The following is a 115,343-nucleotide window of genomic DNA, read 5'->3' as shown; positions in this document are numbered from 1 at the left end:
TTTGGCGGCGGGTACTACCGATTTCTTTCTCCCTTTGGTAGGCTCATTATTGTAAAGAGGCACCATCTGATCTCCAGCCAAACTCTGAATATAATCTAGATTCCATTTTTTATAGGCTGGCCAATCCTTGCTTAAGTCTTCAATTAACACCGGCAATTGAGGTTCGTAGAAATTTTTTATAAAATCCTCTTTCGTAATACTTTTTACGCGTGTTACTGGTACTGTTTTAATCGTTCCCATAAAATTTATTCCTCTTTGTTAAGCCCCTTAAAAATAAGAAAATGATACAACAAGGGCTGAATTGTAAACGTAATTAACATTGCTGTAAAAATTCCGATGATAGAAACTGCTGCCACCGACTGTAGGGCTGGATGCTTTGCAAAAAGTAAGACTCCTACTCCACAGAGGGTCGTTATAACAGACAAGAGAATCGAAGTCTTGTGTATTTTTAAGGTTTGAGTTGGGTTTTCTTTATGTATCAACCCATTGGTCATAAATATGCTGTAATCCACACCTAATCCAAAAATAAAAGTGGTGACAATGACATTAAAAATATTAAATTCTAAGCTCAAAACTCCCATAAGACCCACCGTAAGAAGCCACGTGAGTGCAATAGGTATGATGGTAATTAATGTATGTTTACTATTTCTATAAAAAAACAATAACAATAGTACCACGATACCAAAGCAATAAAATATCAATGCATTAAAATCCTCTTTTAAATTTCCCAATAGAGATTCGTTCATAGCAACTCTGTCAATAACAAGTACATTCTCTTTATCATTAAACACCTTTTTAACCGCCTCAATATTTTCTTCACTTACTTTCACTACAGAAGTAATGGTGGTAAAATCTGAAGTTGAGCTAATAAAATCATCAATCGCAAAAGCATCTAACTCTTTATATTCTGAAAGTGTCATGGGTTGAAAATTAGTTTCCAATAGACGATAAAACTCATCATGTGTGGTAGGCTTAAAACCGAAAGTTGCACCGTTATCAATCAGGTTTTCCTTTACCCTTATTTTTCGCTCTAGCGTCCAGAATGTATCCCATCTCTTTATTTTTCGGTGCTGAAGCTCTTTTGAATGAACTAATGCCCCAATTGAATTATAGCTTAAAATTGAGTTGCTGCTTTGAAGTGAGTCCAATTGTTTAAAAACGAGATCATTTGCCTGCAGTGCGGCTTCCAAAGTATCACTATATGTTGTCACATATAATGACTTTGAACTTGTATTGATAAGCTTGTCAAGATCCGCTTCTGCCTGCTTTAATTTGGAGGTTTGATAATTTAATTGCGAAAGGTCTTTAGTAAATACTACTTTTTGATATGTAAAAACACTAATAAGGATCGCCAAAGTAAGCCCTCCTATAATCCATTTGTTGCTATGAAACTTATAGGCAGAAAACTTCTCCAACGTAGTTGTTTTTTTAGTTGAAACATGTGTTCCTTTGTATAGTTGCGGTATAAAAATTAATGCAAAACAGGAGGCACTCAACACACTCACTGCAGCAAAAACTCCCAGGTCTTGGAGTGCCTGAGAGTCAATAAACAGCAGACATAAAAACGCTAAGGCCGTAGTGAGGCTGCTCATTAAAATGGGTTTGGTAATTGCTGTAAAAAGTGATTCTATCGATTCTCCATTTCGAATATGTGTTAGGATATGAAGCGAATAATCGAGCGTAACTCCTAGTAAAACAGAGCCTATTCCTAATGAAATTGCCGAAATATCATCTCGTATAACGTATAAAACTGCAATGGCTACCAAGGCTCCAAAAAGAGTAGGAACACATAAAATAACAGGTAGTAATAAGTTGCGGTAAAAACCAATAAATAAAACCAGTAAAACTACAAGCGCGATACCAAGCGTTAGCTGAATATCTTTTTTAATTTGTTGTGCATTTGCCACAGCGATTAAAGTTCCCCCATAAAGTTGAGAACTTGCCTCATCTTTAAATTGGGAATTTAACTGGGATTGTAGGTTGTATAAAGTTTCTGAAAACTTTTCATTTTTTGAGGACTCTGAAGATTCAACAGAAGGCGAAATAAAAAGTAATAGATTTTGTTCGTCTTCAGTTATTAAAAAACCATCCTGAAGCTTAAAACCATTTCCAATACCTATTTTTTTTAATTGCTGAACGCCCAGCAATGATACCCCAAGCGGATCCTTACTAATAATTTTTTTGGCAATAATTCCCGTTGGCGAGACAATCGTATTGTAATTGTTCTTAGTGATCTTCTGAATGCTGTCAGGTGCTAGTTTTTGTTCTAGTAGTTGATAATCTCCTTCTGAAAGAAATAATGGTAAATTAGTATAAACGAAATCAAGTGTTTCAAGTGCGGTATCCTCATCTACCTGACCTTGAATATCCTTTATATAATTTGCTGCCGTACGCGAAATACTATCCAAAAAAATTGTAGCGTATTGGGTTAAAGCTTCAGTAAATCCATTGTCTTCTTTGGAAATATTGACAATGATCTTATCACTAAAATTTGCCGTATTTAATACTTTTTGAAGTTGTTCATTTTCAGAAGTCGTAGGAATTAATTTTGAGATATCTTCTTCAAAAACGATTTTTGACGCAATGAAAACGAGTCCTGCAAAAAGTAGTACTCCTACCACACCGAAAAGAAATAGTCTCGCCTTAAAAAACCGATAGATTTTCAGAAAAAAACTACCCATGTGCCACTATATTTTTAGGTTGTGCGATTTTTAAGAGAAGATAGCCCAACAATCCAAAGATGACTGCGCAAGAGACTGAAAGTACAATGCTTCCAACAAAATACGATTCTAACTGTTGGATGGCATTAAAATCTTTTAATTCTTCCATTGATAAAGAAGAGTTCTTTCCTAAAACCAAATCTCCAGTTCGAATACTCATCAATAGAACAAAGGGTATAAAGGGAGGCAGACTTATATTAGAAAAAGCAAAAGCAATGACCTTATTTAATTTCAATAAGATTGCCAGAAAAATTACGATAACGGTATGAAAGCCCCACAATGGAGACAGCCCAAGAAAAACACCTAGCGCTATAGAAAGTGCTTTCTTTTTTGGGGAGTCGCCGTTTTTTAAAAAGTCCTCTACAAAAAAGCGCTTAAATCCTTTTTTTTTTAGGTTGCGTAAAAAGTCACGCGGAATGATATACAAACCTCTTACAATTAAAAACCAGATGATAAGCACCACGATTCTGGCAATATCCATAAAAGGGCGAAAGTGGGATACGCGATCTTTCGGATATAAAATCTGAATAGGAATATTGACAATTTTAATTCCTCTCCAATGTGATTTTACAATAGCTTCGGTTTCAAACTCAAACTTTCGCGTACTCCAAAAGAATACAATTTTCTGCATGGCTTTAATAGGATACAGTCGAAAGCCAGATTGAGTATCATTTAAAGTAAGTCCTGTCACAGAACGCACCCAATAACCCGAAACACGATTACCTTTTGCACTTCTTGCCAAGACATCTGCTGTATTCATGTTTCGGTCACCAATGATAAGTACTTCTGGAGTTTCGGAAGCTTCTAATGCGGCTACAAACAAAGGAATGTCCTCTGGGAAATGCTGTCCATCTGTATCCAGAGTAATAGCATATGCAAAGCCTAAGGAAACTGCTTTCTTAAACCCTTTTTTAAGCGCATATCCTTTTCCTTTATTTCTGGGAAGTTGGATTTGAGTGATTTGCGGATAATGCTGTAGTATTTCTGAAGTCCCATCCTGAGACCCATCATTTACTAGAATAACAGCATTCGTATACACTAAAATTCCGTCAAGAACTTGGGCAAGTGTCTTCTCATTATTATAGGTAGCCACCACCACGCAGCATTGCAACTGTTGCATTTTTGATGTGACCAAAGACAAATCCATAGACGTAAACGGTGGTTTTTTTAGTGAACTACCAGTTGCATATTGCAATTAAAAACGGTAGCTCCGTCGACAAAAGTAATGCTATTTTTAACGTTGAAAGAATTCTTTTCCTTCTGAAAGGTTTGAGATACAATCAAATCTTTTTTTTCTGAAGGATCAACCAAAGCGAGAAATTTTACGCGAGAAGTTTCAGCGATAAAAAAATGCATCTCCAGATGCTTCTCCAACAACTCTTTACACAACTGAAGCATTACAACTCCCGGCAAAACAGGTTGCGAAGGAAAATGGCCTTTAAAAATCTTATGCTTCTTATTAAGCGAAATACGGTATTGAATCTGAGAATTTTCAGTAATATTCTTTTTAGAAATAGTATATAAATCTTTAAACAACATATCAATCAATGGTAAAACTTGCGTCTGAAACCGGGATGTTATCTTTCCTGTTTTTAAAAACAACTAAAGTATAATCTCCTCCTGGCTCTATCATTTTCACCTCTGTTACCTGCTTCGTTTTACTATCAAACTGAAGCACAAAAGAGTGTATGAACTTTTTAAGGCGTTTGTCTTTAGGCGAAAAAGTTGCACTATAATCATTCTCTAATAAATAATATTGAATCTCAAACTGTTCTTCATCAAACATGTTTCCCTTAACACTATTAACAATAAGGGTATTAAAACTTTTAAAGATTCTGTTTGAAGCCAAGTTGATCTCATCTCTCTTCCCTTGATTATTTACAAAAAGCTTATCATCTTTAAAGATGACTTTATAGTGTATCGGGCTGGTATATTCCCATCTAATATGTTTTGGGGCTTTATAAAATAGTTTCCCATGTGAAACTACCTCATTATCCAACACCTCAATATGTTTCGTCTGTTTAAAATCGCTGGTGATTGTGTTGGTTTTTTTTGCAACAGCTTCTACGTCTTTCTTGAAAGTTTCCTGTTCGGGTTTAGTTAACACTTTTTGCGCATGTAGCATCCATGAAGACCCTACCAAGAATAATATAACTAAAAAAGAGTTTTTATTTTTCATCTAATAATTGATTAACTGAAACTGTTTTATATCCCAGCTTTCGTAAAAATACCAACAAATGTTCCAAAATGTACGGCGCATTGATATGAGTATCGTGTAGTAGGATAATACCACCAGGTTTTAGTTGCTTTTTTATTCTTTTTAAAATTACTTCAGGATCACTTATTCCTTTGTCAAAGGAACGTATATTCCAACCTATCACTTTATGTCTTGTATATTCAATTGCTTTTGCCAAATGCGGTGTAGTTACTCCATATGGTGGACGAAACAAACTCACTTCTTCACCAATAATTTTTTGAATCACTTGATTGGTTTGTTTAATTTCTTCGATCCAGGATTGCGTACTATTAAAATCTATTCCTATGCTATGAGAATAGGTATGATTTCCAATCGTATGTCCAGCAATTTTGATTTCGTTTACAATTTCTGGGTACTTTTCTACTTGTCTCCCAATACAAAAGAAGGTAGCTGTTGCTTTATGGTTTTTCAATAATTGCAAAACAAAGGGGGTATACTCTGGGTGTGGACCATCATCAAAAGTTAGGGCTACCACCTTCTCTTTTGTAGACTTATTTGCTGTAAAAGCTTTCAGAAAAAAATTACTACTCATGGTAAAACTACCATATCCTACAAACAATAAATAGGCAGTAATAAGCGCAAAATACCACAAATACGTGAATGTAACGAACATCCCTAATACTGCAGAACCTACAAATAAGAGGATAAAGAAAATCGTAATATGTTTAAATGTCAGCACTTTGAAATTAAAATTAAGCTGTGCTCTGCCCCTTGAGACTGATTGTATAATAGCACATTTTTAAATTCTTTACCTGCATTTATTGAGCCAAACGCTTCAGGCAGTGTTTGTTTTTTTACCAATTGAAATCCTAACCAGCAGCTAAAAGCACTTGCTGTAAAATAAGTTCCCACGATAGGCTTATACTTTAAAGAAGTAGCTTTAGGGAGTAACGAAATAGCCGTATCAAAATAAGTGTCACTACAAGCTCCATCATTTCCTGTAATAAGTGCATCAATATCCTTTTTTTGAAGTTGCTGTTGCTTCAGAAATTGTTCTAGACGTACTATTAGCTGTGCTTCGGAAACACTTTGAATGGTATTCATGCCTTTTAGTTCGACCGAACCTTCTTTCTTTTCCGAAGAAACCACAAAAAAACTAGCGCCTTCTCCTATAGGAACAGTAGATCCATCTGATTTTTCTTCTTCCAATTGCTGAAGGTAATTTGCAAACTCATTTCCTAACTCATCTACACCGCCAACGAGTATAGCTCCTTGCTGCCCTTCTTCAATCAGCAACTGGGCGTCTAGTAGTGCACTTTCAAAAGATAAGTTTCCGTGAACATAAGTGTTATTATAATTTTTACAGCCCAGACCCAAAGCTATTTGGGCACCTACGGTATTATGCGTAGACTGTATAAAAGCTGTAGGAGTCATAAACGCTTCGTCATTATCAATCAATGAATTTAAAAACTTTTCGGTATCTTCCATACAGCCCAGTCCGCTGCCCACCAAAATCGCTTCAGGCATTCCAACTTCTGCTTCCTGTAACGCTTTTGTTGCTGCTGCAACTCCCATTTTAACTACGGGTGCCATACGTCTGGAAGCTGCAGGAGGAATATAATCTCGATAGGATGGGTGAATCGCTTTTAACTTCCCATCAATCGCTTTGTTGACTTCGGAAAGTTCTCCCGAAAATTCAAATGTATTCTGGGCACTTATGGCTACGGCGCTATGAATGTATAGTGATTTCATACGGCACTAAAAATTAAGGAGGAGCAATTACCTCCAAATCCGAAGCTATTCGAAACCACATGTTTTATTTTTTTGGACTGAAGCGTTGTTACTGGAAGCAAACCTGTTTCTGGCATGGCTTCAGCAAAATTAAGATTTGGAAAAATCTTTTGTTGCTGTAAAGCGAGGATTGAAAAAACAGCTTCAATCGCACCAGCTGCTGCCAGTGTGTGTCCTGTAAATGCCTTGGTCGAACTAAACAACGGAATGTTTTTTCCAAATATGCGTTGAATGGCGACACTTTCAGACAGATCATTGTTAGGTGTTGCCGTGCCATGCGCATTGATGTAATCAATATCTTGAGGTTGTAAACTAGCAGCTTTTAACGCCTGTTGCATTGCCAGAAACGCACCCTCACCATCTGGTGAAGAAGCTGTCTGGTGGTGGGCATCATTGGCATTCGCATAGCCGGAAAGATACGCTAGCGGCTCCTTATTTTCTTCCTTTACAACAGAATCAGCTTCTAACACCAAATAGGCAGCCGCTTCCCCCAAGTTTAATCCGTTTCGATTGGCATCAAATGGTTTACAGGCTTCTTCACTTAAAAGTAATAAGGATTTAAATCCGTTGATCGTAAATTTTGAAAGAGGATCCGTTCCACCTACAATAATTCTATCTAACTTTCCTGCTTTTATCAATCGGGCACCTAACATAATAGCATTTGCTGCCGACGAGCAAGCGGTACTAATAGTCGTTGTAAATTCAGTGATTCCTAATTGAGACGCGATCTTGGAAGTACTGTCACCACAGTGATGGCTGTCAATATATTGCAGGGCTTCAGGATTTGAAGCAAACTGATCCCAATAGATTTCGGTCATGTCCATTCCGCCTACGGTGGTGGCGGATATTAACCCCGTCTTATATTGCTGAATATCGGAGATTTTTGCAGATGCTATAGCCTCTTTTGCAGCGATGCTTCCTAATAAAGACGTTCTGGTGTAGGTATGTTTTAATGGAAGTTGTAATGCTTCAGCAAGGGAATTGTTTGTAATTTTCACTTCTCCAACTTTGATATTTGTAGCATGTTTACTGTCAACAAATTCAAGGGAAGTGATTCCACTTTCCGAAGCAAGTAACGATTCCAGATTTGAAGAAATAGTAGTTCCAATTGCCGAAATTATTCCCATTCCTGTCACTGCAACACCTCTTTCCATACGTTTTGAACCGATTCCTATTTCGTTCTATGTTCTTCGATATATGCTGCCAACACATTGATGGATTGAAATATCGCTTTGCTTTTTTCGGGATCGGTTAATTTGATCCCATAATCTTTATCCAGTAAAACGATAAGTTCGAGTGCGTCGATGGAGTCAAGTCCTAGACCGTCACCAAATAGAGCTTCATCATCTGCGATATCTGCAACTGTAAATTCTTCGAGGTGTAACGCCTCAATAATACTTTCTTTTAATTCGGTTTTTAAGCTACTCATTTATGTAGTATAAAGTTCTTTTATCATTGGGGGTGTATGCGCTATGGTTCCATTTTTTGAAACTAAATAGAAAAATCCGTGGTAGGAATTTTCAAAGACCTCAACCCATGCACACAACACCTGTTTGCAATTTTCTGTTTCCAGCAGACTTTCTGCATATTCATGCAATAGGTCTTCCTGAAGTTGCGAAGATACAAAGAATGCATTTTCTGTATGCAGTTTATGCCGAATAGAAACTTCGCCCATGCCAATGTTGGGTAATGTGTAGACAAATATTGACGGACTAGCAAACATAGTTGTAGGATCTTCAATACTTTTCTGGTGTTTAATGTCGGTATCCAGACTGGCACTTTTGTTTGAAAAAACCAGAGCGGTGGATTCTTTCCCTTCAGCAAGTTGTTCTAATATAATTTCTGAACCTGTAAAAGCCAGCTTGCTTAATCTGTCCATTTTAAAAAACTTGGGGTAAGATAATTGTTTAGATGTATAGTAGTGCTTTAAAAACCTTGTAAGGTCTTTTGAATCTTCAGAAAACACACAAGTTCCATTAAGTTGAATCTCGCTGTTTTTGATGGAGCAATAGTTTGATATGTAGTAGTTTGTTTTTAGCATTTATTTTTTAAAGCAGACCAACATAGTATGAAATTCTCCCAGTTTTATATCTCTGTCAATTTTTAAACCTGCTTTATCAATTAATGTTTCAAATACGGTGGATGGGTACATTTTACTATTCCCATTCGCCATCACAGTAAAGTATAAAGAAGTTGCTTCCAATACAAATTTTGCATTATCAAACTTCTGGCGATCGGTAAAGGTTTCTGTAATTAAAACGGGGGTTTTATTGTCTATGGATGCCACACAGGATTTTAAAATTTTAATGATTTCTTCTTCAGAAAAACAATCCAAAAACTGACTCATCCAAACCAGATCTGCTCCTTTTGGCAACGAAGGGTTTGCAGCCAACCAATCCATTTCGTATCCACTTACTCTTTGCTTAAAACCAGCATCTGCAATATTACTTAACGCTTTATGCAATTGCCCCGGAAGATCGACGATTGTGATTTGTGTATCTTCAGATTGTTTTAAACACTGTAAAGCAAACTTTCCTGTATTGCCCCCAATATCAAAAATATGGTTTGGTTTGTACTCAAAAACTATTTGCAAAGCTTCATTAAAGATAGGATCGCTATAATGGTGGTCAAATTCGAACCATGATTTCTGGATATGCTTTGGCAGCTGAGACAATCCCTCATACACCGTCTCCCACTTGCCCAGTTCTTTTAAGCCAGAAGGCTTTCCAGTTGTAATTGCTTCTTCCAGATGAAAAAGTCCTTTATAATTGACATCCTGGGTAAAGTTGATATTGACATTTACGGTAGGATCATACGTTAGAAAATACCCTGTTTTGGTTAAACTAAACCCGCCTGACTCATTTTTTACAACCAATTCTGAACTTTCTGCCATTTCCAGTAAAACACCCAATCCGTATTCTGAAAGTGAAAGTACTTCAGCCATGGATTGAAGCGTAACTTTACCTGAATTCTGGTGTTTAAAAATGTATTCAAAAACTCCCAAGTTCCGAAGAGAAACGGCGGTTTGAAACACAAACGGAGCAAATGCTATCTTTTGTGCTTCTTGAAGTGCCTCTATGGCTCGTATTGGTTTTTTAGTCATTGTTTTTACTGTGTAGTTAGGTGTTTAAATAGTACCGCAGTATTGGTGCCTCCAAATCCTGAAGCTGTTTTTAATGCTGTCATTATTTTTTTTTGGGTTGTTTTTGTAATAATGTTGAGGGGTTTGGAAACTCCCAAGGATGTAAACCCTAGTGAAGTATACAGTGTGTTTGTTTTCATACATTCTAGACACACCGCGGTTTCCAGTAATCCCGAGGCTCCAAAGGTATGTCCAAAATATCCTTTTAAACTGTTTAAGGGGATTTTTTGTAAGCCTGCTCTGTTCAATGCGATTGCTTCCATTTCGTCATTGAATAGAGTAGCTGTTCCATGAGCTGAAATAAAATCGATCTCGGTTGCTGAAACATTTGCTTTGTGTAGGGTATTCGAAATACTTTTAAATAATCCTTCTCCCGTTCGTGACGGTCCCGAAATATGATTCGCATCATTACAAGAACTTCCGCTTAAAATTTCAATGGTGTCTGTCAAAGGTCTCTTTTTTGAAACTACTACCGAAGTTGCGGCCTCTCCAATCGTGATTCCGTTACGAGCGGTATCGTAAGGTTGACAAGGCTTGTCGCTCATTGCTTGAAACGACTGAAAACCACTCACCGTAAATTTACTTACAATGTCCCCCGCCACAATAAAAGCAGTATCATAGGACTGGTTTTGCAGCATTCTTTGCGCTACCGAAATTGCCAGAATTCCAGAAACACAGGCATTGGAAACAATTATAGGCTCGTTTTTAAATCCAAAAAAATCTTTTATAACGGTTCCTAAAACAGAAAGCTGGGCTCTCGTATTATCGAACGGACTTGAAATTTCCAGCGCATCAATATTTCCTTTTGTAGTCGCAATAAGTAATAGTGAGTTTTCTGTGATTTTTTCTTCGGAATGTTTTAGCGTTTCAGAAAGGGCCAAAAGCATCATTTTCTCAAGCTTGGTATATTTTGAAATAGCACCTAAAGAAGTAAAGGCTTTATCAATTTGTTCTGAAGAAATCAAGGAACCATAAAAGCTTTCCGAAGAAATAGAAGGGATTTTATGTTTTTGAATGCCAGTATGTCCTTTTTGAATTGCCAAAATATTCTCTTCTGTAGTAAAACCAAGCGGTGTCACCATCGCTGAAGCAGCTATGTAGGTTTTATGCTTCATTGGTCTCAGGTTTTAAAATGGTGGTCATGGTCGCACGAGCAATCCGTTTTTTTTCTAAAAAAACAGCAACATCCACCCTTGTCATGTCCAGCGCATTATATGTAATGATTGCTTCCGTTGTAATGTCGTCTCCAACAGATGGTAATCGCTCAAAAGTTGCCTTTTTTATTGCGCCAATGTATCCTATGCGTGGTGTTGCTTCAGAAAACATTGCTTTATAACCTGTGTGTAAAGCGACCGTCTGCGCCATATTTTCGAGAAGTCCAGCTTCCTGAAACTGATTATTTTGAACAAAAATATTGGAAGCACTAATAGTTAGTTGAGAGACAATCGAACTTTCAGAATAAGAGATCAATGAATCCACAAATAGCATAGGCTCCCTGTGGGGGAGCATTTGTTTAATTACAGCAAGATCTGTAATAGGTAGCTTTTGTTTCAATGTGGTCACGTCTTATTGTCTTCCCAAAAATCGTAAAAATTAAACCATTGCAACGGATATTTCTTTAAAACCCGTTCTACATGATTGGTATATTTATGAAGTAGTTCTGCTGCATCTTTATATTCTACCTGTACTCGCCTTGCATATAAATGATATTTTTTTTGGGGTTCACGCATCACATAGACAAACAATATAGGCACTTTAAATCGGGCGCCCATATGAAAAGGACCTAATGGAAATTTAGCTTTTTTTCCTAACAGTTCTGCTTCCATAGTTTTACTGTATTGCATATATCGATCGCCGGTTATCACAATTATTTCGTTACGGGAAAGGGCTGCATTGATCTCAAAAATGTGAGACAGATCCTCTTTAATAATGATAAATCGCTTTTCGTCCCTGTTAAGGTATTGACCCAGATAATCTTTTATCGCTTCATGATCTTGGTCTGTAATAACAATACGAATGGAAGTGTTAAATCCGCGCTCTTTAAAAAAGTATTGTGCCAGTTCAAAATTTCCAACGTGAGCACTAATAAGAATACCGCCTTTATTTTCTGAAAGTGCGTCTTCGATTTTTTCTTCTCCGTCAAATTCGAATGAATAATTTTTCCGAAGTCCAGAAGAAATTGCAATTTTATCTACCAGTGTTTGTCCAAAGACATAATATGTTTTATAAATGCTTATGCTACTTTTAAACCAAGAATACCCTAATCTTTTCCTAAAATAGTGAGATAAGCCCCTTACGTTTTTTCGTGAAAAAAGACAGAAATAGGGAATGGGAAGATGCATCAATGCATAAGCAGCACGTATTCCAAAATTCTTGATAAAAAAGATAAATACTTTAAAACCAAAAACAGTCCCTCTGGATTTTCCGTCCCATTCTGCTGCCATAAATTTTTTCTGTAGATTTTGAATTCGGTTTCAAAATTACAGGAATTTTACCTTAAAAATGGGGTGGTTAAGAATAAATTCCGCCATTAATATTGATCACTTCACCAGTAATGTAAGAAGCTTTTTGTGAAGTAAGAAAAGAAACGACATGTGCTATTTCCTGGGGAGTTCCAAAACGATTTACCGGTATTAATTTTTTAAGGGAAGCCACATCCAGTTCTGAAGTCATATCACTTTCGATAAACCCTGGTGCCACTGCATTGACAGTTACATTCCGTTTTGCCACTTCATGCGCAAGAGATTTTGTTGCAGCGATAAGCGCTCCTTTTGCAGCCGCGTAATTGGTTTGTCCTGGAGTTCCTTTTAATCCAGAAAGAGAAACGATATTGATGATTCTTCCGAAGCGATTTAAAAGCATAGGTTGCAACAAGGGCTGAGTAACGTTATAAAATCCGTTGAGGGACGTATCGATAACAGTTTTCCAATCTTCAGGTTTCATCCACATAAATAACCCATCTTTGGTTATTCCTGCATTATTTACAATCACTTCTATGATTGCTTCTGGCGTGCTTTTTTGCCAAGTTGCCAACGCATTTGAAGTATCTGAAGCATTGGCCACATTAAATTGGAGTAGTTCTCCCGAACCATCATTTTTTTCAATTAAGCGTAATGTTTCTTGAGCTGCTTCTTGATTACTCTGATAGTTAATTAACACATGATAGCCATGATCCAAAGCAAGTTGTACACAAATGGCACGGCCAATCCCTCTTGAACCTCCGGTGACTAATGCGTATTTCATTTTTTTATTTTTGAGGTCAGTAAATATTCTTTTACTTTTTTAAGATACGGGTATAGTACTTCATCCTCCTTTAATGGTGGAACGATGGCTCTACTATCGTCATATAATTTTTTGGTTTTTGAAGATACCTTATCCTGTACTTTAAGATACTCAATCGCCTGTATGATGGTCATTAGCTCAATAGCCACTACTTCATAAGCATTTTCGATCACCTTTTTTGTAATAAGTGCCGCATTGGCACCCATACTCACAATATCTTGATTGTCGTTATTATTTGGAATACTATGGACATACATCGGGTTTGATAGCATCTGATTTTCGGCTGTCGTTGAGGTTGCTGTAAATTGTGTTCCCTGCATTCCAAAATTAAGACCTAAGGTGCCAAGGTTGACAAAGGGAGGCAGTATATCATTGAGTTTGCTATTTAATAGATAATTAAGTTGCCTTTCGGCTAGCATACTTACTTTTGTCGTCACTATTTTAAGCTTATCCATTTCTAAGGACACATAATCTCCGTGAAAGTTTCCGCCGTGATATACCTGCTTTGTGGCAACATCTATAATTGGATTGTCATTGGCAGAGTTGACTTCTTCAAAAAGAATTCGCTCTACATTGTTTAAGGTATCCAGCACTGGCCCCAGAATTTGTGGTACACAGCGAATAGAATAATATTCTTGTACTTTTTCTTCAAAAACAGCCCCTTCCTTGATACCATTATATAAATGATGTTCCCTTTTTCTAGTTAGCTTGCTATCAGCCAGGTGCTTTCTCATACGAGAGGCAATTTCTCTTTGTCCTATATGTTTTTTAGATTGATTGAGTTCATAAGAAAGGTGATCATCATATGCTTCAACGATTTCGTTAATAGCAGAAGAGCATTGTACCATCCAGTCTAGTAGACGTCTGGCATGAATAGCATTTAATATTCCGATGCCACTCATAACCGAAGTTCCATTCATCAACGCTAGACCTTCACGTAGCTCTATTGAAATGGGTTCTAATTTTTCAGCTTCAAAAACTGTCTGAGTTGCTGTAATCTTCCCTTTGTAATACACCTCTCCTTCTCCAATAAGCACCAAAGCGAGATGTGCCAACTGTACTAGATCACCACTTGCTCCCACACCTCCGTGCTCATAAATTACGGGGATGATATTTAAGTTTAACAACGAAGTCATTAAATGAATCACACTAGGATGTACGGCGCTTTTTCCTAGCAATAAGGTATTTAAGCGTGCCAGCATTGCTGCTCTCACGTAGGTCGGGTCAATTGGACTTCCGCTTCCGGCAGCGTGACTTCGAATTAAATTATATTGAAGCTGAATACGCTGCGAATCATTTACTTTATATTGTGCCATGGGTCCGAAGCCCGTATTAACACCATAAATAATTTTATTCTGTGAGAAAACTTTCAGAAAATCAAAACTTTCTTGAACTGTTTCCAGTACCGATTCGTCTATAGAAACTTGAGCAGCACCATATACAATGTTATAAAAATCTTCTACTCGTAACTCTCCTTTTAATATAATCATAGATGCGATTGCAAATATTTTAAGTATTATCTATCATAACTCAACCTAAAGTAGTTATTTTGATGTACAAAGAAACAACAAATAAAAAACTCTCACCACAAAAAATGACTCCTACCCAAGTAGATGTATTAGTTATAGGTGCTGGACCTTCTGGCAGTGTTGCTGCTGCATATTTACACAATCAAAATATAAAAGTCAAGGTCGTGGAAAAAAACATCTTCCCTAGATTTGTGATTGGAGAAAGTCTGTTGCCTCGATGCATGGAGCATTTTGAAGAGACCGGATTACTCGATTGTTTAAAACAGCAGGATTTTGAAATTAAGAGAGGAGCTCGTTTTCTAAGAAATGGAAATGCTTATAGCTTTGATTTTGCTGAAAAATCTACGGAAGGCTGGAACTGGACCTGGCAGGTCCCACGTGCAGATTTTGACAAAACACTTACAGACGAGCTTGAGAAAAAAGGGGTTGATATTGAGTTTAACACTGAAGTTATTGAAGTTACATTTAATGAGGACGGAAGCTCTTGCACAACTGTAAAAACTCCAGAAGGCACTACGGAAACTATCTTGGCAAAATTTATTATCGATTCCAGTGGGTTTGGACGTGTACTTCCTAGACTGCTTGATCTGGATGCACCTGCTCAAATACCGAAGCATGCTTCCATTTTCACCCATGTGGTAGATTCAAAACGACCTGCGGGAGAAGAAGGCACTCTTATTACCTTTGATGTAGTTAAAGACGAATCATGGTTGTGGGTCATTCCGTTTTCAAATGGAATAACCAGTCTGGGATATGTAGGACCAACAGAAGACCTGGAAGCATTTAAGGGAACCCCTTCTGAAAGACTACAACAGATGCTTGCACTTTCATCTCATTATCATGACAGGTTCATTGATTGTGAGTTTATTTTTGAACCCATTATTATAAAGAATATCTCTAAAGCTGTTACGCAGCTCTATGGAAAGGGGTTTGCTCTTACAGGAAATAGTGCCGAGTTTTTGGATCCAGTGTTTTCTTCGGGAGTAACCTTTGCTACCGAGAGCGGCTTGCTTGCAGCGAAATTAGCCACACGACAGTTAAGAGGAGAAAGGATAAACTGGCAAATAGAATATGCAGACTATATTAAAAATGGCGTTGATGTTTTTGCTACCTATGTAAGGGAGTGGTATACGGGGAACTTTCAGAAGATATTTTTTAGAGAGCAGGACAACGTTCAGATAAAAAAACAGATCACATCGGTCTTGGCTGGATATGTATGGGACACTTCAAATCCATTTGTAAAAAAACACCACCGTATTATTAAGACATTGGCAAAAGTAGTGGATATTGAGAGTGATCCACATACTTCATAAAAAAAGTGCTACCTCTGCAGCACTTGATTTGGCTAATTCAATTATTAAACGTTAATAATTAAATATACTTGTTTACCTGTTTTGTCATTGGCACAATGGCAATACAAAACGTGTTTTAAATCATACGTGGCCCTCCCTAAAATTTAAAAGTTACATATTATAGTTATCCAAGATTCATTTTACAAAAATTATTCCACGACTAACTGAGAAATAACTGTTTCCGATTAAAATAGAATAGTTTTCAACTAATTTTCAATTCAGAAAAGTTGTTTTGTATCTTTATATATAAAGAATACCTATATATAAGGAATATGTCAAAAAAATTACGAGAAATAATACACGCCAAGCAAACCAACCCAGATAGGTTTTATACAAATGCTTCTCATGAGGTCATAGAACGTGATACGAAGGGGTCAGAAATGGCAACTGGTATTTATCAAAATGAAGCTGGTACTTATTTTACGAAAAAGGCATGGAAAAAAGAACAAACTAGATTAGAGAAATTACGCTTACAAAAGGAAAAAGCTGCAAAGAAGGCTAGAGTAAAAACCATACCTTTAGCTGAAATAAAAAATGAAGACGGTGTTGCCACTACCAACACTAAGAAAAAGGGAATTTATCTTCTTGGTGCGGTGATGCTATTAGTAGGAATTATCATCACTGGTTTTTTTCTCTATTCTGAAAACAAAGAACCTATAGAAATAGAACCCACAGTTAAAGTTGAATTAGAAGAAGAGCCAACTATTTTTGGGAATGCTGTTGTAACTGGAGATGATGTAAGGATGCGAGCAGGACCTACTCTTCAGGATTCCATCATAACATATTTCCCAACTGCAGGAGAGCGAGTTTTAATACTTCAAAAAGCTACAGACTCTATTTTGTGGGTAAAAGTACAACGTAAAGATGCTACGGTTGGGTGGGTTTATAGCAAGTATGTTGAAGATTCAGCCAACTAATTATAGCGAATAGGTGTGCGTAAAATCTTCAGCAAAAATAAATATCAAGTTATAACAGTCTTAATTCCAGCAATTATAGATGTTAGCCTAATTATTCTTGTAGATTAACTAAATTATTTTATATCTTTAAACCCTTAACTAAAAACAAACTTTTAAGTCGATAGCAATGAAAAAATTATTTTCTATTATGGCAATTGCCGCAATGGTGTTTGCAGGAACATTAACCAGCAACGCCGCAGTAACAACTTCTAGTTCAAATTCACTAGTAACTGCAACAACAGTAACACTAATTCAAGATGAGGACGCTGTTCCGGCAGAAGAAACTTTAGGTTTTCATCAAACATTAAAAAAGTATTTTATTGAAGGTACTCCTTTATTTATGGGTATCGTACTTTTATGTTTAATTCTTGGTTTGGCAATCGCTATTGAAAGAATTATCTACTTAAACCTTTCTACCACAAATACTCAGAAGTTAGCTGAAAATGTAGAAGATGCTCTAAACAGCGGAGGTATTGAAGCTGCAAAAGAGGTTTGTAGAAACACAAAAGGTCCTGTAGCCTCTATTTATTACCAAGGTTTAGACCGAGCAGATGAAAGCATTGAAGCTGCAGAGAAATCGGTAGTAGCCTATGGTGGAGTTCAAATGGGACAATTAGAAAAAAATGTTTCATGGGTATCATTATTTATCGCTCTGGCTCCAATGCTTGGTTTCATGGGTACGGTAATTGGTATGATCCTTGCTTTTGACAGAATTGAAGCTGCTGGAGATATGAACCCATCACTTGTTGCGGGAGGTATTAAAGTAGCACTTTTAACAACTGTATTTGGTCTTATCGTAGCAATTATTCTTCAGATTTTTTACAATTACATTATTGCAAAAATTGACAGTATCGTAAACAGTATGGAAGATGCTTCTATTACCTTAATAGATATGCTCGTAGATTACAAGAACAGAAAATAATATTAAGACCTATATACAATGGCATTACATAAAATATTTAAAATTATAGCACTCATCTTTGGGATTGCAGGAGTTGCTTTCTTTGTTAACTTGTTAATAAAAGGAAATGATACTGTAGTAAATACTGGAGCTGGTGTTGATGGATACATTTATGTTACTTATGCAATCTTAGCGTTAATAACACTTATCGTGATTTTTTACGTACTCAAAGGGATTTTTGCAGGGAACATAAAAAAGACCTTATTTACCTTAGCAGGTTTTGCACTCATTATAATAATAGCATATGTGCTTGCAGACGGTGTTGAAACACCTCTTAAAGATGGAGGAACTCTATCGGCTAGTGGTTCAAAATGGGTAGGAACAGGATTATATACTTTTTATATTATGGCATTGCTTGCCATCGCAGCAATGGTATGGACAGGAGTAACAAAATTAATTAACAGATAACATGGCAAGAAGATCAGCACCTGAAGTAAATGCAGGATCTATGGCAGATATTGCCTTCTTACTACTTATTTTCTTCCTTGTAACAACTACAATCGAGAAAGATAAGGGTATCGCAAGGCAGCTTCCACCCAATGAAGATGTAGTGGATCCACCGATATTGAAAGAGAAAAACGTTTTTATTGTTAACGTAAACAAAAGTGATCAATTGTTAGTTGAAGAAGAGCTTATGGAGCTTAAGGATCTTCGACAAGCCGCAATCGATTTTTTAGATAATGGAGGTATTGCTGCACAATGTACTTACTGTCAAGGAAGGCGTGATCCAGAATCATCAGACAATCCAGATAAAGCTGTAATTTCTGTTCAGAACGACCGATTAACTTCTTATAAAATGTACATCGCTGTTCAAAATGAATTAGTAGCAGCCTACAATTTTTTAAGAAATAGAGAGTCACAACGTTTATACGGATGGAAATTCACAGAAATTAAACAACAGATTGATGAAGGGAAAATTTCCGACTCTCAAGTAGATAATTACACTGAAAAACTTGAGAACATTCAGAAACTATTCCCTCTTAAGCTGTCTGAAGCGGAACCAAAAAAATCTGGACAATAAAAATTTAAAATATGTCAAAGTTTAATAAGAAAAAAGGTGGGGAATTACCTCCCGTAAATACAGCGTCATTACCAGATATTGTATTTATGCTTTTATTCTTCTTTATGGTAGTTACTGTATTGAGAGACAATAATCTCTTGGTAAAGAATCAACTCCCTAAAGCAGATCAAGTTGAGAAATTACAGAAAGACAGAGCCGTTTATATCTATGCTGGTAAGCCTAGTGCTCGTTATACAGACAAGTATGGTACAGAAGGTAAAATTCAGATAGGTGATAAATACACCGATGTAAATAGCTTGAAATTTGCTTTAACAGAGGCGCGTGCAAAATTACGTCCAGAGCTTCAAGACAGAGTAATGGTAGCTTTAAAAGTTGATGAAGAAACCAATACAGGACTTGTAACCGATATTAAGCAAGAACTAAGAGATCTTAATATGTTGAAACTTATATATATTACATCTCCAGGTACAGAACTGGATCAATAAAACATCCTTATACATTTTTAAAACGCCTTGAAATTTTCAGGGCGTTTTTTCGTTTTTATACCTCTTAATAAAATGTATCTTTAGCATATGATAAAAGCCACTGCTATTTTATTTTATTTACTATTACTTTCTCCCATTATCAATTGCATTGGGCAGGAACCTAGCGGTCCTTTTTCAAAAGAAATCGATTCACTATATCGTGAAGATCAATTTTATTTCGGAATTAATTATAACATCCTATCAGATAAACCTGTTGGAGTGGAAATTCAAGGGCTTTCTGGAGGTCTTCAGTTGGGATACCTTAGAGATATGCCTATTAATAAAAGAAGAAACATAGCCATTGCTATAGGTGCAGGGGTATCTTTTGATACGTACGGACAAAATCTTTTTATTGGTGAAGAAGATTCAGAAGAAACTATCTTTACAGTACTCAACAGCAGCGAGGTCAATTATGATCGAAATAGAATCTCTGTTTATAGCATTGACGCTCCCATAGAATTTAGATGGCGCAGTTCTACAGCATCTACGTATAAGTTTTGGCGGGTGTATGCCGGAATGAAAATAGGATATGTATACCACTATAAAACTACTTTTAAACAACCAGGAAATGAAGTTTTCCAAACAGATATCCCTGAATTCGAACCGCTTCGATTAGGCGCAACATTAAGCTTTGGCTATAATACATTCAATCTTTTCGCACATTATAGCATTAATCCATTCTTTAAAAACGCACTCACTACAGATGGTCAAGATGTAAGTCTAAAAACTATAAAGCTTGGGCTTATGTTTTATATCTTATAACCAGAAGTTTACCATTAGCAGCTGAGGAATAACTCCAATAAAAAATCCTACAATAAGTTCGGGCATAGTATGAGAAGTTGTATGCAACCTTGAGGTTGCGACCCATCCGTTCCCGATTAGGAATAAGGCAATCCAGAGCAATAAGTTAATTTCAAAATGGATACTCAACGCAATAAGAAACATGGTTACACCAGCAATTCCCATTTGATGAAGGCTCGCTTTGATCTTAAAAAATGCTAAAACTAATGCTGTACTAGTAGAAAATAGAATTCCTATAAAAAAATAATACATTTCAGGACTGTCAAAAACATTAAATACAATTTTGACAATTAATACCAGTAACACAATTTGTATAATGAGTGGCATGATACGTTCCTTAACCTTGCTTAAATGAATGGAGTCGATCACACCTAAGTTTTTCAGCAAAAAGAATAAAATAAGTGGAATTAGCACTGTAAGGATGAGCACTGCTAAAACTTTTGCCTGAATAAATGGTAATTCTACAAATCTAGGGGTACTATAATAATATATAATAACGCCAATCAAAGGCATTAATAATGGGTGCAGGATATAAGCGCCTACTCTTAATAAAAAATTCATCAGATTTCTTTTCGAAGTCTGGCAACTGGTAAATCTAATTGCTCCCGGTATTTGGCAACTGTCCTTCGTGCTATTGGATATCCTTTTTCCTTTAAGATTTTTGCCAGTTTATCATCTGTATAAGGCTTTCGTTTATCCTCTTCAGAAATTGTGATTTCAAGTATTTTCTTGATCTCTCTAGTCGATACTTCTTCCCCTTGATCATTTGTCATTGACTCACTAAAAAACTCTTTAATAAGTTTTGTACCATATGGAGTATCTACATATTTACTATTCGCTACACGTGAAACTGTAGAAACGTCCATATCAATTTCATCTGCAATGTCCTTTAGAATCATAGGACGTAACTTTCGTTCGTCACCTGTTAAAAAAAACTCCTTCTGATAATGCATTATAGAATTCATGGTTACAAAAAGAGTTTGTTGTCGTTGCTTAATTGCATCAATAAACCACTTAGCAGCATCCAATTTTTGCTTTATAAACATTACCGCATCTTTTTGAGATTTGGTTTTATTTTTTGAGTCCTTATACCCTTTTAACATATTGGTATATTCTCTAGAAACATGCATTTCTGGTGCATTTCTACCATTGAGCGTCAAATCCAATTCTCCATCAACAATCTTAATCGTAAAATCGGGCACAACATGTTCAACCATTCTGGTATTACCAGCAATAGCTCCTCCTGGCTTTGGGTTCAAATGTTCTATTTCAGAAATAGCACCTCTAAGTTGATCCTCAGTAATATCAAATTTTTGAAGTAGTTTCTTGTAATGTTTTTTTGAAAAATGATCAAAACTTTCTTCAATGATTTTGGTGGCCAATGCAACAGACGCAGTAGGTTCTTTTCTGTATAACTGTAATAACAAACATTCTTCAAGATTTCGGGCCCCGACGCCAGCTGGATCTAAATCCTGAACAATATCAAGAACCTTTTCTATTTTTTCTTCGGAAGTATATACATTTTGAGTGAAGGCAAGATCATCTACAATATCCTGAATATCTCTACGTATGTAGCCGCTTTCATCAACACTTCCAACTAGAAATTTTGCGATTTCCTCTTCTTCCTCAGTAAACCTATAGGTATTGAGTTGTTGTAACAAATGTTGATTAAATGAGGTGCCTGAAGCATACGGTGTTTGCTTGTCTTCATCATCTGCACTATAATTATTGGCAGAAAGCTTGTAGCTTGGAGTTTCATCGTCACTTAAATAGTCATCTACGTTGATTTCTGTTTCAATGGTTTCAGTTCCATCATCATAGTCTTCTCCATAATCCTCTTCAAAATCTTCATCAAATTTCTCCTCCTCTTCTTTTCCACCTTCTAAAGCCGGATTCTCATTCATTTCCTGTGAAATACGTTGTTCAAAAGCCTGTGTAGGCAACTGAATCAACTTCATCAACTGGATTTGTTGAGGAGAAAGTTTTTGTGATAATTTAAAATTTAACTGTTGTTTTAGCATACGTATCTAAGTTACTATAAAATTAAAAAAAACCAGCTATATCTCGCAGATTTGTAGCTGGTTTTAATATAATGTTGTGAATTTATACCTTAGAAAGCGGCATTTCCTGGCGTACGCGGATAAGGGATCACATCTCTTATATTTCCCATACCTGTAACGAATTGAACCAAACGCTCAAATCCTAGTCCAAACCCACTATGCACACAAGTACCAAATTTACGCAAATCAAGATACCAGTATAGCTCTTCTTCGCTAATGTCCATCGCCTTCATTTTCTCTTTTAAAACGTCATACCGTTCCTCACGCTGACTTCCACCTACAATCTCACCAATTCCTGGAAAAAGTACATCCATGGCTCGTACGGTCTTTCCATCGTCGTTTAACCGCATATAAAATGCTTTGATGGTTGCTGGGTAATCAAAAAGAATTACAGGACATTTAAAATGCTTTTCTACCAAATAGCGTTCATGCTCACTTTGAAGATCTGCACCCCACTCCTCGATAATATATTTGAATTTCTTTTTCTGATTAGGCTTCGATCGTTTCAAAATATCAATGGCTTCTGTATAACTTACACGCTTAAAATTATTGTCTACAATAAAACTTAATTTATCACGTAAGGTCATCTCGCTGCGTTCTGCCTGTGGCTTACTTTTTTCTTCATCCAAAAGTCTGTTTTCAAGAAATTCCAAATCATCTTGACAATTATCTAGTGCATACTTTACCACATATTTGATAAAATCTTCAGCCAGATCCATGTTACCATGCAAGTCGCAAAAAGCGATCTCAGGTTCAATCATCCAGAATTCGGCCAAATGTCTTGAAGTGTTAGAATTTTCGGCTCTAAACGTAGGGCCAAAAGTATAAACTTTTCCTAATCCCATCGCATATGTTTCAGCTTCAAGCTGTCCACTTACGGTAAGATTTGTCTCTTTTTCAAAGAAATCTTCAGAAAAATCTACCTTACCATCCTCTGTTTTTTTTGTGTTCTTAAGATCCATCGCCGTGACCTTAAACATTTCGCCAGCACCTTCGGCATCACTTCCCGTAATGATAGGAGCATTCATGTAGTAGAACCCATTATTTTGGAAATATTGATGCACTGCAAACGCTAATTTTGAACGCAACCGCATTACCGCTCCAAAAGTATTGGTTCGCACCCTTAAATGCGCCTGTTCTCTTAATTTTTCAAGTGTATGACGCTTTGGAGACAAAATGGTAAGCTTTACCTCCTCTGGGTCTGCAGTACCCAACACACGTACGCTAGAAGCCTGTATTTCTACAGATTGACCTTGCCCCTGGCTTTCAACCAATTGTCCAGTTACTTCAATAGCGGCTCCCGTAGTGATTTGCTTTAAAACTTCTTCATCAAAAGTTGAAAAGTCTATTACACATTGTAGATTATGAATCGTAGAACCATCATTTACGGCAATAAAGCGATTGCTTCTAAAAGAACGTACCCACCCTTTTACAGTAACTTCATGTAACGAAGGTTCCATTTTTAAAATCTGACTAATAGCTGTGTGTTTCATAGTATTTTAATAAGGCTGCAAAGATATTTGTTTAATTCTGAAACCGAAATTTTTCAATTCTAATTTTCTGAAGCATTTTCAGCTTCTTCGTCTTCAGAATCTGGAAAAATCTTTAAGGCAGGCTTCTTAAATGTTCTCTTGTTAGCGATACTTTTTTCTAATGAAAGTAATAAAGCTGGCAGGAGTAATAAATTGGCAAGCATTGCAAATACCAGTGTTACTGAAACTAACGCTCCTAAGGCCACTGTTCCGCCAAAACTGGAAATGGTAAATACTGAAAAACCGAAGAACAAGACAATGGAGGTATAAAACATACTCACACCGGTTTCCCGGAGCGCTGCATACACAGATTTTTTGATCTTCCAGTTATTGGCAATAAGCTCTTGTCGGTATTTGGCAAGAAAGTGTATGGTATCATCGACCGAAATTCCAAAAGCAATACTAAACACCAATATAGTGGAAGGTTTTATAGGAATGCCCAAAAAGCCCATTAATCCAGCTGTGATAAGTAACGGAAGTAAATTGGGTAAGAGCGATACCAATATCATTCTAAAGCTTCGGAACATCCACGCCATAAACAAAGCGATCAATAATATGGCGAGAGATAATGAAATGACCAGATTTGTCACTAGATATTTTGTCCCTTTCTGAAAAACCAATGCTTTTCCTGTTACAGAAACCTCATATCGTTCCGCAGGAAATACTTTAGCAATTTTTGCTTTTATATCTTCTTCTATTCTGTCAAATCGATCTGTTTCGGTATCCTTCATGAATGTAGTAATACGAGCATATTGGCCTGTACTATCCACATAACTACTCAAAAGGTTAGTATCGCCAGCACTACTTTTTGCATACGATAGTATAAAGCTTTGTTCCTGGCTATTTGGCAATTGATAGTACTCTGGATTTCCATTATAATAGGCTTGTTTAGAGTATTTAATTAAGTTCACAGCAGAAATAGGTTTCGCCAGTTCTGGTATTTCCTCCAGATATTCCTGCAATTCATCCATACGTTTTAAGGTGGCAAGCTTCATTACTCCCCGTTCTCGTTTAGTATCAATTAATATCTCAAGTGGCATAATACCTTCATATTCCTTTTCAAAAAATCTAATATCTTTAAAAAACTGAGTGCTTTTGGGCATATCTTCAATAAGACTTCCTGAGATTTTAATATTATAAATGCCAATAATCCCTGTAGCAAGTAAAGTAACCGAAGCAATATAAATAGCAACACTGTGATGCTTCACCATACGCTCCATCCAGTCTACAAAACTGTTGATCCATGTTTTGTTAAGATGCTTTAAATGCTTGTATTTAGGAATGTTCATATAACTATATACAATAGGAATGATGAACAAACTCAATAAGAAAATCGCAATGATACAAATGGAAGCAACAATACCAAATTCTTTTAATAATTTGCTATTGGTTAAAATAAAAGTAGCAAAGCCCGAAGCTGTAGTCACATTGGTCATCAAGGTTGCATTCCCTACTTTGGCAATGACGCGTTGTAAAGACTTCGCCTGATTTCCATGTTGTTTAATTTCCTGTTGGTATTTATTAATGAGAAAAATACAATTGGGAATACCTATTACAATAATGAGCGGCGGAATTAAAGCTGTAAGCACCGTAATCTCATAATGTAACAAACCTAAAATTCCAAATGCCCACATTACCCCTATGATTACTGTAATCATGGAAATTAATGTGGCTCTGAATGACCTAAAAAAGAAAAAAAATATTAATGAAGTGACCAGTAAAGCTGCTGCAATAAACATCCCGATTTCGTCGATGATGTTTTGAGCGTTCAAAGTACGAATATAAGGCATCCCAGACGTGTGTACCGTTAATCCCGTTTCATCTTTAAAAGTATCCAGTAGAGGAATAAGTTCCTTGACGATAAAATCTTTTCTTCCTGCTGTATTGACAATCTCTTTTTTGAGATACACAGCAGTTCTCACTGAGGTTTTACCTGGACTATATATTAAACCCTCGTAAAATGGTAGTCTTTCAAAAAGTTCGTATTCTAATTGTTGTAAGTTTTCTTCGGAATATATTGTATCTAAAACCAAAGGTTCCATTGCAAAAGCAGTGGTGTCCTTTCGTTTTACCAATTTCTGAAGATTCCCTACAGAAAGCGTAAGATCTACTGCATCTTTAGAGTTGATGTCATGTGCAAGTTGATTCCAAGCTTTGAACGTTTCAGGTTTAAACAAAGTAGAATCCTTAATTCCTATCACGATAAGATTTCCCTCTTCACCAAACTTTGACAAAAAAGTATCATATTCTACATTGACAGGATGATCGTCTGGAAGGAGATTTGCTTCAGTATACGTAAAACGCATGTTTTTCCACTGCAAGGCCAGAAGTACGGTAATCACAGCAATAAATATGAGGATCAACGTCCTATTCCGAAGAATAAATCGGGCAACTGCGCTCCAAAAACCGATGCTGAATAGTTTATTCAAAAAATGAAAACATTAAAATACAAAGGTACAATTATTGAATGGCCTGCCCAGCCATAGAAGTGTTTTTAAACCTTTAAATTGAACGTAAATTTAAAGGAGACATTGTCCTCAAATTCAGGAAGCTCAAAATGGCCGTATCGATACGCAAAACTCAATCCAAAACCAAAAATGAGTTTGTTCAATTCAATTCCCGACTCATTATAGATATGATCCAATGTTTTAAAACCAATTCCCTGATGTTGCTCCGGATTATCCAGATTTCCAATAGCATGTTTCGTTAGAAATACGAGTTCTGGCTTAAATTTATCTGAAAAGTAGAAGCGTCGTAAGCTATGCTTTGCTTGAAACATCACTAATTTATCTGAAAAAAACTCGCCAAAATACATAGTTTCAAAACTGCGGGTTCCCGCAACCGAAAATCGTTGTAAAATAGTTTCTTTGGTAGGTGCATTTGGGTAAGCATGAAACAAATGTGTTAATGGAATGTCTCCGGTAGCAAGCAAACCTTCTACTAAAAAGTTGGTAGAAGATAAATCGGTTCGCTTAATGTAATAGTCTATTTTTAAACCAAACTTATAGTAATCAAAGTCACTACCAAGCACGCCACTGTATCCTTTTGTAATTTGCCCGCTAAACTTTGGGAATCCATCAAAATACTCCACTAAACCATCTTTAGTAGTGAAAAAGTTGGTCTTAGGGCTAATTCTTACCGAAGCAGTTGTTTCAAAAACCTCGTAATTTTCAATGGGTTGCCCGTTATTGATAAACTGATAATTTTCTATTTGGCGTATTTCGCTACGAGATACACGAAACTCTGAAAGAACCTTTTTTGAGAATTCATGTTGAATGTTAACCTGCTCTGTTTTGTGTTTATAAAATTGAGTTACATTTACTAGACGAGGTTCAAAAACTGAATACACTCTGGCATCAGTTAGATAATTAAAAGAGCCTATTTCTCTAATATCATCAATATAATACCCATTAATCCAAGTATTTGTTTCTTCATTAATCCGATACGCTCCTCCTACACTATACTTAAATCCTTTATCTTTAAAACCGTACGCCATATAACCTCCAATCCTGAAACTTTCAGAAAGCTTTTCATTTGTAATTCCACCAATTCCCAGTCGAAATCCTTCATAATTATTTAATTTAATAATGTACTTGAGGTCTATATCGAAAAATCCTATTGGATAAAATCCAGATTTAAAGGGGCTTTCCTTTTTCTCTTCTCGTGTCGCGGTAGAATCTTTTGCGACCTGTATAGCTGGTTCCTGTGCATATAGAGAAGTTCCTATTATACATAATAAGAGAATAAAGAAAACCTGTTTTTGCATATTGTATAAATGGGAAAAACGTAAATGTAAAAAGAAAGCGGCATAGTAGCCGCTTAATTATATATTGTTTAACGGTTGTTACACCGTCATGATCTCTTTTTCTTTTGAGGCTAGAAGTTCATCAATTTTTTTAATATGATTGTCTGTCATAGTCTGAACATCAATTTCTAGATTAGCTTTCATATCTTCACTAATATCTAGATCCTTAATTTCATTGTTTGCGTTTTTACGGTCGTTACGAACTCCAATTTTTGCTTCTTCTGCTTCAGCTTTGGCTTGTTTAGCTAATTGCATACGCCGCTCTTCTGTTAGTGGTGGCACGTTAATAATTACACTTTCACCATTATTCATTGGGTTAAACCCTAAATTAGCTAGGTTGATTCCTTTTTCAATTTCAGGGATGAGTCCTTTTTCCCATGGTTGGATTGAAATCGTCATACCGTCTGGAGTACTCACATTAGCTACCTGACTAAGAGGTGTAGGACTGCCATAATATTCTACCATGACACTTCCTACCATAGAAGGTGATGCTTTTCCAGCTCTAATGTTTATAAATGCTTTTTCAAGATGCTTAATGGCTTTCCCCATCGCTTCCTTCGTACTGTCGATAATAAATTTAATTTCTTCTTCCATGTTTCTTACCCGAGAAGTCGGGTGGCTTTTTCTATTTTTCTGAATGATTCAAAAATCAGTCCAATTCAAAAATAAGAATTTTTTTTCTTCTGAAAAGAATGTATTTTCAAGTTACAAATTTACTTTTGTGCCAATCGATTCGCCTGAAACTACTTTCATTAAATTTCCTTTTTTATTCATATCAAACACAATGATAGGCAACTCATTTTCTTGACTTAGTGTAAAGGCTGTCGTGTCCATTACCTTTAGACCCTTACTTAGAACGTCATCAAAGGATATAAAATCAAATTTAATAGCATCCCTGTTTTTTTCGGGATCACTAGAATAGATTCCGTCAACACGAGTTCCTTTTAAAATAACATCGGCACTAATTTCAATCGCGCGTAAAACTGCTGCAGAATCTGTTGTGAAGTAAGGATTTCCGGTACCTCCACCAAAAATTACGACACGACCTTTTTCAAGATGACGCATGGCTTTGCGGCGGATAAATGGTTCGGCAACTTCGTTAATTTTTATTGCACTTTGTAAGCGCGTAGGCACGCCTTCATCTTCCAATGCACTTTGCAAAGCAAGACCATTGATAACAGTTGCAAGCATTCCCATATGGTCTCCTTGAACGCGATCCATTCCACGGCTGGCTCCTGCAACCCCTCTAAATATGTTTCCACCACCTATTACAATGGCAACTTCAACACCTTTTTCAATAATTTGTTTAATCTCTTGAGCATATTCTTGAAGTCTTTCGGGATCAATTCCGTATTGACGTTTTCCCATAAGGGCTTCTCCAGAAAGTTTTAATAGGATTCGATTGTATTGCATGGTAGCGGGTTTGGTTTACAAAAATAGCTAAAAAATGTAAAGGATTATCAGATTATAAAAATCCCTTTAAATATTAAATAAATTATAAATATTAGTATTACTATTGATTAATGATAGTATTACTATTATATTTGCGCTTAAAACTAATATTTATGCATGATTTATTGGGAAATTTTCAGATCAAGGTCAATGAAAAAACATATGTCAAAGATCCGGAGACCTCTATTCTTGGAAAGCGAATTGTAGAGCACAGCATTCAGCTAATCGATGAAATAGGGTTTGAGGCGTTTACCTTTAAAAAACTAGGTGCCAGAATATCATCCAATGAAAGCTCGGTGTATCGTTATTTTGAAAATAAACACAAGCTATTATTATACTTAACCTCGTGGTATTGGGCTTGGGTAGAATATCAAATTGTTTTAAATACATATAGTCTTTCAGATCCTTCAGAAAAGCTAAAAAAAATAATATCCATTATTACCGAAAAAATTAAAAACGATTCAAATTTTACACACATTAGTGAAATGCTTTTGAATAAAATTATTATTAATGAATATTCAAAATCGTTTTTAACGAAGGAGGTAGACGAGGAAAACAAAGAAGGATATTTTTCAATTTATAAAAATCTTATCAATCGAATAAAAAAAGCTATCGCAGAATACGATAGCTCGTATCCGTATCCAGCATCCTTAGCCAGCACATTGGTCGAAGGATCGCTACACCAGCATTTTCTTACCGACCATTTCCCATCGATGACAGATTGTGTTGGAAAAACTACCCCTACAGATTTTTATTCTCATTTACTATTTAGTACTCTAAATAATCACAATCAATGAAAAAAGAAATGACACCGTGGCAACGCTTTATCCACCTATTGGAACTTGACAAAAGAGACATAAAGCAAATTTTCTACTACGCAATTTTTGCAGGAGTTGTCGCACTTACACTTCCCCTAGGAATTCAAGCCATCATCAATTTGATACAAGGTGCACAAGTTTCAACGTCATGGATAGTCCTAGTCGTATTGGTAACACTAGGGGTTGCTTTTCAAGGTATTTTACAATTAATGCAAATTAGAATTCTTGAAAATATTCAGCAAAAGATATTTACACGTTCCTCTTTTGAGTTTGCCTATCGATTCCCTAAAATAAGATGGGATGAACTTCGTAATTATTATCCTCCAGAATTAGCCAACAGATTTTTTGACACACTAACTGTTCAAAAAGGATTGTCAAAAATATTATTAGATTTCCCAGCGGCAATTTTACAGATTCTTTTTGGATTGATTCTACTTTCTCTTTACCACCCCTTCTTTATCATATATGGATTGTTATTAGTTATTTTAGTTTACGTGGTTTTTAATTTTACGGCAAGAAAAGGGCTTGCAACCAGTTTAAATGAATCAAAAAAGAAATATGCTGTAGCACATTGGATCCAAGAAGTGGCAAGATCTATTACAAGTTTTAAGCTATCTGGAAGAACATCCCTTGCTATGGACCGCAATAATAAATTAACCGAACAATATCTTGAGGCACGGGAAGGACACTTTAAAGTGTTAATGGTTCAGTTTATCCAAATGATTGGCTTTAAGGTTTTAGTAACAGCTGGCCTGCTTCTTATAGGGGGTTTACTCGTTTTAAACCAGGAAATGAATATTGGTCAGTTTGTTGCCGCAGAGATTATCATTCTATTGGTAATAAGCTCTGTAGAAAAACTCGTAACTGGTTTGGAAAGTTTTTATGATGTACTTACTTCTTTAGAAAAAATAGGACAGGTTGTGGATAAAAATCTTGAAAATCAAGAAGGAACTGATCCTTTTTCTTCTGAAAGCCCTACAACTCTATTAATAGATAATGTTTCTTATCAAACCTCTCTGGGCCAAAATATTCTTGACGAGATATCTTTAGAATTAAAGAGTACTGATCGGGTTTTTATAGATGGGCCTCCAGGATCTGGAAAGACTACTTTATTAAGATTATTATCTGGACAAGAATCTCCAGCTTCAGGCGGAATATATATTAATAATCATAGTTTTCAGGGAATGCGAATCAACTCTTACAGATCGCAGGTTGGACAAGTACTTCCTAACCAGATGCCATTTGAAGGCACTATCTATGAAAATATAACCTTCGGAAACACCTCAATTTCAATGGATCATGTTCATCAAATAATTAAGGATGTTGGTCTTGAAGATTTTATACGCAAGCAACCAAAAGGTATCAATAGCTTTATACTTTCACAAGGTCAAAAAATACCCCATACTGTATCAAAAAGAATTTTATTAGCAAGGGCTATAGTCCATAACCCCAAAATTCTTTTACTTAAAGATGCTATTGAATATTTCGACGAACAAAATGCAACACAGCTCATGGAATATTTAACGCATAAAGACAGGCCATGGCTTCTTATTGTTACAAGTCGTAATAAAAACTGGAAACAGTTTTGTACGAAATACATTCAAATCTCTAAAGGAAAAATAGTTTAAGTATGCTCAACATATCTCATAATCAATTGAATAAAAAAGTGGCTCTTGATGAGTACTCTGCGTACACAAAAGCTCATAAGGTAAAATACTTTGTTTATTTTAATCGGTTTTTGTTTGCCTTTGCCGTTATAGGAGTAGTCATCTTATTTCTACCTTGGACTCAAACAGTTTCAGGAAAAGGCTATGTAACTACTTTAACTCCCGAACAGCGCCCGCAAACCATTCAATCAACAATACCAGGACGTATTGAGCAATGGTTTGTTAGAGAAGGAGCTTTTGTTGAGAAAGGAGACACAATTCTATTTGTTTCAGAAATAAAAAATGAATATCAAGATCCTAAACTACTTGAAAGGACCCTTGCCCAACGTGATGCAAAAAACAATGCAGCGTTATCTTATAAAGACAAAGTGAGGTCTTTAGAAAATCAAATCTATGCTATTCAAAATGAAATGGTTCTTAAAACTGAGCAAGCAAAAAACAAATTGCAACAAGCACGCTATAAAGTTCAAAGTGACAGTATTGATTTAGTAGCAGCAAAGACCAACCTTGAAATTGCAAAAAAGCAGTATGACCGTACAGTTACTCTTCAGGAAGAAGGACTTAAATCGGTTGCTGAAGTCGAAGATAAAAGGTTAAAAGTGCAGGAAACGGAGGCAAAATTGATAAGTCAAGACAATAAATTATTGATGAGCAGAAATATGTTTATCAATGCGCAACTGGATATTAACAGAACTGCTGCAGAATATGCTGAAAAAATAAGCAAAGCACAAAGCGATAAATTTACGGCAAGTTCTGCACAATTTGACACAGAAGCACAAGTTTCAAAATTAGAAAATGAATCGAGCAATTATGAAATTCGTGATAAAATGAGATACATTCTTGCCCCCCAAAATGGTTATATAAATAAAGCATTACGAGCAGGTATTGGTGAGACATTTAAGGAAGGTGAACAGCTGGTAAGCATTATGCCATCAGATTACGATTTAGCTATTGAAACTTATGTATCCCCCATAGATATGCCGTTAATACATGTTGGAGAAGATGTTCGGGTACAATTTGATGGGTGGCCCGCTATTGTATTTAGTGGATGGCCAGATGCATCCTTTGGAACCTATGCAGGCAAGGTGGTAGCGGTAGAAAATTTTATAAGTTCCAATGGAAAATTTAGAGTACTCATTGCTCCAAATCCAGACAAAGAGCTTTGGCCTAAAAATGTGAGTATTGGCTCTGGTGCAAGAACCATATCACTCCTTAAAGATGTTCCAATATGGTATGAGTTATGGAGAAAACTGAATGGGTTCCCTCCAGATTATTATCTACCTACAGCTAATTCTAATTCAAAATCTGAAAAAAAATGAATCGTATCATTTTTTACCTAACCATAGTTATTGCTTTATTAACAACTACTTTAAATGCTCAGGAAACGAATCAAACGCTTTCCTTTGAAGAATTTCTAGGCTTTGTAAAACAACATCATCCACTAACGAAACAAGCTAATCTGGTTTTGAAAAGTGGGGAAGCAAACTTGTTGCGAGCAAGGGGTGGATTTGACCCTACGATTGAAGTAGATTATGATAGAAAAAAATTTAAAAATACCGAATACTTCGATCAACTAAATACTACATTTAAAGTACCAACTTGGTATGGTGTAGAGTTTAAAGCAAATTTTGAAGAAAACACGGGTCAATTTTTAGACCCTAGTCTTACGGTACCAGAAGGCGGACTATATAGTGCGGGCGTTTCATTTTCTCTAGCTCAAGGATTACTGATTAATGAACGAATGGCTTCGCTGAAAAAAGCTAAATTTTTTAATCAGCAGTCCCAGGCAGATCGAGATTTATTAATTAATAATCTACTTTTTGAAGCAAGTAAAGCTTATTTTGAATGGTTAGAAGCTTTCAATACACAAAAGGTATATACCAATTTTCTTACCAATGCTACGTCTCGTCTTAATGCGGTAAAACGAAGTGTAGAAGAAGGTGATAAAGCCACTATTGATATAACTGAAGCTAGTATTACAGTTCAGAATAGAGCTCTGGAGCTCGAAGCTGCTTCTTTAACTGCCAGAAAAGCTAAACTTAAGGTAAGCAATTATTTATGGGTTAATGATATTCCATTGCTTTTAGAAGATGAAGTATTACCAATAATGCCTGAATTAGCACTTGTAGAAAATATATTGACATGGAATCAAAATGAAGATACAGAAGCACTATTAAATGATCATCCCAAAATGATAAGCATGAATGCAAAGATTGAAGGCTTAGAAGTAGACCGAAAATTAAAATTGAATAAACTACTTCCAAATGTCGATCTTCAATATAATTTTCTTTCCCAAGAATATGATCAATTGGATAGTTTTAATACCGAAAATTACAAGGCATTTTTAAACATTCGTTTTCCACTCTTTTTACGTAAAGAACGTGGAGAGGTACAACTTGCAAATTACAAGTTACAAGATGCTCAATTTGAAAGAAATGCTACTAGGTTAACCATTGTCAATAAAATTGAAGCTATTAAGACAGAAATTAGCTCTTTACGTATTCAAAATACCATGATAAATAATATTGTGATCGATTATCAAACACTCGTAAAAGCAGAAGAAAGAAAATTCTTTTTAGGAGAAGGTTCGCTATTTTTAATAATATCGAGAGAGCAAAAATTAATTGATGCGCAATTAAAAGAAATTGCACTTACTACCAAACAGCTGCAAGCAGCAGCCGACCTGTTTAATACACTTGGTACTTCTGGGTTGGAAGTAAACTAAATGCAACTAAAAAAAATCCGCTTTCAGCAAGCTGAAAGCGGATTGTATCTATTTAGCAATAGAATTAAATTAAGCTAAAGAAACTCTTTTAAATCCTACAACTTCAACATTTTGATCTGCTACATACTGGGCAACACTCTTTTTGTCGTCCATGATATAGTTCTGGTCTAAGAGACACTGTTCTTGATCTAAGGTTGTATTGTCGCTAATAAAACGCTCCATTTTTCCTGGAAGAATTCTATCCCAGATCTGTTCTGGTTTCCCTTCAGCTTTCAATTCAGCTTTTGCAGCTTCTTCAGCCTTTGCAAGAACATCATCCGTTAACTGGGCTCTTGAGATATATTGAGGAACATTTTTAAGGGTTTTTCCTAAACGTCCTAATTCGATATTATCTTTTTCAATTACTGCAATACGAGCTTCAGTTTCATTCGCAACATATTCAGAAGAGAAATCTTTATAAGACAATGTCGTTGCTCCCATAGAAGCTACTTGCATTGAAACATTCTTTCCTACTTCTTCTGCATTGTCAATTGCTTTAGAAAGACCTGTAAGTGCACCGATTTTATTTCCGTGAATATATGAACCTACAAAGGGAGCTTCTAAGGTTTCAAAACCACCAATTTCAATCTTCTCACCAATCACGCCTGTTTGTTCGATTAGTTTTTCTTCAACAGTCATTCCATCAAAATCTGCAGCCAATAATTCTTCTTTAGAATTGACATTAATTGCAATGTCTGCAATTTTTTGCGCCATTTCTTTATACGAATCGTTCTTTGCAACGAAATCTGTCTCACAGTTAAGTGAAACTAATACTCCTCTTGTACTATCGTCATTTAATTTTGCAACAACAGCTCCTTCACTAGAATCTCTGTCGGCTCTTTTTTCTGCAATTTTTTGTCCTTTTTTTCTAAGGATTTCGATTGCTTTATCCATATTACCTTCTGCTTCAACAAGGGCCTTTTTACAGTCCATCATTCCTGCTCCGGTTTTTTTACGTAAATTATTTACTTCTGCGGCAGTTACTTTTACCATCACTTATACATTTTATTTTAATTGCGGCTGGCAAGCCAACCGCATTCCTATTAGTATTTAATTTCTTGAATTGTACGATTTAGTTTACTTTAAACAGTACATTAATTAAAAAGAGACTACTCTTCTTCCTTCTTAGCATCAGATGAAGCTGCTGCAGCTCTCTTACGAGGTGCTTTTTTTGCAGAAGCATCTTTCTTCCCAGAGTCTTTCTTCTTTGCTTTTGGAGCATCATCGCTACCCTCTTTTCCTGATTTTCTTTCCTGAAGTCCTTCAATTACAGCTTCAGAAACTGAAGACATAATTTTTTCGATTGACTTAGAAGCATCATCATTTGAAGGGATCACATAGTCAATCTCTCTTGGATCACTATTCGTGTCTACCATTGCAAAAATTGGAATGTTTAGCTTTTGAGCTTCAGCAACTGCAATATGCTCTCGTGTAGTATCAACGATAAACAAAGCACCAGGCAGTCTACTCATTTCACTGATAGATCCTAGGTTCTTTTCCAGTTTCGCACGAAGACGATCCACTTGTAAACGTTCTTTCTTAGAAAGTGTATTAAAAGTTCCATCTTGCTTCATACGGTCGATAGAAGCCATTTTTTTAACCGCTTTTCTAATGGTTACAAAGTTGGTAAGCATTCCACCAGGCCATCTTTCTGTAATGTAGGGCATGTTGGCATTACCTGCTTTTTCTGCAACTATTTCTTTTGCTTGTTTTTTAGTAGCAACGAAAAGGATTTTTCGTCCACTCGCTGCAATTTTCTTAAGAGCCTCGTTAGCCTCTGCAAGTTTTGCAGTCGTTTTATAAAGATTGATAATGTGGATTCCATTTCGCTCCATATATATATATGGGGCCATGTTTGGATTCCATTTTCTGGTCAAGTGACCAAAGTGTACACCTGCGTCAAGTAATTCCTTAACTTCTGTGTTTGTTGAATTTGCCATTTTGTTTTTAGTTTACGTTCTGTAAAAAAGGATAGCAATCTGCTCGAGTTACGAGTATGATTTAGATGCTAAACTAATTGTCCCGCCCGGCAGAGCGGGACTAACAGCTTATTAATAATTGTATTTATATGAACTTTTATTTCAGAAATTATTTCTGAAAAATTTTTCAATGAGATTCCTCGCTGTAGCTCGGAATGACAATTGAATATTAACGTTTCGAGAATTGGAATTTCTTACGAGCTTTCTTCTGACCGAATTTCTTACGTTCTACCATTCTTGGGTCTCTGGTAAGTAATCCTTCAGGCTTCAAAATACCTCTGTTCTCATCGTTTAATGTACACATCGCACGAGATAATCCTAAACGGATAGCCTCTGCCTGACCTGTAACTCCACCTCCAAATACATTTACAGAAATATCAAACGTTTTCTCGTTGTCTGTAAGCATCAAAGGCTGCTTTACTTTATACTGTAAAGTAGAAGTGGTGAAATAGTTTTCCAAATCACGCTTATTGATGGTGATTTTTCCTTTTCCTTCTTTAAGATAAACACGCGCAACAGCGGTTTTTCTTCGTCCAATTTTGTGAATAGTCTCCATTATTTAGTTGCGGTATTAAGGTTAATACTTTTAGGTTTTTGAGCTTCCTGACCGTGATTTGCATCAGCATACACTTTTAGGTTTCTAAAAAGTTCTGCTCCTAATTTATTTTTAGGTAACATTCCTTTTACGGCTTTTTCAATCACCCTTGCTGGATTCTTTCCTTTTAATTCTGTGGCAGTTAAACTACGTTGTCCACCAGGATATCCTGTGTGTCTAATGTAGGTTTTGTCTTCCCACTTGTTTCCTGTTAATTGGACGTTCGCTGCGTTAATGATAATCACGTTGTCTCCACAATCTACATGAGGTGTAAAGCTTGGCTTGTGTTTACCGCGAAGTAACTTTGCTACTTCACTCGCAAGACGACCCAATGAGTGCCCGTCCGCATCTACTAATAACCACTCTTTTGTAACGGTAGCTTTATTAGCAGATACTGTTTTGTAACTTAATGTATCCATTATAGTTTTTTGTCTAATTGTTATTAAATAAGTTTCTTCCCTATTTTAGGGACGGCAAAAGTACTATTATTTATTTGATAGACAAGGGGTGTAGAATAAATTTTTATTGATTCTAAAAGCAGATTTTATTCTTTTACAAGTTTCTTTCTAACTATTTTAGTTTCAGAAGTTATTTAAAGAACAGTTGACGTTATATTACCTTCTTTTTGTTACTCCACCGTTACCACTAAATCACCTTTCATGACCATCGTACCAGGTTTCAACGAAAGTGTTTTTATTTTTCCACCTGCATTCGCCGTTACCGTGCTTTCCATTTTCATCGCTTCAATAATGTACAACGGATCGTTCTTCGCTATTTCTTGACCTTTCTTAACCAACACCTTATAGAGCATTCCCTGTAAGGGTGCACCGTATTGATTATCATCTCCAGGATCTGCCTGCATATGCACTTCCTTCTCAACTTTAATCGAAGTATCTTTAATTTCTACAAAACGGTTCTCACCATTAACACTAAAGAAAACCAATCTGTATCCTTCATCATTCGGAATTCCAACAGACAACAACTTAACAATAATTGTCTTTCCCGGTTGCAATTCAATCATAATTTCTTCCCGCAATTTCATTCCGTAGAAAAAATTTTCAGTAGGTAAAATAGCGATATTTCCATATAATTTATATTTCTCGTGGGCCTCTTCAAACACACGCGGATATAAACTATAACTCAGGAAATCCTCAAATTCAATTTCCCGTGAAAAGCCTTTTTGGTATTTCTTTCTGAAAGCTTTAAACTCCGCATCAAAATCAATTGGCACTAAATGTGCATTGGGTCTGTCCGTGTATGGTTTCGCATTTTTTAAAATAATTTTCTGAAGCTTCTTCGGGAATCCTCCCAAAGGCTGACCCAGATCTCCTTTAAAGAAATTGATTACCGACTCTGGAAATGAAACCGTTTCTCCTCGTTCTATGACATCGGCTGGAGTGAGATCATTGGTCACCATAAAAATCGCCATATCGCCCACAACCTTCGAACTTGGGGTTACTTTTACTAAATTTCCAAACATCGTATTGACCGCTTCATACATTTTTTTTACCTCATCAAAACGATCGCCTAACCCTAAGGCTTCAGATTGCGGACGTAAATTCGAATACTGTCCTCCCGGAATTTCATGATCATAGACCTCGGCTGTTCCGGCTTTTAAGCCACTTTCAAACGGATAATACTTTTCTCGAACATCTTCCCAATAATTTGAAAACTCGTTGAGCTTTTTCATATCAAATTCATGATGCCGCGGTTGCTGTTTCATCATCTCAACCACACTGTTAAAGTTAGGTTGTGACGTAAGTCCGGATAGACCTCCTAAGGCGACATCCACTACATCTACTCCTGCTTCGATCGCTTTTAGATAGGTGGCCGACTGGATAGAAGAGGTGTCGTGGGTATGTAGATGTAAAGGCAGCTTAACAGCATCTTTTAAAGCACCTATGAGTTCGGTAGCTGCATAGGGTTTCAAGAGTCCCGCCATATCTTTGATACAAATAATATGCGCACCGGCATTTTCTAAATCCTTTGCAAGTTGTGTATAATATTGTAACGTGTATTTTGTTTCTGAAGGGTCTAAAATATCGCCTGTATAGCTTATTGCAGCTTCGGCAAGACCTTCCGTTTTTGTACGTACATATTCAATACTTGGTGCCATGGCTTTCACCCAGTTTAAGGAATCAAATATTCTAAAAACATCTATTCCATTGTCCCAAGACGTTTCGATAAATTTTTCGATAAGATTGTCAGGGTACGCTTTATACCCTACTCCGTTAGAACCTCTTAGCAACATCTGAAACAACACATTGGGCATCAGTTTGCGAAGTTCTCTTAAGCGTGTCCACGGACTTTCATTTAAAAACCGCATACAGACATCGAACGTAGCGCCACCCCACATTTCGACACTAAAAATATTCGGGTGATTTTTCGCATAACTTTCAGCCACAGCCAGCATATCATAACTGCGCATACGCGTAGCCAATAAAGACTGGTGCGCGTCCCGAATCGTCGTATCAGTATAGTGTATCTTTTTTTCGTTTTTAAGCCATGCTGAAAATGTATCGGGTCCTAATTCGGTTAAGAGATCTTTTGTTCCCTTCGGAAAGGGTCCCAAAGCATTGAAACTTGGAATTTGTGGTACCCGAAACTTCTTCGATTCATCCACAAACTTTACATCAGGATTACCGTTTACAATTACTTCTCCCAAATAACGTGTAATCTTTGAAGTTCGATCCTGAGATACAGGAATTTCGAAAAGAGAAGGTGTATTGGCAATAAAATTAACCGAAGCTTTTCCTTCTTTAAATTCCTCATGCTGAATCACATTCTGAAGAAAATGAATATTCGTTTTTACACCACGAATCCTAAACTCCTTCAATGCCCGAGCCATTTTACGAACAGCACCATCTAATGTCCTTCCGTGGGCCGAAACCTTAACCAGCATACTGTCAAAAAACGGACTTACACTATACGACTGATAAATACTTCCCGCATCCAAGCGAATGCCCATTCCGGCAGCAGAACGATAGGTGGTGATTGTTCCGTAGTCGGGTGTAAAATTATTAGCAGGATCTTCGGTAGTTAATCGGCATTGTAAGGCAAAGCCATAGGTCTGTAGTGAACTTTGATCATAAATTTTGATCTGTTTGTCATCTAGTTTGTATCCCCCTGCAACAAAGATCTGTGTTTTTATGAGGTCAATTCCTGTGACCATTTCGGTAACTGTGTGTTCTACTTGGATGCGCGGATTTACTTCAATAAAGAAAACAGTATCTTCTTTATCAACTAGAAACTCTACAGTTCCTACATTGTTATAATTAACTTCCTGAGCGATGGAAACTGCATATTTATAAAGGGATTCTTTTACTTTTTGGGATACATTAAACGACGGTGCCACTTCAACTACTTTCTGGTGACGACGTTGTACGGAGCAATCGCGTTCATATAAATGTCGAATGTTTCCGTGGTTATCTGCCACAATCTGAACTTCTAGATGCTTCGGGTCTTCCACATATTTCTCCAGAAACATCGTGTCATCACCAAATGCATTGAGCGACTCACTTCGCGCTGAGTCAAAGTTGTTTTTAAGTTCCTCATCATTTCGTACAATACGCATGCCTCTTCCACCTCCGCCAGAAGCCGCTTTAAGCATAAGAGGATAGCCAATAGTTGATGCTTCAGAAAGTGCAATCTTTAAAGAGGTGAGTTTTTTAGTGTTGCTTTCAATAATAGGCACGTTGCACTTTTTTGCAATGTTCTTTGCCATGATCTTATCTCCTAAAGCATCCATGACACTAGGATCGGGTCCTATAAAGATGATCCCATTAGCAGCACATTTTCTGGCAAATTCAGAATTTTCAGAAAGAAAACCATACCCTGGATGGATGGCATCTACATTCTTGGATTTTGCTAAAGCGATAATCGCATCGCCGTCCAAATAAGGTTTTAACGGTTGATCATTCAGGCCAATTTGATACGCTTCGTCTGCTTTGTAGCGGTGTTGTGAGTAGCGATCTTCATAGGAATATATGGCTACTGTCTTTAAATTAATCTCTGTACATGCTCTAAATACACGTATGGCGATTTCACTTCGGTTGGCTACAAGTATCTTTTTTATTTTCATGACAGTAGATAATTAAACGTTGAAAATGCTAAGATACATATTTACTATGCATGCATAGTAAATTTCATTCTAATTTTTTTAGAAGTTATGAACCAATAATATACGGATTCTCATTTTTATAATTCCGAACGATAAAATCAAGGGCACTTTGTAAGATCTCCCCCATATTTTTCGATTTTTTAAATCGAATGTCTCCTGTAAGCTTGAAAAGCGACTTTTGTAGCTGTTTAATTTTTTCTTCCGAAGAAATGACATCGGCTCGCATGCAATCCATCAATTCTTTTAATCGCTCATTTTCACTATTAGCACGCTTGGCCAGCAACGAACGTTCTTCTCTCTTGTATTGCTCAATGGACTCTTCCTGAAGCAAGTCTAAAGTCATTTTAACCAGCTTATTATTTTCTTTTAGAAATTGTGGCAGATACACTTTCAAATTCCCCTCGTAACTCTGCTGATCAAAATCTATGGCGCGAATGCGATATTGAATTCGGTCAAAATCATTGGTCAACACCATTACATAATTATAGGCACGCATATCGCCTAATAACCTAACAAAGCATCTTTCGTTAAACTTTACAAACTCTTTGGCGATTTCCTTTTTATCCTGTTCGGAGCAGTGATCGAGAAAATGCTCAATAAAATCATCTCCAGGAATACCTGAAATATGTTCTTCAATCAAAGAGTTGCCATGCACTAAAAAGTTGATGTGATTGGGTGACAACATATGCTCCAATTCTAGTCCGTAGATACGAGAAGCATCTGCTTTTTTAATATAGAGAAAAATATAGTTATCATTTAAAATATTCCGAACCTTTACTCGAAATGGCTTCGTGTTCCCAAAGGTGCAAAAGTCAATACTATCGATATTAAGGTAGGGTAACAATGAATCACTTCCATCACTGTGAAGGATCGAATACATGCGCTTTAAACTGAATTCTATTTCGTCCCGCTCACTTTCGGTATAATAGACTCGTATCCACAAAGTGTCTTTTCCATTGGAGTCATAAATAGTTACTGATCCCTGAAACCGCAGCAAATCATCATAATAAATAGGAATTTTTATGTTGCGACCATGCTTTGTAAGATATTCTGAAAGTTGTTCAGAAATAGCATAAGCAGGTTTCTTTTTGGAGATTAGTTTTTTCAAGAGAATTAAATATTTTATGCATTAACTTTTCTGAATACTGCTTACTGGCTACTTTCTCAATGCGCTTCTAGCCAGTTGTCTCCAACCCCTATTTCTACGTCCAGTGGCACACTCAATGTATAGGCATTTTCCATTTCAGATTTTATGAGAGCTGTTACCTTTTCTAGTTCCTCTTTTGGCACATCAAAGACCAGTTCATCATGCACCTGAAGCAGCATCTTAGTTTTAAAACCTTCTGAAGCAAGCCTTTTATGAATGTTAATCATCGCAATCTTTATAATGTCTGCCGCACTTCCCTGTATAGGCGCATTGACAGCATTCCGTTCGGCTGCACCACGAACAACAGCGTTTCTCGAATTAATATCCTTTAAATACCGACGCCTGCCCATGACAGTTTCTACATATTCATTATCACGTGCAAAATCTACTAACTCGCTCATATAATTACGAAGTTTAGGATAGGTTTTATAATAGGTGTCGATCAACTCTTTCGATTCGAAACGAGAGAGGTCGGTTTGATTGCTTAATCCAAATGCTGAAACCCCATAAATAATTCCAAAATTTACCGTTTTTGCATTGCTTCGCTGCTCTCTGGTTACTTCTGAAAGTGGAACGTTAAAAACTTTGGCCGCTGTGGAGGCATGAATATCTTCATTATTTTTAAAGGCTTCAATCATCGTATCTTCTTCGCTTAAGGCAGCAATAATTCGTAATTCTATCTGTGAGTAATCTGCTGCCAACAACACGTGATCTTTATCGCGCGGGATGAAGGCCTTACGGACTTCACGACCGCGCTCGGTACGGATGGGAATATTTTGGAGGTTCGGATTGTTACTACTCAGTCGGCCAGTGGCCGCCACCGTTTGCATATAATCGGTATGCACTCTTTGAGTCGATGGCTCCACCTGTTCTGGTAATGCATCTACATAGGTGCTTTTTAGTTTGGCGAGTCCGCGATATTCGAGAACGTCCTTGATAATTTTATGATCTTTGGCCAAATAAGAAAGTACATCTTCTGCGGTAGAATATTGACCGGTTTTTGTCTTTTTAGGTTTATCGACCAGCTGTAGCTTTCCGAAGAGAATCTCACCTAATTGTTTTGGCGATGCAATATTGAATTCTTCTCCAGCTTCTTTATAAATACTCTTTTCGAGTGCTGCGATGTCTTCTTCTAATTCTGCTGAAAGTTTTTTCAAGAAATCTTCATCTAGATTAATTCCTTCTAGTTCCATATCGGCTAACACTCTGAGCAACGGAATTTCAATCTCATCAAATAATTTCTGAGTATTTGCTTCGCCCAGTTCCTTTTCAAAATGTTCCTTTAACTGAAGGGTAATATCGGCATCTTCCACAGCATATTCGGTTTGCGCTTCCACAGGAACATCTCGCATTGACTTCTGATTTTTTCCTTTTTTACCGATCAATTCTGTAATTGAAACTGGCGTATAATTTAAATAAGTTTCTGAAAGTACGTCCATATTATGGCGCATATCGGCATTGATCAAGTAGTGTGCTAACATAGTATCAAACAATTTTCCTTTTACAGTAACATTGTATTTCTGAAGTACCTTGATATCGTACTTTAAATTCTGACCAATTTTTTCATTTTCTGAAGCTTCAAAAAATGGCCGAAGTTGTTCTATAATTACCTGTGCTTCTTCTTTATTTTCAGGAAAAGGAAGATAAAATCCTTTGGTAGGTTCCCACGAAAAAGCAATTCCGACCAGTTCTGCCGTCAACGGATTCAAACCTGTAGTTTCCGTATCAAAGCACACCGATGTTTGTTTCATCAAATTCTGAATAAAAAGCTTGGTTCCCATTCCGGGCTGGATTGTCTGATAAAAATGTGGAGTGTCTTTAATGGTCTTTCTGGACGAAAATACCTCACTAGCCGCAGAGGGTTCGTTATCACCACCAAAAAGTGAAAACTGACCTTGTCCAGCAGTTTTGGTTGCTTTTTGAGTGGATGGTTTATCAGTTGCACCATCTTTTTTAGAATCGGTTTCATTCTGCTGGTGATTGGTCCCTGGCGCTGCCATAGCTTCTACCGAAAAAGCTTTGACAAAATTATCGGTAAGTCGTCTAAATTCCAGTTCTTCAAAAATTTTGGTCACTTCGGTTACATCGGGTTCAGACATTTCAAAATCCTCTTCATGAAATTCTACAGGCACATCGAGCATAATGGTTGCCAGTTGTTTTGACAACAATCCCAATTCGGCATTTTCGATGACTTTTTCTTTCATCTTCCCCTTCAACTTATCGGTATTGGCAAGCAACCCTTCCATAGAACCAAACTGCTTGATAAATTTTTTGGCCGTTTTATCACCTACACCTGGTAATCCTGGAATGTTATCACTGGCATCACCCATCATCCCAAGGTAATCGATCACCTGATCTGGTGTCTCCACTTCAAACTTTTTTTGAACTTCTGGAATTCCCCAGGTCTCATACCCTCCTCCAAATACAGGTCTGTACATAAAAATGTTTTCAGAAACCAGTTGCGCAAAATCCTTATCGGGAGTCACCATAAAAGTGGTGTATCCTTCTTTCTCTGCTTTTTTTGCCAACGTTCCAATTACATCGTCTGCTTCAAAACCCTCTTTCACCATGATTGGAATATGCATGGCTTCAAGGATCTTACAGATATATGGAATAGCGATTAGAATTCCGTTGGGAGTTTCATCTCGATTGGCTTTATAGTCCTCGAACATATCGTTACGCGCAACACTTCCGCCTTTATCGAAACATACTGCCAGATGATCTGGGCGTTCTCGCTTGATCACATCCAGAAAGCTATTCATAAATCCCATAATAGCTGAGGTATCCATTCCTTTACTATTGATTCGAGGATTTTTAATAAGGGCATAATACCCTCGGAAAATTAAAGCATAGGCATCAACTAGAAAAAGGCGTTTTTTTGGTTCTGGCATTTTAGAATAGTTTTTGTCAGCCTTAGCCTGTCGAAGGTCAAATTAGAAAATAAAGAGGCTTCGACAGGCGCAACATGACATTAATTGTATGTTTTTCAAATGTAAAAAGAACCGTTCAGAAAAAAGAATATAAATTGTGTTAGTTGATGTATTTTTGAATTCTGAAATACTTTCTATGAACAACCCATTTACAATTGCCATTCACGGCGGCGCTGGCACACTTCTGAAAGGTCAAATGACGGCTGAAAAAGAGACCGCTTACAGAAAAGCACTTGAAGAAGCATTAGCTGCTGGCTATAGCATTCTTGAGTCCAACGGAAGCGCAGTAGATGCTGTTGAAACTTCGGTTAAACTATTGGAAGATTCGCCTTTGTTTAATGCCGGAAAAGGAAGTGTATTTACAGCCGAAGGCACCCACGAAATGGATGCTGCTATCATGGAAGGCAAGGAACAACAAGCAGGTGCTGTTTCCTTGATCACAGGTATTAAAAATCCGGTCTCGTTGGCTAGAGATGTGATGGAAAAAAGCGAGCATGTGTTTCTTGCAGGAGAAGGCGCCATGCGGTTTGCTAAAGAAAACAAGTATGATGTAATGTCACCCGACTATTTCTATGATGAATTGCGCTATCAACAATGGCAGGAAATAAAAGGAAGCAATACCTTTCAGTTAGATCATTCGGTTAAAAAAGATAGCAAATTTGGAACAGTTGGCGCTGTCGCTTTAGACCAAAATGGGGATTTGGCAGCAGCTACCTCAACCGGCGGCATGACCAACAAAAAATGGGGTCGCCTGGGTGACAGTCCGATGATTGGTGCTGGAAATTACGCGAATAATAAAACTTGTGCTGTAAGTTGTACAGGAAGTGGCGAATTTTTTATAAGAGGTGTTGTCGCCTATGATGTAAGTTGTTTGATGGAATACAAAGGGTTGTCTTTGGAAGAAGCTGCTTCCGAAGTGATTCAAAATCGGATTAAACTACTAGGCGGCGATGGCGGATTAATTGCCGTAGACACCAAAGGAACTATTAGCATGCCTTTTAATACTGAAGGGATGTATAGGGCCTGTCAGTCTTCCGAAGGAAAAAAAGAAATAAAAATTTATAAAGATTAGCTAATTATTTAACTACGGGAATTTGAAGCGGACTAATTTTTACTTTTTTCTTTTTAATGTTAAAACGGTCACCGCTGGCAAGAATGTGCGTTTTTAAATTTGTAAGTGACATGGGCGTCCCTTTTTCAAGAAGGTGATGATTGTTATGTTTAGCTTTTCTTGCATTAAACAAAATAACCATTCCAGATCCTAGCACTTCAAACTTTCCCTCTTTGATGATAAGTCCGGTATCCTCTGCAAGTCCTACACCAATTAACTTAGGAAATTTTGCAACAGCTTCGGCCAAACGACCAAAACGCCCCCTTCTAATAAAATGCGAGTCGATGATCAATTCTGGAATAAAGCTCATTCCCTCGCCCATTCCAACGGCTCCTTTAATAAAGGACTCCTGGCTGCTCCCTCCTGTAATCATTTCGTGACTCATACACATGGCTCCTGCACTGGTTCCTGCGATGACAAAATTTTCATTTTGATACCGTTCTGCCATGATCTTATGAAGTGTAGTTCCACCGATTGCTCGGGTAATGTTTGACTGATTTCCACCAGAAAACATCACACAATCTGCTTCCTGCATTAATTGGATATTGGTAGGAGTTTCAGATTGATCCCGATCACGAATATTGAGAACATGTAAATTTTTGCACCCTAGTTTTCCGAAGGCAGTTAGATAATTTTCACCTACCTCATCAGGAATACTAGAAGCTGTAGGGATAATTAAAATTTTTGCGTTTATACCACCACTTTCTTTTACTACTCGTGAAAGAATACCTTCTTCTATAAACTCTAAGTGGTAAATTTCTTTTGTTTCTACTCCTTTGTCTTCGTTACCTCCAATTGGGATCAAGGTGCCTTTTGCAATCATTTTGAAATATATTATTACTGGCAAAAATACAAGTTTTACTCCTAGAAAATCATATATTTAACGAATGTTCTCAACGACTCAATGTACAACTACAAAACCCACCTTATATGAAGATAAGAGAAATTAACGCCATGCGTGGCCCCAATTACTGGTCTGTTCGCCGTCACAAACTAATTGTTATGGTTCTTGATCTGGAAAAGATGGAGGAGTTTCCTTCCAACAAAATTCCAGGATTTATCGACCGGTTAAAAGCTATGTTTCCAAGCATGTATTCTCATAGGTGTAGTGTCGGGACCGAAGGTGGTTTTTTTCAACGGGTAGAAGAGGGCACTTGGATGGGTCATATTATCGAACATATTGCATTAGAAATTCAAACGTTAGCTGGTATGGATACTGGCTTCGGAAGAACCCGCGATTACGGAGAAAAAGGGGTTTATAATGTAGTTTTCAGTTATATTGAAGAAAATGTTGGTAGGTATGCTGCGGAAGCTTCTGTAAAAATATGTGAAGCTTTAATTGAAGCGAAGGACTATGATCTCGATCCTGATATTCAAAAAATGCGGGAACTTAGAGAAGCAGAACGCTTAGGCCCTAGTACAGGCAGTATTGTTGAAGAAGCCGAAAGCAGAGGGATTCCCTGGATACGTTTAAACAAATATTCGCTTTGCCAGCTAGGCTATGGCGCCAATCAGAAGAGAATCCAGGCAACCGTAACCTCTGAAACTTCATCTATTGGGGTGGAGCTTGCTTGTGATAAAGAAGATACTAAATACTTACTTGAACAGGCTGAGGTTGAAGTTCCAAGAGGTGACATTATTTCACGTGAAAGTAGCCTAAAAGATGCTTGCAGTTACGTAGGGTATCCGTGTGTGATCAAGCCTATCGATGGAAATCATGGAAGAGGGATTACCGTAGATATTAACAATTATGAGGATGCATTAGTTGCTTTTAACGCCGCTAAAGATGTTTCTAGAAGAGTCATTGTAGAAAAATATATTACCGGAGAAGATTACAGGTTATTAGTCATCAATAATGTATTGGTTGCTGGTGCAAAAAGAACACCAGCACATGTGATTGGAGACGGGAAGTCTACAGTCGAAGAATTAGTGATGGAAGTAAATAAAGATCCTCGTAGAGGTTATGGACATGAAAATGTTTTGACACAAATCACCATTAATGACCTTACCAAAACTATCATTAAAGATGCAGGGTACACTATAGAGTCGGTGCTTCCAAAAGGAGAACGCCTAATTCTAAAAGATACCGCTAATCTAAGCACTGGAGGTACTGCCGAAGATATAACCGATATTATACACCCTGCCAATGTATCGATGGCAGAACGTATTTCAAAAATAATTGATCTTGATATCTGCGGGATTGATATTATGACCAGCGATATCTCAAAACCCTTATCAGAAACAGGAGGAGCTGTTTTAGAAGTTAATGCTGGCCCAGGTTTTCGAATGCACCTAGCACCTACTTCGGGATTGCCTCGAAATGTGGCAGCTCCTGTAGTTGACAAACTGTTTCCTACGGCAGGGGATACAGGTCGAATTCCAATAGTTGCCATTACTGGAACCAATGGCAAAACTACTACCAGTAGACTCATTGCGCATATGGCAAAAATGAAAGGGTATCGAGTAGGTTATACAACTAGTGATGGGGTGTATATTCAGAATAGATTATTAATGACAGGAGATTGTACGGGACCAGCAAGTGCCGAATTCGTTTTGCGAGATCCTACCGTCAATTTTGCAGTATTAGAATGTGCGCGAGGCGGATTATTACGTGCCGGCCTTGGCTTTAAGAAATGTGATGTTGCTGTAGTGACCAATGTTGCTGCAGATCATTTAGGATTAAAAGGAATTCACACCATAGAACAGTTGGCTAGAGTTAAAGGGGTTATCCCTGAAACTGTATTGCCAGACGGCTATGCGATTTTAAATGCAGACGATGATCTGGTCTATGAAATGCGTCGTAGTGTTAATTGTAACCTTGCTCTTTTTTCAATGGATGAAAATAATCCGAGAGTTAGAGCTTTGCAACGTAAAGGAGGGATTACCGCTGTATATGAAAATGGATATGTTACAATATGTAAGGGAGAATGGAAAATGAGAGTCATGAAAGCAGAGAATATTCCGTTAACCTACGATGGGAAAGCAGACTTTATGATTCAGAATGTGTTAGCCGCTGTTTTAGCAGCACAAGTTCAAGGTATCCGCATAGAAGATATGAAAGTTGCTTTGGAAACCTTTATACCTTCCGCAGCGCAAACGCCAGGAAGATTAAATCTGTTTAAGTTTGAGAACTTTCAAATTCTATTAGATTATGCGCACAATCCTGCAGGTATGCGAGCGTTACAACGATTTACAAACAATCTGGAAGCTACTCACAAGGTGTGTATTATTGCCGGAATTGGCGATAGAAGAGTTGAGGATAATAATTTAATTGGAAGTATTGCTGCAGAGATGAGTGATGAAATAATCATCCGCCAAGACAAGCAATTACGAGGCAAAACAGAAGAAGAGCTTATTAAAATGCTAAATGATGGTATTAAAATGAAGGATCCAAAGATCAAAACGACAATCATTCCTTCAGAAAAAGAGGCTATTACGCATGCCGTCAATAATGCAAAAAAAGGTTCTTTGATCATTTTATGCAGCGATGTGGTTCCAGATGCATTAGATTTGGTTCAGAAATTTAAGGCACAAGAAGCAAGTGGTGAAAAGATTTTTGCGCAGTAGTTTTTACAAAAAAAGACCGCCCTCTTCAAAGGCGGTCTTTTAGATTCTCAAAGATTTGGGATAGTTGAGAATCTTATTTTTCTTCTAATAGAATTTCTTGTGAGATTAAATTGCCTGAATTTTCTAACACAGTAATACGTTTCTCTAAGTTCTGGTATAAAGAAAGTGTTTGTTTTAATTCTTTATTTTCCGATTCTAATTTTTTTACTTTTTCAATAAGTTCTTTCATTCCTGCGGTGAGTAATGGTGTGATACGACCATAAGCAACTGTCATAGGTTCTTTTTCAACATCACCATTTGGGTCTCCAGACACAATTTGCGGTACTATTTTCTGAACTTCTTGTGCTAAAAATCCAAACTCTTTGACACCAAGATTAGCTTTATATTCATACCATAAAGGATTTAAATCAGAAATTTTTCCTAATGCATTAGTTTCTTGGGCGAAGTTTGTTTTGAGTCGTTTGTCTGAAGTGGTCTGATAGTTAACTCCAGTTCCTGCGACAGTGCCTTCGATGCGACCAGCCAATGTGGTACTACTTCTATAAAATGCGATATAATGATTATCTTCAAATGCTCTAGAGGCTCTTAAACGAATACTAACTCCATCTGTACCCGTTCCTGATGTAGAAGTGTTTGTGAAATTAGCAATAAAGCCCGAATGGTCAGACCCCTGTACGTCGAGCGTTTCATTTGGAAACGATGTCCCTACACCAAATGCTCCTGTATTTACATATGAATCTCCTGTAGCATCAAATTTGACCGAAACTACATTTGAAGCATTTATAATATCTAAAACACCATCATTGGTATCCGTGTATAAATTTAACTTAGTAAACGGGTTTGAAAGTCCGTTTCGAATACTTAGCATCCCGCCAATATTTGTGTTTCCTGAATCATCTATTTGGAACATAGAGCTCCCATCATCTTGTACAGTAAAATCTCCTGTACCTGAAAGATCAAGTATAAAATTGAAATTATCCTGATCTAAGGTCGTATTCTGTAGCAATGTACCTCCTAGTCTCACATTACCTGAGTTTTTGGTAAGTCCATTGCTCGCTGTTATTGTTCCACCCGATGCGGCCCATTGAGTGGTTCCGTCTCCATTACTTGTTAAAACACTAGTAGCTGTTCCTCGATTTGTAGGAAGTGCATAACCCGTACTCGCCATGGCTGGATTACCAATTTGCAACTCTCCATTGGCACGCAAAACATTTCCTGTCGAAGTATTATCTGCTCCAAACTCACCATAAATTAAAGCGTTGTCTGAATTAGCATTGGTATTATCTACTATCAATATATTGTTTCCGGTAGTACCGCTACCCGCTTCAGAACCAACAAATACATTTCCACTACCTGTACTCGTATTTCCAGCTCTATATCCAATAGCTACATTATCATTTCCTGTCGTATTTGCGTTTAATGTTTCTAACCCTAAAGCAACATTTCGAGCACCTGTACCATTTGAATATAATGCTCGGTATCCAAATGCTGTATTGCTGGCTCCTGTATTACTGAATAACGACTGAGTTCCTACAGAAGTATTATAGGCAGATAACACATTTGTTCTCAATGCGCCATTTCCTATTGCGATATTATCAAATCCACTTTGATTTGCCAACATAGCCTGATAGCCCAATGCTGTATTATTATTTCCACTTACATTGGCATTGAGACTACTAAGACCAACTGCTGTATTTTGACTGCCACCAACATTAGAATTAAGTGAACCATAGCCAGCTGCTGTATTATTTTGACCTGTCGTATTATTTTGTAATACCTGGAACCCTACTCCCACATTTTTGTTGTCTGAACTATCATCGGCTGCGCCAGCATTTATCCCCAAAAACACTGAAGAACCATTTTGACTTCCATCATTATCACTTTTACCATCTGCTAAATCATCGATCTTTTCAACTCCAGTAGCTGGAGTGGTAAAAGTTAATTGCCCTGTACCATTTGTCATTAATATTTGATTCGCGGTCCCATCTACGACAGGAAATTTATAGCCTGTTAGTATAGGGTTTCCAATCTGAAATTCTCCGTTGGCGCGTAGCATATTTCCAGTAGTGGTAGCATCGGTTCCAAATTCACCATAAATAAGAGCGTTGTCTGGACCTGCGTTGGTATTTTCAATAAATAATCTGTTATTCGCAATCGTTGAACCACTACCTGCCATGTGACCAATAAAAATATTATTATCTCCTCCCGTAGTTTCCCCTGCACTTAAGCCAATAGCTGTGTTATTGGAACCATTAAATGAAAATAATGATTGGGTACCTACCGCAACATTATTCGCTCCCGAACTAACATACATTGCGTTAGCACCTATCGCTGTATTATTATTGTTCGTCCCATTCCCATTTAATGTTCGCATGCCAATTGCAGTATTTGAACTTCCCGAAGTATTCCCAGATAAGGACAAGTATCCCATCGCAGTATTACTTGAACCATCAACATTACTCCTTAAACTTCCCCATCCGATTGCATTGTTTAAATTTCCTGTAGTATTTGCCAACATGCTCTCATATCCTATACCCACATTACTATTATTAGAGCTATCGTCTGCCGCACCTGCGTTGACTCCTAAGAATATGGAAGAACCGTCCTCTGAGCCATCACTATCACTTTTTCCGTCTGAGAGATCGTCAATTTTTTCTACTCCAGCTGCTAGCGTACTAAATGAAAGCTGCCCAGCTCCATCGGTTGTTATAACTTGACCTGCAGTTCCATCAATACTAGGCATAATATATCTGTTTAATACACCATCGGTGCCAAAAGAGACTCTTCCAATAAAAAACCCTGCAAAGCTATTCGTTTTTCGTACATCACTATATACACCATAATGAGTTCCTCCTGCCGTACTGCCAATATTGTTGTAACTACCATATTTCGTTCCAGTACCTAGTCCACTCATTAGGTTGAAATTACCGTATACGGCGCCTGTTCCAGCACCACTAATGGTATTATATGATCCGTAAACACTATTAACACCTGCACCTCCTCCACTAAAAAAATACCCATAGAGTCTGCTGTCTGCTGTTGATAGTTCTTGAATATATGACCCATAAACATTACCAAGGTAATTTGAAGGGCCATTAATGGAAATATGCAGACCTCGTACACTTGACCCTGCATCTGTTGAACTTCCATTCATTGTAACAGAAAGACCTGAAGGTCTAGCCCCAGTTCCAGTAAAATCAACATCATGCGAGATATTAATTCCATCCACATTGTCAATATTTGTGACAGAAGTACCACTTAAATTCATTTCCACACCATTTTGAGTATCTCCCGCATTTACAATTATTGCAGATCCGTCTCCATCCATATTACCATCTATTTGAAGAGTAGCTTGAGGATTATTTCTATTAATGCCTATACGGTCCTCACTGCCATCTACAAATAACATATGGGTTTCATTGCCACTTTCAACTCTAAAATCGCTTTGTGTACTATCTTCATTAAAAGCTATTTCCTGACTGGCATGCTGAATATCTATATAGTTTCTTCCGCCAGCATCTAATTGAATTCTATCTGGTGTAAATTGCACAAACGTATCTGTATCTGCATCATGTACAATACTTTCAGCTGCGATTATATTGTTTTCAACTCTAAGTCCTCCATTACCTTGAATTTCAACCGCACCATTATCGGCAGTAATAACACGACCCAAACCAGCACCTCCAAAATCATAAGCTTCATCTAAAGTACCTCCCCCAGCTCCTGAAACAGCTACCCAGCTCATAACATCATTATTCCAATAATAAAATCCTTTGGCAGGTGTTCCATTTCCTGTAGCAAAAACCATCATACCATCCTGATCTGCAGTAGGTGATGTGGTTGGAAAATCATCCATACGAGGAATTAGAATTCCATCGGTATTAGAAGGAGTAACTGTACTTGTGGCACTGATATCCAATGTGGATTTAGGGTCTATATTCCCTATTCCAACTTGGGCTATCAAAGGAATGCTCATAAATATAAGGAGCAAAAAAAGTGTTATTTTTTTCATGGTATGATGTTTTAAAATAGCACACCAAAGTAAAGTAGGCAATTCAGGTAGTAAGAGTTGGAGGAGTCAAAAATAAATGATGAAGGTTTCAATACCCTCTATGAATTCATAGATTTTTTAAAAATACAGAATTAATCTAAAATAGAAAAGCCACCACAGTTGTGATGACTTTTCGCCCCAAATTTGATTAACACCCTAGGGTATTAACCTACTTATGTCTAACAAAACTATAAAAATTTTGGTACATATATGTACTTTTTTTAAATTATATAAAAAACTTGTTCAATTTTAAAAAGAATGTAACCTGCTGATTTTTTGTTTTTTATACCCATAAAAGAGAATATATCCGTAACAGCCTATTAGAAGAAAAAGTGCTGTTTTAAAGCCAATTGTATCTGTTAAAAGTCCGTATAGTGGCGGAATAATTGCACCACCCACAATGGCCATACAAAGTAAACCAGACGCTTGAGGTTTTAAATCTCCCAAACCTTCTATCGTAAGAGTGAAAATAGTAGGAAACATAATTGAATTAAATAACCCTACAGCCAGTATTGTCCACATCGCTAGTAATCCTGTAGTATTCATTGATATTACTAGCATCACAATCGCCAGAAAAGCGAATGCTGCAAGTACCTTTCCTGGTCTTATAATTTTCGTGAGATATGAACCTATAAATCGCCCTACCATGGCTCCACTCCAGTAAAAAACAACAAAAGCTCCCACTATGGCCTTAGCGTCTATACTAGCTAGATCTTTAGAGAGAATTCTAGATGCTAGTCTATTCATCGTGTTATTTTCAATGATAACCTGAGCGAGATTCATATTCAAAAAGTAATTGACTAAATAGCTTCCTATTGCTACTTCGGCACCTACATACAGAAAAATACCGATCACACCCATCATAACGTAGTTGTTTTTTAATAGTTTCCCATACCCTCCTTTTGGAGTTTTTTGTAATATCTTCGGAAGCTTTATAAATACAAATAGCAATGCGAGTACACCTATACACCCTGCCAGAAATAAAAATGGTTGTTGGACTGCCCCCGCTTCACCTATATAATAGTTTTGTTGTTCGGCTTCGGTCATTACCGAAATAGTTTCCGAAGACTGTATTTTATCGCTCAACAAATACGTTGCTCCTACAATAGGGGCAATTGCCGTTCCCAAGGAGTTAAAAGCCTGTGAAAGATTGAGCCTGCTTGAGGCTCCAGCTTCAGATCCTAGAACTGCCACATACGGATTTGCAGCCACCTGCAAAATTGTAATCCCAGCTGCCAGCGTAAAATATCCCAGTAAAAAAACACCAAAAATTCTTTCCGAAGCTGCTGGATAAAACAATAAACAACCTATTGCCATCACTGCAAGTCCTAATACAACTCCTTTTTGATAGCCAATCTTTGATAACAGCCAACCTGCTGGAACCGAAAAAACAAAATAGGCTGCAAAAAAAGCAAACTGAACCAACCCTGCCTGAAAATAAGAAAGTTCAAAAACATCTTTCAATCTCGGAATCAAACTGTCGACCAATACAGTAATAAATCCCCAGAGAAAAAACAGTACCGTGACAATTATAAAAGCCGAACGATAATTTTTTGTGGCATTCATAGCTTACTCTGTTTGGCTTTTATGATAAAAATCTACTGCAATATTTTCGTTTTTGTCATTCTGATATTTCATCATTGCAAATCCCTCATGAATACAATATGCACCAGTTTCGCCAGCTTTATTTATAGCAATATACGCCGCTTGAAAGTCTTTGTATCGATCATTTTTCTTCACAATTCGATGCACTGCTTCTTCACAAGCTTGCTGTGGTGACATCCCATTACGCATTAGTTCTACAATTAAAAAACTGCCTACTGTCTTAAGGATTTCCTCTCCCATTCCTGTGGCAACTGCCCCTCCAACTTCATTATCTACAAACAATCCGCTACCAATAATCGGACTATCACCCACACGGCCTTTCATTTTGTAAGACAAGCCCGAGGTACTGCAAGCCCCTGCAATATCACCCTCTTTATCGAGACAAAGCATCCCGATCGTGTCATGATTTTCGATGTTAATAATGGGTTTATATTCTGAACTTTTAAGCCATTCTTGCCACGCTTTATTACTTTCTTCGGTTAGGAGGTCTTCTCTTTTAAAGCCTTGAGTATACCCAAATTCCTCGGCTCCCTCGCCTGCAAGAATTACATGCGGTGTTTCTTCCATTACTTTTCGAGCCAAGGCCGCTACATGTGTAATCGTAGACACATACAAAACAGAACCACAATCGCCATTGGGAGACATAACACAGGCATCTAACGTAACATTTCCTTCTCGGTCTGGCGCCCCACCTTTACCAACTGTCGTATTTTTTAAATTATCTTCCTCAACTTGCACCCCTTCAATAGCAGCATCTAAAGCAGATTTACCTGCTTTTAAAGCAGCTCCTGCGACTCTATTTGCTTCGGAAAAACCCCAGGTACAAATTGCAATGGGAGTTGGTTTTGTAGAGTTCTTTTTTTCTGAAAGTGCTTCCATAGATTTTTTTTCTGAAGATATGGTTTCATTACAACTTACCATGGATGCACCCAAACCAATGCCAACGGTTCCTACAGCAGCCTTCCGAATAAATTTTCGTCGCTTCATACGTTCTTTATTTAATTTCTATCTCATCGACAAATATCCAAGCATCCCCATTGGGATAGCCCAAATGCCATTCTGGTAATTTCCCCAAGTTAGTTGCTACTATTTTTATATATTGAATGTTGGGTTTATTGATTGAAAATACCACTTTAGTAATGTTTGGAGTATCATTTTTAAGAGTTGCATTGATATTTCTTTCTCTTGATAATCTAAACTTCTTATCGGCACCCGCTACATACACCTGAACTTTTGTGGGAAAGAAAATCCAACTCCCTTGATCTTCAAGAAAATTAATGGTTACCGATTTTGCCAATTTAGGCTTGCTTCGATCCACTGTTGCAATCAGGTCTTTTCCCCAATAGCCTTGCCAAGCACCCGTTCTAAAATCCCGAGTTCCTTTGATGCCGTCAATGAGCGCATCGGGTCCTCCAGCGTTATATTCGTTTGAATAGACTGTCTCTAATGAAACACTAAGATCCTTATCAATTTTAAAAAAATTGGTTGTGAGCACCTGACTTTTTTTAGACCCTTTTTGTGCATACGTTTTTAAAGTCGTGGTTTTTGAAATTTTAAAAGGCGACGTATATTTCTGAAAATTTCCTTCATCCAAACAATAAAAAATCTCTGAATCTTTTGAGGCTACCTCAAGTGCAATTTCTGTGTTTTCTTTAAACGCGATATCTCCTGAAGCTAAAAATGGAGCGAGTATTATGGCATTATCTTCAATGCTGGTCTTTGGAATATTTTGATCCTGCGTTGCCCAGTCACTTGGCGCATTTGTCATGGTAAAAACTAGCATCCCTCCCTGCATGATTTCTTCATGTGTTAGGTAACTTCGTTTCAAATCCATTCCGTTCAAAGTAGCACTTTTTATATATTTGTTTGCTTCGGAAAGTCCTTCTGCCACTACTGTAAAGGTGTTTCCACTTTCAAGGTTTAGGGTCGCTTTTTTAAATAAGGGAGCTCCAATGATATACTGATTGGTTCCAGGCGTCACTGGATAAAATCCTAGGGAGCTAAATATATACCATGCACTCATTTGTCCGCAGTCTTCGTTACCGCTAATTCCGTCGGGTTTGTTTTTGTAGAGTTCTGTTAAAATCTGACGTGTTAATTCCTGCGTTTTATAAGGCTTATTGACAAAATTATACAAATATGCCATGTGATGACTCGGTTCGTTACCATGGGCATACTGACCAATTAAACCTGTAATATCTGCTTGATTACGCCCTGAGGTTTCAGCTTTTGCCGTAAATAAATTATCTAAGTGTGTTTCAAACTTGTCTTTCCCGCCCATGATTTCGATCAATCCTGAAATATCTTGCGGCACAAACAAACTATATTGCCATGCGTTTGCTTCGGTATAATTAAAATTGACTTCATAGGGATCGAAAGGTCCAAACCATGTATTGTTAAAACGACCTTGCATAAAACCCGTTTTTGGGTTATATACATTCTTATAGTTCTGTGCTCTTTCAGAAAATAATGCATATTCATGTTCTTTTCCCATTCGCTTTGCCATCATCGCAATAGTCCAATCATCATAAGCATATTCTAGCGTTTTGGATACACTTTCACTTTCTTCTTCCACAGGTATAAAGCCGTTTTCCTTATACGATTTTAATCCTAATTTATCTTGCATTGCGCTGTGCTTTACTGCTTCAAAAGCTTTTTCAGCATTAAAACCCTCAATACCTTTTAGGTACGCATCTGCAATTACTGGAACTCCGTGATATCCAATCATACAACCTGTATAACTGGCGCTAAGATCCCAAATAGGTAAAATACCTCCCTCTTCATATTTTGCTAACATGGTATTTACAAAATCACTGGTACGCTTCTCTTCTATAATGGTATATAATGGATGTGCTGCGCGAAAGGTATCCCAAAGTGAAAAAACGGTGTAATAGTCAAAATCTGTAGTTTGATGAATTTTCATATCCATACCGCGGTAACGTCCATCCACGTCCTGATAAAGATTTGGGGCAATCATCGTATGGTATAATGCAGTATAAAAATTATACAAATGTTCTTCATTAGAATCCTCGATCACAATTTTTTGAAGTTGTTTTTCCCAGATTTCGGTAGCTTCGGTTTTTATTTGCTGAAACGTTTTAGTGCCAATTTCAGTTTCTCGGTTTTTCTTAGCCCCTTCCATGTCAACAGCAGAAATCCCGATTGAAATATAAACTGGTTCATTTTTCGGATTTAAAAACTGAAGTGCGATCTTTCTCCCATCATCGTCACTTTCTATTGAAGAAGTTTGAAATGTATGAGTAAATGGATGAGACGTTTTTAAATTAAAAAACACCCGCTGATCTGATGCCCAAGCTTTACTAAAGCGATACCCTTGGAGTTCGGTGTTAGAAACCACTTCAATCTTTGCATCCAATACTTTATCGCGATGAAGTAAATCGAGCATTGTATATTGATTTTCAGGACTAGAGAATATGTATTGATGCATTCCTGCACGGGGTGTAACTGTTAATTCGACATCAATATTAGTACTGTCCAGCAGTACTTTATAATATCCAGGGGAAGCTTTTTCGTTATCATGAGAAAAATGTGCTCTGTAGCCTTTTTTTCCATCGGCACCATTATGAAAATTGATCTCATTGGTAGGCATTAATAATATATCACCATAATCGCTTACACCCGTACCACTAAGATGCGTATGTGAAAATCCATAAATGTAATTATCGCTGTAATGATACCCACTACAACCGTCCCAACCGTCTAGTCTGGTGTCTGGACTTAACTGCATCATCCCAAACGGCATCGTTGCCCCAGGGTAGGTATGGCCATGCCCCCCTGTTCCTATAAATGGATTGACATATGCAGTCAATGATTTCTGTTGTTGTGAGGAGATGGTAGTCTTTCCTTTTTCTTCAGAACAGTTTATAAAGAACAGTACACATAATACTGCAAGGACTACTTTTTTCATGGTGAGTTGTTAGCAGAGTGAAAAGATACGAAACAGTTAAATAAACCTAAAGAAACAGAATGAGTTTTTAAAAGGGAAGTATCTTTGAATTTTTCAAACTTTTCTGCAAGACATGCGCTGGATCATTTTTATTGGTATTTACATTCTTATTGACATTTATGCGTTTCAAGCCATAAAGACTGTCACAAAAAATAATTGGTTTCATATTGCCTATGTTGTTGCCTCACTACTTGTATTAGGATTATTAATCTATGCATTAGCTTCAGGACAGGCTAGAACTAGTCCCAAAATGGCTTATATCTTCGGAATATTTCTTGCTTTTTTTGTTCCGAAACTATTACTTATCATCTTTATGTTTGGAGAAGATATTGTACGCCTCTTTGTTGGATTATTTTCAAAGATTGGCGGTGGAAACGAATCTGAATTTTACCTTCCCTCACGGCGAAAATTTGTGAGTACTCTTGCTTTGGGCATTGCTGCTATTCCTTTTGTAGGTCTTCTCTACGGAATGATCCAAGGAAAATACAATTACAAAGTTTTAAAATACGCATTGGAGTTTGAGGACCTCCCTGAAGCCTTTGACGGGTTTACACTTACTCAAATAAGCGATGTCCATAGCGGAAGCTTTGATAATGCCAAAAAAGTTGCTTATGCCGTAAATCTAGTGAATGAACAAGAGAGTGATATTATTCTTTTTACAGGAGATCTCGTAAATAATGTAGCTAACGAAATGACTCCCTGGAAAGATGTATTTGGGAGTTTAAAAGCTACTAAAGGGGTTTATTCCGTTTTAGGGAATCACGACTACGGGGATTATGTTTCATGGAATTCTAAGGAAGAACAGGCGCAGAATCTTTCAGAATTAAAAAATCTTCAAAAAGAAATGGGATGGGATTTATTACTGAATGAAAACCGTACCATTGAAAAAAATGGCGAAACAATAAAACTTATTGGTGTGGAAAACTGGGGTGCTGGCGGATTTAAAAAAGCAGGAGACCTAGAAAAAGCTTGTGAAGGATGTAGAGAAGAAGAATTTAAAATATTAATGAGCCACGATCCTTCCCACTGGCAAGAACAGGTAAAACAACATCCAAAAAACATTCAGTTGACCTTAAGCGGCCACACTCATGGTATGCAGTTTGGGATTGAAATTCCGGGTTGGTTTAAATGGAGTCCTGTAAAGTATCGCTATGAGAACTGGGCTGGAATCTATAAAGAGTTTGGAAGGTATATAAATGTGAACCGTGGTTTTGGGTATTTAGGATATCCTGGACGTGTGGGTATCTGGCCTGAAGTTACGGTCATTACCCTAAAGAAAAAGCGGGAATCCGCATGATAGTTGTTATTTACCCATAAATGTTATATTTGTACTACTAATTTGTTTGGAAAAGGAAACGCAAATGTCAAAATTTGGAGAATTAATCGAAACCAAAGTACCTGTTCTGTTAGACTTTTATACAGAGTGGGATGATGCCTGTAAGAACATGCATCCTGTACTTAGGGATGTTGCTGCAGCTTTAGGAGATAAGGCCAGAGTAATTAAAATTGATGTTGAAAAAAATACCGAACTTGCCGAGGCTTTGCGTGTTAAAGGATTACCAACATTGATGATCTACAAAAATGGCGAAATGAAGTGGCGTCAAAGCGGAGAACAAGATGCAAACACACTTATTGGTCTTGTAAAAGAATACGTGTAATACTAAAAGTAACACATATCTTATAAAATTTGTAACATAAAAGCTTCTGTTTTACAAATGACACTACTAAATAGAAACTATATTTTTTCAACTAAAAAGGTAACTACCTATCATACATTACGTTAGACTACAACATTTCATTTTTTCTTACATTTTATGTTTTTTGTTAAAAATTATCGTTAAAACGTTTTATTTTCTCGATTAAATACACTTATATTACACCGTAATTTAATCGACATAATAACATGAATGTATTTAATCCCCAAAAAACTTACCTAGCTCTTTTTTTTCTGTGTATTAGCTTTCAACTCTCTATCGCTCAAGTTGGTATTGGAAACACAGATCCTGACCCTTCTTCAGTTCTGGATGTAAGATCAAGCACTCAAGGATTGTTAGCCCCACGGATGACTACAACCGAAAGACTTGCGATTTCTTCACCAGCCAATAGCCTTTTAGTGTATGACACAACCGAAAAGAGTTTCTATTTCTATGACCTCACCAACACTTCTTGGATAAAATTAAATAATGGAGCAACAGACAAGCGAAATAACTACAAATTAGTTAAGTCTGCAGCCGATTTGGCTCCAGAATTAACTGCAGGTGGTGGTTCCAAGTATTTACTAACGTCTAATACCTATTACGAAATAAATGGAGTCATTGTATTAACAGCTCCTATAGACTTGAATAATGCGTATGTTTCTGGATTAGATGCTAATGAGGACATTCTTTTTCGTTCATCAGGTAATGTATTTGCAGGAAGTACTGGTGGTAGCATAAGAAACGTAACTATAACAGGTGGAGGAACTGTTTTTGCGATTAACGGTCCGGGAATGGCTACAAGTTCTACTCTGTTACTTCAAAACACCATCATTGCTAGCATGGCAAGTGTTGGATCCATATCAAATATTGGATTGTTTTTTGGAAATATTGTGAATTACGATTCCAATACAACAGGAATCACATACAATAATATTGGCAATTTACTACTAAATAATCAGGGATGGTTTGACACTAATAATGGAACATTTGAAACGTTGACAGGAACCTTTGGTTTAGTGGAAAAAGTAAGTGGATTTAGTACTGTAAACGGATCTGATGTGGCCTTTAATGTGAGTTCTAGCCCAGTTGTAGGGAACGGAGTTCTTAACGGAACTGTTTTTTCAGGTACTACAACAGCGCCTTCAGGATTTGTCAATAGATATGGGACAGGATCTTACTCTGGGTTTAACTTTAATAATAACTGGACCGTCAATGCTCCAGGAATTCCGAGAGAATCTAATGATGTTGCCACAGGTAATATAAATTTAACTGCTACGATATCAAGTCCAGCAAACACTACATTTACAGGAACAGGAACAACCAGTAGACGAAAGTTAAACGGAACTACAACTTCTACGAATCTATTTAGATTTGAAAGAAGTGGAAATAATAAACTTATCTATAGGGGAAATAAAAATAGGTTCTTTCAAGTAAATGCATCGCTTTCGTTTTCAACAAGTTTTCCTTCGGGCACTCCATTAGTAACTACTTACGTTCTATATATAGCAAAAGGAAGTGGTGCAGGGACAGCTTCAGTTATTCCAGAGACTAAGGTTTATGGAAGGCTTACTACCAGTACGAGTGAAGTTATAGCAGTTCCTATTGTAGGAACTATCGAGTTAAACACAGGTGATTTTATTGAGGTTTGGGCAGAAAGAGAAAGTGGGAATGGAAATATTGAAAGTGCTTCCTTAAATGTAACTATTAATTAAATACAATTACTAAAAAAGATATTTAAAACCTTCGGTAATACATATCGAAGGTTTTTTTCTGCTTTTACGCTATCGTGAAAGACAACAATACTTCCATTTTCAATGTTGTTTAAAACATTGTGAAGGCATTTTTCTTCGGAAACACTTGCTTCGAAATCATAGGACAAAACATCCCACATAATAATTCTATACCCTTTTTTCTTAAGCTGCTTTGCCTGATTTGAAGTTATTCTTCCATATGGTGGCCTAAACAACTTTGAGTCGATATATTCTGCTGCTTTTGAAACGTCTTCAATGTATGTTGAAGTATTCGTTTTCCAGCCATTCAGATGGTGAAAGGTATGATTTCCTACTGAATGCCCTTCAGCTATAATTCTATTATATATTTCAGGATGCTTTTGTACGTTTTCGCCAATACAAAAAAAAGTGGCTTTTGCATTATATTCTTTCAGCAGATCCAATACCCAAGGGGTAACTTCTGGGATAGGCCCATCATCAAACGTGAGATAAATCTTAGGTTCTGAACGAGAAAATGCCCAAATTCGCTTTGGATACATCCATCGCATAACTTTAGGCATTTTAACTAGTAAAGGTTTCAAAATTACTGTTCAGTATTAACCTTCTCTATGTTGAGTTGCTCATTTTTCATCGCTTCCATAATGGCTGAATCGATAGGAATTTCCAATTCTGTTTCTTCTGGGATCTCTTGGTCCATATCTACTTTTTCATCTTCGGTATAAAAATGACGGAACTTTCGCAAGTACTCATTAAATGTTTCTGCTTCCTTACGCGCATACGCTTCGTCGTCCATGATAACCAAAACATCTACTATCCCACGGTATTTTTCCATGGTGCTGATAATCTCATCGGCAATCTGGTATTGTTTCCGTAGTTTCATCCCACTGTAATACACTAAATATTCTTGATATTTTTTAGCAACTTCCTGAAATAAAGCTCTCGCTTTTTCAGGTTTTTCAACTTCAAAATATCCTAACACATACGGTTCTAACAATGAATAATAATTAAAATATTCGACAGGCATTTTATCCATGGCCAGATCAAGTACTTCTTCGGCTTTTTCCATTTTACCTTCATTGATCAATTGTTCTGCAAGACGTGCCAAATTGCTTCGATAAGTGATCGAATTTTTACGAGTTTCCACGTCGTGATATATGTCTGGGCTATTGCTATTTCCCCAGTCCCAACTCATCACAATGTCGTACATTTTTTCAGAATCAATCCTACCCATATCAAACGGACTTCGACCTTTGTTAGAGGTTAATATAGGCACTAATTTATATACAACTCCATCCAACTGAAGGTAATCTTTCATCCAAATATAATCGTCATCCCCAAAGGCACCACCGCTAAAATATATAGGGCGCTCCCAGTTGTTATTGGCAATTACATCCAGCATCATCATTCGGTTTTTATAGAGTACGTCACCCTTCAATTCAATATCGATATACGGTACAATTTTATCTGCATCTTCAGGTTTTACGATCCCGTTTGCTAGCACAGCTTCTTTATCGACCGGAACTCGAATTACTTTGGATGGAAACGTATTTGCAAACTGTCCACTTTGCAGTTCCACTTTCGTCACAGGGCTATCGTTCGCCACAAAATCCATCCAAGTATTTATATCTATCGTGTCTTGTTTTGTTTGCTGAAAGAACAAGAAGTCCCTAGATCCAAAGGTATATTTATCATGTGTTAATTGCGACGGAATGGGAGCGCTTTCAAAGGCTTGTTTTTTCATATCATCAATATACCAGTCTGTCTGAAACAAACTCGTATTTACAATACGCACATCTCTGCGATACCCCTCAATATTCTGGTTGTACCATAGCATAAAGGTGTCATTATCGCCAATTGTGAATAATATCGCATTTTCATCGACCGAATCCAGATACATTTTACCCATAGCATTCGCCGTATACTTGTTGGAACGGTCATGATCATCCCAATTTTGATACGCCATTAAAACAGGAGCTGCTAGAAGTGTTGCACCTAAAACGACAGGTATTGCTATTTTAGGTTTTATATACTCATTGAGCATTTCAAATAAAGCATAGACCCCAAATCCAATCCAAATCGCAAACACGTAAAAAGAACCTACGAGCGCATAGTCACGCTCACGGGGTTCAAAAGGACGTTCATTTAAATAAATTTTGAGGGCAATTCCGGTAAATAAGAAAAAAACCAACAATACCCAGAATTTTTTCTTATTATTCATTAAAAGAAAAACGATTCCTAATACGCCCAAAATAAGAGGAAGTAAATAATACGTATTTCGAGCTTTATTATTTTTAACATCACTTGGAAGGTTGTCTTGTGACCCTAACCTAAGCTCATCCAAAAAGGTAATTCCACTTAACCAGTTTCCGTGAAGGTCTGTATATTCACCTTGAATATCGTCTTGACGACCTGCAAAATTCCACATAAAATAACGCCAGTACATATAGCCAAACTGAAACTCGAACATAAATTTCATATTCTGACCAAAAGATGGTTTTTCTATATCAAGGAAAGGTCCAAAATCTTTTAAGAAGCTATTATAACCTTCTCCATCGACCAACCCTTCATTGTAAGCTTCCTTAAATTTTGTAACTTCCTGAAGCAATCGGGGTTCATCTCTATATTCTCGTTTAATGGCAAAATCAAGTCCGCCAGCAAACTCAATATAATTTGCATTATGCTCTACGCTCCACATTCGTGGGAGGAATCCTTTTTGAGCATCATCTGTATTCTGACTTGCATTTTTGTATTCGTTTACAATGATATATTTACCCGTTTCCTCATCTTTTTCGTATTTTGGTTTATCATCCTTGTAAGGATTTACTGGGTCGAGACCTGCATACGTTTCAGTAAATAAAGGCCCGTAAAATAAATGGGTTTCTGGGTATTGTTCACGGTTGTAATAGGCGAGCAATTCTCTGGCATTATTTGGATTATTTTCATTGATCACGACACCCGCATTTGCACGAATTGGGAGCATTAACCAACTTGAAAATCCAATAAAGATAAACAACACACAAAGGAGCAATGTATTAAAGGTCGCATAGCCTTTGTTACGAGTGTATTTGAGTCCGAAGTAAAATAATGCAGCAAAGACTAGCCCAGCAATGATGGTTCCAGAGTTAAATGGAAGCCCAATGGTATTAATAAAAAATAATTCTGAAGCACTAAAAAGCTTCATAGTAACCGGAAGTAATAATTTGAAAATAAATAATAAAATGGCTACCACCACCACATTAGCGACGATAAAGTTTTTGACTGTAACTTTTTTATAGTTTTTAAAGTAGTATAAGAAGCCCATCGCAGGAATAGTCAATAATCCCATAAAGTGAACTCCAAAAGAAAGCCCTATGACAAATGCAATAAGAATCATCCAACGGTCACCACGGGGAGTCCCCATTTCACGTTCCCACCGCAACGCACAGTAGAATAAAATGGACATGATACAGGCAGCAGCGGCATACACTTCGGCTTCAACAGCATTATACCAAAAACTATCACTAAAAGTAAAGGCCAAAGCTCCAACAGCAGCACTTCCCAGAATTGCTAAAGAATGATTTCTGTCAAGCTCATATTTTTTTGATACCACATTTCGCAATAAAATAGTAAGGGACCAAAACATAAAAAGGATAGTAAACGCACTTGCGAAAACCGACATCAGGTTGATGGTTAGTGCAATGTTAGAGGGATCCATTGCAAAAATTGAAAAGAATGCTCCTAACAACTGATATAATGGTGCTCCAGGCGGATGTCCTACTTCCAGATTACTAGCAGTGGTAATGTATTCGCCAGCATCCCAGAAACTAGCTGTAGGCTCTACAGTAAGCCAATACGTTACTAGGGCGATGGCAAAAACTACCCATCCAAGTATATTATTCCATTTGCTGAAGTTGAAATCCTTCATAGTTGCTTCTTTAAGTTTGTGGCGAATTTACTAATAAAATAGATAGTTAAGGTGCTAAAAAATAGCTAACGTCTGTGTATTCAAAATCGTATGTAAATTGTATGGATATCGTCGTAAATTTTACGGAAATATTTTTGTGTAACAAAAACTTTGTTATAAATTTGCATCCTCTTACGCTCAAAAGGTGTACGAGGCACTTAAAAATACAATTTTTAAGTTTCTATTGTCCCATGGTGTAATGGTAACACTCCGGTTTTTGGTACCGTCATTCTAGGTTCGAGTCCTAGTGGGACAACAAAAAATCCAGCCAATTAGGCTGGATTTTTTGATTCATACTATGTCAGATTACGTAAATAGCGTATTAATCATCAAGTTCTAATTTATAGACAATAAATAACATATAACTATTTAAAAGAAATGCAATTGCATTAGTGATGATAATTGGGAAATCACTTTTAAGAATTCCATATACTGTCCACAAAAAAACCCCGATCATTATAACTACGAGCATACCTTTGGAAACATCTCCCGTTTTTTGAGTTTTATGCGCTTTATAAATTTGAGGAATAATTCCGCACATAGTTAGTATTCCAGCGATTATCCCTAGAATCATCTCCATAACTCAAATAATTCAATCATTTACTATAAAAGCATGTATAACTCCTGGAACCCACCCTATTATCGTTAACAAAAGATTTATTAAAAAAACTTTTCCTAATCCATGTTTTAAAAAAACGGCTAGGGGTGGCAATACTAAATTTAAAATAATAGTTACAAGTGACATTTGTTTCAATTTGTTTATGGGTGGCGTATAGTATAAATAACTATTAAATCGATAAATTCAAATAGCTACAATTACTAATTTAGTGATAAAAGTAGACTTTTTAATGTCTCTATGGCATATTTTAATTAATTCTGACTTACTATTGTTATAAATTAAATAGAAAAATATGGAAAATTGGCTAAATGCAGCTCCAGTGTTGTTGATAAAAATGCTTATCACTGTTATTTTAATATTTACAATTATCATCGTTATAACTCGTATATCAGGCTTACGAAGTTTTGCTAAAATTTCAAGTTTTGATTTTGCGTCTACTATTGCTATAGGCTCTATTATAGCTACAATTATTTTAAATCCAGATCAATCTTTACTAAAAGGTGGTTTGGCTTTAGGAGGAATACTATTGTTCCAAACAGTATTTGCTTTTTGTGTTCGTAAATCTAAGTTCTTTAAAAAAATAGCAACCAACAAACCTATGCTTATCATGGAAAATGGGGAAATTCTATTTGATAACTTACATAAAACCAACTTGAGTGAAGAAGACTTAATTGCCAAACTACGAGAGGCCAATGTTATAGATTTTGGTCAAGTTTTAGCTGTAGTGTTGGAATCAACTGGTGACGTTTCAGTATTACATACAGCCACCGACAAAAAGCTTATGGATAAAATGCTTCAGGGCGTAAGAAGAAAATAGCTTAAAATTTATAATTTATCTGTAAATGAAATTAGGTATTATCGGATTTGGACCTAGAGGTTTATATAGTTTAGAAAGACTAATATTTTCTTCAGTGAAAGAAAATAAATTTAATAATCTATATATAACAATTTTTGAATCTGGTGATCATCTTGGTGTCGGCAAAGCTTGGGAGCTAAACCAATCAAATACTAATTGGATCAACATCTCAGATCATGCTTTGCAAAACTTGAAGGGCAGAGCCTCTATAAAATATACTGATGTTACAATTCCTTTGTTTCCAAGCTACAGCAAATGGTGTATTAATAATCATTTACTCATAAATATAGATGCAGATAAGGATGTGTATCCGCCTCGTTCACAAATGGGAAGATATTTAAATGAAAGAGCCACTTCAATCATAAAACCACTTTTAAAAACTAGAAGATTAGATCTTGTCAAAACTAGGGTTAAAAATATTGAATATTTAGCAAGTGGTTTGACAGTGACGGACTATAAAAAAGGTCAATGGAAATTTGATGAATGTTTAGTAACTATTGGTCACCAACCAACTAAGTTGACAAATGATGAAAAGAATAACATCCATCATTCAAAAGCCAATGACTGCACCTATATACATTCTCCTTATAAAATTGATATTACTCATGAGGTTAAAGGCTCTAGTAATATTGCCATTCTTGGGTATGGTTTAACCATGATAGATATCACTAGAATACTACTTTCTAAAGTTAAAGGTAGATTTAGTAAAAGAAATGAAAGTTATCTATTAGAATATAGTCTTGAAGAAACATGTAATTTAAAAATTATTCCTTATAGCCTCGATGGTTTGCCTTGTGTACCCAAACCATACGGAAGAAAAGTTGATAACAACTTTGAACCATCAACTGTTCAGAAAAATCAGTTTGAATTAGAATTAAATGATACCTTAGGAACTAAAGATAACATAGATTCATCAGAATTTCTATTAAATTCTTTTTCAAAAATAGCTGCAACTATTTTTTTGAATGATGAAAATTTATTTTGCAAAACTTCATTGACACATGAAAACATAAGAAGTCTTACAAAGCAATGGCTAAAAGATACAGAAACCAAGCATCATCTTATACTTAATATTAATTTACCACCAAGGGATTATATGGTTGCTTGCGTTGAAATGGCGAAAGGTATTCGCAAATTTACATTAGATTTTACCATTGGACAGATTTGGAGACAACTTCAACCATTAATGTATCGAATTTTTGCCTATTCAAAATTATCTGATAAAATTATGAAAGAAATTATTGATATTGACGAACGAACAAAACGTTACTCTTATGGCCCACCTGTAGAAAGCATTTTACAACTTATCGCCTTGAATGACTGTAATATTTTAGATCTCTCCTTTGTCAAAGATCCTTCTATAACTCAAAATAAAAAAGGGTGGGAACTTTTAAAAAACGGTAAGAGAATAGAATGTTCAGCACTCATTAATACGGTCCTAGAGGCTCCAGCGATTAAAGAAATAAACTCAGATATTATTAAAGGATTGCGAAAGCAGAAATTAATTGAAGAAGTAGCTGATGGGTTAGGTGCTAAAACACAGCCAAATGGGCTCTTAAAAAATAAAAAATCATATAACATCTCTTTATTAGGAAGAAATGCCAAAGGGAATGTACTAGGCACAGACGCAATCTTAGAATGCTTTAGTCCAGAAATTGAAGATTGGGCACAGGCATTAGTATCTAGAACTTAATGTATTTTAAATAAATCTCAAAAGCACTTTTAAAATTAAAACTAAAAACACAAAAGTAGGCTTGGATATTTTGGCTTTAGGTTATTCATTCAGAGAGGAAGGGATTACGTCACGAAGCTCGGTGATCCCTAATAGGTATGCTAGAAATACAAATTGCTTCACAATTTATAGTTATTCGCCTAAAAATCTACTGGAACAAGCTCCGATAAATTTTTTAGCTCTCAACTACATTCGCAGAGAGGAAGGGATTCGAACCCTCGATACGCTTGTGGCGTATACACACTTTCCAGGCGTGCGCCTTCGACCACTCGGCCACCTCTCTAAAGTCCTACAAAATTGCAGGATGCAAATATCTGCAATTTTAAAGATACAAACAATGCTTTTTGCCTATTAAACCATTTCACCTCTTAATGAAGTTTCAAAAATAGTTTTAAAACTATTTCGCGATACCTTTTGCCCTAAGAGATACATGAGTTTTGCCAGTGCAGCTTCAGTTGTACAGTCCTTTCCGGAGATTACCCCAATCTTTTTTAACCCGACACTGGTTTCGTATAAGCCCATAGCAACACTTCCGCCAGAACATTGCGTTACGTTAATCACAGGAATTCCTTTTTGTATAGTTTCTTTCAGAAGCTGTAAAAACCATGTTTCATTGGTGACGTTTCCACTACCGTAAGTTTCTAAAACAACACCTTTTAACTGCGGAAAAGCAAGCAAATGGCTTACCGTTTTTTCATTAATACCAGGAAACATCTTCAGCAATAAAATATCTGAAACCATTTTTTTATGGACCTTTAATTTTTTTCGCCTATTAGCTACATACAACGCATCATTATTTACCGCTAGATGCACGCCGCTTTTTACTAAGGGTGGATAATTAAGCGACGCAAATGCTTCAAAATGTTCTGCATTGATCTTTGTGGTTCGATTAGCACGATAGAGTTTATATTCAAAGTACAGCCCAACTTCAGTCACCTTAGCCCTCCCTTTTTCCTGAAGCGCAGCAATTTGTATGGAGGTAATTAAATTTTCTTTAGCATCGGTGCGAAGATCTCCAATGGGAAGTTGGCTTCCGGTAAATATTACAGGTTTTGCAAGGTTCTCCAACATAAAACTCATGGCAGACGCTGTATAAGACATCGTATCACTGCCATGCAGAATCACAAATCCGTCATACGTTGCATATTTGTTTTCAATAATCGAGACCAATTCTACCCAATAGTCTGGGTTCATATTTGAACTGTCAATGGGTTTTTTGAGGCTGGTCGTTGCAATTTCACAATCCAGCAGTTTTAATTCTGGAATATGCTTCAAAAGATCGTTAAAGTTAAAATTGCGCAAGGCACCTGTTTCAAAATCTTTGATCATACCAATGGTTCCACCGGTATAAATCAATAATATTTTTATGGGATGACTCATTCTAATTTTTTCTGAAAATCGGTTTATTTAAACGCCAAACACTTCTTTTGAGTTTTGCGTGGTTCTTTTTGCAATTTCTTCTTCGGAAACTTTATACACCTGAGCCACTTTTTTACAGACTAGCGAAAGGTAACTACTCTCATTGCGCTTACCGCGAAACGGAACAGGCGAAAGATAAGGAGAATCTGTTTCCAGCACAATGTGTTTTAAGTCTATTTGATGAAGGAACTGATCAATCTTTCCATTTTTAAACGTAACTACCCCGCCAATTCCCAGTTTCATATTAAAAGAAATTGCCCGCTGGGCTTGTTCAAAGGTTCCTGTAAAACAATGAAATATTCCGAAGAGATCCTCACCTTTTTCAGTTTCCAAAACTTCAAAAATTTCATCAAATGCTTCTCTACAATGAATCACGATAGGCAATTTGTATTTTTTTGCCAGTCGAATTTGAGATCGAAATGCCTCTTTTTGTATTTCAAGTGTAGACTGATCCCAATAAAGGTCAATCCCTATTTCACCTATTGCATAAAAAGACCTTTTTTTTAGTTGCGCTTCTACATGTAAAAGTTCTTCCTTATAATTCGATTTTACTGAAGTAGGGTGCAAACCCATCATTAAAAAAACACTTTTAGGATATGCACGTTCTAAATCATACATAGCTTCTGTAGTTTCACTATCGATAGCAGGAATAAAAAAACGTGTAATATTTAGTTCCATTGCCCGTTGCATAATAGCATCTCTGTCTTTGGCAAAAGCGTCACTGTATAAATGGGTGTGAGTATCTGTTAACATGAAGACAAAGGTATCTATTTTGTTGTCTATCTTTACAAAAAGATGAAACAACTACGTACATTGCTGGAAGAAAAAGGGTTTTATAGAATTCCTTTAAAAAAATTGGCCACTGGGCATTATAAACTTATTGCGAAAATTAATGGTAAAAAAGGGGCGTTTATTTTAGACACTGGAGCTTCTACAAGCTGTATTGGCATGGAGCATATTGCTTATTTTAAATTATTTAATGAAGAAAGTGAAACTAAAGCTGCTGGTGCAGGAGCCATTAACATGACGACAGAGATAGCTCGTAAAAACAACATTGGTATTGCAAAATGGAAGCGAAAAAACATAACATTTGTTCTTTTTGATCTTTCTCATGTCAATGAAGCTTTAAGACAAGCCGATGAAGAACCCGTACATGGAATTTTAGGGGCCGATTTGCTTAAAAAGGGAAGAGCTGTAATTGACTATGGACGCAATGTCTGTTATATTTTATAGCTGTTTTGCCCCTATTGTAAGAAAAAAATCATTAATTTTAAGTACACCCTAATCAAACCTTAAATCGCAAACTGTTGAAACAGTACCTGTTTTATTTATTTATTTTTTGCATCCCCTTTTCTCTCTTAGGGCAAGACCTAGATTATTATCTCGACCTTGCTGAAAAAGCTAAAACCCCTGCCGAAAAACTTACTGCGATCGATTCTGTATTGCGAAAATCATTCAGAAAAAATGATAGTATTTTTATCGCCAAGAGTTTTGAGTTCATTGATATTGCAAAAGAAATTGACAGTATTAATCAGGCTGCAAAAAAGGCGATGAACCTTCAGTCCATTTTAACCTTTTCTAAAAACGACCCTAAACTCGCAATTCGTGTTATTGACGGTGTCCTTGCGCATAAATATAAAATTAATGATTCGTTTTTAAGAGGAGGACTTTATTTAAAAAGAGGACGCGCTAACGAAAGGGTAGATCCGGCAGAAGCTATAGAAGATTTTAACACAGCGATTGAAAACTTCTCTGCAAAAGATTCTGTTTATGTAGCAGATGCCTATTTATTTAGTGGAAGAATATATTCTAACATGGGGAAATTTGTTCCTGCTGGTGAGAACTATGAAAAAGCATATACCTATTTTGAAAATCTAAAAGATTACGAATATATGCTGTATGCTAAACAAGGCATTGTAACCATGTTTAGTATGAATGGCTTTTATGAAAAAGCAAAAGAGGAACGGGAGGATCTAATTGACCAAATCATTAAATATGATAAAAAAGCTGAACTGGTATTAGAGCATTACAATCAGGCGTATGATTACAAACGTCAGGGACTGTACCAAAAACAGTTAGAAGAATTGTTGAAAGCTGAAGAATATTTGCCATTTGCGAGAGACAATAAAGCCTATCAGATGATGGTGTATAGTGCACTATCTGAATATTATAGTGAAAACAACAACCTTGCTGAAGCTCAAAAATACAATGATATCATCGACATGTTGTTTGAGGATTTAAAAGGCAATTCTTATGCCGAATCAAATTATTATACCGCTAAGTCTACCTATTTTTTAGAAACAGGGAAATTTAAACAAGCATTATCCTATGCACAATTGAAACTTGAAAATGCAAATGCTTTAGATTTTGATGAAGAGATTATGTTCTCCCATTTACTGCTTTCAAAGATTTACCGGAAGATGGGTAATTATAAGTTAGGATTGCAAAATCAGGAACAATATACTGCCATTAAAGATTCTCTTTATAATGCAAACACAGCAAACTCTCTAGCGTATTATCAGACATTGTATGAAACCGAAAAAAAAGAGAAAGAGTTGGCGGCAACCAATTCTAATATTGCGTTACTCGAAAAAGATTCATCTTCATTTAAAAAGTTAGCCTATACGGTAAGTCTTGTAGCCTTGTTAAGTTTTGGTCTTATTCTATTATATCGCAACCAACGTAATTTAAAAAACAACAAGCTTCTTCAGGAGAAATTTAGTCAGAAATTATTGATCTCTCAAGAAGAGGAACGTAAACGTATTTCAAAAGATCTTCATGATGGTTTGGGACAGAGCTTATTACTTATTAAAAATAAGATCATACAACAAGGAGATCCAGCTACAAAAAAAATGGTAGATCATGCCATAGAGGAAGTGCGAACAATATCGAGAGACCTACATCCTTTTCAATTGCAGGAGATGGGAATTACCCGTGCTATTGAACACACACTTAACCAGATTGATGAAAACACAACGGTTTTTATTTCTTCAGAAATTGAGAATATTGACAATCTCTTTACACCAGAGCAAGAGGTAAACATCTATCGTATTGTTCAAGAAAGTCTTAATAATATTATTAAGCATGCTCATGCCGAAGCGAGTCGTGTTTCGGTCAAGAAACTAGCAGATGAAGTGATTATTTTAGTAAAGGATAACGGAAGGGGATTTGATTTTACACAGAAATTTCAGGACGCAAAGTCACTAGGTCTAAAAACACTTCTTGAAAGAACCAAAGTTTTAAACGGACAAATGAAAGTTCAATCTAAAATAGATACTGGTACTTCTATTGAATTTCAATTTCCGCTACAATGACAAAGCAATCTATTATCATAGCAGATGATCACCCGTTACTTTTAAAAGGGCTTAATGACTTTTTAGTAGAACGAAATTATAATATCATTGGAAGTGCTATCAACGGGAGAGAGGCTTATAATTTAATTGCAAAAGAAGAACCTGAGATAGCCATCCTGGATATACAAATGCCTTTCTTATCGGGTCTTGAAATTGCTAAAAAATGCAAGTACAATAACCTTTCTACAAAAATTGTATTGATCACGCTTCATAAGGAAAAAGAGTTGTATGAACAGGCTCAAAACCTTAATATCTTTGGATATATCCTAAAAGAATTTGCATTGGAAGAAATAGAAAACTGTATTAAAAAAGTTTCAAAAGGAAAACCTTTCTTCAGCAAAAAGATTAAAAATTCTATCTTAAAGACCAACGGAGATAATAAAGCTTTGGAGGTATTAACACCTTCAGAAAAGAAAATATTGAAATTAATTGCACAGGATAAGACCAACAAAGAGATTGCTTCTCTCCTTTTTATATCGTATCGAACCGTCGAAAAACACAGAAGCAATATTATTATAAAACTACAACTGGAGCCTAAAACTAATAGTTTGCTTAGTTGGGCAAAAGAAAATCACGAGCATCTCTTGTAGTAAATTTTAACATTTCTCTTTTAAAAAATACGTATTTCTACGTATTTGATTTCTATCATATTCGCTGCATCTTTACATGGTGAGGATTTAACTACTAATTGTTACCATACACAAAGATGACAGAAACACCTTTGAGCAACGACCAGAAAAATACAGTATTAAATACAAAGAAGTTAATATTAATTCTTCTGGTAATTGCTGTACTATGCATCATAATTTTAAACATTATAAATTATTTTGTTTCTTATTCGTAGCCAAGAGAACGTAGTTAAGACTAATTAACCAAAAAAATCCCGCTTAGTGCGGGATTTTTTACTTTTAAGATTGATGTTTACAGCTCTAACGCCTTTTTAATATCATTATCCATTAGTAGCTCTGTTGGATTTTCAAGAGCTTCTTTAACAGCTACAAGAAAACCTACAGACTCACGCCCGTCAATAATTCTGTGATCATAGCTTAAGGCTACATACATAATAGGCGCAATTGTTACACCCCCATCTTTTGCAATAGGACGTTCTACAATATTATGCATTCCCAAAATTCCTGATTGTGGCGGATTAATAATTGGAGTTGATAACATACTTCCAAAGACCCCACCATTAGAAATAGTGAACGTTCCTCCGGTCATTTCATCTACGGTAATTTTACCATCCCTTGCTCTTAATGCAAGTCGCTTAACTTCAGATTCTACTCCTCTAAACGTAAGATTTTCAGCATTTCTAATAACTGGCACCATTAATCCTTTAGGTCCCGAAACGGCAATAGAAATATCTTTATAATCAAACGTGATCATTTCTTTACCATCGATCATACTGTTTACCGAAGGAAATAAATCGAGCGCTCTCACAATAGCCAAAGTAAAGAATGACATAAATCCTAAACTCACACCGTGCTTTTCTTTAAACGTTTCTTTATACTCATTGCGTAATTCGAAAATTGCCGACATATCCACTTCGTTAAATGTGGTCAACATTGCGGTTGTATTTTTGGCTTCTACCAAACGTTCTGCCACCTTGCGTCGCAACATTGATAATTTGGTACGCTTTTCACCTCTTGCTCCAGTTCCTGGTGATCCCATAGAAGGTTTGGCATTTGAGGCATCTTCTTTCGTAATTCGGCCATCACGCCCAGACCCTTGTACATCTTTTGCATCCATGCCTTTTTCTGAAAGAATTTTCTTTGCAGCGGGTGATGGAGAACCTGTAGCATAGGATTTTTTATCCTGTGCCTGACTTTGAGTTGAAGGTTTTGAAGGAGTTTCAGTTTTAGCTTCGGCTTTTTTGCCTGTATCTTTAGCTTCTGCATCTGCTTTGTCTAAATCTGGACCTGCATTTCCTTGTCCTTTTTCATCTCCTGGCTTATCGTAAGTTTCGGTAGAATCATCTCCTCCACCTGGCTTTTCAGCATCGGTATCAATTAAACAAACAACTTCACCAACGGCTACCGCATCTCCTTCTTCAGCTTTTAACGTAATGATACCACTTGCTTCTGCAGGAAGCTCTAAGGTAGCTTTATCGCTATCTACTTCTGCAATTGCCTGGTCTTTTTCAACCCAATCGCCATCTTCCACAAGCCATTGTGCAATTTCTACTTCGGTGATCGACTCTCCCGGTGATGGGACTTTCATTTCTAATGCCATAGTATTATTATTTATTCGGGCACTGCCCGTATTCTTATTATCTATTGTTTTAAAAAGAGCATTTTAGTTGATACTCTTGTCAAACACACTTTCAATTACTTTTAAGTGTCTTGCTTTACTACGAACGCTACTTCCAGCTGCAGGTGCTGCATACATTCTGCGACTGCAAACTCTCCAGCTTCGTGAAGGTTCGTAATGCATTAACATATGCGAATAGGCTCCCATATTTTGAGGCTCTTCTTGCGCCCAGACAATATCATCTGCGTTTTTATACTTTTTAAGTACTTGTTCAATTGCTTCGGTTGGAAGCGGAAATAACTGTTCGATTCGCACCAATGCTACATCGTCTCGTTTGTCTTCTTCTTTCTTTTCTAGCAAATCATAGTAGAACTTTCCGCTTAAAAAAACAACTGTCTTCACTTTAGCTGCTTTTGCCTCCGGATCATCAATCAACATCTGGAAACTTCCGTTCGCAAATTCTTCTTTGGTCGAAAGTACTTTAGGGTGTCTTAATAAACTCTTAGGCGTAAAAACAATAAGAGGTTTTCTGTAGTTTACTTTCATTTGTCTACGCAACAAATGGTACATATTCGCAGGCGTAGTACAGTCTGCTATAAACATATTGTCTTTTGCACATAACTGAAGGTAGCGCTCCATTCGTGCACTCGAGTGCTCTGCACCTTGACCTTCATAGCCATGAGGCAACAACATGACCAGTCCGTTTTGAGTTTTCCACTTGTCTTCCCCAGCAGAAATATATTGGTCGATCATGATCTGAGCTCCATTGCTGAAATCTCCAAACTGGGCTTCCCAGATCGTTAAGGTTTTAGGGCTTGCCATCGCATATCCATAGTCAAAACCAACGACACCATATTCTGAAAGTAAAGAGTTATAAATATAGAAGTTCCCTTGCTCCCCTTTTAAATCATTGAGCAAAACAATTTCTTCTTCACTTTCTTCCACTTTAACCACAGCATGACGGTGTGAGAAGGTGCCTCGCTCGACATCCTGTCCACTCATACGTACATCATACCCTTCTTTTAATAAGGTTCCATAGGCAAGCAATTCGCCCATTGCCCAATCTAACTTATTGTCATCAAAGTACATCGTTTTACGAGCCTCAATTAATTTTGAGATTTTACGCAAAAACTTTTTATCTTTTGGAAGCTGTGTAATTACCTTCGCTATCTCCGTTAAATCTTTTAGGTCGACTGTCGTGTCGACAGCTTTCATCATTGTATCTTCTTCGGCATTCTCAAAACCATCCCATTCATCTTTCATAATGGCAGTGATTTCGGTTTTATCTTCTTTACGGCTATCTTCTAACTTCTCTTCAAGTTTATCTTTATATTCCTGTTCAAGTTTCTCGGTATGTCCTTTCTCAATAACGCCTTGCTTGAATAATTTTTCGGCATAAATATCACGCGGATTGCTATGCTTTGCAATAGCCTTGTATAATTTGGGTTGTGTAAAACGAGGTTCATCCCCTTCATTATGTCCGTACTTTCGGTATCCTAATAGGTCAATAAATACGTCGCGTCCAAATTCCATTCTAAAATCTAAAGCAAATAACATGGCATGCACTACCGCTTCTGCATCATCTGCATTAACATGCAATACAGGCGAAAGTGTTACTTTCCCTACATCTGTACAATAGGTTGATGAACGACCATCGAGATAATTGGTTGTAAATCCTACCTGATTATTTACGACTATATGAATTGTCCCACCCGTTTTATATCCATCAAGCTGTGCCATTTGTACGATTTCATACACGATTCCCTGCCCAGCAATTGCAGCGTCTCCATGGACCACAATAGGCAATACTTTGCTTATATTGTCTTTATGATGTCGGTCCTGCTTCGCTCTCGCAATACCTTCTACCACTGCCCCAACCGTTTCTAGGTGAGAGGGATTAGGGGCAATATTTAAATTTATATCTTTTCCGCTTTCGGTGGTTCGTTTTGAGGTCCAGCCAAGGTGGTATTTTACATCTCCATCAAAAATGTCCTGTGCATAATCTTTCCCATCAAATTCACTAAAAATGTCTTTGGCACTTTTTCCAAAAATATTGGTAAGCGTGCTCAAACGACCACGGTGTGCCATTCCCATGACAAAGTCTGCTACGCCTTTTTCTGCCGCAGCTTCAATTAGTGAATCCAACGCAGGTATTAAGCTCTCGCCACCTTCTAGTGAAAATCGCTTCTGACCTACATATTTCGTGTGCAAAAAGTTTTCGAAAGAAACCGCTTCGTTTAGCTTTTTAAGAATTTGTTTCTTTTTTTCTTCGGAAAAGTTTGGTTGATTATCATTTACATTCAGTTTATCTTGGATCCATTGGATTTCTTCAGGTTTCCGAATGTACATATACTCGATCCCAATACTATCGCAGTAAATACTATTGAGGTGTTTTAGTATTTGCTCTAAGGTTTTAGGGCCAATTCCTAAAATTTCACCCGCCTTAAAAGTAGTCTGAAGATCATTATCTGAAAGTCCGAAATTCTCAAGATCCAATGTTGGAACATACTTTCGGCGTTCGCGAACTGGATTTGTTTTTGTAAATAAATGGCCTCGTGTACGATAGCCATCAATCAATTTAATAACCTGAAACTCTTTTAAAACACTTTCAGAAATGACAGCTTCATCTCCACTGGTTTCTATTCCTAGACCCTCCAAAGAACCGCTTTCTATCCCAAAGTCAAAGCCTTGAAAAAAGGCACGCCAACTTGGTTCTACACTATCTGGGAATTGTAAATACTTATCGTAAAGTTCTGCGATGTATGCGGGATGAACCGCATTGAGAAATGAATATTTATCCATACTTGGAATAAAAAGGTCTATTTTTTATAAAAACAGTACAAAAATACAACAAATCTAATAACTACCCCGAACCGAATTTATATATTTAAGGAGTATAACTCATAAATATTTCCTAATGAAACTGCTCGCTGCTAAAAGATTATCTGTACTTCTACCTATTATCCTCGCACTCTTTTTTTCTGAAACTACCTCAGCACAAGGAGAGCCTTCTAATTTCTGGGAAAATGTGCGTTTTGGAGGCGGAATTGGTTTTAGTTTTGGTAATAGAATTGTTAGCGGAACGCTTGCTCCCAGTGCCATTTATCAATTTAACAATCAGTTTGCTGCAGGGGTGGGATTGAGTGGTACTTATACCTCTGAAAAAGATGTCTATAATGCTACAGTTATAGGCGGAAGTGTATTGGCATTATATTCAGTGATCCCTGAAATACAATTGTCTGCAGAATTTGAAGAAAACTACGTTGCCTTAAACTTCGACGATCAATTTGCAGTTGAAGACGACAGTTACTTTTATCCAGCCCTCTATCTTGGGGCAGGATATTCTACAGGACCTGTTACTTTTGGACTTCGATATGATGTCTTATTTGATGAAGACGAAAGTATTTATGCGAATCCCTGGGCCCCTTTTGTTAGGGTTTATTTTTAAACCGTACGCTGCATCAACCAAGCACCAAATTCCTGAAGCTTTGTTTTATTTTCTAGAGAAATTTCAACCTTATTTAATACCTCATTCGCTTTACGAGTATACTTTTCAATTTCATGGACAGTAGCTTCAGCTGCTCCAGAACTTTTAAAAATCTCTTTTACCGTCGTAATCTTATCGGTTGGATCTTTAGGAGCTATACTAAATAAGTGGGAAAGTGTTTCAGACTCCTCCTGCTCACTTTTTTGAAGTGCAGTGAGGTATAAAAATGTTTTTTTATTAGTGATAATATCGCCACCCACCTGTTTGCCAAAAGTTTCAGGGTCACCAAAAGCATCCAAATAATCGTCCTGTAATTGAAACGCGATGCCTAGGTTACGACCAAACTCGTAAATATTTTCTTGACAACTTTCAGAAGCTTCAGCAACGATAGCGCCCATTTTCATCGCTGCCCCAATAAGTACTGCTGTTTTACAATCAATCATTTTAATATATTCCAAAATAGTCACATCATCTCGGGTTTCAAAATCTACGTCGTACTGCTGGCCTTCACAAACTTCTAAGGCCGTTTTACTGAATAGTTTTGCCAATTGCTGAAAAAGCGTAGCATCATATTCTTCAAAAAGCTGATACGCTAGGATAAGCATGGCATCACCAGAAAGGATTCCTGTATTTGTATCCCACTTTTCGTGGACTGTTTCTTTTCCTCTTCGTAAAGGCGCGTCATCCATGATGTCATCATGAATCAGTGAAAAATTATGAAACAACTCCACCGCCATGGCTGCGTTAATGGCTTCTTCTTTTTTGTCGCCAAAAAAATCAGCAATCATCAATGTAAGAATAGGGCGCAACCTTTTACCTCCTAACCTTACAATATAATTAATAGGTTCATACAACTGAGTAGGTTCCTTTTTACTGGCAAGTTTCTTTTCAAGGTGAGAATTTAATAACGTACTATAAGGAATAAGAAAATCCATTCGCAAAATTTTCAGCAAAAATAAGGCATGACGATTATTATTTGGTCATAATGATTAAAATTGTTTTACTGGCTCTCTGATCTCATTGTTAAATTAACATTAAAACTTTGGAAACTTTTATTGTATTTTAAGTTTCCAATTGTATATTTGCACTCGCTATGAAAGAAAAGATAACACAAAAAGCAACCGATCTCTTTATTACACTTGGCTTCAAGAGTGTAACGATGGATGATATTGCGAATGAAATGGGTATTTCGAAAAAAACGATTTATGCACATTTCAAGAATAAAACCGCCTTAGTAAAAGAAGTTACCAACGTGTTATACGAAACTATTACTTGTGGAATTGACACAATTCAAGACATGGATAAAAATCCAATTGAAGAGTTGTATGAAATTAAAAAGCTAGTAATGTTGCACTTAAAGGATGAAAAATCTTCCCCTCAATATCAGTTACAAAAATACTATCCTGAAATTGCAGAGGGCATGAAAATGAAACAATTTGACAAAATGCAGGAGTGCACCATTGCTAATTTAAAAAGAGGGGTTGCCTTAGGCCTTTACAGAGAAAATTTGGACATTGATTTTGTTTCACGTATCTATTTTGTAGGTGTTAATGGAATTAAAGACGATACGCTTTTTGAAAGGCAAAAATTTCCAAAAGCACAATTATTTGAAGAATATTTAGAATATCACTTGCGAGGGATTGTCACAAAAGAAGGACTGCAAACTCTCAACAAATTTATAAAAACAACCGTTCATCATGCGTAAGTACCAACTTATAACAATCACCTTATTCAGCTTTTTCCTGGCAACTGGACAATCACAAAAAAACTACGAATTTTCATTACAAGAGGCCATTACCTTCGCAATCGACAGTAACTATACAGCAATTAATGCACGACGTGACATCGCAAAGGCTATTAAACAAAAGTGGGAAACAACAGCCACAGGTCTGCCACAGTTAGATGGAAATGTTTCTTATAATAATAATCTTAAACAACCTGTTACACTAATTCCAGCCGAATTTAGTGGGGGTGCTCCTGGCACCTTTGTCCCTGTTACCTTTGGGACAAAACAAAATGCAAATGCCGTTGCCACTTTAAATCAGCTTATTTTTGACGGAAGCTATCTTGTAGGACTTCAGGCGGCTCAAACTTTTTTAGATTTTTCTGAAAATGCAGCCGAAAAAACCAACCTTGAAGTTCGAAAAGGAGTAATTAATGCCTACGGAAGTGTCCTCCTTGCGGAAACGCTCATCACTATTTTTGAAAAAAATAAAGAAGCCCTCGATAAAAATCTTTTTGAAACCCGAAAGATTTTTGAAAATGGACTTACCGAAGAAGAAAGTGTAGAGCAACTTGAAATTACCTTACTTGATATTGAAACACAGCTAAGTAATGCGAGACGCTCTGCATCCATAGCAAGAGAAATGTTTAATGTTGCATTAGGGATTCCAACTGAAACAACGGTTGTATTTACAGACAATCTCGATGCGCTTGCAGAAAGTAATATCTCGCTAGAATATCTTGATAAAAGTATAAATATAGAAGAGAATGTAGACTATAAAATTGCTACTAATTTAACCGAGCAGCGTAGTCTTGAAGTAAAACTTGAGAAAAGCAGAGCACTCCCTACGTTATCTGCCTTTGTGAATTATGGAACTACCGCAAACAGTAATGATTTTACTTTTTTTGATAGTGATCAACGTTGGTTTCAATCTTCTGTGTTAGGAGTCAGTTTAAATGTCCCTATTTTTAGTAGTGGAATGCGAAGTGCAAAAACACAACGGGCAGAAATTGCATTTGATCAAGCTAGAACAGAATTGGAAGAAACGATTCAGAATATCACACTCGAATTAAACTCAGCTAAAAGCAATTATCAATTTGCCATTGAAAAATATGAAAATGCAAAAAAGAATATTGCATTGGCAGAACGCATAGAAAACAAAAACCAGATTAAATTTACCGAAGGACTTTCTACCAGTTTTGACTTGAGACAGGCGCAGACGCAATTGTATAGTGCGCAACAACAATATTTTCAATCAATGCTGGAGTTAATCAACGCAAAAGCACAAATTGAAACAGTGCTTAACGTTCCTCAGCTAAGAATCACTTCCGAAGAAATAAAAAATCAATACTAAAACATCCAATCAAAAGATAAATTTATAAACCATGAAAAACATATTCTCCCTCCTAACCTTAGCGCTTCTTATCGTTTCATGCGGCAGTCCAGAAACCGGATCTGTTGAAGAAGTTATAGCCTCAAAAGACATTGAAAAAATACGAGCGAAAAAGACCGAGGTTTTAAAGTCATATGATAGTATAGGTGCTGTTTTAACAAGACTTGACCTTGCAATTGACGAAAACGACACCTTAAAAAAATTACCTCTTGTAACAACCTATACAGTTAATGATACTTTATTTGAACACTTTGTAGATATTCAAGGAAATGTCGAAACCAATCAGAATATTTTGATTTACCCAGAATATCAAGGTTTATTGACAAGAGTATATGTTACAGAAGGTCAAAAAGTAAGTAAAGGTCAATTACTGGCTAAAGTGGATGATGGCGGACTTTCAAGTCAGGTAGCTCAAATGGAAACCCAATATGAGTTAGCAAAGACAACTTTTGAAAGACAAGAGCGTCTTTGGAACCAGAAGATAGGAAGTGAAATACAATACCTTCAGGCAAAATCGAATATGGAAGGCCTGGCTTCTTCAGTAAACCAAATGAAAGCACAATTGGGCAGAACTACTGTTCGCGCCCCTTTTAGTGGAGAAATTGATGAAATTATTACCGAACAGGGACAAGTAGTTGCTCCTGGAGGACAAGCATTGATGCGAATTGTAAACCTTAATAATATGTTTGTTAAAGCTTCGGTGCCTGAAACATATTTAGGTAGTATTAAAAAAGGAACTTTGGTTAATGTGACCTTCCCGGCCATTAATTCTAAGGTGGAAGGAAAAGTAAAAAATGTAGGTAATTATATCAATCCGAATAATAGAACCTTCGATATCGAGATCGACGTTCCTAATAAAGACAACACTATCAAGCCTAATCTGGTAGCAAAGCTGGAGATCAATGATTACAGCAAAGAAGGCGCTATGCTGATACCAGCAAATGTAATACAGGAAAACAGTAAGGGTGAAAAATTTGTATTTGTTGTTTCAGAAATGGAGAATGATGAAGCTGTCGTCACTAAAAAACAAATTGAGACAGGTCTTAAATATGATGGAGAAATTGAGGTTATTAGCGGACTCGAAAGTGGCGATACTATTGTGCGTGAAGGAGCTTTAACCCTTAAGGACGGAGCGAAAATTAAAATTAAATCAGCCAAATAATTCAGAATGGAACAAAAGAAAAAATACTTCGGAATATCAAACTGGGCCATCGATAACAAGATGACCACGTTTGTACTTATTGCCATTGTACTTATTGGTGGTTTGATGTCTTACATTAATTTACCAAGGGAATCGTTCCCAGAAATTATTGAGTCTAAAATTTATGTAAGTTCAGCGTTTCCAGGAAATGCTGCAGAAGATGTAGAAAAATTAATTACCAAGCCTCTTGAAGAAGAATTGAATGACATTTCGGGTGTAACTAAAATTACATCAAATTCGGTTCAAGACTATTCTATTATAACGGTAGAGTTTGAAGAAACGATCACTCCCGAAGAGGCCAAAGTTAAAGTAAAAGACAAACTGGATGCTGTAAAAGCCCAACAGGACTGGCCCACTATAGATGGTGGTGCAAAAGTAGAACCTAACGCTTTTGACCTGAATATTTCTGAAATCACCCCTATAGCACAAATTAATTTAAAAGGTGATTTCCCAAATGAACAACTTAAAGAATTTGCCGAAGACCTACAGGATGAAATTGAAGATCTCCCTGAAATTAAAGAGGCTACAATTTTGGGCGTTCAGGACAAGGAAGTAGAAGTTGCCGTAGATGTATATAAAATGACCGCTGCTAACCTGAGTTTGAATCAGGTGATTCAAGCCATACAGAACGAAAACGTAACCATCTCTGGGGGTAACGTCATCGAAAACGGATTGCGCCGAAACATTCGTGTTATAGGTGAAATAGACCAGCCAAAAGATCTTGAAAATGTAGTGGTTAAAGAAGATGGTGGGGTGGTTTTGCTGCGGGACGTGGCCGATATCAATTTTAGAGAAAAAGATAAAACTACATATGCAAGAGAATATGGAGATCCTGTAGTCATGCTAAGCATCAAGAAGAAGAGTGGTGAGAATATGATTGCTGCTATGGAGGAGATTCGTGTAATTCTTGAAGAAGCTAAAGGAACATATTTACCAGACACTATTGATTTGTCAATTACCAGTGATGAGTCTACACGAACTGAAGCTCAGGTAGCTGAACTTGAAAATAGTATCATTTTTGGTGTTATTCTCGTGGTAAGTGTACTAATGTTCTTCTTAGGATTCAGAAACGCATTGTTTGTAGGTATTGCCATTCCATTATCAATTTTACTCTCCTTCTTGATTTTACCAATAGTAGGAGATTTTATTGGAATCAACATTACGTTAAATACAATGGTATTGTTTGCTACCGTAATGGGCCTTGGGATGCTGGTCGATAACGGAATCGTAGTAGTAGAAAACGTCTATCGATTAATGGATGAAGGCGTGCCTCGACTGGAAGCTGCTAAGCAGGGAGTAGGTGAAATCGCATGGCCTATTATCGCTTCTACCGCTACGACGCTAGCAGCATTCTTACCGTTAGGATTCTGGCCTGGGATTATGGGGAAATTTATGATTTACTTTCCGTTGACATTAGCGACAGTATTATTCTCTTCCTTGTTTGTAGCATTAGTTATTAATTCTATGCTGACCTCAGTTTTTATGAAAACGGAAGAAGGAGAGATCTCTAAGAAAAGTTTACTTCAAATTAGTGTATCACTACTCCTTTTTGGTGCTTTGATGATTATTTCAGGACTGACCGAAACACATATTATTTTTCAGATATTAGGAGCATTAACGTTACTTTTTGCATTAGTCCTAAGTTTCAGAGGATGGAAAAACCGAGCTAAAACAGCGTTGCTTAAAAAAGGGATTGGTCTTTTTGCTGTGAGTATTTTATTCTTAATCTTAGGGTTTGTGGGAAGTCCTAATACACTTATTGGCTTCGGAAACTTATTTATAGCCGTCGCTGCTTTGTTGTGGTTCTTTAAATATGTACTTGCCCCGGCATCGAATAAGTTTCAGTACAAGTGGATGCCAGCTTTAGAGAAAAAATATCAGAAATTTTTAGGGAATGCTTTGAAGGGTAGTAATGCGTATAAGTTTGTTTTTGGGACTTTCGGATTGTTATTATTGTCTTTTGTTGTCTTCGGAATAGCACAACCTAATGTTCTTTTCTTTCCGGAGAACCAGCCTAACCAAGCAATTGTATATATTGAATATCCTGAAGGAACCGATATAGAAAAGACAAATGAGATCACAGCAACTATCGAGCAAGAGGTTTTTGAAGTTTTAGACCAATACAAGTATACCAAAGACGGACAGCCGTATAACTTTATGGCAGAATCGATTATTTCGCAGGTAGGTGAAGGTGCTGGAAATCCGCAAACCGATGGTGCCTCTCAAAACGAAATGCCGCATCGAGGAAAAGTAACCGTATTGTTTAGGGAGTTCAAATATCGTTATGATGAAAATGGCAATAAAGTAAGTAGTGGAGAGGTCTTGAGTGAGCTTAGAGAATCTGTACAAGGATATCCTGGGGTAAGTGTGATTGTAGATAAAGATGCCAATGGGCCTCCTGCAGGATACGCCATCAACCTAGAATTAAAAGGGGACGATTATGATAAATTACTCGCTGAAGCTCAAAATGTACAGGAATATATTAACGGTTTAGGGATTCAGGGAATTGAAGAATTGAAGTTGGACGTAAATCAGAACAAACCAGAAATGGAAGTTTTTGTGGATCGTAAAAAAGCTGGAGAACTTGGGGTAAGTACCGCCCAAGTGGGCCGTGTTTTAAGAAGTGCTATTTATGGTTTCGATTCGTCTACCTACAAAGAAGGGGAAGATGACTATGATATTTTTGTTCGCTTCGGAAACGAAAACAGGTATAATGAAAGTGCACTTTTCAATCAGAATATTACTTTTAGAGATACTAATGGAAATTTAAAAAATATTCCTATCTCGTCTTTAGTAACCACTAAGAACATTGCGACATTCAGTTCTATAAAAAGAAAAGATCTCAAGCGTGTTATTACGATATACTCAAATGTACTAGAAGGATTCAACCCAACTGAGATCGTAGGCAAAATTGAAGGTTCTCTGGCGAACTATGAAATGCCCAAAGGAATTAATTATGATTTTACAGGCGAACAGGAAGAACAGGCTAAGAACATGTCCTTTCTTGTTAAAGCGCTTGTCATCGCGCTGGCATTAATTCTATTGATCATCGTTGCACAGTTTAACAGTGTTTCTAAACCAGTTATTATATTTGTGGCGATTGTTTTAAGTTTTATTGGAGTGCTTTTTGGTCTCGTAATTTTCCAGATGGATTTTGTTGTGATCATGACGATGATGGGTATCATTTCGCTCGCCGGTATTGTTGTAAACAATGCTATCGTATTAATTGACTACACACAATTGTTAATTGACAGAAAGAAACAGGAAGTTGGGATTGGTGAAGAGCAATTACTAACCCGTGAACAATACAGGGAGGCTATTATTGCGGCAGGTCAAAACAGATTACGTCCCGTCTTACTAACAGCCATTACCACTATTTTGGGATTAATTCCTTTAGCAATTGGGTTAAATATAAACTTCTTTACCTTATTTACAGATTTTGATCCGCAAATATATATTGGGGGAGATAATACAATTTTTTGGGGGCCAATGTCTTGGACGATTATCTTCGGATTGACATTTGCAACATTCTTAACATTGGTTATTGTACCTACAATGTTTTATTTGTTGAATAGAGCTAAAATTAGATTTGCAGATGATACGGTTGAAAAAGAAAAATTAAGAGAAGCAGCTTAATTTCTATTACATATTAAAAGAGCCCCGTTCACATGTGAACGGGGCTTTTACATTTATGTAGCTATCAAATATTAAATATCATTCTCAGCTAAAGGTACTGGAAGAGTAGTGAATATTTGATCTCCAGGCCTATCAATTGGCAATGACCCTGAAAGACCATAACGTCTTGTATCGTATAATCTATGGTTCTCTGCCCATAAAGAATAGCGTCGCTGACGTAACATTTCACTTGTCAATGCTGCAGGAGTAGTTGCACCTGTATAATTAGGCAAATTAGCTGAATTTCTAATTACATTAAGTGCGTTAACGGTAGTTCCAGATGGACTTCCTGCAAGAATACTCGCTTCGGCAAATAATAAAATTAGTTCCTCATTACGTAAAATATCGATAGGGGAAGTGTTTGAATCATATAAATTTGTTTCATTAGTACCATTTAATCCATCTTGAGGTTGAGGGTCTGGCCGAACATTTGTTTTCTCTGTTACTCTGCTATCTCCAGGCTCAGCATCATTAATCCAACTATTGTGAACAATAATCTGGTCTCCATTTTCTCCATTTACTTTGAACAAACCATTGGCTTGATCACCTCCACCTAATCCAAAAATATGCTTAGGACCAACATTTAAATCACCTCCAAGGTTCAAATGAGAACCTGCAAGTGCAGATAATGCAGCAGTTCCATCACCAGCATAGACTGCAGCCATCCCAGCAACTCCTCTGTTAAATTGAGCAAATGAACTTGGCGAATCAAAACCATCAAATCCACTGCTTAGGCTAAAAGCAAAGCTTCCTCCAGCACCTGACAAGTCACCATTAGCCTGATCTAATAATGCACGAGCCGCTGCTAGAGCAGTTGCACCATCTACTAAAGGACCTAAATTACTAGGATCTGACACATCTACTCTTGCTTGTCCATAAGATTTAACAATTTGGATTAATTCATAAGCAATAACAGTTTTTGCAAAACCAATATAACCATTAGCTTCTGCAGCTGTAACTGCATCAGTATTAGAAGCTGCTTCGATTAAAGTATTTGCGTTTTTTATACATCTATAGCTTCCAGCCCATTGTGCCGTGCTATAAAATGAATTGTTGTCTAAACCTATCCCATTTTTACCTAACAAATCTCCTGTATTTCTAGGATCTGCATCAAACAGGTAGAGTTCTCTTGCCATGGTTCCACTTGCAGTTGTTTCGATAGCAATTCCACTTCGCAAAGTAGATTCAATCCCGACTACAAGCTCATTAAGCTGTCCCTTTGAAGCATTACTTAGCACTCCTGCAACAGAGGGTCCATTGGGTGAGATTACCTCATCAAAAGTACACGATGTAACAGTTAGAATAGCCATAGCCAAACTAAATGTTTTTATTGTATTATATATATTTTTCATAATTATTTTTTTAGAAATTAACGTTTAGGTGAAAATAAAACTGTCTAGAACTTGGGAAAGGAGTTACCTCAATCCCGTTAGCTAGTCCGGCAGTACCATTTACTGAAACTTCTGGGTCATAACTAGAGTAATCTGTAATTGTAAAGATATTTCTACCTGAAGCTCCAATTTTAACACCTTCTACCACTTCTCCAAAAATGTTTTTAACGATTGTATTTGGTAAACGATAGTAGATAGCAGCTTCTCTTAGTCTAAAGTATCCTGCTGGCTCAACAAAACGAGCTGCGTTAGCAGGAGTCCCTAAACGATCCTGACCTGCTTGTGTTTCAAGGTCTGGAGTAGTTTGACCTAAATCTGTTAAGAATTTAGATAAGTTCAAATTTTCTCCACCAGATTTTAACTGAGCTAAGAATGACAAATCAAATTGCTTAAAAAATGTAAATGAATTACTAAAAGCCATTTGAAAATCTGGCTCTGTATTTCCAACCTGAGTAAGTTCTCCATCAATATTACCTACCAATTGAGTAAGAGGTTGTCCTTCCTCTATATAAATTGTACCAAGTCCTGTTCCAAAACCAGCGCCTGATAATGCAAATGCAGGCACATCTAAACGTGTCACTTCCGAAGTGTTTTTATAAAATTGAACTCTTGTGTTCCATTTTAAATTATCATTATTAATTACATCTGCAGTCACAGCAAGTTCAATACCTTTATTTTGGAAGTCACCCAAATTAGTAATTTCTCTAGTAAAACCTGAAGATTGAGGCAAAGCTCTTCTTTCTGTAAAGTCATTTACAGTTTTAACATAATAAGTAGCTTCAAGGTTCACACGATTATTAAATAGACCTACATCTAGACCTACTTCAAATTCTTTAGCAGTTTCAGGTAATATGTTTTCATCACCTCTAATTCCTCCTATAGACTGCCCAACAGAACCACCTATATTACTAGTTCCAAGCAAAGTAAAAGTCGATCCAAATCCTGCCGCATTACCGGTTTCTCCGTAAGCTGCTCTAAATTTTAATTGGTTAATATCTTCGACATTCCAAAAATCAAAGTTTGCAAAATTTACGGCAACAGATGCTTTTGGAAAACCATATAACTCATTTGGATCTCCATTTCTAGTAGACTTATCTAATCTATATCCTAAAGTTGCTATGATTTGATCTTTATAATTACCTTCTACCTGCGCAAAATAACCCACTTCTTTTTCTTCACTTCTAAATTGACTTGTAACTTGATTTGCAGATTGATCCACACTTGTTTGACCTGCAGCTAGTCCTGTTCCACGAGCATTCACTAAATTAGAGTCTTGATATAGATAAGCTAGACCCAATTGTGAAGTGATACCTAGATCACCATCCATTGCATCATGGTCCCAAACTAAAGCAGATTGTGTATTAAATTGTGTAAAATTGTTTTTTCCTTGTCCTACAAATCCAGCGTCATCTCTTCCAAGTTGTGCTTGATGCGTTTCAGGAACATATACAAAAGTCTGGTTTGCTAAGTAATCAACACCCGCACTATTTGTAAATTTAACTCTATTATTGTCATCTGTATACAATTTGGTGTTTAAGGTAAGTCCTTGAATTATACGGTCATTTTGATCTTCATTTTTTGCTTGATCTCTAACAAATATTGGATTTCCTGCAAAATTTGGGTTATTAGGATAATTACCGTTTTCATCTGGAAACAAATTATTCCATGGACGCGTAAAAGCTAAAACATAACCATAACTTAGTCCTCCTTCGTTCTCATTACCTGTAAAGGAACGACTTGAGTTACTACGAATAAAGTTTGTTGTTGACGTAAAATCAAAAACATTAGAAATTTTATGTTCAATATTACCTCTAATAGAAAAGCGGTCAAATCCAGTGTTTTTTATAATACCTTCTTCGTCTCTGTAAGATCCACCAACATAAAATTTAGTTTTTTCACTTCCACCAGTTGCACTTAATGAAGTTTCTGTTATTAAACCAGTCTCTCCATAAATAATATCTTCAAAATCATACAACTCACCATTCGCAGCAATAGTTGCATTATATTTATCAAGTTCAGATTGTCCAAAAGTTTCTAACACAGATGCAGCGGTCCATGGTCTATTTCCTAGCCTGTTAGCTATTTTATTAAAACCAGTATCCTGCTTGAAACGGATTTGAGTTTTCCCTCTTTTACCACGCTTTGTTGTAATAATAATTACACCTGCACTACCACGTTGACCATATATAGCAGCTGCAGAAGATCCTTTTAAAATTTCAATATTTTCAATATCATTTGGATCCAAATCTGCTAAACGGTTACTAGAGTTTTCCTCACTACCCGAATTTGCTCCAGAAGCAAAACGAAGTCCTGAAGGAATTTCTACATTATTTACATAGATACCATCTACAATAATAAGAGGCTGATTATTTCCATTAATAGAAGTAACTCCACGGAGCCTCAATGCAAAACCACCTCCTGGCGCACCAGAAGAAGAGGTTATATTTACTCCTGTTACTTTACCGTACAAAGCACCATCTACTGTACTTTGCCCTGTCGTACCTATTAGTTCTTCTGCATTTACAGTTCCTACTGCATTAGCAGCATTCGATCGTTTTATCGAACTTGCAAGACCTGTCACTACTACTTCTTCTAATGCTTCTGTAGATTCTGCAACTTGCACATCTAGAGTACCCGCAGCAGTAACTGGACGCTCAACAGTCGTATATCCTAAAGAGGATATAACAAGTGTAGTAGGTAGATTCCTAACATTAATAGAGTATATACCATCAATATTACTGGTAACACCATTTGATGTCCCCTTTTCAATCACATTTGCAAAAGGGACAGTTTCCCCTTCTACTGTGGTTATTTTTCCTGTAACTGTATTTTGTGCAAATACAAGAGCTGGAAAAATTAATAATAGCAGGAGTAATTTCCTGCGGTTGGAGTTGTTTTGTTTCATAATTATTAATTGTTTGTTATTTTTTCGAAAATACTAAAGATTTCTTAAATAAAAAGGAATTTTTTTAATTAAATCATAATGCAAATCCGAAGTATTTGTCTCCCATAATAATAAAAGAAGATATTGTAGGGCATTTTTTTTAATCTTCTTAAATTTGCCTTTTCAGCAAAATCACTATATAAAATCATTATACGGGAATGTACAGAACACATAATAATGGAGAGTTAAGAGCTTCAAATACGGGAGCAACCGTTTCACTTTCAGGATGGGTACAAAAAATTAGAAACAAAGGTTTTATGGTTTGGGTGGATTTGCGTGATCGATACGGTATTACTCAACTTATATTTGATGAAGAAAGAACTCCAAAAGACATGATGGAGAAAGCTTCTGGACTAGGACGTGAGTTTGTAATTCAAGTGACTGGCACTGTAATAGAACGTGAGTCTAAAAACCCTACTATACCTACAGGCGACATTGAGATTTTAGTTTCAAAACTTTCAGTATTAAATACCTCTCTTACACCTCCATTTACGATCGAAGATGCCACAGACGGTGGTGAAGATCTTCGCATGAAATATCGTTACCTCGATATTCGAAGAAAACCCGTGAGAGAAAACCTCATCTTTCGTCACAAAGTCACGATGGCAGTACGTAATTTTCTTTCTGAAAAGGATTTTGTAGAGATTGAAACTCCTTACCTCATTAAATCTACTCCCGAAGGTGCCAGAGATTTTGTAGTGCCTTCCCGAATGAATGAAGGACAGTTCTACGCATTACCCCAATCGCCACAAACCTTTAAACAACTCTTAATGGTAGGCGGTATGGATAAGTACTTTCAGATCGTAAAGTGTTTTAGAGATGAAGACCTTAGAGCCGATAGACAGCCCGAATTTACTCAGATTGACTGTGAAATGGCATTTATCGAGCAGGAAGATATTCTCAATACATTCGAAGGCTTAACGAAACATTTATTAAAAGAAATTAATGGTGTTGAAATTGGAGAGTTCCCGAGAATGACCTACGACGATGCCATGGCAACCTACGGAAACGACAAACCAGACATTCGCTTTGGAATGAAATTTGGCGAGTTAAACGCTGTTGCGCAGCATAAAGACTTTGGTGTGTTTAACAATGCTCAATTAGTCGTAGGTATCGCTGTTCCTGGCGGAAACTCCTACACTCGTAAAGAAATTGATACACTTATTGACTGGGTAAAACGCCCTCAAGTAGGTGCCTTAGGAATGGTTTATTGTCGTGTAAACGAAGATGGGACCTATAAATCTTCCGTAGATAAATTTTACAATCAGGAAGATCTTGCCAAATGGGCAGAAGCCACCGGTGCCCAAAAAGGAGATCTTATTTGTATACTCTCTGGAGACACGCATAAAGTTCGTACTCAGCTTTCGGCCTTACGAATGCATCTTGCGACCCAACTTGGATTGCGTAAATCTGATGAGTTCGCGCCCTTATGGGTCATCGATTTCCCGCTTTTGGAACTTGATGAAGAAACAGGACATTACCACGCCATGCATCATCCTTTCACGGCTCCAAAGCCAGGACAGTTAGAACTGCTGGATACTAATCCGGGAGATGTCAAAGCAAATGCATACGATCTTGTACTAAACGGAAATGAAATTGGCGGTGGTTCTATTCGTATCCATGATAAAAAAACGCAGGCAATCATGCTCAAGCACCTTGGTTTTAGTGACGAGGAGGCAAAAGCACAGTTTGGCTTCTTAATGGATGCTTTTGAATATGGAGCGCCTCCACACGGCGGGATCGCTTTTGGATTGGACCGATTGGTAGCTATCCTTGGCGGACAAGAAACCATACGTGATTTTATTGCCTTTCCTAAAAACAATGCAGGTCGCGATGTCATGATCGATGCTCCGGCACCGCTCGACAAAGAACAACTAACAGAACTACATCTAAAACTGGACCTTCAGGAAAACTAACGTAACCTACAATACGATGCGCATACTTAAAATAATGGGTTGGGTTTTGCTATCTGCAATCATTATTTGTATCGCAGTCGTTGGATATTCTTATTACAATTACTTCGGAAAGTTCTCGGAAGACACTACCACCTATCCTAACTACATAGGCTATATAGATCAAGAAAAGGCATTACAAAATGATACCTACACTTTATGTGAAGGGAACATCTATAAAATTCATCATGGTGCTCCCAAAGATGCGTATCAAGGTGGAAAAAATACTTTTGACGCCTACGTAATGGAGCAGTATAAAAATGAAAATTACACAGATTCTGGATATATAAACTTTCGGTTTTTAGTAACTTGTGAAGGAAATCCAGGCTGGTTTGAGATCCTAGAAATTGATTTGGATTATGAAAAAACAAAACACAATCCAAAACTTGTTTCTCAACTACTAGAAATCACTTCTAAATCTTCTAATTGGGCAGTGTACAAAATTGGTGATACTCCTCAAAACTATTATCATTACGTATCTTATAGAATCGAACATGGAGAAATTACTGAAATATTGCCTTAATTGTATGCTCTTGATGCTGCTATTTTCCTGTAGCAATTCTAAAGATACTTACAGCCATCTATCACAAGCAGAAAGACAAAAACTGTCTATAGAAGTCTTCAATGATGGGAGTCATCTTCCGCAAGGATCTGTAAAAAGCATGACACGAATTGAAAAAGCAATTGCTATTGATCCCACTCATTGTGATGCCGTGAGAGAACTTTCCGTAGCTTACCTAAAGAGAGGGATGCCAGACAAATGGAAACCTCAAATGGACAAAGCAGTAGCCTGTAATCCAGAACTCTGGGTAGGATATAGAGGCTATAATTATTTATGGTTCTATAGAGACTACAAAAAAGCAATTGCCGATTTTGATGCCACAGACTCATTAACGCCAGATTTTACTGAAGCGCCACAAGGTCATAGTGTCAATTTCTGGAGAGGGATTGCTTATCTCGGACTTAATAACTACGAAAAATCTCTATCCTACTTTGACAAGCATATTGATAAAGAAACCAAAGAATCTGGAGAAGACTGGGTTGAGCAGGAAGCATTTTTATACAAAGCGATTGCCCATTACGAAAACAACCAGCCAGAACAAGCTTTAGAAAGTTTAGATAAGGTATTGCACTACAGCAAGAATCTAACTGCCGATGGAAAATATTACAAAGGACTTATTTTATTTGAAAAAGGTAGGTGCGAAGAAGCGATGCAATTCGTTGATAATGCTATACTTGATTTTAATAATGGCTATTTTAACAGCCGTCCCTATGTTGAAACATTACGACAAATCTATGTAGAAGATCTAACGCAGTTAAAAACGAAACTAGGCAAATGTCTCAACGCTCCTATCTAAATCGGTTTCTTATCTGGCGGTTAAAATATATTCCGCAGAAACAATTTATATATATTGTTAGTATTCTCGTTGGCTTTTTGTCTGGATTAGCGGCAGTCATTATCAAAAATGGTACGCACTTTATCCAATTGTTGATTGAAGGAAACCTTATTAAAGAATACCAAACAACCTTTTACTTTATTTTTCCAATTATTGGCTTAGGACTTACCTATCTTATTGCTAAATACATTCTCAGAGTAACTCCCACTCAGGGTATTCCCGCAACTCTTTTCGCTATTTCAAAACGGAAAGGTATTATGAAACGTTTTCAGATGTATGGAAGTTTAATCACGGCACCTATCACTGTGGGTTTTGGAGGATCGGTTGGACTGGAAGGGCCAACCGTTGCTACAGGGGCTGCCTTAAGTTCTAATTTGTCACGTATTCTGAATATGAATCAGGCGACTCGCACCTTACTCATAGGATGTGCTGCTGCAGGCGCCATGTCCTCTATTTTTAAAGCACCCATTGCCGCTATTATTTTTGCAATTGAAGTATTTAGTTTGGATCTAACATTAGTTTCCTTAATACCCTTATTGTTAGCTTCCGTTTCTGCGATTATTACGTCTTATTTTTTCTTCGGAAACGATATTCTCCTCCCTTTTACGATCGAAGATGAATTTTTAATTACAGATATTCCGTTATATATATTACTTGGCGTCATTGCCGGAATGGTTTCTGTGTATTTTACAGAAACTTACGAACGTTTTCAGAATTTTTTTGAAAAAATAGGATCTCCCGTCAAACGCCTACTCATAGGCGGGTTGGGAATTGGAGTGCTGGTATATTTCATTCCGCCCCTGTACGGAGAAGGCTATGATATTATCAATAATCTAGTACAGGGAAAACCAGAAGCTGCCTTACAAAATAACATTTTTGATCTGGACCTTAGTAATGTTTGGATTATCATTGGTTTGCTTTTAGGACTAGTGTTATTTAAAGTTGTAGCAAGCTCACTCACCTTTGGAGCTGGTGGCGTAGGCGGTATATTTGCCCCTACCTTATTTATGGGAAGTATTCTCGGATTTACAGTGGCCAAAATTATTAACACCCTTACTATATTATCGAATCCTGTTTCAGAAAGTAATTTTACGCTGGTGGGAATGACAGGACTCATGGCTGGAGTACTGCACGCTCCCTTAACAGCCATCTTCTTAATCGCAGAAGTTACTGGTGGGTACGAACTGTTTCTTCCATTAATGATAGCTTCAGCCATCTCATTTACCATTACAAAGCATTTTCAACCACATTCGGTCTACGCCATGGAACTAGGTCGAAAAGGCGAATTGATTACTCATGATAAAGATCACGCAGTGCTTACCTTGATGAATATAAAAACGGTGGTAGAAAGAAATTTTAGTATTGTATATTCAGAAATGACCTTGGGAGTAATTGTTGAGAAAGCGATCACGACATCTAATCGAAATATTTTCCCCGTCATTAATGCTAAAACTAAAGAACTAGAAGGAATTATATTGCTAGACGATTTACGACCCGTTATGTTTAACAAAAGTCTTTATAACGAGATGACAGCAAAAGATCTAATGAAAAATCCGCCAGCCGTAATTAAATTAGAGGAAGATAAAATGACAATTGTCATGCAAAAATTTCAAGAAACCGGTGCGTGGAATTTACCGGTACTTTCTAACGGAATCTATTACGGATTTGTATCAAAATCTAAGCTCTTAACCGCTTATCGAAAAAAACTAATTGACTTTTCAGGAAAATAATTATGATGAAATATATTCTAACACTCCTCTTCTTAATCGCGTTTTCATTAGTTGTATATGGATACTATATTGGCGACGATAATATGGCTTTAAAAGATCGTTGTATTGGTTTGGGTATTGTAGTTTTCTTCTTTGTATGGATGCCTGTTTTTATTTACCATCGGTGGAAAAATAAAAAAGTTAAAGACTATATGTTGAATAAAGAAAATATAGAAAAAATGCGGGATTACAGTAAAAAGAAGAAACTGTAACCCACTCATTTTCTGTAAAATTTCACATTTAATTAACAAATCGGGTGAAAAAATACCTACATTTGTTTATTATTAATTTATTATTATATAGTACAATGGAAGGAACAGTAAAGTTTTTTAACGAATCAAAAGGTTACGGTTTTATCACAAATGATGAAACTGGAAAGGACATATTCGTCCATGTTACCGGTCTTAATGGCGAAGCCCTTAATGAAGGTGATAAAGTAGAATATGTTGAAGAAGAAGGAAGAAAAGGAATGACGGCTGCACAAGTGCGCGTTATCCATGATTAAGATATATCTTACCAACCATCGATTTAAAAAACCCTTGCAATAGCGAGGGTTTTTTTTATGATTTAATTTGAAACACGCACCGTGTTTCCCGTCCTAACTGCCTGATATTGCTGCATGGGAAATAACGAATTATTGGTCGTGTGTTCGCCAGATATAATGTTGTATTCATTTCCATCTCCACATGGGCATGATGCCAAAGGTGTTTCAACATTCATACGGGAACAATTATTAGGCGGATGGTTTGGATCACTAAGATCAAACGCAGTATACAAATCATTATTTACATTATAAATCACAATGCCTCTTATACCTTGCTGATTTATGATGATACTATTTCCAGGAAAATTTAAAGGGTCGTATTCAGGCAAATTCAAGTTTAAATTTAAGCTCACTAAGGGATCTATTAAATTAGGGTTGTCATCTCGTCTATCATCACTTCTAGTACAAGATGAACTAAAAACTAAAACTATACAGAATATTGCAAAATATTTCATGGAGGTCTTATTATAAATACAAAAGTACAATATAACGTGGAAATCTATTTTTTTGTATATTTGAATAAATAAATCCCGTCCCGTATGGGATTTTTTGCATTTCAGAAAACTAGAAGGATGGATGTTTTGAAGATTTCAGAAATACTAATTAATACGATTAAATAATGACGCTATGAGTAACATATCATATTACACCGCAGAAGGCTTACAAAAGTTAAAAGAAGAGCTCAATCAACTTAAAGATGTTGAAAGACCGAAAGCTTCTCAGGCAATTGCAGAGGCCAGAGACAAAGGAGATTTAAGTGAGAATGCTGAATATGATGCAGCTAAAGAAGCACAGGGTATGCTAGAAATGCGTATTTCTAAATTGGAAGAAATTTATGCTAATGCTCGTGTCATAGACGAATCACAATTGGACACTTCAAAAGCACTTATACATAGTACCGTAAAAATCAAGAACCAAACAAATGGTGCACAAATGACCTATAAGCTCGTGGCGCAAAGTGAAGCCGATTTAAAAGCAGGTAAAATATCTGTCGATTCACCCATTGGAAAAGGCTTGTTGGGCAAAAAAGTTGGCGATGTTGCCGAAATACAAGTGCCAAACGGGATTATGAAGTTTGACATCTTAGAAATTTCAAGAGAGTAACATGGCAACTGTATTTACAAAAATTATTGAAGGAGAAATCCCTAGTTACAAAATAGCAGAGGATGAAAATTTTATAGCATTTTTGGATATTAACCCAAATGCGAAGGGTCATACCCTTTGTGTTCCTAAAGAAGAAACCGATAAGTTGTTCGATTTGGGAGAACATATGTATCTACAATTAATGCAGTTTTCTAGAAAGGTGGCATTGGCTATTGAAAAGGCAATTCCCTGTAAGCGAGTGGGTGTTGCTGTGATTGGGCTGGAAGTTCCTCATGTACATGTACATTTAATTCCGTTGAATGACATGAAAGAAATGACTTTTAATCATAAAGTCACTATGACTGAGGACGAATTTGAAGAAACGGCAACTCAGATAAAGTCACATTTGAAAAACTAATTATTAATCTTGCACCAATCGGAGTGAAATTTCTATAGTGGTTCCTTTGCCTGGAGCACTTTTTGAAACTTTTATTTTTCCATTGTGATATTCGTCTACTATTCTTTTTGCTAGGGATAACCCTAAACCCCACCCTCTTTTTTTAGTAGTATACCCAGGTCTAAAAATATGTTTATGCTTGCTTTTCGGGATCCCTTTTCCGGTATCTGTGATGCTAATAAAAGCATTTTTTGAATTGGAAGAAATTGAGATATGTATGTCTCCTTTTCCTTTCATGGCATCAATTCCATTTTTAACAAGGTTTTCAATTACCCAACCATACAATTGCTCATTCAAATTTACATAAAGAGGTTTAGATGGAGTGTCAATACTAAACTGAATTAATTTTGAACTTCTTCTCTTAAGATACTCGTAGGCTTCCTTAGTTTCTTTAACTATATCTTTCTTTTCCAGTGTAGGAATCGAGCCAACTTTAGAAAATCGTTCTGTGATTGTTTTTAAACGGTCAATGTCTTTTTCCATTTCCACAATATAATCTGGATCAACATTTTCAGTTTTTAAAATCTCTGTCCAGCCCACTAGAGAAGATAGCGGAGTTCCAATCTGGTGTGCTGTTTCTTTGGCCATCCCTGCCCATAATTTGTTTTGTTCAGATGATTTAGATGTTTTATAAAAGAAATACATCACTGCAAAGCATAAGAGGAGGATTAAAATTAAAATTGCAGGATAATATTTTAAACTTCTAATGAGTGGTGAGTTTCCATAATATATCGTCGTTAACACTTCCTCCTGAAATGTTATTTCTAAGGGTTTATATTCCTGAGAGAATTGTTCTGCCATTGCTTTACGTGCAGCGCGCAATTGTATTGAGTCTTTCTTTGTTTCTTTAATATTTCTAACATCATACAAATCACCTTTATGTGTGTGCAGAATCATAGGCGTAGTTGTATTGCTTGTGAGTACCTGCAATACGACGTCACTTAGCTCAGAATTTGCACTTAACTGAATTTCCTGCAACTCCTGTTGAGCACTTGCCCATAACTGCATTTTTGCACGTTCATTTTCTTTTAATTGATCAAAAAGCAAAGACGTATTCCACAGAATCAATGTAATTATGAAAAAAGAAATGATAATAAAAATCCAACGATTCAAAGTCGTTTTGCTAAACATAGAAGAAATTTAAAGGCTAAATATATAAAGTAAATATATTACTATTATTGTCTTTCGTAATTTTTACAGCCTTTTCTAATTAGCTACCTTTGTAATATGATTTCATTTGAGCCTAAAGATTTAAGCACAGGACGTTTACACGGCTACCTTTTAGGTGCTGTTTCACCACGTCCCATATGTTTTGCCAGTACTGTTAATGCTAACGGACAAGTAAACCTTTCGCCTTACAGTTTCTTTAATGTTTTTAGCGCAAAGCCACCAATTATGATCTTTTCACCGGCGAGAAGAGTACGTGATAACACTACAAAACATACGCTGGAAAATGTAGTAGATACGAAAGAAGTAGTGATCAATATCGTGAGCCATTCGATGGTACAACAAATGTCCTTGTCTTCTACTGAATATGCCAAAGGTGTAAATGAATTCACCAAAGCTGGATTTACTGAAACTCCCAGCGATCTAATAAAACCACCAAGAGTTGCCGAAGCTCCCGTACAGTTTGAATGTAAAGTGAAAGATGTGATCGCGTTAGGAACTGAAGGTGGTGCAGGAAATCTAGTGATTTGTGAGGTAGTGAAATTACATATTAACCAAGCTATTCTGGATGCTGAAGATAAAATAGATCCCTATAAAATTGATACCGTTGCCCGAATGGGTGGAAATTGGTATAGTCGCGCTAAAGAAGGTATGTTTGAAGTACCTAAACCACTCACTACCTTAGGGATTGGTGTGGATTCATTACCTGAAGCCATCCGGCTAAGTAAAATCTTAACCGGAAACGATTTGGGAATGTTAGCAAATGTAGAAGTACTCCCAAAAAATGACAATGGAAGTTTTACAGCTTCAGAAGAAAAACATAAAAAAGCACAAGCACTTTTATGTGACGGAAACATCACAGAAGCCTGGAATGTGCTAGTATCAAAATAGAAGTTTAATTTAAAAGAAACCCGTTATCGCGGGAAGGATTATGGAAATACAAGGAAAAGTAAAAATGATTGGCCAAACGCAGACATTTGGTAACAACGGATTTAGAAAACGTGAGATCGTAGTGACTACAGAAGAACAATACCCTCAACACATTATGGTAGAATTTGTTCAGGATAAAACTGACTTGCTTAACAATTTTCAAGTAGGGAATAATGTAAAAATAAGTATTAATCTTCGTGGAAGAGAGTGGGTTAATCCGCAGGGAGAGACAAAATACTTTAACTCTATCCAAGGATGGAGGATTGAAAATATTGATCAATCTGTTTCTAACAATATGCCACCAATGCCACCTGCAGATGCCTTCGAGCCTGCAAACGATCTAAATGAAGAAGATCACGACGACTTACCTTTCTAAATGGGTCACTAAGTATTGAATATAAAATGTAAAGTCCCGCACCATAGCGGGATTTTTTTTGACTAAGAGCATGTATCAATTAACCTCCCAACTTTGGTTCCCGCACCCTTCTCTGGCTTCAGAAGAAGGGATGCTGGCTGTAGGCGGAGATCTATCACAGGAGCGCTTACTACTTGCCTATAATTCGGGTATCTTTCCCTGGTATGATGAGAAACAACCCATTCTATGGTGGAGCCCAGATCCACGGATGATTTTATTCCCTGAACGTTTTAAAATCTCTAAAAGTTTCAGAAAAACCCTAAACACACATTCCTTTACCATTACATTTAACAAGGCATTTTCAGAAGTGATTAAAAATTGCTCCTCCATTAAAAGAAGCGGGCAGCTCGGCACTTGGATCACAGAAGAGATGCAACAAGCGTATTTGAAACTTCACAAAGCGGGTCATGCAATATCTGTAGATGTTTGGCAGGATGATGTTCTAGTAGGCGGATTGTATGGAGTAGACCTTCCAGACAAAAAAGTGTTTTGTGGAGAAAGTATGTTCAGTAAAGTGACTGAAGCTTCAAAAATTGCTTTTTACCATTTAGTAGCCTATGCTAAGGAAAAAAAATACACCCTTATAGATTGTCAACTCTATACACCTCATCTGGAAAATTTAGGAGCCGAAGAGATTCCACGGGATAAGTTTTTAACCCTCCTTACCCCTTGAAAAACAGCTTTTAAAAGTTAAATTTTATACCGTTTGTCGATTATATTTGGTAGTTAGACAGGCAATTAGCATATTTGAAACCCAAATCAAACACACCCCAAAAGATGTCATTTCAAAAAATTTTTTTTCTTTTACTTTGCATGGTAGCTTCAACGCTTTGTTTTGCACAAGGAAACGGTGACGTAAATCGGGATGTAGATGTGACTAAGGTGTATGAGCAAGTAGTTAAAGAAGGATTTGGCACTACACTAATCTACAAGGATCTTGCAAATGCTCACTATTTTAAAAGTAATTACGCGGACGCTAAAAAATGGTTTGAAAAACTATTCTCCTTGGAACCTCCTACAGATGCTACGCTTCAGTTTAGATACAAGCAATCTTTAAAAGCTTTAGGTGAATATTCTCCCGATAATAAATACTTGCAAAAGAAAAAGGCTACTGCCACTACAGCAAGTAACTAAACTATACCTCATTATATCTAAAACACGAAACTAAATGGTCATTTACCATTCCTGTCGCTTGCATATGCGCATACACCACCGTTGAACCTACAAATTTAAATCCGCGTTTTTTTAAATCTTTGCTAATCGTATCACTCAAAAGAGTATTTGCAGGAGCTTCAGCCATCGATTGCAGTTTATTTTTAATAGGTGTACCCGCTACAAATTTCCAGATATAATTGCTGAAACTTCCAAATTCTTCTTGAATCTTTATAAAAGCCTGTGCATTTGTAACCGCCGAATGTACCTTTAATTTATTCCGAATAATCCCTGAATCCTGAAGTAACCTATCAATTTTTTGCTGCTCATAGCCAGCTATTTTTCTATAATCAAAATTGTCAAATGCTTTTCTGAAATTTTCTCGCTTTCTCAAAATAGTAATCCAACTCAGTCCCGCCTGAAAGGTTTCTAACAATAAAAACTCAAACAAAGTAGCATCATCTTTCACTGGCACGCCCCATTCTTCATCATGATAAGCAATATATAATGGGTCGTCACCACACCACGGACATCTAATTTTTAACATAGAAACTGTATTTTTGTTGGCGTATTAAAGATAGTAAGTTTTTAACTTCCCCAGCGTCTTAGCCACTATGAAAGAAATAACACTTAAAAGAACCAACACCCTCCAATTGTATAAAGACACCCTGGCCAATTCAATGTCGTATCCAGAATACAGAGCTTTAGTCGCAGACCATGTAATAAGAGGAACCAGTTCTGGTCCAGAGCAAACCGAAGCATTATCACAATATACCTTGCTTAACGACAGTCGTATGCGCCGTTTGGATAAAACTACCAAAGTTTCAGAAGAAATTATCCAGGCTTTTAAAGATTTTAAAGGAAATCAAACATGGTTAGTGCTTACCGAAAGCTGGTGTGGTGACGCAGCCCAAACCATGCCTGTGATGAATGTATTGGCAAACCTTTCAGAAAATATTGACTTTAAAGTTGCGCTACGGGATGAGAATCTAGAGGTAATGAACCAGTTCTTAACCAACGGAAGCTTATCGATTCCAAAATTAATTGTCCTAAATAATAAAACAAATAAACTTATAGCAACATGGGGGCCCAGACCTAGTGTTGCGAGTAAAATGGTTGCAGAATATAAAACGATACACGGAGTACTCACACCAGAATTTAAACAAGAGTTACAGGTATGGTACAATAAGGATAAAGGGCAAAATACAATTCAGGATCTTAAACAGCTTATCTCCTAGCCTTGTCCCGGAAAATTATAGGTTATTGTACCTAGTTGGGAGTCTTTTCCTGCTTTTGAAGAAAATCGCGAGTTGTTCGCATATTCCATAGCACTGTCAATTAAGCACCCATTGGTGGTTGTGGATAAGCCTCTGTTAAATGTTGCTTTTGTAATATAACCCAATTCATCTACTTCGATGGATAGAACTATTTTTCCGCCGGCATTGCAGGTATATACAGGATTGGGAAGGGCGATGGCCTTTCGGTCTACCAACCGATACCTTATTGTGGTTTTTCTACTGGTACCGTTTGAGCCACTTTCCTGCTGGGCATTACTTTTTTCGATTTGCGCTTTGGTTTCGGCAATTTTCTCTTTTGCTTTTTCAATACTTTCTGAATTTGAACCTTCGGTATTTTTAATAGCAGCTTCCAGCTCGTCCATTATTCGTTGTAAGTCTTCTGCGGAAAGATCTTCATTAGTATTCTGTGTTTCTTTTAAAAATTTCTCTGCTTCGTTGTAGGCACGATTTGTTTCTATAGCAGTTAAATTATCTTCTGAAGCAGCCAACGCTTCCATTTCTTCTTCGGTTAAAACAGGTTCGTCCTCATAGGCAACATCATATTTTTCATAGACTTCTTCTGGTTCACTCGACAATTTTATAGAGTATAAAATAAGAAAGAATATTCCGAAGAGAAGCGACGTAATCAAAAATGCGCGGTATGAATAGTTAAAATTCATGAATGCAAGAAACTAATTTTTAGTCAAAACTCAACATAAATCGAGCCAATTGTAGCTTTTTTAACGTGTTAACAGGTCTTCAAACGCAGCAACACTTATAGCGTCCTCTACATCAAAATCTCCAATTTTAGTACGTCTTAAAGCCGAAAGATGAGCTCCATTATCTAGTGCTTTCCCAAAATCGTGCGCTAAAGATCTGATGTAGGTTCCTTTACTACAAGCCACTCTAAAGGCAACATTTGGCATTTCAATATTTGTGATTTCAAAGGCCAAAATATGTACTTCCCGCTTTGGTATTGTCACTTCTTCGCCTGCTCTGGCATATTCATATAATCGTTTTCCTTCTTTCTTTAAGGCTGAAAAAACCGGAGGTTGTTGTAAAATATCTCCAATAAATTGATGAGTTGCTTCTTGTATCTGTGTTTCGGTGATCGCTGAAGTTTTAAAGGTAGCATCCACTTCCGTTTCCAAATCATAACTTGGTGTTGTAGCACCCAAGGTAATTGTTCCTGTGTACTCTTTATGTTGTGCTTGGTAGGTGTTGATCTGTTTGGTAAACTTTCCTGTACAAATAATAAGTAAGCCTGTCGCCAACGGATCTAAAGTGCCAGCATGACCAACTTTTATTTTTTTAATCCCATATTGCTTCTTAATTAAATACCGCAGTTTATTCACCACTTGAAAAGAAGTCCATCCCAACGGTTTGTCGATTAAAAGTACTTGTCCGTTTTTGTAATCTTCTCCAGTCATTACGATGAATATAATCCGAATCCTATGGCTGTCAACCCTACAATAACACAATACACTGCAAAATAGGAAAGCTTACTCTTCTTTACCAGCGTGATCATCCAGGTGCAGGCGATCAAGCCGCAGATAAAAGCTGCTGCAAAACCTAGTCCGAGTGAGATGAAATTAGTACTTTCTGTGGTAAGCTCGCCTCCTACAAGATCTTTGGCTATTTTTCCGAAGATCAACGGAATGACCATAAGAAAAGAAAAACGAGCCGCTTTTCCTTTATCATTTCCTAATAATACTGATGTTGATATGGTGGCACCACTTCTTGAAATACCTGGCAGCATTGCAATGGCCTGTGCAATTCCAATTACAAATGCATTGCTGTAAGAAACTGGCTTTTCGGTATTTTTTGCCTTATCTGCGAACCAAAGTAAAACTGCGGTTACTATAAGCATCGCGCCTACAAAGGCAATGTTTCCTCCAAAAAATGCTTCGAGTTGTTCTTCAAAAAGTAATCCGACAACCACGGCAGGCAGCATCGATATACTAATTTTTACAATAAACTTTGTCTCCTCATTCCATTGGAATTTAAAAAGATGTGTGATAATTTCGAGAATATCTTTTCTAAAAACCACGATGGTACTCAACGCAGTTGCAAAATGAAGCACTACTGTAAACAAAAGGCTTTCTTCTGGAACCGAAGTATCGCCTAAGATAGCTTTTCCTAATTCAAGATGACCGCTGGAAGAAACAGGTAAAAATTCGGTAAACCCTTGGATAATTCCAAGAACAATGGCTTCCCATGCGTCCATGTTTATTTGCCTTTAGTTGGATTCAATAAAATGGCATACACTTCTATTCCGAAGCCAATCAAAATAAGTGCAGGTGCTAAGCGAATACGTCGCCAGTTATAAATCTCGGGGTTAAACACATTTGGATCATCACTACCGCCACCCATCATTAAAATAAATCCAACCGCAATAAAAGCGATGCCAATCAACATAAACGTATAGTTCTTTTTTTCAAAAATGAAGGTTTCATTTTTTTTAGCTTCTTGTTTTCGTTTTTTCTCTCCCAAAATGTTAATATTTAATCTTCGAATGATTCTCTTTCCGAAGAAAATTCTGTAAAAATTATGTTATCACCTATTGCCAGCTGCGCAATATGCTCAGATGTTCCATAAAATAATCTAGGCAGGTGCAAGGTAACTTTTTTTCCTAAAACTATTGAATCTAAACCCGCTACAGTTAGTCCTCTCTCGGTACCACGGTTAATATAATAAAAATCTGTCCCTCCATCTTTAAAAACAATATCATAGGAGGAGGTCTCATAAATATCGGTAACTGTAATGTCAATGATATCGCATTCTTCTGGTTTTGGATCTTGTATGAGGCAGCTTTGCAAACTCACCATCACTGCCAATAAAAGCATTATTTTTTTAATAATACAATTCATCTGTTCTTAAATTCAGGAAGCGTTGCGTCGCAAAAAAAGTGCTTAACCAGGTAATAAAAAAGCCCATAAATAGCACAAAAACAAACAGAGCTCCTAATAAAACCTTGTCGTTTAATAGATATAGCTCTGGAAAACTTTTATCAACATAATATAATACTGCTGCCATTCCAATCATAGCGACTACGGCACCGATCAAACCCAATTTAATAGAATTCCATATAAAAGGTTTGCGAATAAAACGTTTGGTAGCTCCTACCATCTGCATGGTTTTTATGGTAAAACGCTTTGCATACACCGACAATCGTATTGAACTATTTATTAATAACACCGCAATAAATAAAAATAATCCAGCAACCACTAAAACCCAAAAACTGATCTTTTTTACATTATCTGTTAGCTGTTGAATAAGGGGTTTATCATATACTACATCATCTACAAAATCCTTGCTTTTTATTTCTGAAACAATCTCTTCTACCTTTTCAGGCGTGACAAACTCGGCTATCATACGTACATCGATACTATTTTGTAACGGGTTATCCCCTAGATACTCCATAAAATCTTCGCCAATCACAGCGCTGTGTTCTTCTGCCGCCTGTTCTTTACTTACATACTCGGCAGATTTGGTATAATCTGCAAGTGCCAGACTTTGCTTCAGTTGAGTAATCTCTACTTCTTTTGCTGAATCTTTCAGAAAAACAACAATAGGGATTTGCTCCTTAAAATAATCACCCACCCGCTTGCTATTCAGTACTAAAAGACCTAATAAACCTAATAAAAATAGTACCAATGAAATACTTATCACTACTGAAAAGTAAGACGATATCAATCTGCGTTTTTGATATTTTTCAAAAGATGTGGCCATAGGTACTAGTAGCGATTAATATTAATTTATGTGCTGTAAAAATACAATCATTTATGTAAACGCAAGTCAGTAAGATTATAGTATTTGTAGCATTCTCAATTTCAATCTTCATTTATGTGTTAATTTTGGGGATTCCTGTTAAATTTACACCTATCAAAATTATTTCAAGGCATCAAAAATATACTTCAGGATATAAAAATTTCCAGACCTGGATTGTGGTTTCCTACGGTATGGATCTATCTGGTTCCTTTTAAATTAGCTGCTAATTTCTGGTTCGAGCCTAACTTCTGGATTGGGTTGTTCTTTGTAATGTTTCCGCTAAATTATTTGGTTTACGGATTAAACGATTATAATGATGTTAAAGCAGATGCTGCCAATGCTCGTAAAGGAAACTTTTTATTTGGAGCTCAAGCCAGAAAATCTCAATTAGCTTCGGTGCCATTTAAAATTGGACTGGTATTGATTCCCTTCTTTATTTATTTTACCATCATTAGAGGTTGGGAAATGTTGATACTACTAATTTTTATGGTGGTTATAAATATCATCTACAATTTTCAACCTTTTAGACTAAAAGAAAAACCTCCTTTTGAAATCTGTATTCAGATTGGATATGTGTTTACGGCTTTTTTTAGTGTACTACTTAATGACCTAGAGATGATTCCGTGGCAAACCATTTTGTACCTGACGTTGTTTGCTTTTCAGGCACATATAGCAGGAGAGATTATGGACATCGAACCCGATATGGCTACCAAAAAGAAAACTACGGCTACGCTTATAGGTCGGAAAAATTCTAAATTTTTGATGTTGGGGTTCCTGCTAACCGAAGTATATATCCTTACCTTCTGGTTTCAGGATTATGTATTGGGTGGCTTTTTGGCACTTTTTTCACTCTGGCTAATGGTTGACGTTTTTATCTTTTTTAAAGGAAAACCGTACACCGTTCCGCAGATGAAACTCTTTGGAATTGCCATGAATATTTCTGCCTTACTCTCTATGTTATGGGCGCTCTATTCTGGCACGTTATTACATCCCAATTTTTAATCGATGACGGCTTTTACTTCCACATAGAAGTCTTAAATTTGCATTTTATTTTTAATCTAAACGGTTGTTCTTTTTTGAGATCCCCGTTTCCATGAGTATTTTAATGAGCAGCTATCACTATAACGATATTGAAAAAAAATGGCAAGAATATTGGGCTAAAAATCAGACATTCAAAGCCGAGAACCAAAGCGAAAAACCAAAATATTATGTGCTGGATATGTTCCCGTATCCGTCTGGCGCAGGATTACACGTTGGGCATCCGCTAGGCTATATTGCAAGTGATGTCTATGCTCGTTACAAACGTCACAAAGGCTTTAACGTACTACACCCTCAGGGATATGATAGCTTCGGATTGCCTGCAGAACAGTACGCAATCCAGACAGGGCAGCACCCTGCCGAAACCACCAAAGTAAATATTGAAGGCGGCGTCGATAAGGCTGGAAATAAGATTGAAGGCTATCGCAAACAGATGGATCGTATTGGATTTTCTTTTGACTGGAGTCGGGAGTTTCGTACTTCGGACCCAAGTTATTACAAATGGACGCAATGGATCTTTACTGAATTATTTAATTCGTGGTACGATAACGCTTCCGATAAAGCGAGACCTGTTTCAGAACTTGTTTCAATTTTTTCTTCGGAAGGAAATACAACTATAGATGCGGCTTGCGATTCTGATATTGAAGATTTTTCCGCAGCAGAATGGAATGGCTTTTCAGAAGAAAAAACACAAGAAATTTTACTCCAATACAGACTCACCTACTTAGCTGAAACGGAAGTGAACTGGTGCCCAGAACTTAAAACGGTTTTAGCAAACGATGAAATTGTCAACGGAGTTTCAGAACGTGGAGGACATCCTGTGGTACGCAAAAAAATGATGCAGTGGAGTATGCGAATTACTGCCTATGCGCAACGTTTATTAGATGATTTAGATACCATCGACTGGCCACAACCGTTGAAGGACTCCCAGACCAACTGGATTGGGAGATCAAAAGGAGCTTCGGTTACTTTTACTGTCATTCCAACAGAGCGAAGCGACGAGGAATCTCATAAAATTGAAGTCTTTACGACACGACCTGATACGATTTTTGGTGTTTCATTTATGACATTGGCACCAGAACATGAACTGGTGTCTAAAATAACCACCGATGCACAAAAAGACGACGTAGAAGCCTACGTTAAAGCGACGGCAAAACGAAGTGAACGTGAACGCATGGCAGATGTAAAAACGATCAGTGGCGTCTTTACCGGTGCGTTTGCAGAACATCCTTTTACAGGTGTCCCTGTGCCTATCTGGATTGGGGACTATGTATTAGCAGGCTACGGAACTGGTGCTGTGATGAGCGTACCTTGTGGGGATCAAAGGGATTACGATTTTGCAAAACATTTTGACATTGCCATTCCTAATATTTTTGAAGGAGTTGACATTTCTCAAGAAGCCTACGCCGACAAAGAAAATACGGTCATTACGAACAGTGATTTTCTCAACGGATTAGATTACAAAAAAGCGACCGAAAAAGCTATTAAATCCTTAGAAGAAAAAGGACAAGGCACTGGAAAGATCAATTACAGATTACGGGATGCGGTCTTTAGCAGACAACGCTATTGGGGAGAACCTTTTCCAGTCTATTATAAAAACGGAATGCCGCAAATGATCGACAAAAAGCATTTACCCATTGAGCTTCCTGAAATTGAAAAATACTTGCCTACCGAAACGGGCGAACCGCCTCTAGGTCGTGCCGATGTTTGGGCTTGGGATACGAATAAGTTTGCAGTAGTCAGTAATCACTTGATAGATAATGAAACTGTCTTTCCTTTAGAACTCAACACTATGCCAGGTTGGGCAGGCAGTAGTTGTTATATGTTCCGATATATGGATCCGCATAATACAGAAGAATTCGCAAGTAAAGAAGCCTTAGACTACTGGCAGAATGTTGATCTGTACTTAGGCGGAAGTGAACATGCGACGGGTCACTTATTATACAGCCGTTTTTGGACCAAGGCGATGTATGATTTAGGTCACTTACCTGTGAATGAACCTGTCAAGAAATTGATTAACCAAGGAATGATTTTGGGGGAGAGTGCTTTTGTGCATAGAATCGAAGGAGAAAATAAATTTGCTTCTGCTACTAAGGCTTCGGAATATGAAACTCAAGCAATTCATGCCGATGTTTCTTTAATTAACGCTTCAAACGAACTAGATATAGACGCTTTTAAAAACTGGCGCCCCGAATTTAAAGATGCTGAGTTTCTTACTGAAGAAGACGGTACTTTTAAAGTCTCCCGTGAAATCGAAAAAATGTCCAAATCCAAATACAATGTGGTCAATCCGGATGACATTTGTGATCGCTATGGCGCCGACACGCTACGTATGTATGAAATGTTTTTAGGTCCGTTAGAGCAGGCAAAACCATGGAGCACGGCAGGAATTAGTGGCGTGAATAGTTTCCTTCGAAAATTGTGGAAATTATACCACTCAGGTGCCGATGAAAATTTTGAAGTTTCCGAAGCAAGTCCTTCAAAAGATGCGCTAAAGATCTTACACAAAACGATTAAGAAAGTAGAAGAAGATATTGAAAATTTCAGTTTTAACACCTCGGTTTCCACTTTTATGATTGCCGTGAATGAACTCACTGCGTTAAAATGCAACAACCGTAAAATTCTGGAAGGATTAATCGTATTGATTTCGCCTTATGCGCCACACGTTGCCGAAGAGCTTTGGGAAAAATTAGGTCATATGCAAAGTATTTCGACAGCACCTTTTCCAAAGTTTGAGGAAAAACATTTGGTTGAAAGCAGTAAAGAATACCCTATTTCTTTTAACGGGAAAATGCGTTTTACCCTTGAGTTATCTTTAGATTTGTCTAAAGACGACATTGAGGCTGCCGTAATGGCACATGAGAAAACAGCACATTATTTGGAAGGTCGTACCCCTAAGAAAGTGATTGTTGTTCCAGGAAAGATCGTAAATATCGTTGGATAAAAATTTGCACGCTTTTTGCTATCTTTAAATAAGTAATTAATTTAAAAATCATCCGCTTTCGCGGAAATTAGTATGATAGGATATTATGTAATCGCAGGAATCATCTTTTTAGTAAGCATGTATGTAAGTAACAAGCTAAAAAGTAAATTCAAAAAATACTCTCAAGTTCGTTTACAAAACGGAATGAGCGGAAAGGAAATTGCAGAACGAATGCTGGCCGACAATGGTATTACCGATGTGCAGGTCATTTCTACCCCAGGTCAGTTGACCGACCATTACAACCCAAAGAATAAGACCGTAAACCTTAGCGAGCCTGTTTATGAACAGCGCAATGCAGCGGCTGCAGCGGTTGCCGCACACGAATGTGGTCATGCAGTTCAACATGCCACAGCCTATAGCTGGTTAAAAATGAGAAGTGCTATTGTCCCAGCAGTTGGGGTAAGTAGTAAGCTTTCTAATTTTATAATTATGGCTGGTTTGGTGATGTCTGTTAGCGGATTTTTAGGCACGATAGGAAATATCATATTCTTGATTGGTATCCTATTATTTGCTGTAACCACAGTTTTTGCCTTTATTACTTTACCTGTCGAATTTGATGCGAGTAATCGTGCATTGGCCTGGTTAGAAAAAGAAAATATGGTGACTCCGCAGGAACATGCTGGTGCAAAGGATGCGTTGAAATGGGCAGCGAGAACCTATGTGGTGGCAGCACTCGGATCATTAGCCACTTTATTATATTTCATTTCTATCTTTTTAGGAAGACGTTAGAAACCTTTTTAAAATAAAATTAAATAACCAGCCACAAGTTCAAGAATATAATTTATGAACTTGTGGCTTAGTGTTTTACGATGGCCCCTGTTTTCAAGTCCTTCCCTTTGATTCCATTTTCAAATTCAATCTCAATAGGTTCCATGACTCCTTTCGAATTTCTGAATGCATTAAAATGCAAATGCTCCTTGCTGGTAAAACCTGTCACACCACTTAAGCCTATAGGTTGACCTGCCACAACCTTATCATTTAATTGTACAAGAGATCCATTTTGTTTTAGGTGAACGTATTGTGTAAAGAAATGCATCTCGGGATGATACAACGTGATATAATTTGCATAATCACGCCATTTAAAATCGTTTCCACCTTCGCTATAGCCTTTTATCACGCCTACCACATAGCCATCTGCAACTGCAGAAATAGTATCTCCTTTTTTTAAGGTAAAATCTAATGCATACTTTGAATAGGGTTTATTATGAGAGAAAGAACCTTGGTACCCTTGCATGATTTTATAGGTTTTTCCCTTCGGAAAAGGTAATTTTACTGGCTTTAGTTTTAGTCTTGCTGTATCTGCAGTACTTACCGAAAATTTAAGTGCCAATTCTTCTTTGGTCTGTGTTACTGGAAACTTAAAAACAGTATCTGTTTTGGGTGGAATAAACAATGGAAAATGCTTTGTTACCCAGTTCTTTGCATTAGCTTTTTCTGTAGTAGCTCTTACCAGAAGTGGAGCAAATAAATGGTTATCCACTTGTAGGTAAGCAGAATCGTTTTCAACCGTATACTCAAAATCAACACTAAATTGCTTCAGTTTTTCTTTGGGTAAATTAGAGCAAGAAAAAAATACCCATAGAATACTTATAAGACAGAACTGTTTCAAAGGTTTGGAATTTTCAGCAGAAAATTACAAAAATAAACTCCTATTACCCAAATACATTATCGGGATTATACCCTAGATACGGGACTTCACTTTCGTTAAAAGTAATGCCGTAGTCTTCTAACTCTTTTAATATAGGCTCGTAGACTTCTTTGGTAATTGGAAGCTGAACGCCCGGATTTGTAATTTCTTCATTCAAGATTTTCAAAGCTGCAATCGCTACTGGAAGCCCAACGGTTTTAGCCATAGCTGTAAACGTCTGGTCATCACCTTTGATCACCATATTACTATCTATCTGGAGTTTCTTTCCCTTTAGCTCATATCCAAATTTATGGTACATCACAATCATATCTTTATCTTCTTTCTCGAGCGTCCATTTGTCTTCTAAAATCTTCTGAAGCGCCTGTGCAGGAGTTGCATCTTTAATTCCAATCTTTTTGTCAGGATTAAATATATCAAGCTCCAATAACTTCCCCCACATGAGATCATCCTGATCAATCTTTAAACTATGCCGTAATTTAAGTTCTACAGAATCGGTGGGTGAATACGGTAAAAATAGATTGACAAAGTTTCGGTAGGACAAGTTTTCAGAATCTGGAATGGTATACCCATCATCTGTCATGCCCAACTGCACAAACATATTCCACGCTTTGCTAAACCCTACCCGACGTATCGTTCCGCGGTATAAGGTCAACACATCTTCCAGTCCGTATACGCTTCGGTATTTAAGGGAATTTCTATTCGCGTACGCTTCAAACCTTCCGTGACCTTCAATATCCAAAAATTCTGTTCTACGGAATAATCTGTGGTAAGGAATATATTTATAGGTTCCTTCCTGAATAAATTCTGCTGCGCCTCCCTGTCCTGCCACGACAACGTTTCTTGGATTCCAGGTAAATTTATAATGCCACAAATTATCGTCACTTTCTGGAGCCACCAAACCACC

General features: G+C 36.9%; 99 protein-coding genes and 2 tRNA genes (2 of these 101 cut by a window edge). 43 read left to right on the top strand and 58 right to left on the bottom strand.

The window, feature by feature from the left end; all coding sequences use genetic code 11:
- The 16 genes from ACFQO1_RS09555 to flxA form a co-directional block, all read right to left on the bottom strand.
- Positions 1-240: the 5' end (the start) of a cupin-like domain-containing protein gene (locus tag ACFQO1_RS09555; protein WP_380217806.1), read on the bottom strand. It extends 639 nt beyond the left edge of the window; the window shows 240 of its 879 coding nt (coding positions 1-240); the start codon lies at positions 238-240; its stop codon lies beyond the left edge, outside the window.
- Positions 241-245: 5 nt separating this feature from the next.
- Positions 246-2,681 carry an MMPL family transporter gene (locus ACFQO1_RS09550; protein ID WP_380217805.1) on the bottom strand — a complete coding sequence of 812 codons (2,436 nt, stop codon included), beginning with the start codon at positions 2,679-2,681 and terminating at the stop codon, positions 246-248.
- Positions 2,674-3,867: a DUF2062 domain-containing protein gene (locus ACFQO1_RS09545; RefSeq protein ID WP_380217804.1), complete on the bottom strand. Its 1,194-nt coding sequence runs from the start codon at positions 3,865-3,867 to the stop codon at positions 2,674-2,676. Before ACFQO1_RS09545 ends, ACFQO1_RS09550 begins: the two co-directional genes overlap by 8 nt.
- A gap of 20 nt (positions 3,868-3,887) precedes the next feature.
- On the bottom strand, positions 3,888-4,259 hold the full coding sequence (locus tag ACFQO1_RS09540; protein ID WP_380217803.1) for an ApeI family dehydratase: 372 nt from the start codon (positions 4,257-4,259) through the stop codon (positions 3,888-3,890).
- 1 nt (position 4,260) lies between these two features.
- Positions 4,261-4,899 (bottom strand): flexirubin biosynthesis/transport protein LolA2, encoded by a 639-nt coding sequence (gene lolA2 / locus ACFQO1_RS09535; protein WP_380217802.1) that lies wholly within the window; start codon positions 4,897-4,899, stop codon positions 4,261-4,263.
- Entirely contained in the window at positions 4,889-5,656 is a 768-nt protein-coding gene (locus ACFQO1_RS09530) for a polysaccharide deacetylase family protein (protein ID WP_380217801.1), read from the bottom strand. Before ACFQO1_RS09530 ends, lolA2 begins: the two co-directional genes overlap by 11 nt.
- Complete coding sequence (locus tag ACFQO1_RS09525) at positions 5,650-6,669, bottom strand: beta-ketoacyl synthase chain length factor (RefSeq protein WP_380217800.1); 1,020 nt, start codon at positions 6,667-6,669, stop codon at positions 5,650-5,652. The genes ACFQO1_RS09530 and ACFQO1_RS09525 overlap by 7 nt, the downstream gene beginning before the upstream one ends.
- Positions 6,666-7,862 (bottom strand): beta-ketoacyl-[acyl-carrier-protein] synthase family protein, encoded by a 1,197-nt coding sequence (locus tag ACFQO1_RS09520; protein ID WP_380217798.1) that lies wholly within the window; start codon positions 7,860-7,862, stop codon positions 6,666-6,668. Before ACFQO1_RS09520 ends, ACFQO1_RS09525 begins: the two co-directional genes overlap by 4 nt.
- A gap of 17 nt (positions 7,863-7,879) precedes the next feature.
- Positions 7,880-8,137: a phosphopantetheine-binding protein gene (locus ACFQO1_RS09515; RefSeq protein ID WP_380217797.1), complete on the bottom strand. Its 258-nt coding sequence runs from the start codon at positions 8,135-8,137 to the stop codon at positions 7,880-7,882.
- Complete coding sequence (locus ACFQO1_RS09510; RefSeq protein WP_380217796.1) at positions 8,138-8,749, bottom strand: 3-oxoacyl-ACP synthase; 612 nt, start codon at positions 8,747-8,749, stop codon at positions 8,138-8,140.
- Positions 8,750-9,811 (bottom strand): methyltransferase, encoded by a 1,062-nt coding sequence (locus ACFQO1_RS09505; RefSeq protein WP_380217795.1) that lies wholly within the window; start codon positions 9,809-9,811, stop codon positions 8,750-8,752. It abuts the gene before it with no gap.
- A gap of 5 nt (positions 9,812-9,816) precedes the next feature.
- Entirely contained in the window at positions 9,817-10,965 is a 1,149-nt protein-coding gene (locus ACFQO1_RS09500) for a beta-ketoacyl synthase N-terminal-like domain-containing protein (protein WP_380217794.1), read from the bottom strand.
- A complete protein-coding gene (locus ACFQO1_RS09495; RefSeq protein ID WP_380217793.1) occupies positions 10,955-11,404 on the bottom strand; it encodes a hotdog family protein in 450 nt (149 codons plus the stop codon). The genes ACFQO1_RS09500 and ACFQO1_RS09495 overlap by 11 nt, the downstream gene beginning before the upstream one ends.
- A gap of 5 nt (positions 11,405-11,409) precedes the next feature.
- Positions 11,410-12,294, bottom strand: coding sequence for an LpxL/LpxP family acyltransferase (locus ACFQO1_RS09490; RefSeq protein ID WP_380217792.1), 885 nt, complete (start codon positions 12,292-12,294; stop codon positions 11,410-11,412).
- Positions 12,295-12,361: 67 nt separating this feature from the next.
- Positions 12,362-13,093, bottom strand: a complete 732-nt coding sequence (gene flxB / locus ACFQO1_RS09485) for a flexirubin biosynthesis SDR family reductase FlxB (protein ID WP_380217791.1) — start codon at positions 13,091-13,093, stop codon at positions 12,362-12,364.
- Entirely contained in the window at positions 13,090-14,622 is a 1,533-nt protein-coding gene (gene flxA / locus ACFQO1_RS09480; protein ID WP_380217790.1) for a flexirubin biosynthesis tyrosine ammonia-lyase FlxA, read from the bottom strand. Before flxA ends, flxB begins: the two co-directional genes overlap by 4 nt.
- Positions 14,623-14,726: 104 nt before the next feature.
- Here flxA and ACFQO1_RS09475 point away from each other — a divergent pair, with 104 nt between their 5' ends.
- The 7 genes from ACFQO1_RS09475 (at position 14,727) to ACFQO1_RS09445 (ending at position 20,237) form a co-directional block, all read left to right on the top strand.
- The gene (locus tag ACFQO1_RS09475) at positions 14,727-15,974 is read left to right on the top strand and encodes an NAD(P)/FAD-dependent oxidoreductase (protein ID WP_380217789.1); all 1,248 of its coding nucleotides are present in this window, start codon (positions 14,727-14,729) and stop codon (positions 15,972-15,974) included.
- A 311-nt stretch (positions 15,975-16,285) separates the two neighbouring features.
- Entirely contained in the window at positions 16,286-16,930 is a 645-nt protein-coding gene (locus ACFQO1_RS09470) for an SH3 domain-containing protein (protein WP_380217788.1), read from the top strand.
- Between the two features lie 166 nt (positions 16,931-17,096).
- Positions 17,097-17,891: a MotA/TolQ/ExbB proton channel family protein gene (locus ACFQO1_RS09465; RefSeq protein ID WP_380217786.1), complete on the top strand. Its 795-nt coding sequence runs from the start codon at positions 17,097-17,099 to the stop codon at positions 17,889-17,891.
- A gap of 18 nt (positions 17,892-17,909) precedes the next feature.
- Positions 17,910-18,338, top strand: coding sequence for a hypothetical protein (locus ACFQO1_RS09460; RefSeq protein ID WP_380217784.1), 429 nt, complete (start codon positions 17,910-17,912; stop codon positions 18,336-18,338).
- A 1-nt stretch (position 18,339) separates the two neighbouring features.
- A complete protein-coding gene (locus ACFQO1_RS09455) occupies positions 18,340-18,951 on the top strand; it encodes an ExbD/TolR family protein (RefSeq protein WP_380217783.1) in 612 nt (203 codons plus the stop codon).
- Positions 18,952-18,962: 11 nt separating this feature from the next.
- Positions 18,963-19,436, top strand: a complete 474-nt coding sequence (locus ACFQO1_RS09450; protein WP_380217782.1) for an ExbD/TolR family protein — start codon at positions 18,963-18,965, stop codon at positions 19,434-19,436.
- Positions 19,437-19,523: 87 nt separating this feature from the next.
- Complete coding sequence (locus ACFQO1_RS09445; RefSeq protein WP_380217781.1) at positions 19,524-20,237, top strand: porin family protein; 714 nt, start codon at positions 19,524-19,526, stop codon at positions 20,235-20,237.
- On the opposite strand, the gene ACFQO1_RS09440 is transcribed toward ACFQO1_RS09445, so the two are convergent.
- From ACFQO1_RS09440 to pyrH, 7 genes are all read right to left on the bottom strand, one after another.
- Positions 20,232-20,837 (bottom strand): hypothetical protein, encoded by a 606-nt coding sequence (locus ACFQO1_RS09440; RefSeq protein ID WP_380217780.1) that lies wholly within the window; start codon positions 20,835-20,837, stop codon positions 20,232-20,234. The two genes, ACFQO1_RS09445 and ACFQO1_RS09440, sit on opposite strands and share 6 nt — an antisense overlap.
- On the bottom strand, positions 20,837-22,297 hold the full coding sequence (rpoN, locus tag ACFQO1_RS09435; protein WP_380217779.1) for an RNA polymerase factor sigma-54: 1,461 nt from the start codon (positions 22,295-22,297) through the stop codon (positions 20,837-20,839). Before rpoN ends, ACFQO1_RS09440 begins: the two co-directional genes overlap by 1 nt.
- Positions 22,298-22,386: 89 nt before the next feature.
- The gene (asnS, locus tag ACFQO1_RS09430; RefSeq protein ID WP_380217778.1) at positions 22,387-23,829 is read right to left on the bottom strand and encodes an asparagine--tRNA ligase; all 1,443 of its coding nucleotides are present in this window, start codon (positions 23,827-23,829) and stop codon (positions 22,387-22,389) included.
- Positions 23,830-23,888: 59 nt separating this feature from the next.
- Positions 23,889-26,297 (bottom strand): efflux RND transporter permease subunit, encoded by a 2,409-nt coding sequence (locus ACFQO1_RS09425; RefSeq protein ID WP_380217777.1) that lies wholly within the window; start codon positions 26,295-26,297, stop codon positions 23,889-23,891.
- A gap of 65 nt (positions 26,298-26,362) precedes the next feature.
- A complete protein-coding gene (locus tag ACFQO1_RS09420) occupies positions 26,363-27,634 on the bottom strand; it encodes a DUF5686 family protein (protein WP_380217776.1) in 1,272 nt (423 codons plus the stop codon).
- A gap of 78 nt (positions 27,635-27,712) precedes the next feature.
- On the bottom strand, positions 27,713-28,267 hold the full coding sequence (gene frr, locus ACFQO1_RS09415) for a ribosome recycling factor (protein WP_380217775.1): 555 nt from the start codon (positions 28,265-28,267) through the stop codon (positions 27,713-27,715).
- A gap of 111 nt (positions 28,268-28,378) precedes the next feature.
- Positions 28,379-29,086, bottom strand: coding sequence for a UMP kinase (gene pyrH, locus ACFQO1_RS09410; RefSeq protein ID WP_380217774.1), 708 nt, complete (start codon positions 29,084-29,086; stop codon positions 28,379-28,381).
- A gap of 152 nt (positions 29,087-29,238) precedes the next feature.
- On the opposite strand from pyrH, the gene ACFQO1_RS09405 reads away from it, so the two are divergent.
- The 4 genes from ACFQO1_RS09405 to ACFQO1_RS09390 are packed head-to-tail and all read left to right on the top strand — an operon-like array spanning position 29,239 to position 34,335.
- Complete coding sequence (locus ACFQO1_RS09405; RefSeq protein ID WP_380217773.1) at positions 29,239-29,922, top strand: TetR/AcrR family transcriptional regulator; 684 nt, start codon at positions 29,239-29,241, stop codon at positions 29,920-29,922.
- Positions 29,919-31,571: a peptidase domain-containing ABC transporter gene (locus ACFQO1_RS09400; RefSeq protein ID WP_380217771.1), complete on the top strand. Its 1,653-nt coding sequence runs from the start codon at positions 29,919-29,921 to the stop codon at positions 31,569-31,571. Before ACFQO1_RS09405 ends, ACFQO1_RS09400 begins: the two co-directional genes overlap by 4 nt.
- Before the next feature lie 2 nt (positions 31,572-31,573).
- The gene (locus ACFQO1_RS09395) at positions 31,574-32,929 is read left to right on the top strand and encodes an HlyD family secretion protein (RefSeq protein ID WP_380217769.1); all 1,356 of its coding nucleotides are present in this window, start codon (positions 31,574-31,576) and stop codon (positions 32,927-32,929) included.
- Positions 32,926-34,335 (top strand): TolC family protein, encoded by a 1,410-nt coding sequence (locus tag ACFQO1_RS09390; RefSeq protein ID WP_380217768.1) that lies wholly within the window; start codon positions 32,926-32,928, stop codon positions 34,333-34,335. Before ACFQO1_RS09395 ends, ACFQO1_RS09390 begins: the two co-directional genes overlap by 4 nt.
- A gap of 69 nt (positions 34,336-34,404) precedes the next feature.
- On the opposite strand, the gene tsf is transcribed toward ACFQO1_RS09390, so the two are convergent.
- The 7 genes from tsf to polA form a co-directional block, all read right to left on the bottom strand.
- The gene (gene tsf, locus ACFQO1_RS09385; protein WP_380217767.1) at positions 34,405-35,367 is read right to left on the bottom strand and encodes a translation elongation factor Ts; all 963 of its coding nucleotides are present in this window, start codon (positions 35,365-35,367) and stop codon (positions 34,405-34,407) included.
- 116 nt (positions 35,368-35,483) lie between these two features.
- Entirely contained in the window at positions 35,484-36,314 is an 831-nt protein-coding gene (rpsB, locus tag ACFQO1_RS09380; protein ID WP_380217765.1) for a 30S ribosomal protein S2, read from the bottom strand.
- Positions 36,315-36,522: 208 nt separating this feature from the next.
- Positions 36,523-36,909, bottom strand: coding sequence for a 30S ribosomal protein S9 (rpsI, locus tag ACFQO1_RS09375; protein WP_380217764.1), 387 nt, complete (start codon positions 36,907-36,909; stop codon positions 36,523-36,525).
- Positions 36,909-37,367, bottom strand: a complete 459-nt coding sequence (gene rplM, locus ACFQO1_RS09370; protein ID WP_380217763.1) for a 50S ribosomal protein L13 — start codon at positions 37,365-37,367, stop codon at positions 36,909-36,911. The genes rpsI and rplM overlap by 1 nt, the downstream gene beginning before the upstream one ends.
- Positions 37,368-37,576: 209 nt before the next feature.
- Positions 37,577-41,029, bottom strand: a complete 3,453-nt coding sequence (locus ACFQO1_RS09365) for a pyruvate carboxylase (protein ID WP_380217762.1) — start codon at positions 41,027-41,029, stop codon at positions 37,577-37,579.
- Positions 41,030-41,114: 85 nt separating this feature from the next.
- Positions 41,115-42,176 carry a hypothetical protein gene (locus ACFQO1_RS09360; protein ID WP_380217761.1) on the bottom strand — a complete coding sequence of 354 codons (1,062 nt, stop codon included), beginning with the start codon at positions 42,174-42,176 and terminating at the stop codon, positions 41,115-41,117.
- Positions 42,177-42,232: 56 nt separating this feature from the next.
- The gene (gene polA, locus ACFQO1_RS09355) at positions 42,233-45,106 is read right to left on the bottom strand and encodes a DNA polymerase I (RefSeq protein ID WP_380217760.1); all 2,874 of its coding nucleotides are present in this window, start codon (positions 45,104-45,106) and stop codon (positions 42,233-42,235) included.
- A 175-nt stretch (positions 45,107-45,281) separates the two neighbouring features.
- On the opposite strand from polA, the gene ACFQO1_RS09350 reads away from it, so the two are divergent.
- Positions 45,282-46,217 carry an isoaspartyl peptidase/L-asparaginase family protein gene (locus tag ACFQO1_RS09350; RefSeq protein WP_380217759.1) on the top strand — a complete coding sequence of 312 codons (936 nt, stop codon included), beginning with the start codon at positions 45,282-45,284 and terminating at the stop codon, positions 46,215-46,217.
- Positions 46,218-46,221: 4 nt separating this feature from the next.
- Here the strand turns inward: ACFQO1_RS09350 and ACFQO1_RS09345 are convergent, their stop codons facing one another.
- The gene (locus tag ACFQO1_RS09345) at positions 46,222-47,079 is read right to left on the bottom strand and encodes a cyanophycinase (RefSeq protein ID WP_380217863.1); all 858 of its coding nucleotides are present in this window, start codon (positions 47,077-47,079) and stop codon (positions 46,222-46,224) included.
- A 107-nt stretch (positions 47,080-47,186) separates the two neighbouring features.
- Here ACFQO1_RS09345 and cphA point away from each other — a divergent pair, with 107 nt between their 5' ends.
- The gene (gene cphA / locus ACFQO1_RS09340; protein ID WP_380217758.1) at positions 47,187-49,823 is read left to right on the top strand and encodes a cyanophycin synthetase; all 2,637 of its coding nucleotides are present in this window, start codon (positions 47,187-47,189) and stop codon (positions 49,821-49,823) included.
- Between the two features lie 73 nt (positions 49,824-49,896).
- On the opposite strand, the gene ACFQO1_RS09335 is transcribed toward cphA, so the two are convergent.
- The 4 genes from ACFQO1_RS09335 to ACFQO1_RS09320 form a co-directional block, all read right to left on the bottom strand.
- Positions 49,897-53,835, bottom strand: a complete 3,939-nt coding sequence (locus tag ACFQO1_RS09335) for a tail fiber domain-containing protein (RefSeq protein ID WP_380217757.1) — start codon at positions 53,833-53,835, stop codon at positions 49,897-49,899.
- A gap of 288 nt (positions 53,836-54,123) precedes the next feature.
- On the bottom strand, positions 54,124-55,440 hold the full coding sequence (locus tag ACFQO1_RS09330) for a sugar MFS transporter (RefSeq protein ID WP_380217756.1): 1,317 nt from the start codon (positions 55,438-55,440) through the stop codon (positions 54,124-54,126).
- Positions 55,441-55,443: 3 nt separating this feature from the next.
- Positions 55,444-56,466 (bottom strand): isoaspartyl peptidase/L-asparaginase family protein, encoded by a 1,023-nt coding sequence (locus tag ACFQO1_RS09325; RefSeq protein ID WP_380217755.1) that lies wholly within the window; start codon positions 56,464-56,466, stop codon positions 55,444-55,446.
- A gap of 7 nt (positions 56,467-56,473) precedes the next feature.
- Positions 56,474-59,407, bottom strand: coding sequence for a GH92 family glycosyl hydrolase (locus tag ACFQO1_RS09320; RefSeq protein WP_380217753.1), 2,934 nt, complete (start codon positions 59,405-59,407; stop codon positions 56,474-56,476).
- Positions 59,408-59,519: 112 nt separating this feature from the next.
- Here ACFQO1_RS09320 and ACFQO1_RS09315 point away from each other — a divergent pair, with 112 nt between their 5' ends.
- The 3 genes from ACFQO1_RS09315 (at position 59,520) to ACFQO1_RS09305 (ending at position 62,855) form a co-directional block, all read left to right on the top strand.
- A complete protein-coding gene (locus ACFQO1_RS09315; protein WP_380217751.1) occupies positions 59,520-60,743 on the top strand; it encodes a metallophosphoesterase in 1,224 nt (407 codons plus the stop codon).
- Positions 60,744-60,807: 64 nt separating this feature from the next.
- Positions 60,808-61,104: a thioredoxin family protein gene (locus tag ACFQO1_RS09310; RefSeq protein WP_380217750.1), complete on the top strand. Its 297-nt coding sequence runs from the start codon at positions 60,808-60,810 to the stop codon at positions 61,102-61,104.
- 245 nt (positions 61,105-61,349) lie between these two features.
- Positions 61,350-62,855 carry a hypothetical protein gene (locus ACFQO1_RS09305; protein ID WP_380217749.1) on the top strand — a complete coding sequence of 502 codons (1,506 nt, stop codon included), beginning with the start codon at positions 61,350-61,352 and terminating at the stop codon, positions 62,853-62,855.
- Here ACFQO1_RS09305 and ACFQO1_RS09300 read toward each other — a convergent pair.
- Together ACFQO1_RS09300 and ACFQO1_RS09295 are read right to left on the bottom strand one after the other, a co-directional pair.
- A complete protein-coding gene (locus tag ACFQO1_RS09300) occupies positions 62,852-63,433 on the bottom strand; it encodes a polysaccharide deacetylase family protein (RefSeq protein ID WP_380217748.1) in 582 nt (193 codons plus the stop codon). The two genes, ACFQO1_RS09305 and ACFQO1_RS09300, sit on opposite strands and share 4 nt — an antisense overlap.
- Before the next feature lie 23 nt (positions 63,434-63,456).
- Positions 63,457-66,777, bottom strand: a complete 3,321-nt coding sequence (locus tag ACFQO1_RS09295) for a glycosyltransferase family 117 protein (protein WP_380217747.1) — start codon at positions 66,775-66,777, stop codon at positions 63,457-63,459.
- Positions 66,778-67,001: 224 nt separating this feature from the next.
- Here ACFQO1_RS09295 and ACFQO1_RS09290 point away from each other — a divergent pair.
- Positions 67,002-67,072: transfer RNA gene (locus ACFQO1_RS09290), tRNA-Gln, on the top strand.
- 66 nt (positions 67,073-67,138) lie between these two features.
- On the opposite strand, the gene ACFQO1_RS09285 is transcribed toward ACFQO1_RS09290, so the two are convergent.
- Positions 67,139-67,390 carry a SemiSWEET family sugar transporter gene (locus tag ACFQO1_RS09285; protein ID WP_380217862.1) on the bottom strand — a complete coding sequence of 84 codons (252 nt, stop codon included), beginning with the start codon at positions 67,388-67,390 and terminating at the stop codon, positions 67,139-67,141.
- A gap of 18 nt (positions 67,391-67,408) precedes the next feature.
- Positions 67,409-67,561: a YqaE/Pmp3 family membrane protein gene (locus ACFQO1_RS09280; RefSeq protein WP_380217746.1), complete on the bottom strand. Its 153-nt coding sequence runs from the start codon at positions 67,559-67,561 to the stop codon at positions 67,409-67,411.
- Positions 67,562-67,727: 166 nt separating this feature from the next.
- Between ACFQO1_RS09280 and ACFQO1_RS09275 the strand changes: the two genes are divergently transcribed.
- Positions 67,728-68,252 (top strand): DUF421 domain-containing protein, encoded by a 525-nt coding sequence (locus tag ACFQO1_RS09275; protein WP_380217744.1) that lies wholly within the window; start codon positions 67,728-67,730, stop codon positions 68,250-68,252.
- A 25-nt stretch (positions 68,253-68,277) separates the two neighbouring features.
- A complete protein-coding gene (locus ACFQO1_RS09270; RefSeq protein WP_380217743.1) occupies positions 68,278-69,984 on the top strand; it encodes an FAD/NAD(P)-binding protein in 1,707 nt (568 codons plus the stop codon).
- Between the two features lie 234 nt (positions 69,985-70,218).
- Here the strand turns inward: ACFQO1_RS09270 and ACFQO1_RS09265 are convergent.
- The 3 genes from ACFQO1_RS09265 to ACFQO1_RS09255 form a co-directional block, all read right to left on the bottom strand.
- Positions 70,219-70,306 (bottom strand) — tRNA-Ser (locus ACFQO1_RS09265).
- A 68-nt stretch (positions 70,307-70,374) separates the two neighbouring features.
- A complete protein-coding gene (locus ACFQO1_RS09260; RefSeq protein ID WP_380217742.1) occupies positions 70,375-71,403 on the bottom strand; it encodes an asparaginase in 1,029 nt (342 codons plus the stop codon).
- Between the two features lie 27 nt (positions 71,404-71,430).
- Complete coding sequence (locus ACFQO1_RS09255; RefSeq protein WP_380217740.1) at positions 71,431-72,195, bottom strand: TatD family hydrolase; 765 nt, start codon at positions 72,193-72,195, stop codon at positions 71,431-71,433.
- 42 nt (positions 72,196-72,237) lie between these two features.
- Between ACFQO1_RS09255 and ACFQO1_RS09250 the strand changes: the two genes are divergently transcribed.
- The 3 genes from ACFQO1_RS09250 (at position 72,238) to ACFQO1_RS09240 (ending at position 75,385) form a co-directional block, all read left to right on the top strand.
- A complete protein-coding gene (locus ACFQO1_RS09250; RefSeq protein WP_380217739.1) occupies positions 72,238-72,675 on the top strand; it encodes a retropepsin-like aspartic protease family protein in 438 nt (145 codons plus the stop codon).
- 74 nt (positions 72,676-72,749) lie between these two features.
- Positions 72,750-74,756: a tetratricopeptide repeat-containing sensor histidine kinase gene (locus tag ACFQO1_RS09245; protein WP_380217738.1), complete on the top strand. Its 2,007-nt coding sequence runs from the start codon at positions 72,750-72,752 to the stop codon at positions 74,754-74,756.
- A complete protein-coding gene (locus ACFQO1_RS09240; RefSeq protein ID WP_380217737.1) occupies positions 74,753-75,385 on the top strand; it encodes a response regulator in 633 nt (210 codons plus the stop codon). The genes ACFQO1_RS09245 and ACFQO1_RS09240 overlap by 4 nt, the downstream gene beginning before the upstream one ends.
- Before the next feature lie 331 nt (positions 75,386-75,716).
- On the opposite strand, the gene odhB is transcribed toward ACFQO1_RS09240, so the two are convergent.
- Together odhB and ACFQO1_RS09230 are read right to left on the bottom strand one after the other, a co-directional pair.
- The gene (gene odhB, locus ACFQO1_RS09235; protein WP_380217735.1) at positions 75,717-77,024 is read right to left on the bottom strand and encodes a 2-oxoglutarate dehydrogenase complex dihydrolipoyllysine-residue succinyltransferase; all 1,308 of its coding nucleotides are present in this window, start codon (positions 77,022-77,024) and stop codon (positions 75,717-75,719) included.
- Between the two features lie 63 nt (positions 77,025-77,087).
- Entirely contained in the window at positions 77,088-79,844 is a 2,757-nt protein-coding gene (locus tag ACFQO1_RS09230) for a 2-oxoglutarate dehydrogenase E1 component (RefSeq protein WP_380217734.1), read from the bottom strand.
- Positions 79,845-79,959: 115 nt separating this feature from the next.
- On the opposite strand from ACFQO1_RS09230, the gene ACFQO1_RS09225 reads away from it, so the two are divergent.
- Positions 79,960-80,490 carry an alpha-ketoglutarate decarboxylase gene (locus ACFQO1_RS09225; protein ID WP_380217733.1) on the top strand — a complete coding sequence of 177 codons (531 nt, stop codon included), beginning with the start codon at positions 79,960-79,962 and terminating at the stop codon, positions 80,488-80,490.
- Here ACFQO1_RS09225 and ACFQO1_RS09220 read toward each other — a convergent pair.
- Complete coding sequence (locus ACFQO1_RS09220) at positions 80,487-81,464, bottom strand: polyprenyl synthetase family protein (protein ID WP_380217732.1); 978 nt, start codon at positions 81,462-81,464, stop codon at positions 80,487-80,489. The genes ACFQO1_RS09225 and ACFQO1_RS09220 overlap by 4 nt on opposite strands.
- 158 nt (positions 81,465-81,622) lie before the next feature.
- On the opposite strand from ACFQO1_RS09220, the gene ACFQO1_RS09215 reads away from it, so the two are divergent.
- The 4 genes from ACFQO1_RS09215 to ACFQO1_RS09200 are packed head-to-tail and all read left to right on the top strand — an operon-like array spanning position 81,623 to position 88,482.
- Positions 81,623-82,234, top strand: a complete 612-nt coding sequence (locus tag ACFQO1_RS09215) for a TetR/AcrR family transcriptional regulator (protein ID WP_380217731.1) — start codon at positions 81,623-81,625, stop codon at positions 82,232-82,234.
- A complete protein-coding gene (locus tag ACFQO1_RS09210; protein WP_380217730.1) occupies positions 82,227-83,606 on the top strand; it encodes a TolC family protein in 1,380 nt (459 codons plus the stop codon). Before ACFQO1_RS09215 ends, ACFQO1_RS09210 begins: the two co-directional genes overlap by 8 nt.
- A gap of 31 nt (positions 83,607-83,637) precedes the next feature.
- Positions 83,638-84,807 carry an efflux RND transporter periplasmic adaptor subunit gene (locus ACFQO1_RS09205; protein WP_380217729.1) on the top strand — a complete coding sequence of 390 codons (1,170 nt, stop codon included), beginning with the start codon at positions 83,638-83,640 and terminating at the stop codon, positions 84,805-84,807.
- Between the two features lie 6 nt (positions 84,808-84,813).
- Positions 84,814-88,482: an efflux RND transporter permease subunit gene (locus ACFQO1_RS09200; RefSeq protein ID WP_380217728.1), complete on the top strand. Its 3,669-nt coding sequence runs from the start codon at positions 84,814-84,816 to the stop codon at positions 88,480-88,482.
- 71 nt (positions 88,483-88,553) lie between these two features.
- On the opposite strand, the gene ACFQO1_RS09195 is transcribed toward ACFQO1_RS09200, so the two are convergent.
- Positions 88,554-89,873: a RagB/SusD family nutrient uptake outer membrane protein gene (locus ACFQO1_RS09195; RefSeq protein ID WP_380217727.1), complete on the bottom strand. Its 1,320-nt coding sequence runs from the start codon at positions 89,871-89,873 to the stop codon at positions 88,554-88,556.
- A gap of 10 nt (positions 89,874-89,883) precedes the next feature.
- Positions 89,884-92,817, bottom strand: a complete 2,934-nt coding sequence (locus ACFQO1_RS09190; protein WP_380217726.1) for a SusC/RagA family TonB-linked outer membrane protein — start codon at positions 92,815-92,817, stop codon at positions 89,884-89,886.
- 197 nt (positions 92,818-93,014) lie between these two features.
- On the opposite strand from ACFQO1_RS09190, the gene aspS reads away from it, so the two are divergent.
- The 6 genes from aspS (at position 93,015) to ACFQO1_RS09160 (ending at position 98,479) form a co-directional block, all read left to right on the top strand.
- Positions 93,015-94,772, top strand: coding sequence for an aspartate--tRNA ligase (gene aspS, locus ACFQO1_RS09185; RefSeq protein ID WP_380217725.1), 1,758 nt, complete (start codon positions 93,015-93,017; stop codon positions 94,770-94,772).
- A 16-nt stretch (positions 94,773-94,788) separates the two neighbouring features.
- Complete coding sequence (locus tag ACFQO1_RS09180; protein ID WP_380217724.1) at positions 94,789-95,331, top strand: hypothetical protein; 543 nt, start codon at positions 94,789-94,791, stop codon at positions 95,329-95,331.
- On the top strand, positions 95,303-96,166 hold the full coding sequence (locus ACFQO1_RS09175) for a tetratricopeptide repeat protein (protein ID WP_380217722.1): 864 nt from the start codon (positions 95,303-95,305) through the stop codon (positions 96,164-96,166). The genes ACFQO1_RS09180 and ACFQO1_RS09175 overlap by 29 nt, the downstream gene beginning before the upstream one ends.
- Positions 96,145-97,935, top strand: a complete 1,791-nt coding sequence (locus tag ACFQO1_RS09170) for a chloride channel protein (RefSeq protein WP_380217720.1) — start codon at positions 96,145-96,147, stop codon at positions 97,933-97,935. Before ACFQO1_RS09175 ends, ACFQO1_RS09170 begins: the two co-directional genes overlap by 22 nt.
- Before the next feature lie 2 nt (positions 97,936-97,937).
- Positions 97,938-98,186, top strand: a complete 249-nt coding sequence (locus tag ACFQO1_RS09165) for a hypothetical protein (RefSeq protein ID WP_380217719.1) — start codon at positions 97,938-97,940, stop codon at positions 98,184-98,186.
- A gap of 95 nt (positions 98,187-98,281) precedes the next feature.
- Positions 98,282-98,479 (top strand): cold-shock protein, encoded by a 198-nt coding sequence (locus ACFQO1_RS09160; protein WP_380217718.1) that lies wholly within the window; start codon positions 98,282-98,284, stop codon positions 98,477-98,479.
- Between the two features lie 62 nt (positions 98,480-98,541).
- Here the strand turns inward: ACFQO1_RS09160 and ACFQO1_RS09155 are convergent, their stop codons facing one another.
- The gene (locus ACFQO1_RS09155) at positions 98,542-98,847 is read right to left on the bottom strand and encodes a hypothetical protein (RefSeq protein ID WP_380217717.1); all 306 of its coding nucleotides are present in this window, start codon (positions 98,845-98,847) and stop codon (positions 98,542-98,544) included.
- Positions 98,848-99,145: 298 nt separating this feature from the next.
- Between ACFQO1_RS09155 and greA the strand changes: the two genes are divergently transcribed.
- Both greA and ACFQO1_RS09145 read left to right on the top strand, forming a co-directional pair.
- On the top strand, positions 99,146-99,622 hold the full coding sequence (gene greA, locus ACFQO1_RS09150) for a transcription elongation factor GreA (RefSeq protein ID WP_380217716.1): 477 nt from the start codon (positions 99,146-99,148) through the stop codon (positions 99,620-99,622).
- Position 99,623: 1 nt separating this feature from the next.
- Positions 99,624-100,019 carry an HIT family protein gene (locus ACFQO1_RS09145; RefSeq protein WP_380217715.1) on the top strand — a complete coding sequence of 132 codons (396 nt, stop codon included), beginning with the start codon at positions 99,624-99,626 and terminating at the stop codon, positions 100,017-100,019.
- A 3-nt stretch (positions 100,020-100,022) separates the two neighbouring features.
- Here the strand turns inward: ACFQO1_RS09145 and ACFQO1_RS09140 are convergent, their stop codons facing one another.
- A complete protein-coding gene (locus ACFQO1_RS09140; protein WP_380217714.1) occupies positions 100,023-101,171 on the bottom strand; it encodes a sensor histidine kinase in 1,149 nt (382 codons plus the stop codon).
- 114 nt (positions 101,172-101,285) lie between these two features.
- Between ACFQO1_RS09140 and ACFQO1_RS09135 the strand changes: the two genes are divergently transcribed.
- The 4 genes from ACFQO1_RS09135 (at position 101,286) to ACFQO1_RS09120 (ending at position 103,704) form a co-directional block, all read left to right on the top strand.
- Entirely contained in the window at positions 101,286-102,116 is an 831-nt protein-coding gene (locus ACFQO1_RS09135; RefSeq protein WP_380217713.1) for a flavin reductase family protein, read from the top strand.
- A gap of 40 nt (positions 102,117-102,156) precedes the next feature.
- The gene (locus ACFQO1_RS09130) at positions 102,157-102,531 is read left to right on the top strand and encodes a DUF3127 domain-containing protein (protein WP_380217711.1); all 375 of its coding nucleotides are present in this window, start codon (positions 102,157-102,159) and stop codon (positions 102,529-102,531) included.
- A 70-nt stretch (positions 102,532-102,601) separates the two neighbouring features.
- Entirely contained in the window at positions 102,602-103,243 is a 642-nt protein-coding gene (gene aat / locus ACFQO1_RS09125) for a leucyl/phenylalanyl-tRNA--protein transferase (protein WP_380217710.1), read from the top strand.
- 104 nt (positions 103,244-103,347) lie between these two features.
- The gene (locus tag ACFQO1_RS09120; RefSeq protein WP_380217709.1) at positions 103,348-103,704 is read left to right on the top strand and encodes a tetratricopeptide repeat protein; all 357 of its coding nucleotides are present in this window, start codon (positions 103,348-103,350) and stop codon (positions 103,702-103,704) included.
- 1 nt (position 103,705) lies between these two features.
- Here the strand turns inward: ACFQO1_RS09120 and ACFQO1_RS09115 are convergent, their stop codons facing one another.
- Positions 103,706-104,269, bottom strand: coding sequence for a DNA-3-methyladenine glycosylase I (locus tag ACFQO1_RS09115; protein ID WP_380217708.1), 564 nt, complete (start codon positions 104,267-104,269; stop codon positions 103,706-103,708).
- 67 nt (positions 104,270-104,336) lie between these two features.
- Between ACFQO1_RS09115 and ACFQO1_RS09110 the strand changes: the two genes are divergently transcribed.
- Positions 104,337-104,960 (top strand): thioredoxin family protein, encoded by a 624-nt coding sequence (locus ACFQO1_RS09110; protein ID WP_380217707.1) that lies wholly within the window; start codon positions 104,337-104,339, stop codon positions 104,958-104,960.
- Here the strand turns inward: ACFQO1_RS09110 and ACFQO1_RS09105 are convergent.
- From ACFQO1_RS09105 to ACFQO1_RS09080, 6 genes are read right to left on the bottom strand one after another with little or no spacing between them, the layout of a single operon-like run.
- Complete coding sequence (locus tag ACFQO1_RS09105; protein ID WP_380217706.1) at positions 104,957-105,679, bottom strand: hypothetical protein; 723 nt, start codon at positions 105,677-105,679, stop codon at positions 104,957-104,959. The two genes, ACFQO1_RS09110 and ACFQO1_RS09105, sit on opposite strands and share 4 nt — an antisense overlap.
- Positions 105,680-105,739: 60 nt before the next feature.
- Positions 105,740-106,429: a tRNA pseudouridine(55) synthase TruB gene (gene truB / locus ACFQO1_RS09100; RefSeq protein WP_380217705.1), complete on the bottom strand. Its 690-nt coding sequence runs from the start codon at positions 106,427-106,429 to the stop codon at positions 105,740-105,742.
- Complete coding sequence (locus ACFQO1_RS09095; RefSeq protein ID WP_380217704.1) at positions 106,429-107,226, bottom strand: undecaprenyl-diphosphate phosphatase; 798 nt, start codon at positions 107,224-107,226, stop codon at positions 106,429-106,431. The genes truB and ACFQO1_RS09095 overlap by 1 nt, the downstream gene beginning before the upstream one ends.
- Before the next feature lie 2 nt (positions 107,227-107,228).
- The gene (locus tag ACFQO1_RS09090; protein ID WP_380217703.1) at positions 107,229-107,492 is read right to left on the bottom strand and encodes a DUF3098 domain-containing protein; all 264 of its coding nucleotides are present in this window, start codon (positions 107,490-107,492) and stop codon (positions 107,229-107,231) included.
- Positions 107,493-107,503: 11 nt separating this feature from the next.
- Positions 107,504-107,845, bottom strand: coding sequence for a hypothetical protein (locus ACFQO1_RS09085; protein WP_380217701.1), 342 nt, complete (start codon positions 107,843-107,845; stop codon positions 107,504-107,506).
- Positions 107,846-107,852: 7 nt separating this feature from the next.
- On the bottom strand, positions 107,853-108,731 hold the full coding sequence (locus ACFQO1_RS09080) for a cell division protein FtsX (protein ID WP_380217700.1): 879 nt from the start codon (positions 108,729-108,731) through the stop codon (positions 107,853-107,855).
- A gap of 213 nt (positions 108,732-108,944) precedes the next feature.
- Between ACFQO1_RS09080 and ACFQO1_RS09075 the strand changes: the two genes are divergently transcribed.
- The 3 genes from ACFQO1_RS09075 to ACFQO1_RS09065 all read left to right on the top strand — a co-directional run bounded on the left by ACFQO1_RS09075 (position 108,945) and on the right by ACFQO1_RS09065 (position 113,520).
- Positions 108,945-109,772 (top strand): UbiA family prenyltransferase, encoded by an 828-nt coding sequence (locus ACFQO1_RS09075; protein ID WP_380217699.1) that lies wholly within the window; start codon positions 108,945-108,947, stop codon positions 109,770-109,772.
- A gap of 91 nt (positions 109,773-109,863) precedes the next feature.
- Entirely contained in the window at positions 109,864-112,752 is a 2,889-nt protein-coding gene (gene leuS, locus ACFQO1_RS09070; RefSeq protein ID WP_380217698.1) for a leucine--tRNA ligase, read from the top strand.
- A gap of 72 nt (positions 112,753-112,824) precedes the next feature.
- Positions 112,825-113,520 (top strand): zinc metallopeptidase, encoded by a 696-nt coding sequence (locus tag ACFQO1_RS09065; RefSeq protein WP_380217697.1) that lies wholly within the window; start codon positions 112,825-112,827, stop codon positions 113,518-113,520.
- A gap of 67 nt (positions 113,521-113,587) precedes the next feature.
- Here the strand turns inward: ACFQO1_RS09065 and ACFQO1_RS09060 are convergent, their stop codons facing one another.
- Together ACFQO1_RS09060 and ACFQO1_RS09055 are read right to left on the bottom strand one after the other, a co-directional pair.
- Positions 113,588-114,400: a M23 family metallopeptidase gene (locus tag ACFQO1_RS09060; RefSeq protein WP_380217696.1), complete on the bottom strand. Its 813-nt coding sequence runs from the start codon at positions 114,398-114,400 to the stop codon at positions 113,588-113,590.
- 43 nt (positions 114,401-114,443) lie between these two features.
- Positions 114,444-115,343, bottom strand: the 3' portion of a protein-coding gene (locus tag ACFQO1_RS09055; protein WP_380217695.1) for a saccharopine dehydrogenase family protein. 471 nt of this gene lie beyond the right edge of the window; 900 of the gene's 1,371 nt are visible here — the last part of the coding sequence; its start codon lies off the right edge, out of view; the stop codon is at positions 114,444-114,446.

It is taken from the genome of Jejudonia soesokkakensis, assembly GCF_042664795.1.
Lineage (GTDB): Bacteria > Bacteroidota > Bacteroidia > Flavobacteriales > Flavobacteriaceae > Jejudonia > Jejudonia soesokkakensis.
The sequence above is the reverse complement of the archived record's forward strand: the minus strand, read 5'-3'. Positions and strand labels throughout refer to the sequence as shown.

Coding starts and splice junctions, on each gene's coding strand:
- ACFQO1_RS09165 (WP_380217719.1), top strand. CDS start 97,938: ATGATGAAATATATTCTAACACTCCTCTTCTTAATCGCGTTTTCATTA.
- odhB (WP_380217735.1), bottom strand. CDS start 77,024: ATGGCATTAGAAATGAAAGTCCCATCACCGGGAGAGTCGATCACCGAA.
- ACFQO1_RS09145 (WP_380217715.1), top strand. CDS start 99,624: ATGGCAACTGTATTTACAAAAATTATTGAAGGAGAAATCCCTAGTTAC.
- rpoN (WP_380217779.1), bottom strand. CDS start 22,297: ATGCTAAAACAACAGTTAAATTTTAAATTATCACAAAAACTTTCTCCT.
- ACFQO1_RS09455 (WP_380217783.1), top strand. CDS start 18,340: ATGGCAAGAAGATCAGCACCTGAAGTAAATGCAGGATCTATGGCAGAT.
- ACFQO1_RS09120 (WP_380217709.1), top strand. CDS start 103,348: ATGTCATTTCAAAAAATTTTTTTTCTTTTACTTTGCATGGTAGCTTCA.
- ACFQO1_RS09255 (WP_380217740.1), bottom strand. CDS start 72,195: ATGTTAACAGATACTCACACCCATTTATACAGTGACGCTTTTGCCAAA.
- ACFQO1_RS09080 (WP_380217700.1), bottom strand. CDS start 108,731: ATGGCCACATCTTTTGAAAAATATCAAAAACGCAGATTGATATCGTCT.
- ACFQO1_RS09190 (WP_380217726.1), bottom strand. CDS start 92,817: ATGAAACAAAACAACTCCAACCGCAGGAAATTACTCCTGCTATTATTA.
- rpsB (WP_380217765.1), bottom strand. CDS start 36,314: ATGGCAAATTCAACAAACACAGAAGTTAAGGAATTACTTGACGCAGGT.
- ACFQO1_RS09195 (WP_380217727.1), bottom strand. CDS start 89,873: ATGAAAAATATATATAATACAATAAAAACATTTAGTTTGGCTATGGCT.
- ACFQO1_RS09550 (WP_380217805.1), bottom strand. CDS start 2,681: ATGGGTAGTTTTTTTCTGAAAATCTATCGGTTTTTTAAGGCGAGACTA.
- ACFQO1_RS09510 (WP_380217796.1), bottom strand. CDS start 8,749: ATGCTAAAAACAAACTACTACATATCAAACTATTGCTCCATCAAAAAC.
- ACFQO1_RS09505 (WP_380217795.1), bottom strand. CDS start 9,811: ATGACTAAAAAACCAATACGAGCCATAGAGGCACTTCAAGAAGCACAA.
- ACFQO1_RS09490 (WP_380217792.1), bottom strand. CDS start 12,294: ATGGCAGCAGAATGGGACGGAAAATCCAGAGGGACTGTTTTTGGTTTT.
- ACFQO1_RS09345 (WP_380217863.1), bottom strand. CDS start 47,079: ATGATTGCAAAAGGCACCTTGATCCCAATTGGAGGTAACGAAGACAAA.
- ACFQO1_RS09095 (WP_380217704.1), bottom strand. CDS start 107,226: ATGGACGCATGGGAAGCCATTGTTCTTGGAATTATCCAAGGGTTTACC.
- ACFQO1_RS09310 (WP_380217750.1), top strand. CDS start 60,808: ATGTCAAAATTTGGAGAATTAATCGAAACCAAAGTACCTGTTCTGTTA.
- ACFQO1_RS09315 (WP_380217751.1), top strand. CDS start 59,520: ATGCGCTGGATCATTTTTATTGGTATTTACATTCTTATTGACATTTAT.
- ACFQO1_RS09520 (WP_380217798.1), bottom strand. CDS start 7,862: ATGGAAAGAGGTGTTGCAGTGACAGGAATGGGAATAATTTCGGCAATT.
- ACFQO1_RS09405 (WP_380217773.1), top strand. CDS start 29,239: ATGCATGATTTATTGGGAAATTTTCAGATCAAGGTCAATGAAAAAACA.
- ACFQO1_RS09420 (WP_380217776.1), bottom strand. CDS start 27,634: ATGCAAAAACAGGTTTTCTTTATTCTCTTATTATGTATAATAGGAACT.
- ACFQO1_RS09395 (WP_380217769.1), top strand. CDS start 31,574: ATGCTCAACATATCTCATAATCAATTGAATAAAAAAGTGGCTCTTGAT.
- pyrH (WP_380217774.1), bottom strand. CDS start 29,086: ATGCAATACAATCGAATCCTATTAAAACTTTCTGGAGAAGCCCTTATG.
- leuS (WP_380217698.1), top strand. CDS start 109,864: ATGAGTATTTTAATGAGCAGCTATCACTATAACGATATTGAAAAAAAA.
- ACFQO1_RS09295 (WP_380217747.1), bottom strand. CDS start 66,777: ATGAAGGATTTCAACTTCAGCAAATGGAATAATATACTTGGATGGGTA.
- ACFQO1_RS09300 (WP_380217748.1), bottom strand. CDS start 63,433: ATGCCTAAAGTTATGCGATGGATGTATCCAAAGCGAATTTGGGCATTT.
- ACFQO1_RS09210 (WP_380217730.1), top strand. CDS start 82,227: ATGCGTAAGTACCAACTTATAACAATCACCTTATTCAGCTTTTTCCTG.
- truB (WP_380217705.1), bottom strand. CDS start 106,429: ATGACTGGAGAAGATTACAAAAACGGACAAGTACTTTTAATCGACAAA.
- ACFQO1_RS09170 (WP_380217720.1), top strand. CDS start 96,145: ATGTCTCAACGCTCCTATCTAAATCGGTTTCTTATCTGGCGGTTAAAA.
- ACFQO1_RS09135 (WP_380217713.1), top strand. CDS start 101,286: ATGATTTCATTTGAGCCTAAAGATTTAAGCACAGGACGTTTACACGGC.
- ACFQO1_RS09275 (WP_380217744.1), top strand. CDS start 67,728: ATGGAAAATTGGCTAAATGCAGCTCCAGTGTTGTTGATAAAAATGCTT.
- ACFQO1_RS09130 (WP_380217711.1), top strand. CDS start 102,157: ATGGAAATACAAGGAAAAGTAAAAATGATTGGCCAAACGCAGACATTT.
- cphA (WP_380217758.1), top strand. CDS start 47,187: ATGAAGATAAGAGAAATTAACGCCATGCGTGGCCCCAATTACTGGTCT.
- ACFQO1_RS09205 (WP_380217729.1), top strand. CDS start 83,638: ATGAAAAACATATTCTCCCTCCTAACCTTAGCGCTTCTTATCGTTTCA.
- ACFQO1_RS09250 (WP_380217739.1), top strand. CDS start 72,238: ATGAAACAACTACGTACATTGCTGGAAGAAAAAGGGTTTTATAGAATT.
- ACFQO1_RS09280 (WP_380217746.1), bottom strand. CDS start 67,561: ATGTCACTTGTAACTATTATTTTAAATTTAGTATTGCCACCCCTAGCC.
- rpsI (WP_380217764.1), bottom strand. CDS start 36,909: ATGGAGACTATTCACAAAATTGGACGAAGAAAAACCGCTGTTGCGCGT.
- ACFQO1_RS09220 (WP_380217732.1), bottom strand. CDS start 81,464: ATGGATTTTCTTATTCCTTATAGTACGTTATTAAATTCTCACCTTGAA.
- aspS (WP_380217725.1), top strand. CDS start 93,015: ATGTACAGAACACATAATAATGGAGAGTTAAGAGCTTCAAATACGGGA.
- ACFQO1_RS09285 (WP_380217862.1), bottom strand. CDS start 67,390: ATGATTCTAGGGATAATCGCTGGAATACTAACTATGTGCGGAATTATT.
- ACFQO1_RS09240 (WP_380217737.1), top strand. CDS start 74,753: ATGACAAAGCAATCTATTATCATAGCAGATGATCACCCGTTACTTTTA.
- ACFQO1_RS09445 (WP_380217781.1), top strand. CDS start 19,524: ATGATAAAAGCCACTGCTATTTTATTTTATTTACTATTACTTTCTCCC.
- ACFQO1_RS09365 (WP_380217762.1), bottom strand. CDS start 41,029: ATGAAAATAAAAAAGATACTTGTAGCCAACCGAAGTGAAATCGCCATA.
- ACFQO1_RS09320 (WP_380217753.1), bottom strand. CDS start 59,407: ATGAAAAAAGTAGTCCTTGCAGTATTATGTGTACTGTTCTTTATAAAC.
- frr (WP_380217775.1), bottom strand. CDS start 28,267: ATGGAAGAAGAAATTAAATTTATTATCGACAGTACGAAGGAAGCGATG.
- ACFQO1_RS09450 (WP_380217782.1), top strand. CDS start 18,963: ATGTCAAAGTTTAATAAGAAAAAAGGTGGGGAATTACCTCCCGTAAAT.
- ACFQO1_RS09180 (WP_380217724.1), top strand. CDS start 94,789: ATGCGCATACTTAAAATAATGGGTTGGGTTTTGCTATCTGCAATCATT.
- ACFQO1_RS09085 (WP_380217701.1), bottom strand. CDS start 107,845: ATGCTTTTATTGGCAGTGATGGTGAGTTTGCAAAGCTGCCTCATACAA.
- ACFQO1_RS09500 (WP_380217794.1), bottom strand. CDS start 10,965: ATGAAGCATAAAACCTACATAGCTGCTTCAGCGATGGTGACACCGCTT.
- ACFQO1_RS09400 (WP_380217771.1), top strand. CDS start 29,919: ATGAAAAAAGAAATGACACCGTGGCAACGCTTTATCCACCTATTGGAA.
- ACFQO1_RS09225 (WP_380217733.1), top strand. CDS start 79,960: ATGAAACTGCTCGCTGCTAAAAGATTATCTGTACTTCTACCTATTATC.
- lolA2 (WP_380217802.1), bottom strand. CDS start 4,899: ATGAAAAATAAAAACTCTTTTTTAGTTATATTATTCTTGGTAGGGTCT.
- ACFQO1_RS09545 (WP_380217804.1), bottom strand. CDS start 3,867: ATGGATTTGTCTTTGGTCACATCAAAAATGCAACAGTTGCAATGCTGC.
- ACFQO1_RS09475 (WP_380217789.1), top strand. CDS start 14,727: ATGACTCCTACCCAAGTAGATGTATTAGTTATAGGTGCTGGACCTTCT.
- flxB (WP_380217791.1), bottom strand. CDS start 13,093: ATGAAATACGCATTAGTCACCGGAGGTTCAAGAGGGATTGGCCGTGCC.
- greA (WP_380217716.1), top strand. CDS start 99,146: ATGAGTAACATATCATATTACACCGCAGAAGGCTTACAAAAGTTAAAA.
- ACFQO1_RS09270 (WP_380217743.1), top strand. CDS start 68,278: ATGAAATTAGGTATTATCGGATTTGGACCTAGAGGTTTATATAGTTTA.
- ACFQO1_RS09350 (WP_380217759.1), top strand. CDS start 45,282: ATGAACAACCCATTTACAATTGCCATTCACGGCGGCGCTGGCACACTT.
- ACFQO1_RS09525 (WP_380217800.1), bottom strand. CDS start 6,669: ATGAAATCACTATACATTCATAGCGCCGTAGCCATAAGTGCCCAGAAT.
- ACFQO1_RS09215 (WP_380217731.1), top strand. CDS start 81,623: ATGAAAGAAAAGATAACACAAAAAGCAACCGATCTCTTTATTACACTT.
- ACFQO1_RS09260 (WP_380217742.1), bottom strand. CDS start 71,403: ATGAGTCATCCCATAAAAATATTATTGATTTATACCGGTGGAACCATT.
- ACFQO1_RS09160 (WP_380217718.1), top strand. CDS start 98,282: ATGGAAGGAACAGTAAAGTTTTTTAACGAATCAAAAGGTTACGGTTTT.
- ACFQO1_RS09105 (WP_380217706.1), bottom strand. CDS start 105,679: ATGAATTTTAACTATTCATACCGCGCATTTTTGATTACGTCGCTTCTC.
- aat (WP_380217710.1), top strand. CDS start 102,602: ATGTATCAATTAACCTCCCAACTTTGGTTCCCGCACCCTTCTCTGGCT.
- ACFQO1_RS09230 (WP_380217734.1), bottom strand. CDS start 79,844: ATGGATAAATATTCATTTCTCAATGCGGTTCATCCCGCATACATCGCA.
- ACFQO1_RS09540 (WP_380217803.1), bottom strand. CDS start 4,259: ATGTTGTTTAAAGATTTATATACTATTTCTAAAAAGAATATTACTGAA.
- flxA (WP_380217790.1), bottom strand. CDS start 14,622: ATGATTATATTAAAAGGAGAGTTACGAGTAGAAGATTTTTATAACATT.
- ACFQO1_RS09390 (WP_380217768.1), top strand. CDS start 32,926: ATGAATCGTATCATTTTTTACCTAACCATAGTTATTGCTTTATTAACA.
- ACFQO1_RS09470 (WP_380217788.1), top strand. CDS start 16,286: ATGTCAAAAAAATTACGAGAAATAATACACGCCAAGCAAACCAACCCA.
- rplM (WP_380217763.1), bottom strand. CDS start 37,367: ATGGATACATTAAGTTACAAAACAGTATCTGCTAATAAAGCTACCGTT.
- ACFQO1_RS09465 (WP_380217786.1), top strand. CDS start 17,097: ATGAAAAAATTATTTTCTATTATGGCAATTGCCGCAATGGTGTTTGCA.
- ACFQO1_RS09305 (WP_380217749.1), top strand. CDS start 61,350: ATGAATGTATTTAATCCCCAAAAAACTTACCTAGCTCTTTTTTTTCTG.
- ACFQO1_RS09110 (WP_380217707.1), top strand. CDS start 104,337: ATGAAAGAAATAACACTTAAAAGAACCAACACCCTCCAATTGTATAAA.
- ACFQO1_RS09335 (WP_380217757.1), bottom strand. CDS start 53,835: ATGAAAAAAATAACACTTTTTTTGCTCCTTATATTTATGAGCATTCCT.
- ACFQO1_RS09175 (WP_380217722.1), top strand. CDS start 95,303: ATGGAGAAATTACTGAAATATTGCCTTAATTGTATGCTCTTGATGCTG.
- ACFQO1_RS09515 (WP_380217797.1), bottom strand. CDS start 8,137: ATGAGTAGCTTAAAAACCGAATTAAAAGAAAGTATTATTGAGGCGTTA.
- ACFQO1_RS09440 (WP_380217780.1), bottom strand. CDS start 20,837: ATGAATTTTTTATTAAGAGTAGGCGCTTATATCCTGCACCCATTATTA.
- ACFQO1_RS09065 (WP_380217697.1), top strand. CDS start 112,825: ATGATAGGATATTATGTAATCGCAGGAATCATCTTTTTAGTAAGCATG.
- ACFQO1_RS09460 (WP_380217784.1), top strand. CDS start 17,910: ATGGCATTACATAAAATATTTAAAATTATAGCACTCATCTTTGGGATT.
- ACFQO1_RS09115 (WP_380217708.1), bottom strand. CDS start 104,269: ATGTTAAAAATTAGATGTCCGTGGTGTGGTGACGACCCATTATATATT.
- ACFQO1_RS09330 (WP_380217756.1), bottom strand. CDS start 55,440: ATGAATGCCACAAAAAATTATCGTTCGGCTTTTATAATTGTCACGGTA.
- tsf (WP_380217767.1), bottom strand. CDS start 35,367: ATGGTAAAAGTAACTGCCGCAGAAGTAAATAATTTACGTAAAAAAACC.
- polA (WP_380217760.1), bottom strand. CDS start 45,106: ATGCCAGAACCAAAAAAACGCCTTTTTCTAGTTGATGCCTATGCTTTA.
- asnS (WP_380217778.1), bottom strand. CDS start 23,829: ATGAAACACACAGCTATTAGTCAGATTTTAAAAATGGAACCTTCGTTA.
- ACFQO1_RS09325 (WP_380217755.1), bottom strand. CDS start 56,466: ATGAAGCGACGAAAATTTATTCGGAAGGCTGCTGTAGGAACCGTTGGC.
- ACFQO1_RS09200 (WP_380217728.1), top strand. CDS start 84,814: ATGGAACAAAAGAAAAAATACTTCGGAATATCAAACTGGGCCATCGAT.